Annotated in this window: 116 protein-coding genes (1 of these 116 only partly in view); 68 read left to right on the top strand and 48 right to left on the bottom strand. The window is 64.4% G+C overall.

All coding sequences use genetic code 11. The features are described from left to right. Both AAC071_RS03565 and AAC071_RS03560 read right to left on the bottom strand, forming a co-directional pair. Positions 1-197, bottom strand: the 5' portion of a protein-coding gene (locus tag AAC071_RS03565; protein WP_339830088.1) for a hypothetical protein. Its footprint begins 895 nt before the window's first position; 197 of the gene's 1,092 nt are visible here — the first part of the coding sequence; the start codon lies at positions 195-197; its stop codon lies beyond the left edge, outside the window. Continuing rightward, positions 194-472 (bottom strand): hypothetical protein, encoded by a 279-nt coding sequence (locus AAC071_RS03560; protein ID WP_339830086.1) that lies wholly within the window; start codon positions 470-472, stop codon positions 194-196. The genes AAC071_RS03565 and AAC071_RS03560 overlap by 4 nt, the downstream gene beginning before the upstream one ends. 323 nt (positions 473-795) lie before the next feature. On the opposite strand from AAC071_RS03560, the gene AAC071_RS03555 reads away from it, so the two are divergent. Beyond that, positions 796-1,443 carry a class I SAM-dependent methyltransferase gene (locus tag AAC071_RS03555; RefSeq protein WP_339830084.1) on the top strand — a complete coding sequence of 216 codons (648 nt, stop codon included), beginning with the start codon at positions 796-798 and terminating at the stop codon, positions 1,441-1,443. A 23-nt stretch (positions 1,444-1,466) separates the two neighbouring features. On the opposite strand, the gene AAC071_RS03550 is transcribed toward AAC071_RS03555, so the two are convergent. Further along, complete coding sequence (locus tag AAC071_RS03550) at positions 1,467-3,470, bottom strand: protein meaA (RefSeq protein WP_339830082.1); 2,004 nt, start codon at positions 3,468-3,470, stop codon at positions 1,467-1,469. Positions 3,471-3,562: 92 nt separating this feature from the next. Further along, a complete protein-coding gene (locus AAC071_RS03545) occupies positions 3,563-4,600 on the bottom strand; it encodes an alcohol dehydrogenase catalytic domain-containing protein (protein WP_339830080.1) in 1,038 nt (345 codons plus the stop codon). A 167-nt stretch (positions 4,601-4,767) separates the two neighbouring features. Between AAC071_RS03545 and AAC071_RS03540 the strand changes: the two genes are divergently transcribed. Both AAC071_RS03540 and AAC071_RS03535 read left to right on the top strand, forming a co-directional pair. After that, positions 4,768-5,697 (top strand): LysR substrate-binding domain-containing protein, encoded by a 930-nt coding sequence (locus AAC071_RS03540; protein WP_339830078.1) that lies wholly within the window; start codon positions 4,768-4,770, stop codon positions 5,695-5,697. A 72-nt stretch (positions 5,698-5,769) separates the two neighbouring features. Further along, on the top strand, positions 5,770-7,017 hold the full coding sequence (locus AAC071_RS03535) for an acyl-CoA dehydrogenase family protein (protein WP_339830076.1): 1,248 nt from the start codon (positions 5,770-5,772) through the stop codon (positions 7,015-7,017). Positions 7,018-7,109: 92 nt separating this feature from the next. Here AAC071_RS03535 and AAC071_RS03530 read toward each other — a convergent pair whose 3' ends face one another. Beyond that, positions 7,110-8,201 (bottom strand): ferritin-like domain-containing protein, encoded by a 1,092-nt coding sequence (locus AAC071_RS03530; protein WP_339830074.1) that lies wholly within the window; start codon positions 8,199-8,201, stop codon positions 7,110-7,112. Positions 8,202-8,403: 202 nt separating this feature from the next. On the opposite strand from AAC071_RS03530, the gene ccrA reads away from it, so the two are divergent. After that, entirely contained in the window at positions 8,404-9,669 is a 1,266-nt protein-coding gene (gene ccrA / locus AAC071_RS03525) for a crotonyl-CoA carboxylase/reductase (RefSeq protein ID WP_339830072.1), read from the top strand. Positions 9,670-9,942: 273 nt separating this feature from the next. On the opposite strand, the gene AAC071_RS03520 is transcribed toward ccrA, so the two are convergent. Genes AAC071_RS03520 through AAC071_RS03510 form a run of 3 tightly spaced genes read right to left on the bottom strand, consistent with a single transcriptional unit; the run spans position 9,943 to position 11,628 of the window. Then, positions 9,943-10,737, bottom strand: coding sequence for a sulfite exporter TauE/SafE family protein (locus AAC071_RS03520; RefSeq protein ID WP_339830070.1), 795 nt, complete (start codon positions 10,735-10,737; stop codon positions 9,943-9,945). Between the two features lie 16 nt (positions 10,738-10,753). Continuing rightward, positions 10,754-11,275, bottom strand: a complete 522-nt coding sequence (locus tag AAC071_RS03515; RefSeq protein WP_339830068.1) for a rhodanese family protein — start codon at positions 11,273-11,275, stop codon at positions 10,754-10,756. Between the two features lie 41 nt (positions 11,276-11,316). Beyond that, positions 11,317-11,628, bottom strand: coding sequence for a metalloregulator ArsR/SmtB family transcription factor (locus AAC071_RS03510; RefSeq protein WP_339830066.1), 312 nt, complete (start codon positions 11,626-11,628; stop codon positions 11,317-11,319). A gap of 114 nt (positions 11,629-11,742) precedes the next feature. Between AAC071_RS03510 and AAC071_RS03505 the strand changes: the two genes are divergently transcribed. After that, complete coding sequence (locus AAC071_RS03505) at positions 11,743-12,633, top strand: MBL fold metallo-hydrolase (RefSeq protein WP_339830064.1); 891 nt, start codon at positions 11,743-11,745, stop codon at positions 12,631-12,633. 25 nt (positions 12,634-12,658) lie between these two features. On the opposite strand, the gene AAC071_RS03500 is transcribed toward AAC071_RS03505, so the two are convergent. From AAC071_RS03500 to AAC071_RS03490, 3 genes are all read right to left on the bottom strand, one after another. Beyond that, complete coding sequence (locus AAC071_RS03500) at positions 12,659-12,817, bottom strand: hypothetical protein (protein WP_339830062.1); 159 nt, start codon at positions 12,815-12,817, stop codon at positions 12,659-12,661. Between the two features lie 22 nt (positions 12,818-12,839). Beyond that, positions 12,840-13,223, bottom strand: a complete 384-nt coding sequence (locus tag AAC071_RS03495) for a MarR family transcriptional regulator (RefSeq protein WP_339830060.1) — start codon at positions 13,221-13,223, stop codon at positions 12,840-12,842. A gap of 392 nt (positions 13,224-13,615) precedes the next feature. After that, positions 13,616-15,064 (bottom strand): TrkH family potassium uptake protein, encoded by a 1,449-nt coding sequence (locus AAC071_RS03490; protein WP_339830058.1) that lies wholly within the window; start codon positions 15,062-15,064, stop codon positions 13,616-13,618. A gap of 174 nt (positions 15,065-15,238) precedes the next feature. Between AAC071_RS03490 and AAC071_RS03485 the strand changes: the two genes are divergently transcribed. From AAC071_RS03485 to AAC071_RS03440, 10 genes are all read left to right on the top strand, one after another. Continuing rightward, positions 15,239-16,954: an acyl-CoA dehydrogenase family protein gene (locus tag AAC071_RS03485; RefSeq protein WP_339830056.1), complete on the top strand. Its 1,716-nt coding sequence runs from the start codon at positions 15,239-15,241 to the stop codon at positions 16,952-16,954. An 11-nt stretch (positions 16,955-16,965) separates the two neighbouring features. Further along, the gene (locus AAC071_RS03480; protein WP_339830054.1) at positions 16,966-17,160 is read left to right on the top strand and encodes a twin transmembrane helix small protein; all 195 of its coding nucleotides are present in this window, start codon (positions 16,966-16,968) and stop codon (positions 17,158-17,160) included. 154 nt (positions 17,161-17,314) lie between these two features. Beyond that, complete coding sequence (locus tag AAC071_RS03475) at positions 17,315-17,860, top strand: acyloxyacyl hydrolase (RefSeq protein ID WP_339830052.1); 546 nt, start codon at positions 17,315-17,317, stop codon at positions 17,858-17,860. Between the two features lie 114 nt (positions 17,861-17,974). Then, positions 17,975-18,871, top strand: coding sequence for a haloalkane dehalogenase (locus tag AAC071_RS03470; RefSeq protein ID WP_339830050.1), 897 nt, complete (start codon positions 17,975-17,977; stop codon positions 18,869-18,871). Between the two features lie 73 nt (positions 18,872-18,944). Further along, positions 18,945-19,454, top strand: coding sequence for a cytochrome b/b6 domain-containing protein (locus AAC071_RS03465; protein WP_339830048.1), 510 nt, complete (start codon positions 18,945-18,947; stop codon positions 19,452-19,454). Positions 19,455-19,464: 10 nt separating this feature from the next. Beyond that, positions 19,465-20,055 carry a cob(I)yrinic acid a,c-diamide adenosyltransferase gene (locus tag AAC071_RS03460; protein WP_339830046.1) on the top strand — a complete coding sequence of 197 codons (591 nt, stop codon included), beginning with the start codon at positions 19,465-19,467 and terminating at the stop codon, positions 20,053-20,055. Between the two features lie 245 nt (positions 20,056-20,300). After that, complete coding sequence (locus tag AAC071_RS03455) at positions 20,301-21,050, top strand: electron transfer flavoprotein subunit beta/FixA family protein (RefSeq protein ID WP_339830044.1); 750 nt, start codon at positions 20,301-20,303, stop codon at positions 21,048-21,050. Next, complete coding sequence (locus tag AAC071_RS03450; RefSeq protein ID WP_339830042.1) at positions 21,047-21,988, top strand: FAD-binding protein; 942 nt, start codon at positions 21,047-21,049, stop codon at positions 21,986-21,988. The genes AAC071_RS03455 and AAC071_RS03450 overlap by 4 nt, the downstream gene beginning before the upstream one ends. A gap of 171 nt (positions 21,989-22,159) precedes the next feature. Further along, the gene (locus AAC071_RS03445; RefSeq protein ID WP_339830040.1) at positions 22,160-23,035 is read left to right on the top strand and encodes a 3-hydroxybutyryl-CoA dehydrogenase; all 876 of its coding nucleotides are present in this window, start codon (positions 22,160-22,162) and stop codon (positions 23,033-23,035) included. A 107-nt stretch (positions 23,036-23,142) separates the two neighbouring features. Beyond that, positions 23,143-23,691: a PAS domain-containing protein gene (locus AAC071_RS03440; RefSeq protein ID WP_339830038.1), complete on the top strand. Its 549-nt coding sequence runs from the start codon at positions 23,143-23,145 to the stop codon at positions 23,689-23,691. A gap of 46 nt (positions 23,692-23,737) precedes the next feature. Here the strand turns inward: AAC071_RS03440 and AAC071_RS03435 are convergent, their stop codons facing one another. Beyond that, the gene (locus tag AAC071_RS03435; RefSeq protein ID WP_339830036.1) at positions 23,738-24,355 is read right to left on the bottom strand and encodes a TlpA disulfide reductase family protein; all 618 of its coding nucleotides are present in this window, start codon (positions 24,353-24,355) and stop codon (positions 23,738-23,740) included. Positions 24,356-24,407: 52 nt separating this feature from the next. Between AAC071_RS03435 and argH the strand changes: the two genes are divergently transcribed. Genes argH through AAC071_RS03415 form a run of 4 tightly spaced genes read left to right on the top strand, consistent with a single transcriptional unit; the run spans position 24,408 to position 29,909 of the window. Next, positions 24,408-25,817, top strand: a complete 1,410-nt coding sequence (gene argH / locus AAC071_RS03430; protein ID WP_339830034.1) for an argininosuccinate lyase — start codon at positions 24,408-24,410, stop codon at positions 25,815-25,817. A 2-nt stretch (positions 25,818-25,819) separates the two neighbouring features. After that, positions 25,820-26,032: a lipoprotein gene (locus tag AAC071_RS03425; protein ID WP_339830032.1), complete on the top strand. Its 213-nt coding sequence runs from the start codon at positions 25,820-25,822 to the stop codon at positions 26,030-26,032. Positions 26,033-26,042: 10 nt separating this feature from the next. Beyond that, positions 26,043-27,311, top strand: a complete 1,269-nt coding sequence (lysA, locus tag AAC071_RS03420) for a diaminopimelate decarboxylase (RefSeq protein ID WP_339830030.1) — start codon at positions 26,043-26,045, stop codon at positions 27,309-27,311. 51 nt (positions 27,312-27,362) lie between these two features. Further along, the gene (locus AAC071_RS03415) at positions 27,363-29,909 is read left to right on the top strand and encodes a TIGR02302 family protein (RefSeq protein ID WP_339830029.1); all 2,547 of its coding nucleotides are present in this window, start codon (positions 27,363-27,365) and stop codon (positions 29,907-29,909) included. On the opposite strand, the gene AAC071_RS03410 is transcribed toward AAC071_RS03415, so the two are convergent. Genes AAC071_RS03410 through AAC071_RS03400 form a run of 3 tightly spaced genes read right to left on the bottom strand, consistent with a single transcriptional unit; the run spans position 29,906 to position 31,717 of the window. Beyond that, positions 29,906-30,286 (bottom strand): response regulator, encoded by a 381-nt coding sequence (locus AAC071_RS03410; protein WP_339830027.1) that lies wholly within the window; start codon positions 30,284-30,286, stop codon positions 29,906-29,908. The genes AAC071_RS03415 and AAC071_RS03410 overlap by 4 nt on opposite strands. 2 nt (positions 30,287-30,288) lie before the next feature. After that, the gene (hpt, locus tag AAC071_RS03405) at positions 30,289-30,834 is read right to left on the bottom strand and encodes a hypoxanthine phosphoribosyltransferase (protein ID WP_339830026.1); all 546 of its coding nucleotides are present in this window, start codon (positions 30,832-30,834) and stop codon (positions 30,289-30,291) included. Positions 30,835-30,838: 4 nt separating this feature from the next. Further along, entirely contained in the window at positions 30,839-31,717 is an 879-nt protein-coding gene (locus AAC071_RS03400) for an MJ0042-type zinc finger domain-containing protein (protein ID WP_339830025.1), read from the bottom strand. Positions 31,718-31,933: 216 nt separating this feature from the next. On the opposite strand from AAC071_RS03400, the gene ftsE reads away from it, so the two are divergent. The 7 genes from ftsE to AAC071_RS03365 all read left to right on the top strand — a co-directional run bounded on the left by ftsE (position 31,934) and on the right by AAC071_RS03365 (position 39,205). Beyond that, a complete protein-coding gene (ftsE, locus tag AAC071_RS03395; protein WP_339830024.1) occupies positions 31,934-32,593 on the top strand; it encodes a cell division ATP-binding protein FtsE in 660 nt (219 codons plus the stop codon). After that, on the top strand, positions 32,586-33,545 hold the full coding sequence (locus AAC071_RS03390) for an FtsX-like permease family protein (RefSeq protein WP_339830022.1): 960 nt from the start codon (positions 32,586-32,588) through the stop codon (positions 33,543-33,545). Before ftsE ends, AAC071_RS03390 begins: the two co-directional genes overlap by 8 nt. A gap of 111 nt (positions 33,546-33,656) precedes the next feature. After that, positions 33,657-34,313 (top strand): YdcF family protein, encoded by a 657-nt coding sequence (locus AAC071_RS03385; RefSeq protein WP_339830020.1) that lies wholly within the window; start codon positions 33,657-33,659, stop codon positions 34,311-34,313. A gap of 27 nt (positions 34,314-34,340) precedes the next feature. Then, on the top strand, positions 34,341-35,078 hold the full coding sequence (locus tag AAC071_RS03380; protein ID WP_339830018.1) for a lysophospholipid acyltransferase family protein: 738 nt from the start codon (positions 34,341-34,343) through the stop codon (positions 35,076-35,078). A 131-nt stretch (positions 35,079-35,209) separates the two neighbouring features. Beyond that, entirely contained in the window at positions 35,210-37,543 is a 2,334-nt protein-coding gene (locus AAC071_RS03375; RefSeq protein ID WP_339830016.1) for an adenosylcobalamin-dependent ribonucleoside-diphosphate reductase, read from the top strand. A 13-nt stretch (positions 37,544-37,556) separates the two neighbouring features. Then, positions 37,557-37,994, top strand: coding sequence for a VOC family protein (locus AAC071_RS03370; protein ID WP_339830014.1), 438 nt, complete (start codon positions 37,557-37,559; stop codon positions 37,992-37,994). Beyond that, positions 37,994-39,205, top strand: a complete 1,212-nt coding sequence (locus AAC071_RS03365) for a crosslink repair DNA glycosylase YcaQ family protein (protein WP_339830012.1) — start codon at positions 37,994-37,996, stop codon at positions 39,203-39,205. The genes AAC071_RS03370 and AAC071_RS03365 overlap by 1 nt, the downstream gene beginning before the upstream one ends. Here AAC071_RS03365 and AAC071_RS03360 read toward each other — a convergent pair. Continuing rightward, positions 39,147-39,695 (bottom strand): gamma-glutamylcyclotransferase, encoded by a 549-nt coding sequence (locus AAC071_RS03360; RefSeq protein ID WP_339830010.1) that lies wholly within the window; start codon positions 39,693-39,695, stop codon positions 39,147-39,149. The genes AAC071_RS03365 and AAC071_RS03360 overlap by 59 nt on opposite strands. Positions 39,696-39,736: 41 nt before the next feature. On the opposite strand from AAC071_RS03360, the gene AAC071_RS03355 reads away from it, so the two are divergent. Further along, positions 39,737-40,816, top strand: a complete 1,080-nt coding sequence (locus AAC071_RS03355; protein WP_339830008.1) for a DUF2125 domain-containing protein — start codon at positions 39,737-39,739, stop codon at positions 40,814-40,816. On the opposite strand, the gene AAC071_RS03350 is transcribed toward AAC071_RS03355, so the two are convergent. The 3 genes from AAC071_RS03350 to AAC071_RS03340 are packed head-to-tail and all read right to left on the bottom strand — an operon-like array spanning position 40,810 to position 43,770. Further along, the gene (locus tag AAC071_RS03350) at positions 40,810-41,763 is read right to left on the bottom strand and encodes a prephenate/arogenate dehydrogenase family protein (protein WP_339830006.1); all 954 of its coding nucleotides are present in this window, start codon (positions 41,761-41,763) and stop codon (positions 40,810-40,812) included. The two genes, AAC071_RS03355 and AAC071_RS03350, sit on opposite strands and share 7 nt — an antisense overlap. Continuing rightward, positions 41,760-42,866: a histidinol-phosphate transaminase gene (gene hisC / locus AAC071_RS03345; protein ID WP_339830004.1), complete on the bottom strand. Its 1,107-nt coding sequence runs from the start codon at positions 42,864-42,866 to the stop codon at positions 41,760-41,762. Before hisC ends, AAC071_RS03350 begins: the two co-directional genes overlap by 4 nt. Positions 42,867-42,870: 4 nt before the next feature. Continuing rightward, positions 42,871-43,770: a chorismate mutase gene (locus AAC071_RS03340; protein WP_339830002.1), complete on the bottom strand. Its 900-nt coding sequence runs from the start codon at positions 43,768-43,770 to the stop codon at positions 42,871-42,873. Positions 43,771-43,964: 194 nt separating this feature from the next. Here AAC071_RS03340 and AAC071_RS03335 point away from each other — a divergent pair, with 194 nt between their 5' ends. Both AAC071_RS03335 and metW read left to right on the top strand, forming a co-directional pair. Further along, entirely contained in the window at positions 43,965-45,152 is a 1,188-nt protein-coding gene (locus tag AAC071_RS03335) for a homoserine O-acetyltransferase (protein WP_339830000.1), read from the top strand. After that, the gene (gene metW / locus AAC071_RS03330) at positions 45,149-45,787 is read left to right on the top strand and encodes a methionine biosynthesis protein MetW (protein WP_339829998.1); all 639 of its coding nucleotides are present in this window, start codon (positions 45,149-45,151) and stop codon (positions 45,785-45,787) included. The genes AAC071_RS03335 and metW overlap by 4 nt, the downstream gene beginning before the upstream one ends. Here the strand turns inward: metW and AAC071_RS03325 are convergent. Continuing rightward, complete coding sequence (locus tag AAC071_RS03325; protein WP_339829996.1) at positions 45,784-46,539, bottom strand: methyltransferase domain-containing protein; 756 nt, start codon at positions 46,537-46,539, stop codon at positions 45,784-45,786. The two genes, metW and AAC071_RS03325, sit on opposite strands and share 4 nt — an antisense overlap. A 160-nt stretch (positions 46,540-46,699) precedes the next feature. Between AAC071_RS03325 and gloB the strand changes: the two genes are divergently transcribed. The 4 genes from gloB to AAC071_RS03305 all read left to right on the top strand — a co-directional run bounded on the left by gloB (position 46,700) and on the right by AAC071_RS03305 (position 49,557). Continuing rightward, positions 46,700-47,470 carry a hydroxyacylglutathione hydrolase gene (gloB, locus tag AAC071_RS03320; protein ID WP_339829994.1) on the top strand — a complete coding sequence of 257 codons (771 nt, stop codon included), beginning with the start codon at positions 46,700-46,702 and terminating at the stop codon, positions 47,468-47,470. Between the two features lie 22 nt (positions 47,471-47,492). Further along, entirely contained in the window at positions 47,493-47,912 is a 420-nt protein-coding gene (locus AAC071_RS03315) for a cupin domain-containing protein (RefSeq protein WP_339830336.1), read from the top strand. A 94-nt stretch (positions 47,913-48,006) separates the two neighbouring features. Continuing rightward, a complete protein-coding gene (locus tag AAC071_RS03310) occupies positions 48,007-48,915 on the top strand; it encodes a polysaccharide deacetylase family protein (protein ID WP_339829992.1) in 909 nt (302 codons plus the stop codon). 12 nt (positions 48,916-48,927) lie between these two features. Continuing rightward, entirely contained in the window at positions 48,928-49,557 is a 630-nt protein-coding gene (locus AAC071_RS03305; RefSeq protein WP_339829990.1) for a DUF882 domain-containing protein, read from the top strand. Between the two features lie 28 nt (positions 49,558-49,585). On the opposite strand, the gene phbB is transcribed toward AAC071_RS03305, so the two are convergent. Together phbB and AAC071_RS03295 are read right to left on the bottom strand one after the other, a co-directional pair. Next, the gene (phbB, locus tag AAC071_RS03300; protein WP_339829988.1) at positions 49,586-50,314 is read right to left on the bottom strand and encodes an acetoacetyl-CoA reductase; all 729 of its coding nucleotides are present in this window, start codon (positions 50,312-50,314) and stop codon (positions 49,586-49,588) included. Positions 50,315-50,369: 55 nt separating this feature from the next. Further along, on the bottom strand, positions 50,370-51,560 hold the full coding sequence (locus AAC071_RS03295; protein WP_339829986.1) for an acetyl-CoA C-acetyltransferase: 1,191 nt from the start codon (positions 51,558-51,560) through the stop codon (positions 50,370-50,372). A 247-nt stretch (positions 51,561-51,807) separates the two neighbouring features. On the opposite strand from AAC071_RS03295, the gene phaR reads away from it, so the two are divergent. Then, positions 51,808-52,419: a polyhydroxyalkanoate synthesis repressor PhaR gene (phaR, locus tag AAC071_RS03290; RefSeq protein ID WP_339830333.1), complete on the top strand. Its 612-nt coding sequence runs from the start codon at positions 51,808-51,810 to the stop codon at positions 52,417-52,419. On the opposite strand, the gene AAC071_RS03285 is transcribed toward phaR, so the two are convergent. After that, on the bottom strand, positions 52,382-54,112 hold the full coding sequence (locus AAC071_RS03285) for a bifunctional diguanylate cyclase/phosphodiesterase (protein WP_339829983.1): 1,731 nt from the start codon (positions 54,110-54,112) through the stop codon (positions 52,382-52,384). The genes phaR and AAC071_RS03285 overlap by 38 nt on opposite strands. Positions 54,113-54,481: 369 nt before the next feature. Between AAC071_RS03285 and AAC071_RS03280 the strand changes: the two genes are divergently transcribed. Then, positions 54,482-54,811: a hypothetical protein gene (locus AAC071_RS03280; RefSeq protein WP_339829981.1), complete on the top strand. Its 330-nt coding sequence runs from the start codon at positions 54,482-54,484 to the stop codon at positions 54,809-54,811. 3 nt (positions 54,812-54,814) lie between these two features. Here AAC071_RS03280 and AAC071_RS03275 read toward each other — a convergent pair whose 3' ends face one another. Genes AAC071_RS03275 through AAC071_RS03265 form a run of 3 tightly spaced genes read right to left on the bottom strand, consistent with a single transcriptional unit; the run spans position 54,815 to position 56,832 of the window. Further along, positions 54,815-55,165, bottom strand: a complete 351-nt coding sequence (locus AAC071_RS03275) for a hypothetical protein (protein WP_339829979.1) — start codon at positions 55,163-55,165, stop codon at positions 54,815-54,817. A 5-nt stretch (positions 55,166-55,170) separates the two neighbouring features. Continuing rightward, on the bottom strand, positions 55,171-55,992 hold the full coding sequence (locus tag AAC071_RS03270) for an enoyl-CoA hydratase-related protein (RefSeq protein WP_339829976.1): 822 nt from the start codon (positions 55,990-55,992) through the stop codon (positions 55,171-55,173). Positions 55,993-56,028: 36 nt separating this feature from the next. Beyond that, the gene (locus AAC071_RS03265) at positions 56,029-56,832 is read right to left on the bottom strand and encodes an SDR family oxidoreductase (RefSeq protein ID WP_339829974.1); all 804 of its coding nucleotides are present in this window, start codon (positions 56,830-56,832) and stop codon (positions 56,029-56,031) included. A 174-nt stretch (positions 56,833-57,006) separates the two neighbouring features. On the opposite strand from AAC071_RS03265, the gene AAC071_RS03260 reads away from it, so the two are divergent. From AAC071_RS03260 to AAC071_RS03235, 6 genes are all read left to right on the top strand, one after another. Beyond that, complete coding sequence (locus AAC071_RS03260) at positions 57,007-58,083, top strand: alpha/beta fold hydrolase (protein WP_339829972.1); 1,077 nt, start codon at positions 57,007-57,009, stop codon at positions 58,081-58,083. Positions 58,084-58,111: 28 nt separating this feature from the next. Then, complete coding sequence (gene pabB, locus AAC071_RS03255; protein WP_339829970.1) at positions 58,112-59,509, top strand: aminodeoxychorismate synthase component I; 1,398 nt, start codon at positions 58,112-58,114, stop codon at positions 59,507-59,509. Continuing rightward, positions 59,506-60,102 carry an aminodeoxychorismate/anthranilate synthase component II gene (locus AAC071_RS03250; RefSeq protein ID WP_339829968.1) on the top strand — a complete coding sequence of 199 codons (597 nt, stop codon included), beginning with the start codon at positions 59,506-59,508 and terminating at the stop codon, positions 60,100-60,102. The genes pabB and AAC071_RS03250 overlap by 4 nt, the downstream gene beginning before the upstream one ends. Next, positions 60,099-60,947: an aminotransferase class IV gene (locus tag AAC071_RS03245; protein ID WP_339829966.1), complete on the top strand. Its 849-nt coding sequence runs from the start codon at positions 60,099-60,101 to the stop codon at positions 60,945-60,947. The genes AAC071_RS03250 and AAC071_RS03245 overlap by 4 nt, the downstream gene beginning before the upstream one ends. A gap of 165 nt (positions 60,948-61,112) precedes the next feature. Then, on the top strand, positions 61,113-61,553 hold the full coding sequence (locus AAC071_RS03240; protein ID WP_339829963.1) for a hypothetical protein: 441 nt from the start codon (positions 61,113-61,115) through the stop codon (positions 61,551-61,553). Between the two features lie 19 nt (positions 61,554-61,572). After that, positions 61,573-62,655 carry a M14 family metallopeptidase gene (locus AAC071_RS03235; protein WP_339829961.1) on the top strand — a complete coding sequence of 361 codons (1,083 nt, stop codon included), beginning with the start codon at positions 61,573-61,575 and terminating at the stop codon, positions 62,653-62,655. 3 nt (positions 62,656-62,658) lie between these two features. On the opposite strand, the gene AAC071_RS03230 is transcribed toward AAC071_RS03235, so the two are convergent. Continuing rightward, positions 62,659-62,961 carry a hypothetical protein gene (locus AAC071_RS03230; protein WP_339829959.1) on the bottom strand — a complete coding sequence of 101 codons (303 nt, stop codon included), beginning with the start codon at positions 62,959-62,961 and terminating at the stop codon, positions 62,659-62,661. 45 nt (positions 62,962-63,006) lie between these two features. On the opposite strand from AAC071_RS03230, the gene AAC071_RS03225 reads away from it, so the two are divergent. Next, positions 63,007-64,149 (top strand): serine hydrolase, encoded by a 1,143-nt coding sequence (locus AAC071_RS03225; protein WP_339829957.1) that lies wholly within the window; start codon positions 63,007-63,009, stop codon positions 64,147-64,149. Between the two features lie 63 nt (positions 64,150-64,212). Here the strand turns inward: AAC071_RS03225 and rpmF are convergent, their stop codons facing one another. The 3 genes from rpmF to ald all read right to left on the bottom strand — a co-directional run bounded on the left by rpmF (position 64,213) and on the right by ald (position 66,450). Next, complete coding sequence (gene rpmF, locus AAC071_RS03220; protein WP_293508314.1) at positions 64,213-64,395, bottom strand: 50S ribosomal protein L32; 183 nt, start codon at positions 64,393-64,395, stop codon at positions 64,213-64,215. Positions 64,396-64,570: 175 nt separating this feature from the next. Next, a complete protein-coding gene (locus AAC071_RS03215; RefSeq protein ID WP_339829950.1) occupies positions 64,571-65,179 on the bottom strand; it encodes an SPOR domain-containing protein in 609 nt (202 codons plus the stop codon). Between the two features lie 152 nt (positions 65,180-65,331). Then, a complete protein-coding gene (ald, locus tag AAC071_RS03210) occupies positions 65,332-66,450 on the bottom strand; it encodes an alanine dehydrogenase (protein WP_339829948.1) in 1,119 nt (372 codons plus the stop codon). A gap of 261 nt (positions 66,451-66,711) precedes the next feature. Here ald and AAC071_RS03205 point away from each other — a divergent pair, with 261 nt between their 5' ends. Beyond that, on the top strand, positions 66,712-67,353 hold the full coding sequence (locus AAC071_RS03205) for a CoA pyrophosphatase (RefSeq protein ID WP_339829946.1): 642 nt from the start codon (positions 66,712-66,714) through the stop codon (positions 67,351-67,353). Positions 67,354-67,356: 3 nt separating this feature from the next. Here the strand turns inward: AAC071_RS03205 and AAC071_RS03200 are convergent, their stop codons facing one another. Then, positions 67,357-67,581: a DUF2061 domain-containing protein gene (locus AAC071_RS03200; protein WP_339829944.1), complete on the bottom strand. Its 225-nt coding sequence runs from the start codon at positions 67,579-67,581 to the stop codon at positions 67,357-67,359. A 412-nt stretch (positions 67,582-67,993) separates the two neighbouring features. Between AAC071_RS03200 and AAC071_RS03195 the strand changes: the two genes are divergently transcribed. After that, the gene (locus AAC071_RS03195) at positions 67,994-68,242 is read left to right on the top strand and encodes a plasmid stabilization protein (protein ID WP_339829942.1); all 249 of its coding nucleotides are present in this window, start codon (positions 67,994-67,996) and stop codon (positions 68,240-68,242) included. Between the two features lie 124 nt (positions 68,243-68,366). Here the strand turns inward: AAC071_RS03195 and AAC071_RS03190 are convergent, their stop codons facing one another. Together AAC071_RS03190 and AAC071_RS03185 are read right to left on the bottom strand one after the other, a co-directional pair. Further along, positions 68,367-68,780, bottom strand: a complete 414-nt coding sequence (locus AAC071_RS03190; RefSeq protein WP_339829940.1) for an endonuclease domain-containing protein — start codon at positions 68,778-68,780, stop codon at positions 68,367-68,369. 271 nt (positions 68,781-69,051) lie between these two features. Beyond that, on the bottom strand, positions 69,052-69,738 hold the full coding sequence (locus AAC071_RS03185) for a glutathione S-transferase N-terminal domain-containing protein (protein WP_339829938.1): 687 nt from the start codon (positions 69,736-69,738) through the stop codon (positions 69,052-69,054). A 343-nt stretch (positions 69,739-70,081) separates the two neighbouring features. Here AAC071_RS03185 and AAC071_RS03180 point away from each other — a divergent pair, with 343 nt between their 5' ends. The 4 genes from AAC071_RS03180 to AAC071_RS03165 all read left to right on the top strand — a co-directional run bounded on the left by AAC071_RS03180 (position 70,082) and on the right by AAC071_RS03165 (position 74,377). Further along, positions 70,082-71,173, top strand: a complete 1,092-nt coding sequence (locus AAC071_RS03180; RefSeq protein ID WP_339829936.1) for a spermidine/putrescine ABC transporter substrate-binding protein — start codon at positions 70,082-70,084, stop codon at positions 71,171-71,173. 318 nt (positions 71,174-71,491) lie between these two features. After that, complete coding sequence (locus tag AAC071_RS03175) at positions 71,492-72,409, top strand: ABC transporter permease (protein ID WP_339829934.1); 918 nt, start codon at positions 71,492-71,494, stop codon at positions 72,407-72,409. Next, positions 72,406-73,260, top strand: a complete 855-nt coding sequence (locus AAC071_RS03170) for an ABC transporter permease (protein WP_339829932.1) — start codon at positions 72,406-72,408, stop codon at positions 73,258-73,260. The genes AAC071_RS03175 and AAC071_RS03170 overlap by 4 nt, the downstream gene beginning before the upstream one ends. A gap of 28 nt (positions 73,261-73,288) precedes the next feature. After that, entirely contained in the window at positions 73,289-74,377 is a 1,089-nt protein-coding gene (locus AAC071_RS03165) for an ABC transporter ATP-binding protein (RefSeq protein WP_339829930.1), read from the top strand. Positions 74,378-74,416: 39 nt separating this feature from the next. Here the strand turns inward: AAC071_RS03165 and AAC071_RS03160 are convergent, their stop codons facing one another. Both AAC071_RS03160 and AAC071_RS03155 read right to left on the bottom strand, forming a co-directional pair. Continuing rightward, complete coding sequence (locus AAC071_RS03160) at positions 74,417-75,145, bottom strand: MerR family transcriptional regulator (protein ID WP_339829928.1); 729 nt, start codon at positions 75,143-75,145, stop codon at positions 74,417-74,419. Between the two features lie 170 nt (positions 75,146-75,315). After that, entirely contained in the window at positions 75,316-76,488 is a 1,173-nt protein-coding gene (locus tag AAC071_RS03155; protein WP_339829926.1) for an acetyl-CoA C-acetyltransferase, read from the bottom strand. Positions 76,489-76,751: 263 nt separating this feature from the next. Between AAC071_RS03155 and AAC071_RS03150 the strand changes: the two genes are divergently transcribed. After that, positions 76,752-78,008 (top strand): cytochrome P450, encoded by a 1,257-nt coding sequence (locus AAC071_RS03150; protein ID WP_339829924.1) that lies wholly within the window; start codon positions 76,752-76,754, stop codon positions 78,006-78,008. A gap of 2 nt (positions 78,009-78,010) precedes the next feature. Here the strand turns inward: AAC071_RS03150 and AAC071_RS03145 are convergent, their stop codons facing one another. The 5 genes from AAC071_RS03145 to AAC071_RS03125 form a co-directional block, all read right to left on the bottom strand. Next, positions 78,011-79,489, bottom strand: coding sequence for a bifunctional 3-(3-hydroxy-phenyl)propionate/3-hydroxycinnamic acid hydroxylase (locus AAC071_RS03145; protein WP_339829922.1), 1,479 nt, complete (start codon positions 79,487-79,489; stop codon positions 78,011-78,013). 11 nt (positions 79,490-79,500) lie between these two features. Next, the gene (locus AAC071_RS03140) at positions 79,501-80,376 is read right to left on the bottom strand and encodes a fumarylacetoacetate hydrolase family protein (RefSeq protein WP_339829920.1); all 876 of its coding nucleotides are present in this window, start codon (positions 80,374-80,376) and stop codon (positions 79,501-79,503) included. A gap of 25 nt (positions 80,377-80,401) precedes the next feature. Beyond that, positions 80,402-81,322: a VOC family protein gene (locus AAC071_RS03135; protein ID WP_339829918.1), complete on the bottom strand. Its 921-nt coding sequence runs from the start codon at positions 81,320-81,322 to the stop codon at positions 80,402-80,404. A gap of 10 nt (positions 81,323-81,332) precedes the next feature. After that, a complete protein-coding gene (locus AAC071_RS03130) occupies positions 81,333-82,004 on the bottom strand; it encodes a helix-turn-helix domain-containing protein (protein ID WP_339829916.1) in 672 nt (223 codons plus the stop codon). Between the two features lie 144 nt (positions 82,005-82,148). Continuing rightward, positions 82,149-84,512 (bottom strand): efflux RND transporter permease subunit, encoded by a 2,364-nt coding sequence (locus AAC071_RS03125; protein WP_339829914.1) that lies wholly within the window; start codon positions 84,510-84,512, stop codon positions 82,149-82,151. A gap of 644 nt (positions 84,513-85,156) precedes the next feature. Here AAC071_RS03125 and ccoN point away from each other — a divergent pair. From ccoN to ccoS, 8 genes are all read left to right on the top strand, one after another. Continuing rightward, positions 85,157-86,788, top strand: coding sequence for a cytochrome-c oxidase, cbb3-type subunit I (gene ccoN / locus AAC071_RS03120; RefSeq protein ID WP_339830330.1), 1,632 nt, complete (start codon positions 85,157-85,159; stop codon positions 86,786-86,788). Between the two features lie 10 nt (positions 86,789-86,798). Next, positions 86,799-87,530: a cytochrome-c oxidase, cbb3-type subunit II gene (gene ccoO, locus AAC071_RS03115; protein WP_339829912.1), complete on the top strand. Its 732-nt coding sequence runs from the start codon at positions 86,799-86,801 to the stop codon at positions 87,528-87,530. Between the two features lie 8 nt (positions 87,531-87,538). Then, positions 87,539-87,745: a cbb3-type cytochrome c oxidase subunit 3 gene (locus AAC071_RS03110; protein WP_339829910.1), complete on the top strand. Its 207-nt coding sequence runs from the start codon at positions 87,539-87,541 to the stop codon at positions 87,743-87,745. Continuing rightward, the gene (gene ccoP / locus AAC071_RS03105; RefSeq protein WP_339829908.1) at positions 87,742-88,632 is read left to right on the top strand and encodes a cytochrome-c oxidase, cbb3-type subunit III; all 891 of its coding nucleotides are present in this window, start codon (positions 87,742-87,744) and stop codon (positions 88,630-88,632) included. The genes AAC071_RS03110 and ccoP overlap by 4 nt, the downstream gene beginning before the upstream one ends. A gap of 135 nt (positions 88,633-88,767) precedes the next feature. Further along, the gene (gene ccoG, locus AAC071_RS03100) at positions 88,768-90,309 is read left to right on the top strand and encodes a cytochrome c oxidase accessory protein CcoG (RefSeq protein WP_339829906.1); all 1,542 of its coding nucleotides are present in this window, start codon (positions 88,768-88,770) and stop codon (positions 90,307-90,309) included. Continuing rightward, entirely contained in the window at positions 90,306-90,839 is a 534-nt protein-coding gene (locus AAC071_RS03095) for a FixH family protein (RefSeq protein WP_339829904.1), read from the top strand. The genes ccoG and AAC071_RS03095 overlap by 4 nt, the downstream gene beginning before the upstream one ends. Beyond that, positions 90,836-93,058 carry a heavy metal translocating P-type ATPase gene (locus AAC071_RS03090; protein ID WP_339829902.1) on the top strand — a complete coding sequence of 741 codons (2,223 nt, stop codon included), beginning with the start codon at positions 90,836-90,838 and terminating at the stop codon, positions 93,056-93,058. Before AAC071_RS03095 ends, AAC071_RS03090 begins: the two co-directional genes overlap by 4 nt. Beyond that, positions 93,055-93,243, top strand: a complete 189-nt coding sequence (gene ccoS / locus AAC071_RS03085) for a cbb3-type cytochrome oxidase assembly protein CcoS (protein WP_339829899.1) — start codon at positions 93,055-93,057, stop codon at positions 93,241-93,243. Before AAC071_RS03090 ends, ccoS begins: the two co-directional genes overlap by 4 nt. A 6-nt stretch (positions 93,244-93,249) precedes the next feature. Here ccoS and AAC071_RS03080 read toward each other — a convergent pair whose 3' ends face one another. Continuing rightward, positions 93,250-94,047 carry a DUF2189 domain-containing protein gene (locus tag AAC071_RS03080; RefSeq protein ID WP_339829897.1) on the bottom strand — a complete coding sequence of 266 codons (798 nt, stop codon included), beginning with the start codon at positions 94,045-94,047 and terminating at the stop codon, positions 93,250-93,252. A gap of 172 nt (positions 94,048-94,219) precedes the next feature. Between AAC071_RS03080 and msrA the strand changes: the two genes are divergently transcribed. Both msrA and msrB read left to right on the top strand, forming a co-directional pair. Then, the gene (gene msrA, locus AAC071_RS03075) at positions 94,220-94,840 is read left to right on the top strand and encodes a peptide-methionine (S)-S-oxide reductase MsrA (RefSeq protein WP_339829895.1); all 621 of its coding nucleotides are present in this window, start codon (positions 94,220-94,222) and stop codon (positions 94,838-94,840) included. Positions 94,841-94,842: 2 nt separating this feature from the next. Further along, complete coding sequence (msrB, locus tag AAC071_RS03070) at positions 94,843-95,343, top strand: peptide-methionine (R)-S-oxide reductase MsrB (RefSeq protein WP_339829893.1); 501 nt, start codon at positions 94,843-94,845, stop codon at positions 95,341-95,343. Here msrB and AAC071_RS03065 read toward each other — a convergent pair. Further along, positions 95,340-95,792, bottom strand: coding sequence for a YaiI/YqxD family protein (locus AAC071_RS03065; RefSeq protein WP_339829891.1), 453 nt, complete (start codon positions 95,790-95,792; stop codon positions 95,340-95,342). The genes msrB and AAC071_RS03065 overlap by 4 nt on opposite strands. Positions 95,793-95,844: 52 nt before the next feature. Here AAC071_RS03065 and AAC071_RS03060 point away from each other — a divergent pair, with 52 nt between their 5' ends. Further along, positions 95,845-97,083, top strand: coding sequence for a TIGR03862 family flavoprotein (locus AAC071_RS03060; protein WP_339829889.1), 1,239 nt, complete (start codon positions 95,845-95,847; stop codon positions 97,081-97,083). A gap of 156 nt (positions 97,084-97,239) precedes the next feature. Here the strand turns inward: AAC071_RS03060 and AAC071_RS03055 are convergent, their stop codons facing one another. Then, complete coding sequence (locus AAC071_RS03055) at positions 97,240-98,019, bottom strand: SDR family NAD(P)-dependent oxidoreductase (RefSeq protein WP_339829887.1); 780 nt, start codon at positions 98,017-98,019, stop codon at positions 97,240-97,242. Positions 98,020-98,129: 110 nt separating this feature from the next. On the opposite strand from AAC071_RS03055, the gene AAC071_RS03050 reads away from it, so the two are divergent. Then, positions 98,130-98,360 (top strand): antitoxin MazE family protein, encoded by a 231-nt coding sequence (locus tag AAC071_RS03050; protein WP_339829885.1) that lies wholly within the window; start codon positions 98,130-98,132, stop codon positions 98,358-98,360. Then, a complete protein-coding gene (locus AAC071_RS03045; protein ID WP_339829883.1) occupies positions 98,357-98,710 on the top strand; it encodes a type II toxin-antitoxin system PemK/MazF family toxin in 354 nt (117 codons plus the stop codon). The genes AAC071_RS03050 and AAC071_RS03045 overlap by 4 nt, the downstream gene beginning before the upstream one ends. 62 nt (positions 98,711-98,772) lie before the next feature. Here the strand turns inward: AAC071_RS03045 and AAC071_RS03040 are convergent, their stop codons facing one another. Beyond that, complete coding sequence (locus AAC071_RS03040) at positions 98,773-98,979, bottom strand: dodecin (protein WP_339829881.1); 207 nt, start codon at positions 98,977-98,979, stop codon at positions 98,773-98,775. Between the two features lie 185 nt (positions 98,980-99,164). Between AAC071_RS03040 and AAC071_RS03035 the strand changes: the two genes are divergently transcribed. Beyond that, on the top strand, positions 99,165-100,625 hold the full coding sequence (locus AAC071_RS03035; protein ID WP_339829879.1) for a nodulation protein NfeD: 1,461 nt from the start codon (positions 99,165-99,167) through the stop codon (positions 100,623-100,625). A 241-nt stretch (positions 100,626-100,866) separates the two neighbouring features. Further along, complete coding sequence (locus AAC071_RS03030; protein ID WP_339829877.1) at positions 100,867-101,616, top strand: slipin family protein; 750 nt, start codon at positions 100,867-100,869, stop codon at positions 101,614-101,616. A gap of 9 nt (positions 101,617-101,625) precedes the next feature. Here the strand turns inward: AAC071_RS03030 and AAC071_RS03025 are convergent, their stop codons facing one another. From AAC071_RS03025 to AAC071_RS03015, 3 genes are read right to left on the bottom strand one after another with little or no spacing between them, the layout of a single operon-like run. Beyond that, a complete protein-coding gene (locus AAC071_RS03025; RefSeq protein ID WP_339829875.1) occupies positions 101,626-102,747 on the bottom strand; it encodes an ABC transporter permease in 1,122 nt (373 codons plus the stop codon). Between the two features lie 3 nt (positions 102,748-102,750). Beyond that, positions 102,751-105,486 carry a ribosome-associated ATPase/putative transporter RbbA gene (gene rbbA / locus AAC071_RS03020; protein ID WP_339830327.1) on the bottom strand — a complete coding sequence of 912 codons (2,736 nt, stop codon included), beginning with the start codon at positions 105,484-105,486 and terminating at the stop codon, positions 102,751-102,753. Further along, positions 105,483-106,556: an HlyD family efflux transporter periplasmic adaptor subunit gene (locus tag AAC071_RS03015; RefSeq protein WP_339829873.1), complete on the bottom strand. Its 1,074-nt coding sequence runs from the start codon at positions 106,554-106,556 to the stop codon at positions 105,483-105,485. Before AAC071_RS03015 ends, rbbA begins: the two co-directional genes overlap by 4 nt. Positions 106,557-106,694: 138 nt before the next feature. On the opposite strand from AAC071_RS03015, the gene AAC071_RS03010 reads away from it, so the two are divergent. The 4 genes from AAC071_RS03010 to AAC071_RS02995 are packed head-to-tail and all read left to right on the top strand — an operon-like array spanning position 106,695 to position 110,236. After that, positions 106,695-107,156, top strand: a complete 462-nt coding sequence (locus AAC071_RS03010; protein WP_339829871.1) for a DUF1330 domain-containing protein — start codon at positions 106,695-106,697, stop codon at positions 107,154-107,156. A 5-nt stretch (positions 107,157-107,161) separates the two neighbouring features. Then, positions 107,162-108,064: a haloalkane dehalogenase gene (locus AAC071_RS03005; protein ID WP_339829869.1), complete on the top strand. Its 903-nt coding sequence runs from the start codon at positions 107,162-107,164 to the stop codon at positions 108,062-108,064. Positions 108,065-108,079: 15 nt separating this feature from the next. Continuing rightward, positions 108,080-109,765, top strand: a complete 1,686-nt coding sequence (locus AAC071_RS03000; protein WP_339829867.1) for a sulfatase — start codon at positions 108,080-108,082, stop codon at positions 109,763-109,765. Positions 109,766-109,804: 39 nt separating this feature from the next. Then, entirely contained in the window at positions 109,805-110,236 is a 432-nt protein-coding gene (locus tag AAC071_RS02995) for a hypothetical protein (protein WP_339829865.1), read from the top strand. Here the strand turns inward: AAC071_RS02995 and AAC071_RS02990 are convergent. Next, the gene (locus tag AAC071_RS02990; protein WP_339829863.1) at positions 110,233-111,387 is read right to left on the bottom strand and encodes a DsbA family protein; all 1,155 of its coding nucleotides are present in this window, start codon (positions 111,385-111,387) and stop codon (positions 110,233-110,235) included. The two genes, AAC071_RS02995 and AAC071_RS02990, sit on opposite strands and share 4 nt — an antisense overlap. Between the last annotated feature and the right edge of the window lie 309 nt (positions 111,388-111,696).

The raw sequence follows: 111,696 nt of genomic DNA, 5'->3' as shown, positions 1-111,696 counted from the left end.
AATTCATTGGCGAGCGCCCGCGTCCAGAATTCGCTGACGATCGCATAATCGACGACAAGCGCGCCGGCGGCGATGAGCCCGATCAGGATGAAGGCGAAGAGATGAAACGAGGCGAAACGCGCCTCGCGTTCGCTGGCGACATAATTGCGCGAAATTTGTGCGCGCGTGTCTTCGGGAATGAGTGTCGTCGCGCTCATGATTTTGCCCTCCGGCTGAAGAAGCCCTTGCGCTTCGGCGCTTCGGCCGCGGCGCTCTCGAGCGGCGCCGACAGGCGCTTGGCAAGCTCGACGACTTCGCGCTCCAGCGTTTCCTGCCGTGCGCGCCGCTGCGCCAGTTCGGCCGCATAGGCCGCATCGAGCTCGGAAAGTCTGGAAAATACATGAAGTTCGGGCAGCGGCTCGGCGGCGCGGCCATAATGATAGGCCGTCTGTCCCTTGCCCTGCGTCCCACCCGCATCGAAACCATCACTCATCGACCAGCCCTTTCCTGACGCAACCGGCGTTAACACTCGGCAAAAGTGTAACACCGGAAAAAGTGCAGGCGGAGTCGGCCACAATCAAAACATCGAGAAGGGAGACGCCCGCCACATCTTAACGACCCGTGCCATTGAAGGACTCCAATGCGGCGGAAACATTATGGGAATATGGCAAGAATGTGATCCACGCGGCCAATCAGCCTGAGCGCACTCGTTGCGCGGCAGCTTTCCGCTCCACCACCTATATGCGAAACAGATGGCGGTCGGGCGGCAGGCCGGGCTCAAACGACGCAGGTCATAGACAGGTTCAGGAGACGTGGATGAGCGGCAAGGACACACAATTCTGGGACAAGGCGGCCCGAAAATACGCGACCTCTCCTATTGCCGACATTGCTGGTTTCGAGAAGACGCTGGCGCGGACACGCGAACTGCTCTCACCCTGTCACCGTGTGCTGGAACTGGGTTGTGGGACGGGCACAGCGGCCCTAAGACTTGCAGATGCCGTGGAAAACTATCTCGCCACCGACATTTCCGCGCAGATGATCACGATCGCCAATGAAAAGCTTGCCAGTCAGGGCAGCGACGCACTGAAGGACGGATTGAGCTTCCGGCAAGCGACCGCCGACACATTGACGACCGAGCAGGTCAAGTACGATGCCGTTCTCGGCTTCAGCTATCTCCATCTGGCTGGCGACCTGCCAAGGGCGCTCGGCAATATCCGTCAAATGCTGCTTCCGGGAGGACTGTTCATCTCAAAAACACCCTGTATCGGTGACATGAATCCGCTGGTTGGCCTTGCGATCCCGTTTATGCGCATGATCGGTAAGGCGCCATTCTCCGTGGCAACCTTTTCGTCCGTTGAATTGGAGAAAGCGATTCGTGAGGCGGGTTTTGAAACTCACTTCACCGAGCGCCATGGTTCGAAGAAGAAAGACATCCGGCCATTTATCGTCGCGCGTGCGCCTTGATCGAATTCAGGGGCTACAAATTTTCACGCCGCCTCGTCCGTATTGTAGTCGACCAGCCGCACGACCTCGGCCATGATGTCGGTGATCTGGAAGTCCTTGGGTGTGTAGATGGCGGCGACGCCGGCGGCGCGGAGCTTTTCCTCGTCATCCGCCGGAATGATGCCGCCGACAACGACCGGGATATCGGAGAGCCCTGCGTCGCGCATCCGCGTCATCACATCCTCGACCAGCGGCACATGGGAGCCCGACAGGATCGACAGGCCGACGACATGGACGTCGCCTTCCTGTGCCGACTGGACGATCTGTTCAGGTGTCAGCCGGATGCCGTCATAGACGACATCCATGCCGCAATCGCGCGCGCGCACGGCGATCTGCTCGGCACCGTTGGAGTGGCCGTCGAGACCGGGTTTACCAACCAGGAACTTGAGGCGGCGGCCAAGTTTGGACGACACTGCGTCGACCATGGCGCGCACCGGATCGAGATCGCCCGGCGCATTGCGCGCGGCGCGGGAGACACCGGTCGGCGCGCGATACTCGCCGAAGATGCTGCGCAGCGCCGTGCCCCATTCGCCGGTGGTGACGCCGGCCTTGGCGCAGGCAATCGAAGGTTCCATGATGTTGCGGCCTTCCTTCGCCGCCGCACGCAGATCGGCAAGCGCCGCCTCGACCGCGTCATTGTCGCGCGCCGCGCGCCACTTCTTCAGCGCGGCGACCTGCTCGGCCTCGACGCCGGCATCGACGACATGGATCGAACCCGCACCGGTCGATAGCGGCGACGGTGCCGTTTCGACATAGCGGTTGACGCCGACCACGACCTGACGCCCGGCCTCGATCTCCTCGAGCCGCGCCGAATTGGATTCGACGAGGCGCTCCTTCATGTAGGCGCTGTCGACGGCGGCGACCGCCCCGCCCATCTGGTCGATACGCGCAAGCTCTTCCCGGGCCTCTGCCTTCAGGGCTTCGACCTTGGCGTCCATCACCGTCGAGCCGTCGAAGATATCGCCATACTCGAGAAGATCGGTTTCATAGGCGAGAATCTGCTGCGCGCGCAGCGACCATTGCTGATCCCAGGGACGCGGCAATCCGAGCGCCTCGTTCCAGGCCGGCAATTGCACGGCGCGCGCGCGCGCATTCTTCGACAGCGTAACGGCCAGCATTTCGAGCAGGATGCGATAGACGTTGTTTTCCGGCTGCTGCTCGGTGAGGCCGAGCGAGTTGACCTGCACGCCATAACGGAAGCGGCGCAGCTTGGCGTCCTCGACGCCGTAGCGGTCACGGCAAATCTCCTCCCACAGATCGACGAAGGCCCGCATCTTGGCGATCTCGGTGATGAAGCGCACGCCGGCATTGACGAAAAAGCTGATGCGGCCGACGACCTGCGGAAAATCCTTCTCCGGCACCTGGCCGCTTGCCTTCAGCCGGTCGAGAACGGCTTGCGCGGTTGCCAGCGCAAAGGCGAGTTCCTGCACCGGCGTCGCACCCGCTTCCTGCAAGTGATAGGAGCAGACATTGGTGGGGTTCCACTTCGGCACTTCGCGGTAGGTGTAGGAAACGATGTCGGTGATCAGGCGCATCGACGGTTCGGGCGGAAACACATAGGTGCCGCGCGAGAGATACTCCTTGATGATGTCGTTCTGGACCGTGCCCTGAAGCTTCTTGCGGTCGGCGCCGTGCTCGTCCGCCACCGCGATATAGAGCGCCAGCAGCCAGGCCGCCGTGGCATTGATCGTCATCGAGGTGTTCATCTGCTCCATCGGGATGCCCTCGAAAAGGGCCCGCATGTCGCCGATATGCGAAACCGGTACGCCGACCTTGCCGACCTCACCTTTCGCAAGAATATGATCGGCGTCGTAGCCCGTCTGCGTCGGTAGGTCGAAGGCGATCGACAACCCGGTCTGGCCGCGCGACAGATTGGTGCGGTAGAGCTCGTTCGACGCCTTGGCCGTCGAATGGCCGGCATAGGTGCGGAAGATCCAGGGCTTGTCCTTGCCCGGACCGCCCTTGCCGTTCTCGCCGTTCCCGCTCATCGCCTGACCTCGCGTCATCAAACCGTTGCGAGGGGATTATCACACCCCCAGCTACGCTGCAAAAGGCCCGGCGGAAGCAGAGAAACCGGCGGTTACGTCCAATCGTTGCGAAACACGATCTTCGGGGCCGGATCGGCCATCGCATCGGCCGCATCGCTGAACGGCACGATAAGGCTCGTGATGCGCTCCGGGTGCATATGGCCGCAATGGATGTGTCCGATGACATCCGGCATTTCGCGCCTTGCATGGACGCGGCCGGTATGGAAGGTGATGCCAGCACCATACATGCGCAGGAACGGCAGAACGACCTTGTCTTCGTAGTAGATCGCAACGCTGGTGCAGACGCCGCAAGGCGCTGTTGAGCGAATGGCCAATCGAAGCGCCTCCGCCTCGCCCGACGCGTCCACCGTGATGGGGAAGGATCCAAGCGCAGGCATATCAGGCGCAAGCGTGAGTTCGATCACTTCCGCGCCGACATCCTTCGCAAGCCTGAGACGCTGCGGGTCCGTGTCCGCATAGACGACCCGCGATGCACCGAGCGAAACGGCCGCCATCGCGGCATAAAGGCCGACGCTTTGCGCCGCACCGCCGATCACAAGAACGGCCGCGCCTGGGTATGCTGCAAGATGCGGCGCGACGGCACGCCAGCCGTCCGGAATATTGTCAGGCGCACTCGCAAGCGCTTCCGCCGAAACACCGTCCGGCTTCTGTACGAGCATGTGATCCGCGAAGGGAACCCGAAGGAGCTCCGAAATCGCACCCCCGAATTCGACGCCGGAAAGCGGCTTCATGCCGAAGCAGGCGCGGTTTGGCACTGCGGTGCAGGCATTGGTCCAGCCGCGGCGGCAGTTGTCGCACTCGCCGCAACTGATCTGGAAAGGAACGACGACCTGATCGCCCGGCCGGAACCGGGCGACATGGTCTCCCGTCTCGACGACCACACCGACCATCTCATGGCCCATCGCGAAGGGGCCCGGAAAGGGCGCCCGCCCATTCGCGATGTAGAGATCGAGATCGCAACGCGCCACCGCGACCGGCCTGACCAGCGCATCGCCGGGCGAGGAAATAACCGGCACCGGCACATCCCACCATTCGAATGTACCGGGTTTGATGAAAGTGAGCTGTCGCATGGCCTGGATCTCCAACAAACATGACGAGACCACGGAGATAGGGCCGGCGGGCCGCCCGCGACAAATGAATAGGCCGTCATATAGATGAATAAGACTCATCTATAAAATCCGATAACGCCCTATTTATTGAGCTAGAATGATTTTGTGCATGAAACAGGATCACTTACATGGACGATCTCCCTTCGCCGGCGGCCTTGCGGACATTCCATCTGGCGGCGCTTACGCTGAGCTTCCGGCGCACCGCTGACGCCCTGGGCGTCACCCCGTCGGCCGTCAGCCACCAGATTCGCGCCCTCGAACGGGAGCTTGGCACGCCGCTTTTCCGGCGCCTCACACGCGCGATCGAGCTGACGCCCGAGGGCGAATTCTACTGGGGCTTCATACGCCGGGGCTTCGAGACAATGACTGAAGGCACGGCGCGACTGCGGGAGCGCGAAACGGACAAGGTGCTGCGCGTGAGCGCCCTTCCCTTCTTCACGAGCGTCTGCCTGATCCCGCGTCTCAGCGCCTTTCACAAGGCACATCCCGGCATCGAACTCGTCATCGAAACATCCAACCGGCTGGCAGACTTCGCGCGCGATCCGGTGGACATCGCCATCAGAAATCTCCGCAGGCCCGAGCAGGGTCTCGTTTCGAAGAAGCTCCTCGACATCCGCGGCGAAGTGCTTTGCGCGCCCGAACTGGCGGGCGAAATCACCGGGCCGTCCGGCCTTGCGCGGCAGACTCTCATTCATGTCCTTCCCCGGCCGGACGCCTGGGCGAACTGGCTGAAGGCAGCTGGCGTTCCCGGCCTGCAGCCGGCGGGCGAACTCTGGGTGGATACGGTGCCCGCCGCCCTTCAGGCCGCAGCGGAAGGACATGGCGTCGTACTCGGCATGGCGCCGCTCATCTGGATCTCCGACCTTCCGCCACGCCTGGTCCGTCCGTTCGAGAAAAAAGTGCCGGGGGACTCCTCCTATTACCTCGTGCATCGGCCCGAAGATGCCGCCAGGCCGAAGATCCGCGCCTTCACGGCATGGCTTACCGGCGAAATGAAAGCAGTCTCGCGATTGCGGGGGCCGCGCATGTCCGGCCAATCGTTTCGGAAGAAGACTTAGGATATCGCGCCGCGGCCGGACGGGTTAACCTGCGCGCATCGAAACTGAAAACGCAACGGATGGACGGAATTCATGTCAGACCTCAATCAAGACCTGTTTCAGCTGGCGATGTCGGAAAAGGCGCGGCCGCTGATGGCTGCCGTACAGAAGCACATCGCCGAAAATGTCGAGCCGATCACCGAGGAATTTTTCCGCCTCAACGACGAGAAGACCGACCGCTGGTCCTGGCACCCGCGCCAGCTCGAGCTGCTGGAAGGCGCCAAGAACAAGGCCAAGGAATCCGGTCTCTGGAATTTCTTCCTGCCGGACTCCGAAATCGGCTCCGGCCTGACCAATCTCGACTATGCCTATATCGCCGTCGAGCTCGGAAAATCGCCGCTGGCCTCCGAATCTCTCAATTGCAGCGCGCCCGACACCGGCAACATGGAGGTGCTGGAGCGCGTTGGCACGCCGGCGCAGAAGAAGAAGTGGCTGGAGCCGTTGCTCAATGGCGAGATCCGCTCGGCCTATGCGATGACCGAACCGGATGTGCCGAGTTCCGACGCCAAGAATGTGCGCACCAGCGCCGTGCTCGATGGCGACGACTGGGTCATCAATGGCGAGAAGTTCTACATTTCCGGCGCCGGCGACCCGCGCTGCAAGATCATGATCGTGATGGTGCGCACGAGCCCCGACGCCCCGCCCAGCAAGCAGCAGTCGCAGATTCTCGTGCCGATCGACACGCCCGGCGTCGAGATTCTGGGGCCGATGAAGGTTTTCGGCAAGGACCACGCGCCCCACGGCCATATGCATATCCGCTTCAGCAATGTGCGCGTGCCGAAGGAAAACATCCTGCTCGGCGAAGGCCGCGGCTTCGAAATCAGCCAGGTTCGCCTGGGGCCCGGCCGCATCCATCACTGCATGCGCTCGATCGGCAAGGCCGAAAAGGCGCTGGAACTGATGGTGAAGCGCGCCGCGACGCGCGAGGCCTTCGGCAAGCCCATTGCAAAGCTCGGCGGCAACCTCGAGATCATCTCGCGCGCCCGCATCGAGATCAACGCGATGCGCCTTGCCGTCCTTCAGGCTGCGAAGGCGATGGATGTGCTGGGCAACAAGGAAGCCCGGGTCTATGTCAGCGCGGTCAAGGCGATGGTGCCGGAGAAGGTCTGCCTTATCATCGACCAGGCGATCCAGATGCACGGCGCCGCCGGCATCTCGCAATGGACGCCGCTTGCCGACATGTATACCGACATGCGCCACCTGCGCTTTGCCGACGGTCCCGACGAAGTGCATCACATGGTCGTCGGCCGCGCCGAAGTGCAGAAGCATGGTCTCTGGTAGGACCGACACACTGACGGCACCAAAATCAGAATCGCCGCGTGGAAAAATTCCACGCGGCGATTTTTCATCGATAGAAAAACTCGCAGCGACGCTTATTCAGCCGCCGTCGCCTGCCCGCCGGCACGTGCCGCGATGCGTTCTATATGCTTGCGGCGCGCATCGAATTCGCGGGCGATATTGTCGTCGGCCTGCTGCATGGCATCGACATCCTGGTCGGCATAGGCCAGCACGCCCATTTCCTCGTATCCCTTGCGGATGCGCGGACCCCAGAGGCCGACATCCTTGACAATCGGCACGATGCGCTGAAACAGCGAATTGCGGAATGTCTGCATGAAGCCGGAATGATACATGTGCTCGCCACAGGCGACCGGGTCGAGGCCGAGATTCTTCCACACCTCGACCGCATCGAAGCGGTCGCGCATCAGGTAGCTGGCCTCGAGCAGGAACTCCTCGCGTTCGTCGCGCTCCTTCTCGGAGATCTTCGGATAGAAATCGCGCAGCGCCAGACGGCCGAAAGCGACATGCCGCGCCTCGTCCTGCATCACATAGGCGTTGACGGCGGCGGCCAGCGGGTTCTGCGCATTGTCGCGGATCTGGGCGAAGGAGGCGAGCGCCAGCCCCTCGATCACCACCTGCATGCCGAGATAGGTCATGTCCCAGCGGCTGTCGCGCAGCGTCTGTTCGATCAGGTCCTGCAGCGGTTTCGTCATCGGATAGACGATCGCGAACTTCTCGAGCAGGCGTTTGTAGCTTTCGACATGACGCGCTTCGTCGATCACCTGTGTCGAGGCATAGAACTTCGAATCCATGTCCGGCACTTGCGTGACGATCTTGGCGGTGCAGATCAGCGCGCCCTGCTCGCCCTGCATGAACTGCGACAGCTGCCAGGCCTGAAAATGCTTGCGCACATTGGCCTTCTCCTTGCGCGACATCTTCTCGAACTGCGCCATGCCGTTGATCGGCAGCATCTCGTCGGGCAGTTGCTCGGGATTATCCTCGTCGAGCTCCTGGCTCCAGTCGATGCGCGTATTGGCATCCCACTGCATCTCGACGCCCTTGCGATAGAGACCCATCATCGCGGCGCGTTCGGGATCGTATTCCCAGTTGAACATCACGTCGAAACCCTGCGGCACGGCCCAGTGGCTGCCTTCGAGTTCGATCGCATATTGCTTGCTGAAACTCATGCGGCTCTCTCCTCCCAAAAAGATCCTCGATGCGGAGTATAACTCCGCATTTTCGTTTCCGCCATGTCAAAGAAGCCGCAGGATTCCAGCATTTCCGCCGCAAATACGCGATATTGCAGTGCAAAAATGCCTTGCATCCGCAGCGTCAAATGCCAATGATCCGCGCCATCGAGCGGCCCCGGAACGCGGACGAGGTGGAGTTATGACGTATACGGAAAAAAAGGACCTCTACGAGATCGGCGAGATCCCGCCGCTCGGCCATGTGCCGGCGAAGATGTATGCCTGGACCATCCGCCGCGACCGCGAAGGCCCGCCGCAACAGGCGATGCAGGTGGAAGCCGTGCCGACCTGGGAGATCGATTCCAACGAGGTGCTGGTGCTCGTGATGGCGGCCGGCGTCAACTACAACGGCGTCTGGGCCGGCCTCGGCACGCCGATCTCGGTCTTCGACGTCCACAAGCAGCCCTATCACATCGCCGGCTCGGATGCCTCGGGCATCGTCTATGCGGTCGGCGCCAAGGTGAAACGCTGGAAGGTCGGCGACGAGGTCGTCATCCATTGCAACCAGGACGACGGCGACGACGAGGAATGCAATGGCGGCGATCCGATGTTCTCGCCCTCCCAGCGCATCTGGGGCTATGAAACGCCGGACGGTTCCTTCGCGCAGTTCTGCCGCGTGCAATCGCAGCAGCTGATGCCGCGCCCGAAACATCTGACATGGGAAGAGAGCGCCTGCTACACGCTGACGCTGGCGACCGCCTATCGCATGCTGTTCGGCCATGCGCCGCATATTCTGGCGCCGGGCCAGAACGTGCTGGTCTGGGGCGCATCCGGCGGCCTCGGTTCCTTCGCCGTGCAGCTCTGCGCGACGGCGGGTGCACATGCCATCGGCGTCATTTCGGATGACAGCAAGCACGACTTCGTGATGTCGATGGGTGCCAAGGGCGTCATCAACCGCAAGAACTTCAATTGCTGGGGCCAGCTGCCGAAGGTCAACTCGGCCGAGTTCAACGACTTCATGAAGGAGGCGCGCAAGTTCGGCAAGGCGATCTGGGACATCACCGGCAAGGGCATCGACCCCGACATCGTCTTCGAACATCCGGGCGAAGCGACGTTTCCGGTGTCCTGCATGGTCGCCAAGCGCGGCGGCATGGTGGTGTTCTGCGCCGGCACCAGCGGATTCAATCTGACATTCGACGCCCGATTCGTCTGGATGCGCCAGAAGCGCATCCAGGGTTCGCATTTCGCGCATCTGAAACAGGCGTCCGCCGCCAACCAGCTCGTCATCGAACGCCGCATCGACCCCTGCATGTCGGAGGTCTTTCCGTGGGCGGACATTCCGCTGGCGCATGACAAGATGTGGAAGAACGAGCACCTGCCGGGCAACATGGCGGTGCTGGTGTCGGCCGCGCGGCCGGGCCTCAGGACCTTCGAGGACACGGTCGAGGCGGGCCGGAAGGCCGCCTGAGTGGCGCCAATGTGACAGCGGAATCGGCAGCAGACCCCCCCTCTGTCACGCAACTGTCAAAAAAATGTCACAAATGGACTTGTCCCCGGGCCGACCCCCGGGGACAAGTGCCACTTATCCCCGCTCTCGGCCCCGTTGGCCTTCGCAGGTGCAGCGGGTGCGGCACGGTCAGAAAAACTTGTCCCCGGGGGTCCGGGCGGCGCCGGCGGGCGGGCGGCGCCGATTCGGCTGCCGGCGACGGCGCTTGTTCCCGGTACGGATTAACCGGCCGTCTTACAGAAACACCATCGCCCCCTGCCCGGCGACATAGAGCCCGATGGCGATGACGAGGCCGGCGAAGATCTGGACGAGCAGCGCCTTGCGCGCGGCGAGACGGCGGGAAAGGGCAACGCCGAGCGCGGCGCCGAAAAGACCGCCGGCCAGCAGCAGCACGGCCGCGTGCCAGTCGACCAGACCGGCCAGCGCATAGGAGGAGGCGGTGGCAAAGCCGAAGGCCGAAACCGAAACCAGCGACGAGCCGACCGCGAACAGGATCGGCATGTTGGTGGCGCCGATCAGACCCGGCACGATCAGAAAGCCGCCGCCGATGCCGAAGAAGCCCGACAGCAGACCGACCGCGAAGCCGTAGCCGACCAGCGACGGCAAGAGCGCGCGCGCCGAGGCGCGGTCGAGATGCACATCCGCATTGCCGCCCGCGCCCTTGCGCAGGAACATCGAGATGCCGACCGCGATCATCACGAGGCCGAACAGCCCGAGCAGCAGATCGCCATCGACCATCTTGCCGAGACGCGCGCCGCCAAAGGCGCCGGCGACGCCGGCCACGGCAAAGACCAGCGCGCAGGGCCATTTGACCGTGCGCGCGCGGGCATGGAGCAGGACGCCGGCCAGCGCATTGGCGCCGACGGCAATCGCACCGGTGCCGATCGCGACATGCGGCGAGGCGACGCCGACGACATAGACCAGCAGCGGCACGGCCAGAATGGAGCCGCCGGCGCCGATCAGACCGAGCGTCAGCCCGACCAGCGCACCGGCGGCCAGCGTGATCAGATCGACGGCGGCGAACTCCATGGCCCCGCGCTCCGGCTCAGGCGCGCAGCGCGCGGTTCCACGGCATCACGGTCAGGAGCCGCGCCATGCCGCAGAAGCCGGAGACGCCGGCAAAGACCAGACCGGCGCCGACAAAGCCCGAAAGCAGATAGAAGGCCGGATGGAGAGCCGCACCGAGCACGACGCCGATGACGACCAGCGAGCCGGCCGCGATCTGCACCTGGCGCATCAGTTCCAGCGGCTGGCCCTTGTCGATGGCGACGGGCAGGCCGGCCGACTTCCAGGCCTCGATGCCGCCTTCGAGAATATAGGCCTCGCAGGCACGCGCAGCGGCCAGCCGCGGCGCATTGGCCTTGGTGCGCATGCCGGACTTGCAGTGATAGATGACGATATCGGCATTGCCGGCGGCCGGGCCGGCGCCGAGCGCCGACAGGGGCTCATTGCGGGCGCCCGGGATGTGTTCGCGGGCGAATTCGTCGGCGTCGCGCACATCGATGACGACAGCGCCGCGCGCGGCAAGGGCCTTGGCTTCTTCGGGGGTCAGTGTCTTGAGGCTCATGATCTTTCTCCTTTGAGGCGCGGGAAGCGCGGGGGCGCGCATCAGGCGCAATAGATGTCTTTCAGGGTCTTCAGGATCTTCGCGGCGTCGGGATCGGCGATCCGGTAATGGACCGTCTGTGCCTGCCGGCGCGTGGCGACGAGGCCGTCCTCGCGCAGCTTGGCAAGATGCTGCGACAGCGCCGACATGCCGAGACCGGCTTCGGCCGCAAGCTCGCTGACGCTGGCCTCGCCCTTCACCGCCAGCGCGCAAAGCACCAGCAGGCGCTTTTCATTGGCCAGCAGGCGCAGCATCCGCGCCGCCTGACCGGCGCTTGCCGCCAGCATGGTCATGTCGCTCTTCATCATTCGCATCGAAACGGGCCTTTTCCGGTTCTTTTGTTTTAGATCTTGCTAATTTAGACACTTCTAATATATTTGTCAAGAGATGAACCCGGGCCCGGCCCGGAACGGATGAAGGAGACGACCATGACCAACGCAAACAAGCCGGAAATCAGCGGCTTTTTCGACGAGGCCACCAATACGGTGAGCTATCTGGTGGTCGATCCGGCGAGCCGCGCGGCCGCCTTTGTCGATCCCGTCCTCGATTTCGACCCGAAATCGGGCAAGGTCGCCACGGCCAGCGCCGACAGACTGCTCGACGCCGCCGAAAAGGCCGGGGCGCGGATCGAATGGATCCTCGAGACGCACGCCCATGCCGACCATCTCTCGGCCGCGCAGTATCTCAAGGCAAAGACCGGCGCCAGGATCGGCATCGGCGCGCATATCGACAATGTGCAGAAGATCTTCACGCCGATCTTCAACCAGAAGGGCCCGACCGACGGGCGCGAATTCGACCATCTGTTCAAGGAAGGCGAGACCTTCCATATCGGCGAATTGTCGGTGGAGGTGATCGCGACGCCGGGCCACACGCCGGCCTGCGTGTCCTACAAGATCGGCGACGCGGTTTTCGTCGGCGACACGCTGTTCATGCCCGATTACGGCACGGCCCGCGCCGACTTCCCCGGCGGCGATGCGCGCACGCTCTACCGCTCGATCCGGAAGCTGCTGGCGCTGCCCCCGGAAACGCGGCTCTTCCTCTGCCACGACTACAAGCCCGAAGGCCGCGACCATTATGTGTGGGAAACGACGGTGGGCGAACAGCGCGCCGCCAACATCCATGTCCATGAAGGCGTCGCCGAGGACGACTTCGTCACCATGCGCGAAAAGCGCGACGCAACGCTGGCCGCCCCCGTGCTGCTGCTCCCCTCGATCCAGGTCAATATCCGCGCCGGCCACGTGCCGCCGGCCGAAGACAACGGCAAGCGCTATCTGAAAATTCCGCTGACCGTGCCCGAGGAAGCGGATGAGAGCCTTTAGGGGCTCTCATTCGCGGGGCTGCCCGTCAGTCGTTCAGACCGAGCGCTTTCCGCACGTCGGCGGCATAATGCGTCTGCTCCCGCCCGTCGCGGACGCGCAGAAGAACAGCGGCGGCGAGGCGGTAGTCTTCAAGGTCTGCAAGCCGCCGCACCGCAATCGCTTCGCGGGATTTCGATTTCGTCATGCGCAACCGCTCCGGATAATGGTCAGGCAACACGCAACTTGTCGCCATCCGCGCAGATGTCGATCTCGACCTTGATCTTCCGCATGGCGAGGCGCGGCGCCTTGCGCCGTCCGTCCACTTTCATCCTGACGAAGCCCGCCGCGACCATCTTGGCGAGTGTCCGCGTCACATTGGGCTGGGCACGGCCGCTCATCGCGGCCAGCTCGGCGACCGAATTCGGCTTGCGGTCACGGATCAGCGCAAGCAAGGCGCGGTTCTCCGGCGAGAGCAGGCGCATCAGCACTTCGGCGGATTCAAAGCTCGGCACTGCGGCATCGGCCGGGGCGGGCTTATCGCCGCGCGCGACGGCGCGCATCTCCCGCTCCAGCGATTTCATGCTCTGAATCTTGTATCGTCCTGCGGTCATGTTCGCCTCTTTTGCTCAACGCCAATTGCCATGTCGTCCACACCGACAATCTGCCAGCACGCGCCAGACTTCACGGAAGAAATCCCGAAGGAGCGTATCCGCATCGCTGAACACATATGGCCTGCCGGGATCGTCGGCCGTCCGGTGCCAGTGATCGTTCGCCTCCGTCCGGCCCATGCAGCGTCAACGAACAAGACAGTCCGTGCGGCCGTCCCCGCTGTGCCCCGACACGCTTGATCTCGAAACCGATCCAGTAGCCTTTCTCCAGACGATGGATACGCCCGTCGAAAGCCAACAGGAACGCCAGCGTGTGATCCGCGGACCGCTTGTTCATATCATATCCTAATATGATATATATCGATGTCTTCCCGTCAAGACATCCATCCGCCCCCTTACCGCTCCCAGTAATCCTTCGAGAACATGACCAGCACCGTCAGCAGTTCGAGGCGGCCGAGCAGCATGGCGAGCGCCATGACGATCTTGGCGCCGTCGGGCAGGCTCGCATAATTGCCGGCGGGGCCGACCACGGCACCGAGGCCCGGACCGATATTGGCGATGGCCGAGACGGCAGAAGACAGCGCGGTGATGAAATCCAGACCGAAGGCCGCCAGCGCCAGCGCGACGACCACCATCGAGGCCAGATAGACGAAGACGAACAGCGCCACCGAGAAGACGATGTCGCGGCTGACCGTGCGGTTGCCGTAGCGCAGCGTCTGGGCGACATGCGGGAAAAGCGTCTGGCGGATCTGCGTCCTGAGCAGCATGGCCAGCACCTGCAGACGGAACATCTTCATGCCGCCCGAGGTCGAGCCGGTGCAGCCGCCGAGAAACATCAGGAACAGGAAGGCCATGACCGCAAAGGGGCCCCAGGCCGTGTAGTCGGTGCTGGCAAAGCCGGTGGTGGTGACGATGGAGGTGACGTTGAAGGCCGTGTAGCGCAGCGCCGTGAAGAAGGAATAGTCGCCACGCGCCGCCAGCCACAGCGCCATCACCACCGAGACCACGGCCAGCAGCGTGACGAAGCCGCGCACCTGCGGGTCGCCCCACAGCGTCTCGCCGGTGCCGCGCGCGGTATGGATGTAGAGCACCAGCGGCACGGCGCCCGATATCATGAACAGGATGGCGATCCAGTCGATCAGCGCGCTGTCGAAATGGCCGAACGAGGCGTCATGCGTCGAATAGCCGGCCGTGGCGACCGTCGTCATCGCATGGTTGAGCGCATCGAACGGCGCCATGCCGGCCAGCATATAGGCCAGCGCGCAGAGAAGCGTCAGCAGCAGATAGACCTCGCCGATGGCGACCGCGATCTGGCCGGGCCGGGGCAGCACCTTGTCGGAGCGGTCGGTGCTTTCGGTGCGGAAGAGCTGCATGCCGCCGACGCGCAGGAAGGGCAGAATGGCCACCGCCGTGACGATGATGCCGATGCCGCCGATCCATTGCAGCAGCGAGCGCCAGAGCAGCAGGCCGGGCGGCGTCATGTCGAGCCCGCTCATCACCGTGGCGCCGGTGGTGGTGAAGCCGGACATGGCCTCGAAAAAGGCATCCGTGTAGGACATGGCGGTATGCGACAGGGCGAAGGGCAGCGCCGAAAAGGCGCCGACCGAAAGCCAGGAGAGCACCGTGACGAGGAAGGTCGCGCGCTGGCCGAGATCGCGATCCTCGGTCTGGTTGGCCAGCATCAGCGCCCCGCCGACGAAGCCGGTGATGACCGAAGCCCCCAGAAAGGCCGGCCAGTCGCCGCTATTGGCGACCAGTTCGGCCAGGATCGGCACCAGCATCAGCACCGAAAGCGCCACCAGCAGCGCCCCGACCACAAGGCCGACAACCTTGGTGTTGTCCATCGAACCCCCGTTTGCGGGCCGCCGGGGCCCTTCGCCGCATCCACCCCGCCCGGCTGGCCGGACGGGGGTCTTCGAGATATATAGACATCGAGAGGGCGGCGCCATGCCGGCGGCCGCCGCTCAACCCGCCGCTTCCCGCCCTTTTTACACAGTCATCAAAGACGAGTGCACCCCATGTCCCCTGCCGAAAGCGCCGCCGCCAAGCCCGCCGTCCCCGCCGCCGACCGCTCCGGGGCGCTGCTGGCCGACCTGCTGACGCTGACGGCGCAGGCGGTCGAGGCCGCCGATACGCTGCTGGCGAAGGCGCGGGCCGCGGTCTTCGCGACGGTGGCCACAGACGGCAAGGTCTCGGCCGCCGCCATCGAGCGCGAGCAGTTCGCCGTGCATGGCTTTGCCTGGGCCGCGACCTATGTGGAAGCGCTGCGCCAGATGGCGGCCTATGCGGCGCGCATGACCGAGGAAGGGCGCTTCGGCGAATTCGAGGCGCTGATCGTGCAGGCGGCGTTCGGCGAATATCTCAGCCAGTTTGCCGGCGGCATTCCGATGAGCCAGGGCGAGATCGTGCGGCCGCAGGATCTGGGCCTGACGGAAGAGCATGTCGCCGCCTTCCGCGCCGCTCCGGCCGTGCAGCGGCTGACATCGGCCGGCTTCACGGCGGCGGTGCGGGCGCGGCTGGCCGAACTGATCGCCGCCCATGCCGGCGCGGCGACCTATGGCGATGCCGGGCTCGAGGAAACCTACGAGGCGATCCGCGAACAGATGCGCCGCTTCGCCGATGCCGAAGTGCTGCCGCATGCGCATGAATGGCACTTGAAGGACGACTACATTCCGATGCCGGTGGTCGAACAGATGGCCGAACTCGGCGTCTTCGGCCTGACGATCCCCGAGGCCTATGGCGGCCTCGGTCTCGGCAAGGAATCGATGTGCGTCGTTTCCGAAGAACTGTCGCGCGGCTATATCGGCGTCGGTTCGCTGGGCACGCGCTCGGAAATCGCCGCCGAACTGATTCTCGGCGGCGGCACGAAAGAGCAGAAGGACAAATGGCTGCCGAAGATCGCAAGCGGCGAGATCCTGCCGACGGCGGTCTTCACCGAACCCAATACCGGCTCCGACCTGGCGAGCCTCAAGACGCGTGGAAAGCGCGAGGGCGACGTCTACAAGGTCAACGGCAACAAGACCTGGATCACCCATGCGGCGCGGGCCGATGTGATGACGCTGCTCTGCCGCACCAATGACCAGCCGGGCTACAAGGGCCTGTCGATGCTGCTGGCCGAAAAGCCGCGCGGCGACGACGACGAACCCTTTCCGGCCAAGGGCATGTCGGGCGGCGAGATCGAGGTGCTGGGCTATCGCGGCATGAAGGAATTCGAGATCGGCTTCGACGATTTCGAGGTCAAGGCCGAGAACCTGCTGGGCGGCGAGGAAGGCCAGGGCTTCAAGCAATTGATGCAGACCTTCGAAAGCGCCCGCATCCAGACCGCCGCACGCGCCGTCGGCGTGGCGCAATCGGCACTGGAGCTGGGGCTTCGCTACGCGCAGGACCGGATCCAGTTCGGCAAGCCGATCTACGATTTCCCGCGCGTCAACGGCAAGCTGGTGACCATGGCCGTCGAGATCATGGTGGCGCGCCAGCTGACTTATTTCGCGGCGCGCGAAAAGGATGGCGGCAGGCGCTGCGACCTCGAAGCGGGCATGGCCAAACTGCTGGCCGCGCGCATCGCCTGGGCGGCGGCCGACAATGCGCTGCAGATCCATGGCGGCAACGGTTTCGCACTGGAATATCCGGTCAGCCGCGTGCTCTGCGATGCCCGCATTCTCAACATTTTCGAAGGCGCGGCCGAAATCCAGGCCCAGGTGATTGCCCGCCGCCTGCTCGAAGGCGGCAATTGAGGACTGAAGAGATGGCTGAATTCGTCGTAACCTGGCTGGCGCCGCTGGCGCTTCTGGCCGTGCTGGCCGTGCTGCTGGCCGGGCTCTGGAACATGATGCGCGGCGGCTCCGCGAATCGCTCGCAGACGCTGATGCGCTGGCGCGTCGGCCTGCAGTTCCTGGCCGTCATCGTCATCATGGCCGGGCTCTATCTGGTCAATCTCTGAGCCATACGTCGGGACGTTAACCAAAAATCGGGCTTTCGCGGTCACACTCGGGCGCATTCACACCCGACGGTCAAAAGTTCGTTCTCATGCCGGAACGCGGCGCTGTAACATCGCGGCACCATCCGGGGGATTCTTAAAGCAGGGGGTTCAAAAAGTGACTCGCAACAAAAGCCTGATCGCCGCCATGGCCGCGATCGCTCTCGTCTCGGTCCAGGCACCGGCCGCGGCCGAAGGCCTGATCAGCGAAATGCGCATTGGCGTGATGGATCACGATTCGAGCATCTTCCACAATTCGCATGAGACGACCGATCCCGACATCAATCTCGAGATCCGCTTCGCCTCGCCCGACTTTCTGGCCTGGGCCTTCGCGCCGCGGCCGCTGATCGGCGGCACCATCAACACCGGCAACGGCACCAGCTTCGGCTATGCCGGTCTCGGCTGGACCTTCGACCTGACCGATGCCTTCTTCGTCGATTTCACGCTCGGCGGCGCCGTGCATGACGGCGAGACCGACCGCGCCACCGCCACCAGCAAGAATTTCGGCTGCCGGGCGCAGTTCCATGAAAGCGCCTCGCTGGGCTATCGCTTCGACAAGTCGCACGCGTTGATGCTGTCGGTGGAGCACATGTCGAATGGCGGCCTCTGCGACGACAATGAAGGCCTGACCAATACCGGCATCCGCTACGCCTACAGCTTCTGACCGCAGACAAATCCCCGGAAACGTACGAAAAGGGCGCCGCAAGGCGCCCTTTTTGGCGTTTGGGGCGCGGGCCCGGCGGGCGTATCATGATCGTTTTCCGGCAGAGGCTCCCCCATGACCGACCAGCCGATCTCCGCCGCCGAGCACCCGAAGAAATCGCTGACGATTTCGGGACGCGCCATGACCTATGTCGAAATGGGCACGGGCGATCCGATCGTCTTCCTGCACGGCAATCCGACTTCCTCCTATCTCTGGCGCAATGTGATGCCGCATCTGCGGACCCAGGGCCGCTGCATCGCGCCCGACCTGATCGGCATGGGCGACAGCGACAAGCTCGAACCCTCGAGCGCCGAGCGCTACACCTTCCGCGAGCATCGCCGCTTTCTCGAAGCCTTTCTCGACGCGGCCGGCGCGACGCGCAACGTGACGCTGGTGGTCCATGACTGGGGCTCGGCGCTGGGCTTCGACTGGGCCAACCGCAACCGCGCGGCGGTGGAAGGCATCGCCTATATGGAAGGGATTGTCCGCCCGCTGGCCTGGCATGAATGGAACGAGGCCGCGCGCGGCATATTCGAGGCCTTCCGCTCGGATGCCGGCGAGGAGATGATTCTCGAAAACAATCTCTTCATCGAACGGGTGCTGCCGGGCTCGATCCTGCGCCGGCTGACCGACGAGGAGATGGCGGTCTATCGCCGGCCCTTCCGCGAACCGGGCGAAGGCCGCCGGCCGACCCTGACCTGGCCGCGCCAGATTCCGCTCGACGGCCAGCCGGCCGACGTGACGGAGCTCGTCGCCGATTACGCGCAATGGATGGCCGCCAACGATCTGCCCAAGCTCTTCGTCAATGCCGATCCCGGCGCCATCCTGATCGGCGCGCAGCGCGAATTCTGCCGCAGCTGGAAGAACCAGACCGAGGTGACCGTCAAGGGCAGCCATTTCATCCAGGAAGACAGCCCGCACGAGATCGGCGCCGCCATCGCGCAATGGCGCCGGGGCTGGAAGACGGTCTGAGCCGCGGCGGGGCTTGATCGGCAGCGCCTGCCGGGCGAGGCTGTACCCCGATCGGGAACAAGGGGAGGCTTCCATGGCGCAGGGCGAAACTTTCAGCGGCGGTTCCAAGGCATTTCACTGGGTTGCCGCGGTGCTGGTGCTGCTGATGCTTTATGGCGGCTTCAACATCGCCCGCGAAACCGCGACCTGGCATTTCGGCTTCGGCCTGATCGTGCTGGTGGTGATGGTGTTCTGGCTCGGCTGGCGGATGGGCCATGCGCGGCCGGCCCTGCCGGCGATGCCGCGCTGGCAGGAGATCACGGCCAAATCGACCCATCACCTGCTGATGCTCTGCGTGACGCTGCAGCCGGTCTTCGGCCTGATGATGGTGACGACCTCGAAGCGCGAACCGGTCGCTTTCGGCACCATTCCGCTGAAGATCGCGCAGAACGACACGATCAACGGGATCGGCCATGTCCTGCATGGCATCAATGGCCGCCTGCTGCTGGCGCTGGTGCTGCTTCACATCGGCGCGGCGCTCTATCACCACTTCGTCCTGAAGGACAATGTGCTGAAGCGGATTCTGCCCTTCGCGAAAGGCTGACGGACACCTGATGGTCACGCTGAACAGGATCTATACCCGCACCGGCGACAAGGGTACGACGGCGCTGGCAAACGGCGAGCGCGTGCCCAAGCATGCGCTCCGCATCGAAAGCTACGGCACCGTCGACGAGACCAATTCGGCGATCGGCGTCGCCCGCCTCCATACCGGCGGCATGGCGGCGCTCGATGCGATGCTGGCCCGCATCCAGAACGACCTGTTCGATCTCGGCGCCGATCTCGCGACCCCCGACCGCGGCGAGAAGCTCGATTACGAGCCCTTGCGCATCGTCGAGGCCCAGGTGACCCGGCTCGAGGCCGAGATCGACGAACTGAACGGCGCCCTCGAGCCGCTGCGCTCCTTCGTGCTGCCGGCCGGCACCCCGGCCGCCGCCCATCTGCATCTTGCGCGCACCGTCTGCCGCCGCGCCGAGCGGCTGGTGGCGGCGCTGGCCGAGAACCCCGAGGAGCGGGTCGGCGGACCGGCGCTGCATTATCTGAACCGGCTCTCGGACTTCCTTTTCGTGGCCGCCCGCTGGGTCAACAAGGGCCCGGACGGCAAGGGACCGGGCGACGTGCTCTGGACCCCCGGCGCCAGCCGCTGAAGGGCCCGGAACGCGCCTTCCGGTCGCGTTGACAGGAGGGGGCGGGGCCACTAGGTTGCCGCACCGCAACAGCAGCTTATGTCGCTTTTCGCAGGCAGGCGGAATTTCCTCAGGGAAACAGCCATTTCGCGGACCGCCCGCCGCGCCGAAAGACCTACACCAAGACCGGCGCCAGGGTTCCGAGGGGCCGGGGTCACACCCCCGGATTTCCGACGCCCCCGGCAACGCGCAGGGAGTTCGCCTCAATGAAAATCCTCGTCCCGATCAAGCGAGTGGTCGATTACAACGTCAAGATCCGCGTCAAGTCGGATCAGAGCGGTGTCGATCTCGCCAACGTCAAGATGTCGATGAACCCGTTCGACGAAATCGCCGTCGAAGAAGCGGTGCGTCTGAAGGAAGCCGGCAAGGCGACCGAAGTGATCGCGGTTTCGATCGGCGCGCAGCAGACGACCGAAACCATCCGCACCGCGCTCGCCATGGGCGCCGACCGGGGCATTCTGGTCAAGACCGACGAGACGGTCGAGCCGCTCAACGTCGCCAAGATCCTGAAGGGCGTCGCCGAACAGGAAAAGCCGGACCTGATCATTCTCGGCAAGCAGGCGATCGACGACGATTGCAACCAGACCGGCCAGATGCTGGCCGCCCTTCTGGGCTGGCCGCAGGGCACCTTCGCCTCGAAGGTCGAACTGGAAGGCGACAAGCTGAAGCTGACGCGCGAGATCGATGGCGGGCTGCAGACGCTGATGCTCAACATGCCGGCGGTGGTGACCACCGACCTGCGCCTCAACGAGCCGCGCTACGCCTCGCTGCCCAACATCATGAAGGCCAAGAAGAAGCCGATCGACGAAAAGGCGCCCTCGGATTACGGCGTCGACGTCAAGGCCCGCCTCGAAGTGCTGAAAGTGACCGAGCCGCCGCAGCGCCAGGCCGGCATCAAGGTCGAATCGGTTGAACAGCTTGTATCGAAGCTCAAGGAAGCGGGAGTGATCGGATGACCACGCTTGTTATTGCAGACCACAACAACAAGGCGCTGAACGACGCCACCGCGAAAACCGTGACGGCCGCCTCGAAACTCGGCGGCGACGTTCATGTGCTGGTGATCGGCCAGGATTGCGGCGCCGCCGGCGAAGCGGCCGCCAAGCTCGACGGCGTCAAGAAGGTGCTGGTCGCCGACGATGCGCTCTATGCGCATCCGGTTGCCGAACCGCTGGCCGCGCTGGTGGTGAAGCTCGCCGCCGACTACGACGCGATCGTGACCGCCGCCACCACCGTCGGCAAGAACTTCATGCCGCGCGTGGCCGCGCTGCTCGACGTCGCGCAGATCTCGGAAATCACCGCCGTCAACGGCGCCGACACCTTCGAGCGTCCGATCTATGCCGGCAACGCGATCCAGACCGTCAAGTCGACCGATGCCAAGAAGGTCATCACGGTGCGCACCACCGCCTTCCCGGCGGCCGGCCAGGGCGGTTCGGCCGCGGTCGAGAAGATCGCCGCCGGCGACAATCCGGGCCTCTCCGAATTCGTCGAGGAGAAGCTGACGAAGTCGGACCGTCCGGAGCTGACCTCGGCCAAGATCATCATCTCGGGCGGCCGCGGCATGCAGAATGGCGAGAACTTCGCCATGCTCGAAACCATTGCCGACAAGCTGGGCGCCGCCGTCGGCGCCTCGCGCGCGGCCGTCGATGCCGGCTTCGTGCCCAACGACTACCAGGTCGGCCAGACCGGCAAGGTCGTGGCGCCGGAGCTCTATATCGCGGTCGGCATCTCGGGTGCGATCCAGCATCTGGCCGGCATGAAGGATTCGAAGATCATCGTCGCCATCAACAAGGACGAGGAGGCGCCGATCTTCCAGGTCGCCGATTACGGCCTCGTCGCCGATCTCTTCAAGGCGGTGCCGGAACTGGAAGCCGAGCTGACCAAGGCCGGTCTCTGAAACGATCCCCGGGCCCCTGCCGGGGCCCCGCAGATCCGGAAACGGCGCCGCCTCGAAAGGGCCGGCGCCGTTTTTCATTTTCGGCCCGTTATCGGGCGCACAAGGCCGAAATCTTTGCTAGGTTTGTCGCGTGAGGCCTGTGTTGCGGCCGCGCCAATCGGGATGAGTGAGATGAAAATTCGCAAGGTAGGCGTGATCGGCGCCGGCCAGATGGGCAACGGGATCGCGCATGTCTGCGCGCTGGCCAATTACGACGTGCTGCTTTTCGACGTTTCGAAGGAACGCATCGAGGCGGGTCTGGCCACCATCGACGGCAACATGACGCGGCAGGTCGGCAGCGGACGCATCACCGAAGCCCAGCGCGACGCCGCGCTGGCACGCATCACGGCCGCAAGTTCGATGGAAAGTTTCGACGACACCGATATCGTGATCGAGTCCGCGATCGAAAATGAAGCGGTCAAGCGCAAGATATTCGCCGATCTCTGCCCGCATCTGCGCGAAGACGCATTGATCGCAACCAATACCTCGTCGATCTCGATCACGCGCCTGGCCGCCTCGACCGACCGGCCCGAACGGTTCATGGGACTCCATTTCATGAATCCGGTTCCGGTGATGGAACTGGTCGAACTGGTGCGCGGCATCGCGACCGACGACCCGACTTTCGAGATCGTGCGCGACTTCGCCGAAACGCTGGGCAAGAAGATCGCCCATGCGGAGGATTATCCGGCCTTCATCGTCAACCGTATCCTGCTGCCGATGATCAACGAGGCGGTCTACACGCTTTACGAAGGCGTCGGCTCGGTCGAAAGCATCGACAAGGCAATGCGGCTGGGCGCCAATCATCCGATGGGCCCGTTGCAGCTGGCCGACTTCATCGGCCTCGACACCTGTCTGTCGATCATGCAGGTGCTTTATGACGGGCTGGCGGATTCGAAATACCGGCCCTGCCCGCTGCTGGTCAAATATGTCGAGGCCGGCTGGCTCGGCCGCAAGACCCAGCGCGGTTTCTACGATTATCGCGGCGAAAAGCCCGTTCCCACCCGCTAGGACCCCATCCGCCCGGGCACCGTCCTGTTCCGGCACAGCGCCCTTGCCGACACTTCGTTAACCGCCGCGTGTCACAATTCTCCGAAAAGCCGCGGAGGAACGGAGACATGGGCGGAATTGCGGAAGGCAGCTTCGGCGGCGGCGAGCGGGCGCGGCGCATGACCGACGAGCCGCAGTTCATCGACGCGCCGGAACATCCGCCCGTGATCGAATTCTTCAACTACATCGAAAGCAAGCGCGGCAACCGCGAAATGGTCGACCGCGCCGATATATCGCCGGCCGACCTTCTGCGCTTCCTGCCCAACATGATCATTGCCGAGGCGGTGGATGGCGGCGAAGACTTCCGTACACGGCTCTTCGGCACGGCGCTGGTCGAGCTGCTGGGCGAGGAGAGAACCGGAAAGCTGCTGTCGGAATTCGCCGAGGAAAACACGATCCCGACCGATCCCAAGGCCGTCCAGACGCGCTGGCTCCACATCACCCGCAAGGCCTTTTTCGGCCGCAAGCCGATCTTTCTCAGGGTGCCTTTCGCCGCGTCGAACCGGCTTTACCTCGTCGGGCACACGATCTCGGTTCCTCTCACCGCCGGCGGCAGCGAACCGGCACAGGTCATGGGCGCCATGTTCGTCACCCGCGCCGACATCCAGCCGGCCTGACCCCGCACCACAGGCACATCATCACGGCCATCCGCCACCCGGACGATCAGGGTGCCGAAATATCGAGCGCCGCTGCAATCAGCGCCACGGCATCCGCGCTGTCCCAATGAGCGGGACCGACCAGCCGCCCGATTTCGCGACCGTCGGGTGCGATCAGCAGCGTCGTCGGCAATCCGAAGGCCCTGAGCGTCACATTGGCCCGGGCCGTCGGGTCGATATAGAAGCCGAGATGATCGATGCCGTTTTCGGCAAGGAAGCGCCGGGCGAGATCGTGACCCCGGTGATCGACGCTGAGCGCGACGACCTCGAAACGCTCGCTCCCCATCGCCTTCTGAAGCCGGTCGAGCGCCGGCATCTCCTCCCGGCAGGGGCCGCACCAGGTCGCCCAGAGATTGAGCAGGATCAGGCGGCCCTCGAAGGCCGCCAGCGTCAGCGTCTCACCCTCGTCGCCCTCGAACACGACAGACGGGACCGCCGCAGGCGTGGCCAGGGCCCGGAAATTGGCCATGTCGCCCACCGCCAGCGCCTCGAGCGCCGAGGGGGCCGGCGCGCCGGCCCGGTCCTCCGGGTTGCCGCCCCCCTGTGCGATCAAGTATACCGCCCCGACGATCAAAAGGGCGGCGGCCGCCAGAATGGCGATAGACTTCGTTCCGACCTGAAACATGGACAATCCGCTTCCTCTCCCGTTCCGACAAGCGGCCGTCCGGAGAATGACGATGAGCAACAAGATGTGGGGCGGCCGCTTCGGCGCCGGCCCCGACCGGATCATGGAGGAAATCAACGCCTCCATCGGCTTCGACAAGCGCTTTTTCGCCCAGGACATTGCGGGCTCGAAGGCGCATGCGGCCATGTTGGCCGAAACCGGGATTATCTCAAGAGCGGATGCCGACAAAATCGTCGCAGGGCTCGACGCGGTGCTGGCCGAGATCGAGGCGGGGCGTTTCGAATTCAAGCGTGAACTCGAAGACATCCACATGAATGTCGAGGCGCGACTGGCCGAGCTGATCGGCGCGGTTGCCGGCCGGCTGCACACCGCGCGCTCGCGCAACGACCAGGTGGCGACCGACTTCAAGCTCTATATCCGCGACACGATCGATCATCTGGACGGGCAGTTGCGGGAATTCCAGCTGGCGCTGGTCGGCAAGGCGGAGAGCCATGCGGCAACGATCATGCCCGGCTTCACGCATCTGCAGACCGCGCAGCCGGTGACCTTCGGCCATCATTGCCTGGCCTATGTCGAAATGGCGGCCCGCGACCGCGGACGGCTGGCGGATGCAAGACGGCGGCTCAACGAATGTCCGCTGGGCGCGGCAGCACTCGCCGGCACGTCGTTTCCGATCGATCGCGAAACGACCGCCGCCACGCTCGGCTTCGATGCCCCCACGCGCAATTCGCTCGACAGCGTGTCGGATCGCGACTTCGTGCTCGAGACTTTGTCGGCAGCCGCCATCTGCGCGACGCATCTTTCGCGGCTGGCCGAGGAAATCGTCATCTGGTCGACGCCGGGCTTCGACTTCGTGCGTCTGCCCGACAGCTTCACGACCGGTTCCTCGATCATGCCGCAGAAGCGCAATCCCGACGCGGCGGAGCTCGTGCGCGCCAAGACCGGGCGCGTCGTCGGCGCATTGACGACACTCCTGATCGTGATGAAGGGGTTGCCGCTCGCCTATTCGAAGGACATGCAGGAAGACAAGGAAGCGGCATTCGACGCGCTCGATGCGCTGTCGCTGTCGCTCGCCGCGATGACCGGCATGGTCGAAACGCTCGCCGTCAACGAGGAGGCGATGCGTGGAGCCGCGTCGCGCGGCTTTTCGACCGCGACCGATCTGGCCGACTGGCTGGTCCGGACACTTGGCTTGCCGTTCCGGGAGGCGCATCATGCGACGGGCGCGCTGGTGGCCAGGGCCGAGAAGAAGGGTGTCGATCTCGACGGGCTGACGCTCGACGAAATGCGCGAGGTGGAGTCGGGTATCACCGATGAGGTATATTCGGTTCTGGGCGTCGACAATTCGGTGGCAAGCCGCACGAGCTTCGGCGGCACGGCACCCGACAATGTGCGGGCCGCGGCCGCATATTGGCGCGCCGCGCTCGATCGCGAGGAACCGGGAAAGGGACGGGGAAGATGATCATGCGAAACCTGCCGGCCGCCATGCTTGGCATCTTCCTGATGGCCGCCCTTGCCGGTTGCGGCAAGAAGGGCCCGCTTGAACCGCCGGCCGGCGCAACGCCCGCACCAGCCCCCGAGACAAGCGCGATCAGCGAGGAAGATCTGCCGATCGACTTCCGCCCGCTGCCGGACGGCATGGGTGCAACGCGCACGACGCGCGGAAGCGACGACTGATTGCGGCATCATGCATCATTTTGACTATCGCGACGGCGTCATGCATGCCGAGGATATACCGATCCCCGATATCGCGGCCGCGATCGGTACGCCCTTCTATTGCTATTCGAGCGCCACGCTCGAGCGCCACTACACCGTCTTCGCTGCCGCGTTTCGCGACCAGCCGGCGCGCATCTGCTATTCGGTCAAGGCCAATTCCAATCTCGCCGTTATCGCAACTCTGGCCCGTCTCGGCGCCGGCGCCGACGTGGTGTCGGAAGGCGAGTTGCGGCGCGCGCTCGCTGCCGGCGTGACCCCGGACAAGATCGTGTTCTCCGGCGTCGGCAAGACCGAGGGCGAGATGACCTTTGCCCTTGAAGCGGGCATCGACCAGTTCAACGTCGAATCCGAACCCGAACTCGAACTGCTGGCGGCACTCGCCGATGCCCGCGGCCTCGTTGCCCGCGTTGCCCTTCGCGTCAACCCCGACATCGATGCCGGAACTCACGAAAAGATCGCAACCGGCAAGGCGGAGAACAAGTTCGGGATTTCCTGGAAAAGGGCCCCGTCCGTCTATGCGCGGGCGCGGGCGCTGAAGAGCATCGACGCCAGCGGCATCGACGTTCATATTGGCAGCCAGCTGACCTCGCTGGAACCCTTCGCGGCCGCCTTCGAACGCGTTGCCCGCATGGTTGAGGCGCTGCGCGCCGAAGGCCATGAGATCCGCCATATCGACCTGGGCGGCGGCCTTGGCATTCCCTATCGCGGCGACAACGACGTGCCGCCGCATCCGGACGAATATGCGGCGATGGTGAAGCGCAGCATCGGCCATCTCGGCTGCAATCTGACATTCGAACCCGGCCGCCTGATTGCCGGCAATGCCGGCATTCTGGTGTCGCGCGTCATCTACGAAAAGCGCGGCGACGACCGAGCCTTCCTCATTCTCGACGCGGCCATGAACGATCTCATACGCCCCACCCTGTATGACGCCTTTCATGAGATCCGCCCCGTGACGCTGCCGTCCGACGGCACGCAGCGCATTGTCTACGACGTCGTGGGCCCGGTTTGCGAAACCGGCGACTTCTTCGCCAAGGGACGGGAACTGCCGCATCTGAAGAGCGGCGATCTCGTGGCCATCATGTCGGCCGGCGCTTACGGGGCCGTGCAGGCCTCCACCTACAATACACGTCCCCTGGTTCCGGAAGTCATGGTGCGCGGCGGCGAGTTTGCCGAGGTGCGGGCACGCCCCAGTTATGACGCAATCCTGAAACAGGATATGATCCCCAGTTGGCTCGATTGACGGCGTCGTCGGCCGTGCAGACCTGACCGACGGCAAAAAGGGCGGAAGGCTTTGACCGGCCCCGAACGAAACGAACATGATCGGAGCGAGACACGCGCCGCACGGCTGCCGCCGCGCATCGAACGGCGCGTGCATATCGCCCGTGTGCTGATCGCCTGGCAGGTTTTCTGGACCGCTCTCTGGCCGACGGCCGCGCTTGCCGGCATTTTTGTCGTCCTGTCGCTGTTCGACGTCTTTGCCCTTTTGCCGCTGCCGCTTCACTGGGCCATTCTGGCTGGCTTCGGCGCGCTGCTGGTCTGGGCCTTGTGGTGCGGCTTTCGCGGCTTCAGGTGGCCGACCCGGGCCGACGCCTTTCGGCATCTCGAAAAGACCTCCGGTCTGACCCATTCGCCGCTCTCGGCCTATGAGGATGTCGCGGCGGAGTCGACCGGCGACCCGGCCTTGTGGACGGCGCATCGGCACTGGGTGATCGGCCGGTTGCGCAAGCTCCGCCTCGGCCTGCCGCAATCGGCACTGGCCACACGCGACCCGCGCGCGCTGCGCGCCGCCGTGCTGCTGCTGCTGGTGGTCGCCGTCGTCGGCACGGGCCCCGGCCGCATCGATCGCATCGCCGCCGCCCTGCTGCCGGGTACCGGCACGGCGACACAGGCTAGCATCGAGGCATGGATCACCCCGCCCGCCTATACCGCCAGGCCGCCTGTCTATCTCGATCGCCGCGGCGACGAAACGCCCGCAACGCAGGTTGCGATCGATGCGCCGCAGGGCAGCATGCTGTCATTGCGCGTTCACGGCCTGCGGAACGCGCCGGTTCTTGAAAGCCACGACGGCAGCTCAAGGGAAAAACCCGAGGCGCTGAATACGCTCAGCGAAGGCAACCATGCCATCGACGTTGTCCTGACCGAGACGACCGACCTCGCATTGACCGAGGGCGGCCGCATGATCCGCAACTGGCATGTCGAGGTGACGCCGGATGCCGCGCCACAGATCGAGTGGGGCGAACCGATGGCGCAATCGGCATCCGGTGCGCTGCGCTTCGTCTACAAGGTATCCGACGATTACGGCGTTGCCGGCGCCGAGGCACGCATCGAACTCGACCTCGACGCCAATGCCGATTCCGAAGACGCCCGGCCGGCCGCCGAGCCCCGGGTGACGGCACCGCATGTCCAGCTGCCCTTGACCACCTTGCGCCCGCGCGAGGCGGAGGGCGAAACCTATATGGACCTGACGCCGCATCCCTGGGCCGGACTGCCCGTGACGATCACGCTTGCAGCGCGCGACGACGCCGGACAGGAAGGCCTGGCCGCGCCGGTCGAGACGCATCTGCCGGCCCGCACATTCGTCGACCCGCTGGCAAGCGCCATCATCGAGCAGCGCCGTCGGCTTGCACTCGACCCCCGCGCTGGAGCGAGCGTTGCGCGCTTTATCGACAATTTCACCCAGGATGCCGATCGCTATATCGAGGACACGGTCGTCTATCTCGCGCTGCGCGCCGCCTATTGGCGGTTGACGGAAGCGCGGCGCGACGCCGATCTGACAGGCATTTTCGACCTTCTCTGGTCGGTCGCCCTGCGGCTCGAGAACGGCGATCTTTCGCTGGCCGAACGCGACCTGCGCGAGGCGCAGAAGGCATTGGCCGACGCGCTGAGCCAGGGTGCGAGCGAAAGCGAAATCGCACGCTTGATGTCGGAGCTGAAGGATGCTTTCAACCGCTACATGGACGCCCTGACGGCCGAACAGGGACCGATGCCCGACATGCCCGAATTCAGCGATGCCTTCTCGGATGCACAGACGGTCGAACGACGGCAACTTGAGGAAATGCTCAACGCCATCGGAGAACTCGCGCAAAGCGGCGCGCGCGATCAGGCGCAGGCCATGCTTCAGCAGCTCCAGGCGATCCTCGAAAATCTGCAGATGCCCGGACAGACCGGGCCGATGGGTCCGGGCGAAGCGGCCATGGCGCAGGCCATCGACCAGATGGGCGAGATGATCGCCAGGCAGCGCGACCTGATGGACCAGACTTTCAGCGCCATGCAGCACGGCACGGAAGAGCATGGCGGCGAGGGCGAGACGCCCGGCGCCGGCCTGCCGGGCCCGGTGCCGCAGGAAAGCGGGGAGGGATCGGCCCCATCGCTCGAGGCACTGGCCGATGCACAACAGAGGTTGCGCGACGAGCTGGGCGAGATTCTGCGGCGGCTGGGCGAAGGCGGTGCCGAGATTCCGGCAGCGCTCGGCAATGCCGAACGGTCGATGCAGGATGCCGAGGAGCGGCTGGGCGACGGCCGCGCCGACCGCGCCACAGGCGCGCAGGGACAGGCGATCGACGAAATGCGCGCCGGCGCACAAGCCATGGCCGACCAGTTGATGCAGGGAATGGCGGGACGACAGGAGGGCCGGGGACGCGGCCAGTCGCGTACCGATCCATTCGGACGGCCGATGCCGCAGTCGGGACCAAACCAGGGGGCAGACGTCACCGTGCCCGACAAGATCGACATGCAGCGCGCCCGGGAGATCCTCGAGGAACTGCGCCGACGCGCCGGCGAACTCGGACGTTCGCGCATCGAACTCGAATATCTCGATCGCCTGCTGCAGCGCTTCTAGGCGGCGTTGTCCAGGACCGAGGCGACGCGAAGAACCAGCTCGTCAAGCGTGAACGGCTTCAGCAGGATATCGTGGATGATCGCCTCGAGCCCGTGCGCGCGCTCTCGCTGATCGGAATAACCCGTCATCAGCATGATGCGCAGCGCCGGCGCATCGCGCGATGCGGCAAGCGCCAGCGACACACCGTCCATGACCGGCATCAGAATGTCGGTGAGCAGGAGATCATGAGGCCGTCCGTCGGCGCGTGCGCGCGACAGTGCTTCAAGCGCCGCGCTGCCGTCACCGGCACCGTCGACCGCGTGACCGGCCCCCTTGAGCGCACGCATGACGAATGTCCTGACATCCGGCTCGTCTTCAGCGACAAGAATACGGGCCATCGTCATGTCTCCAGATAGCCGACAAACGGCAGTTGACGCCAGGCGTGAGCGGCGTCCATCCCGTAGCCGACCACAAAGCGGTCGGGACAATCGAAACCGACGAAATCGGCAGTGATCTCGACCGCCAGCTTTCCAGGTTTGCGCAGCAGGACGCAACTCCTGACCTTTTGCGCGCCGCGCGACACCATCAGGTCGCGCGCATAGGCAAGCGTCCGGCCGGATTCCAGGATATCGTCGACGATCAGGACATCGCGGCCGGCAATGTCGACCTCCGTGTCGCGGATGATGCGCACCTCGCCGAGCGACTGCGTCCCGGTGCCGTAGCTCGACAGGCTGATGAAATCCACATCCGGTGTCATGCCCGCCTCGTGGAGTGCGCGCAGCAGATCGGCGGCGAAGATGAAACTACCCTTGAGAATCGGAATGATCAGCGGCTGCGGCACCATCGATGCCGCTATTTCCGCCGCCAGACCGCGAACGCGCTCGCCGATTTCCGCCGCCGAATAGAGAACGGGGATGGAGGCGCCATGCGGCGCGGGCCCGTTCAAGCGTCTATTCCGCGTCAGGCGCGGCAGCATCCGGCGCGGCGGCGTCTTCCTCTTCGCGGACGAAACGAATCTCGATATCGCGCGCCTCGACCGGCGGACTTGACAGACGCGTCATGAAGCTTGCCGCTTCGTCGGCCGGCAATTCCGGTTGCCCGAGCGCAAATGTCCAGTGATAGAGTTCCTTCTGATCGCCATCACGCAGCCCGACGCGCAGACGCGGCAGCGCAATGGCCTTGCCGCTGACATTGACGACCTCGCCGGTGACAGCCAGAACCGGCAGGCCCTGTTCTTCCTGCCGCTCGTATCCGACATTGCGAAATTCGAGGCCACGCAGATTGACCGGGGCGCCGACCGCCGCATAGACATGGGTCGTCGCCGGCCAGACGGATGCAATATCGGCCCGCCACTGATAGCCACCCATCAAAGTTCCGCCGACAAAGAGTGCCAGCGCCGCCCAGCCGGCCGCATTGAGTGCCTTGCCACGGCGCATCGAAGCCGCGCGCCGCACCTGCGCCCGGAACCGGTTGCCGATATCGGCCGTCCGGGAAACCGCAACCGGCGCGTCGGCGAAGACCACATCGTCATCGTCGGATGCCGGCTTGTCGGCAGGCGGCGAGCCGTCCGCCACCGGGCCGGTCGTCGGTTTCTCGCCAAAAATCTTCTTGCGTGTGGCAGCCGCCGTGAAGGCCGGTGCCGCAGGAGGTGCGGCCGGCGGCGCCTCGACCGCAGATTCGACCGTGGACGGGGCCGCATCGAGATCGGCCGGCGGGGCCTGATGCCAGCTTTGACCGCATTTTGCACAACGCACTTTCCGTCCCGCCGGCGCAAAGGAGGAGGCCTCCACCGGGTATCGCGTCGAGCAGGATGGACAGGTAATGATCATCCGGGACATTCGGTTTGGCGTTGATGACAACAGGGGCCGAAACGGAGCCGGGCCCGCCCGGCCGCGATCCGCATTTCCACAAGCCTATTCAAAGCCGCCCCGTGGTTAAAGCCGCGTTAAGAAGACCACGCCAGATAGCTGAAATGCCCGGCGACAAGCCATTTTTCACCGGACCGCTCTGCATGGGCAGGTTTTTTCCATGATACCGTCGCTGCCATGATTCGCTTCGAGAATGTGGGCATGCGCTACGGCATGGGGCCGGAGGTGCTGCGCGATGTGAGTTTTCACCTCGCGCCGGCATCCTTTCACTTTCTGACCGGGCCGTCCGGTGCCGGCAAGACATCGCTGCTGAAGCTGATGTTTCTGGCAACGCGGCCCTCGCGCGGGCTGATCACGATGTTCGGCAAGGACATCGCGACACTGCCCCGCGCCGAATTGCCGCCACTACGCCGGCGTATCGGCGTGGTCTTCCAGGAATTCCGCCTGCTCGATCATCTGACAACCTACGAGAATGTGGCCTTGCCGCTTAAAATCCAGGGCCGGGCCGAAGAGAGCTACCGGCCGGATGTCGAGGAACTGCTTGCCTGGGTCGGCCTCGGCGACCGCCTGAGCGCCAGGCCGCCAACCCTTTCGGGCGGCGAGAAGCAGCGCGCCGCGATCGCCCGCGCGGTTGTCGCCCAGCCCGACCTGCTGCTGGCCGACGAACCGACCGGCAATGTCGATCCCGAGATGGGCCAGCGCCTGCTGCGTCTGTTCATCGAACTCAATCGTCTCGGCACATCGGTGCTGATCGCGACCCATGATCGGGCGCTGGTTGAGGCCGCCGGCGCGCCGGAACTGGTCCTGCACAAGGGAGGGCTGACCGTCCGTGGCTGATGCACCTCGCCCCCCTGATCCGGCCCCCACCTTTCACAGCGAACGGCGCGGCGCCGGTGCAGCGCTGGCAGGCCTTCTGGTCGAGACCCGAAGCGTGATGCCGGCTGCCGGTGCGACAGGGATATCCCTCGTGCTCGTCATCGCGGCCATGTGCTTCCTGGCCAGCCTCGCGCTCGGTGCCGCACTTTCGGTGGACCGCGTCGCCAGCGACTGGACCAGCGATCTGTCGGGTGCGCTGACCGTGCAGATCAAACCTTCGCCCGACACGGCACCCGAGGAACAGGTCGACGCCGTGATGCTGCTGCTGGACCGGACGCCCGGCATCCTGTCGGCGAGAGCCCTGTCGCGCGCCGACACAGAGGCCTTGCTCGAACCATGGCTCGGAACGGGGAACGTGACCCCCGATCTGCCCCTGCCCCGGCTGATCGATATTCGAGTCGATGCGGCGGCACCGCCCGATCTCGAAGCGCTTTCGCGCAATATCGCCGCCGCAGCCCCCGGCGCAACGCTCGACACGCACCACCAGTGGCGCGCCGAACTGCGTCGCGCCGCCCGCGCCGCAACCTTCCTCGCCTATGGAATTCTTGTCGCTGTTGCGGCAACAACCATCGCCATCGTGACCTTTGCGACCAGGGCCGGGCTTTCGGCAAACCGCGAAGTGGTCGAAGTGCTGCATCTGATCGGTGCACGCGACCGCTTCATCGCCGCCGAAGTCCAGCGGCATTTTCTGCATCTGGGCTTTCGCGGCGGGCTGATCGGCCTGGCCCTGTCGGTTGCGACCTTCCTGCTGCTCAACGTCACGAACGGCGGCAATGGGTTGTTCATGGTGCCCATATCGGGCCTCCGGCCGGAGCACTATCCGGTCCTCGCGGCCGTGCCGTTTGCGGCGGCGGCCGTCGCCGTCCTGACCGCCCGGATAACAGTCATGCGCAGCCTCGAGCGGATGCTCTGACCCCCGCGTCCGCCGGGATTTGGGCCCTGACCATCCTATGCGGCAACCGGGCCGGCTGTGCTAGGCTTGAGCAAAACCGGAAGGCCGGGGACGGCCGCCGGGTATCGAAGCATGATGGCGCGATCGATGGAGATGAACGCGGACATGACGGCGGACGGGACGCGACGACAGGGCCCCGGCAAGCGCATCGCCCGGATCGCGGCGGGTCTCGCGGCGCTGCTGGCTGTTGCCTATGCCGGCGGCTTCTTTCTCTTCACCGCCGAACTCCACCGCACGCCGCCAGCCGACGTTCCGGTGGCCGACGGCATCGTCGCCCTGACCGGCGGCCCGGACCGCATCACCGTTGCCTACCGGCTCCTCGATCAAGGCAAGGGGACGCGGCTGCTGATCACCGGCGTCCATCCCGACGTGACACCTGTATCGCTGAAGAACATCGTGCCGGGCGATGCGGCCAAGTTTGACTGCTGTGTCGATCTCGGCCGCATGGCCGAGAACACGATCGGCAATGCCGCCGAAACCGCCGACTGGGTCCGCAGGAACGACTATCGCTCGATCATCCTGGTGACCAGCACCTATCACCTGCCCCGCGCGCGGCTTGAACTGCACCGCGCGATGCCGAGCGTCGAGATCGTGTCCTATCCGGTCTTCCAGGACACGTTGCATCTTGACGGCTGGTGGGCCTATCCGGGCACCACGCGACTGCTCGTTTCCGAATATACCAAATATCTGCTCACGCTGACCTATCGCCAGCCATCAATCTCGTCCTGAGCATCCTCCCGCATAAGGATTCCGCCCGTGCTCTGGCTCCGTTCCGCCGCCTTCAATGTCACATTCTACGCAATGTCGGTTGTCGCCGTGATCGGCGCGACGCCGGCCTTCATGCTGCCGCGACGCTGCACGCGTGCGGCGATCCGGTGGTGGTCGCGCACGACGCTCCACCTGCTGCGTCTTCTGGCCGGCACAAGTTACGAGATACGGGGAAAGCTGCCCGAGGGCGCCGTCCTGGTCGCTTCCAAGCATCAGTCGATGTGGGACACGATCGCGATGACCGCCATCCTCGACTGTCCGGCCATGGTGCTGAAGCGCGAGCTGCTCTGGATTCCCTTTTACGGCTGGTACGCGCAGAAAGCGCGCATGATTGCCATCGATCGCGGCGCCGGCTCGCAGGCGATTCGCCGCCTGATCGCCCAGGGCAAGGCAGCGCTGGCCGAAAGACGCCCGATCGTGATTTTCCCTGAAGGCACGCGCAGCGCACCGGGGAGCAAGCTCGACTACAAGCCCGGCGTCGCCGCGCTCTACCGGCAACTCGACGTGCCCTGTATCCCGGCCGCGGTCAATTCCGGCCTCTTCTGGGGCCGCCGGGGATTTCTTCGACATCCCGGCACCATCGTCATCGAGTTCCTCGAGCCGATCCCGGCCGGTCTCGATCGCAAGAGCTTCATGACAACGCTGGAAGGCCGCATCGAACAGGCCGCCGCCCGCCTTGCCGCCGAGGCGGCGCCTCGGACCGGGGCTGTGGAAAAAGGCGCATAGCTGCACGCCTGAAACCGGGGAAAACCGGAATTTATCCGGTTTTTCAATATCTTCTGCCATGCTGATCTGTGGATTACTCAGGACAAAGCAAGAACATTGATTTGCGCCCGAGCCGCGCCTAGGCTGCCCCCATGAAGAGCATTGCCGAACAGATCTGGGACATGAAATACCGCCTCCGCGCCGGGGACGGAACGCCGCTCGACCAGACGGTCGAGGACACATGGACCCGCGTCGCCCGCGCGCTGGCCGCCGCCGAGGCGCCGGAGGCACGCGATGCCTGGACCGCCCGCTTTCGCGACGCGCTGGCGGGGTTCCGCTTCCTGCCGGCCGGCCGCATTCTGGCCGGCGCCGGCACGGGCCGCGACGTGACGCTCTTCAACTGCTTCGTGATGGGCGAAATCCCCGACACCATGGCCGGCATTTTCGAGAATCTGAAGGAAGCCGCGCTGACCATGCAGCAGGGCGGCGGCATCGGCTACGATTTCTCGACGCTGCGCCCGAAAGGCGCGCCGGTTAAGGGCGTTGGCGCGGATGCGTCAGGCCCCCTCTCCTTCATGGATGTCTGGGACGCGATGTGCCGCACCATCATGTCGGCCGGTTCGCGGCGCGGCGCGATGATGGCGACGATGCGTTGCGACCATCCCGACATCGAGGCCTTCATCGAGGCAAAGCAGGCCCCCGGCCGACTGACCATGTTCAATCTCTCGGTGCTGGTCAGCGACGCCTTCATGGCGGCGGTGAAGGTGGATGCCGACTGGAACCTCGTCTTCGGCGGCACCGTCTACAAGACGCTGAAGGCGCGCGCACTCTGGGACAAGATCATCGCCGCGACCTTTGCCTATGCCGAGCCGGGCGTGATCTTCATCGACCGTATCAATGCGCGCAACAATCTCTATTACGCCGAGACGATCCGCGCGACCAACCCCTGCGGCGAGCAGCCGCTGCCACCCTATGGCGCCTGTCTGCTCGGCTCGATCAATCTTGCTGCGCTCGTGAAGGAGCCTTTCAGCGACGCGGCGCATATCGACGAAACCGAGCTTGCCGATCTCGTCCAGGTCGCGGTGCGGGCGATGGACAATGTGATCGACGTCTCGCGCTTTCCGCTGCCCGAACAGCGTCACGAGGCACAGGCCAAGCGCCGCATCGGCCTCGGCGTGACGGGCCTGGCCGACGCGTTGATCATGTGCCGCGCGCGCTACGGCTCGGAGGCGTCGCTGAAACTGATGCGTGCCTGGATGAAAGCCCTCTCACGCGCCGCTTATCTTGCCTCGGTCGACATCGCAAAGGAAAAGGGGCCCTTCCCGCTTTTCGTCGCCGACGCCTATCTCGCCGGCGAGACCGTTTCGGCACTCGACAAGGATGTGCGCGACGCCGTCGCGAAACACGGTATCCGGAACGCGCTGGTCACCTCGATCGCGCCGACCGGCACGATTTCACTTTTCGCCGGCAACGTCTCGTCGGGCATCGAACCCGTTTTCGCCTACAGCTACACGCGCAAGGTGCTGCTGCCCGACGGCACGCGGCGCGAGGAACGCGTGCAGGACCACGCGGTCGAGAAGTTCCATGAGATTTTCGGCGCCGAAGCGGCACTGCCGGACTATTTCGTCAACGCGCAGGAACTTGCGCCGGCCGATCACATCGCCGTGCAGGCCGCCGCGCAGGATTATGTCGACAGCTCGATCTCGAAGACGATCAACGTGCCGGCCGATATTTCCTTCGATGCGTTCAAGGACATCTACACCACCGCCTATGAGAAGGGCCTGAAAGGCTGCACGACCTATCGCCCGAGCGAGGTGCGCGGCTCGGTCCTGTCGATCGACGAGGCGCCGAAGCCTGCCGCGGAAGAAACCGCGCAGCCGGCATTGCCGCTGGCCGCGCCCGCCACGCATGAAATCTACGAGAAGGATGGCGTCGTCTACATGTCGAAGCCGCTGGAGCGCGAGACGGTGCTGCCGGGCTTCACCTACAAGCTGCAATGGCCCGAAAGCGACCACGCGATCTACATCACCATCAACGATATCATGCAGGACGGTAGGCGGCGCCCCTTCGAGATTTTCATCAACTCGAAGAACATGGAGCACTACGCCTGGACGGTGGCGCTGACGCGCATGATCTCGGCCGTCTTCCGCCGTGGCGGCGACGTGACTTTCGTGGTCGAGGAATTGAAGGCCGTGTTCGATCCGCGCGGCGGCTCATGGATGAAGGGCCGCTATGTGCCGAGCCTCTTGGCCGCCATCGGCGAGGTGATCGAACAGCACATGATCGACACCGGCTTCATCGCCGCAAAGGACGGCCGCCCGGTGACCGAAGCCCTGCGCGCGGTCGCCGGCGAGCGCCCGCCGGGCGAAGGCGGCGATCCGACGGTGACACGCCTCAAGGGCTGCCCGCGCTGCGGCGAACGCGGCATGGTGCAGCAGGAAGGCTGCGAAACCTGCACCGCCTGCGGCTTTTCGAAATGCAGTTGAGATACCTGTGTCAGTGCGCGGCTTCATCCATCATATCGATCTGACGGTGCAAGACCCCTGGGCCTCGGCCTGGTTCTACGACGCCGTGCTTGGCTATATGGGCTATCGCCGCTTGCGCGAGGACGAACGCGGCTTCGACTGGGAACACACGGGTGCGTCCGACCGCCTGCCAAGTGTCGGCATCTTCAAGGCCGAGGGGCCGAACGCCGACCACCTCCACGACCGCTATTCGCCGGGCCTGCATCACATCGCCTGGATCGCCGAGAGCCGCCACGACGTCGACCGGCTGCATGCGCTGCTGATCGATATCGGCGCGACCGTTCTCGATCCGCCGGCCGACTATCCCGAATATGGCGATGGCTACTATGCGGTGATGTTCGCCGATCCCGATGGGCTGAAACTCGAATTCGTCTATGAGCCGCGCGAGATGCCCGGCCTTTCGCATATCTGATGGCGGCACCTCTTCCCGTTTCCAACGCCGAGGCCCGGCGCCTCTTCCTCGAGCGCCACGCGTTGAGCGCGGCGGCATCACCCGACTTCTGCGCCGACCGCACGCTGGCCCTGGTCAAGCATCTGGGCTTCGTGCAGCTCGATTCGATCAACACCGTCGAGCGCGCCCATCACCTGATCCTCTATTCGCGTGCACCGGGATACCGCCGCGAGCATCTGGCCGATCTTCATCACGAGCGCCGCGACCTCTTCGAGCATTGGACTCATGATGCTTCGCTGATCCCGATGGAATTCTACCCGCATTGGCGGCATCGCTTCGCGGCGGCGAAGAAGCGGATCGAGGAGAATCCGCGCTGGCAGGAGCGTATCGGCCCCGACGGCGAAAAGACGATCCGCAATGTCCGCACCCGCATCCGCCGCGAGGGGCCTGTCATGGCGCGCGACTTCGAGGACAAGGGCAAGGGTTCCTGGTGGGGCTGGGGCCCGTCCAAGACCGCGCTCGAAACATTGTGGCGCACCGGCGAACTCGCCATCGCCCGCCGCGACGGCTTCGAGAAAGTCTATGATCTCGCCGAACGCGTGATCCCGGACGATGTACGGCGCGAACGCCCGAGCCTTGCGGCATCGACCGACTTTCTCTGCCGGGAGGCTCTGGCCCGCCTCGGCTTCGCAACACCGCAGGAAATTGCCGCCTTCTGGAAGCTGGTCCCGATAGAGCACGCAAAGGTGTGGGCCGCCAAAGCGCTGAAGCGCGGCGACGTTATCGAAGTGAGCATCGACGACATGACCGGCGAGCGGCGCAAGGCGCTCGCGCTGGCCGACATCGAGGCGCATATCGCCGCGGCGCCGGAACCGCAGGCGGCGATGCGCTTCCTCTCGCCTTTCGATCCGGCGATCCGCGACCGCGCGCGGGCGCTGCGCCTCTTCGGTTTCGACTATCGCATCGAGGTCTTCGTGCCGGAGAAGAAACGCCGCTACGGCTATTATGTGCTGCCGTTGCTTGAGGGCGACCGGTTCATCGGCCGCGCCGACGTGAAGGCGCACCGCGCCGAGGGAAGACTGGAAATGAAGGGTTTCTGGAGCGAGCCCGGTGTCAAGCTGACGAAGACACGCGAAGCCGGCATCCGCCGCGCCCTGAGGGAGCTTGCCCGCTTCACCGGGACGCCGCAGATCGATGCAGACGCTGCGCTACGGCGTGCCAGAGCCGGCTGAGATTCTCGTCAGGCGCTCCGGCCTCGTCGAGATGGCGCACCGTGCTTTCGAGATAGTCCGGATTGCGGCCGGAGCGCCCCTCGCCCTCGGCGATCAGTCGCACCTGTTCCTCGAACGGCAGCTGCCCGGCATATTGTCCATGGCTACGGTCGACGACAAAGCAGAGCGCCGCGACCTTGCGGGTCTTGCCGATCAGCTCGACCGGCTTGACGACATCCTTGTAGACCAGAGTCACCTGTTCACGGGCCTGCAGATAGCGCCGCGTTTCTTCGGCCCGCGCGGCGTCAACGCGGAACGCCACGCCGCGACAGGCACCGCCCGCGTCGAGCCCGAAGACGAGGCCGGGCTTTTCGGGCGTCCCGCGATGAACATGACTGTAGACGCAGAAGGACCGATGATACCCCCTGAGCAACGCCGGATACCGCTCTTCATGCTCGAAACCTGGCCGCCACATCAGCGACCCGTATCCAAAGACCCACAAATCCTGCATGCTGGCGGCACTCCCTCGCGCAGCCACACTCTAGAAGCAAGATGACAGAACCGACAACCGACATGGGGCCGCCCCGCCCCCGCCGCTGGCACATATATGCGCCGACGATCGCCATCGCTGTGCTTGTTGCGCTTTATGCCGTCTACTGGACGGCCGTCTCGCGCGAGGTGCGCGGCGCATTGGAGATTTTCGCGACGAATCCCGGGCATGGCCTCGTCGTCGGCTGGCAGGAACTTTCGCTGGGCGGCTTTCCCTACCGGATCGAAGCGCGTTTTTCGTCCCCCACCGCCAGCGCGCCGACAACGCCGGAAGCCTGGTCATGGAAGGGAGAGGCGGCCGAAATTGCGTTGCTCCCGCACAATCTGCGCCACCTCATCGTCAATCTGAGGGGCACGCAGGAATTGCGCTATCGCGACCCGTCGGCACCCCGGATCGAGAATGCAATGTTCGCCACAATGAAGGGCGCATGGGCCAGCTATGTCGAGGTGCCCGGCGCGTCGTTCGGCCGCCTTGCCGTAGACGTCGAGAACGTCGAGGCGCGCCACGAAAGAGGCAATCCGGGCAGCGTCGAGACGCTCGACGCGGGCCGGTTGCAGCTTCATATGCGACCAGCCCCCACCGGCACGCCCGATCTCGATATCGCCTTGCAGGCCGACGTCGTCACGCTGGGTCTGACCCGGAGCATTCGCGCACTCGGCCCCGATATTGCGCGGATCATGATACAGGCGCGGGCGCGCAACCTGCCGCCCGTGGAACGCATGAGCGCCGTCGAACTGTTTGAGCAGTGGCGCGCCGTCGGCGGCACCCTGGCCGTCTCCGATCTGATCGTTCAATGGGGACCGCTCGACATGACGGCGAGCGGCGAAATGGCGCTCGATGAAGAGAATCGTCCACAAGGACGCTTCGATACCGAGATCGCCGATTTCGAAGGCCTGCTCGAGGCAATGGTACGCGAAGGTCTGGTGCGCGAGCGTGACGCACGCGTCGCATTGGCTGGTCTCGTGCTGGTCTCGCAGCTTCAGGGAAGTGAGCCGGGGCGCGTGCGCGTGCCGGTCAGCATGAACGAAGGCCGGCTCTATCTCGGTCCGCTGGCTGTCGCAGACCTCTCGCCGCTCTACTGATCGGCCGTGCCGTCGGGCTTCGTATGCGTCGGATTGCGGCCGAAATTCGGCATCGGAGAATCCTGTCCCGCATCGATGATCGAACGGCGGATGGCGCGGGTGCGCGTGAAGAGGTCGAACAGCACGTCGCCGTCGCCCCAGCGGATCGCCCGCTGCAGAGCGGTCAGATCCTCGGAGAAGCGCGCCAACATCTCGAGAATCGGTTCCCGGTTGTTGAGGCAGACATCGCGCCACATCGTCGGATCGGAGGCCGCCAGTCGCGTGAAGTCCCGGAAACCGGACGCCGAATACTTGATGACCTCGGATTGCGTCACCGTTTCGAGATCGCTTGCCGTTCCGACGATGTTGTAGGCAATGATATGGGGCAGATGGCTCACGATCGCGAGGACCAGATCGTGATGTCGTGGCTCCATGATGTCGACATTCGAGCCGCAGGCCGTCCAGAATGCGCTCAGTTTTTCAAGCGCCCCGGCATCGGTTCCGGGAACCGGTGTCAGAATGCACCAGCGGCCATCGAACAACTCGGCGAAGCCGGCGTCAGGCCCGGACTCTTCCGTGCCCGCGATCGGATGACCGGGAATGAAGTGGATACCGTCCGGAATATGCGGGCCGACATCGCGCACGACCGCGACCTTGACCGAGCCGACATCGGTGACGATGGCGCCTTTCTTGAGCGCCGGTTCGATCTCGGCGGCAACCGCCGAAAGCGCACCGACCGGCGTGCAGATGACGACAAGATCGGCGTCCTTTGCCGACGCGGCGGCAGTCTCATGCGCGCTGTCGATGAATCCGAGCTCCAGCGCCCGCGCGCGCGTCGCCGCCGACCGCGCATGGCCCGCGATATGACCGGCGAGGCCTCGACGCTTCATCGCATGGCCGAGCGAACCGCCGATCAGGCCGAGGCCGATCAGCGCCACGCGCCCGAAATGGGGTTCGGCGCCGCTCATGCTGCGCCTCCCTTGCGGCTCATGAATTCGGCAAGCGCGGCAACAACCAGCCGGTTAGCCTCCTCGGTGCCCACGGAGAGACGCAGGTGGTTCGGCAACCCGTAGGATGTCATCTGGCGCAGGATCAGGCCGCGCCGCATCAGAAAGATGTCAGCATCGCCGGCACGGCGGCCCGGCTCGTCGGGGAAGCCGATCAACAGAAAATTTGCAACACTCGGCGCAACGACAAGATCGAGCTTGCCGATTTCTTCCGCCAACCAGGCGAGCCACCTGTCGTTATGCGCACGCGCGTCATCGACATGGCCGGTGTCGCGCATCGCGGCGACGCCGGCCTTCAACGCCGGGATCGACACATTGAACGGACCGCGGATGCGGTTAATGACATCGGCAACATGCGCCGGGGCATACATCCAGCCGAGCCGAAGCGCCGCAAGCCCATAGATCTTCGAAAAAGTCCGCGTCATCACGACATTTTCGAACGTGGCAACAAGTTCGATCCCGGCTTCATAATCGTTGCGGCTGACATATTCGCTATAGGCCGCATCAAGCACCAGCAGAATGTCGGGGCGCAGTCCGGCATGAAGGCGGCGCACCTCGTCGGACGGCAGATAGCTGCCGGTCGGATTGTTGGGATTGGCGATGAACACGATCCGGGTGCGCGGCGTGACTGCAGCAAGGATCGCATCGACATCGGTGCGCAGATTCCGCTCTTTCACCTGGATGCAGGTCGCACCGGCCGCCTTGGTGACGATCGGATAGACGAGAAACCCGTGCTCCGTCGCGATCGCCTGGTCGCCTTCACCCAGATAGGCTTGCGCAAGGAGGTGCAACAGTTCGTCGGAACCTGCGCCGCAGACGATGCGCTCTGCGTTGAGTCCGTATCGCGAAGCGATCGCCCCGCGCAATTCGTCTGCGCCGCCATCCGGATAAAGTGCCATGCTTTCGGCAGCGGCAAGAAAGGCCTCGCGCGCGCGGGGACTCGGGCCGAGCGGTGTCTCGTTCGCGGACAACTTGAAAATCTTGCCGGCACCGGTCGCGCTGGCGCGACCACCAACATACGGTTCGATGTCGAGAATGCCGGGCTGCGGCGTCGGGCGTGTCATGATCCTACCCGCCGTCAGTCTCGCGATGCAGCGGATTGGCATAGCCGCCAATCACACGTGCCGCCGCAACCGCATCATCTGAAAGCGCGGCAAGCCGCGGATCGTCCGTACCGACAAATCCCTGCACCGCAAGAAGACTCGCATAAGTTGCCGAACCGTCAGCCATCTGTGCATGGTCAACCCGCATGCTGTCGAAACCCGCGGCTTTCGCCAGCGCCACGGCGCGTCCTTCGCTGACGTTCTCCGTGGTCAGAAGCACCAGAAGGCTCGTATCGTCGCCGGTTTCTTCGAAATCGGCCTGCGTCACCACATAGGCGCGCATCTGGTCGTCGTCTCGTCCGACTTCGACGAACGGCAACCGCGCCACAACACGCAATCCGAGCTGATCGTTGATGGCAAGTGACACCCACCAGTCACCGCCCGCATGACTGCCGGGCTCCGGCAGGATGCCGACCGCCGACCGATCATGGCCGAGCCGCCGCAACATGTCGCGCGCAGTTCCATGCAGCTCCATCGGGGTCGATGAGCCGTAATAGCTTCGCGCCAGATCCCAGTATCCGAGCGCATAGTCGTCCCCGCCGCCGAACACCTCGACCCGGAAAGGTCCTTGTATACGTGTCATGGCCGCAATGATCTCGCGCCACAGCCGGAAGACGACACGCAAAGGCAGATCACCCCGATGCCGCGCCGCCAACCGTCGCAGAACCTCCGCCTCGCGGCCGGGCCGGAAGGCGATGAAACTGCCCTCGCCGGCCGCGCTGGCCTCGCGCGCCTTGGCTTCCGCGACCTCGACGACAAGCTCCGTCCGCTTCATCAGCAGGTCGTGAACGGCATCGTCGATTGCGTCGATCTCCTTGCGGACATCGGCAAGCGCTTTCTCAGGGCTGGTCGTCTCGATCGTCATGCGCGTCTCTCGGCGGGGAAGCCCCTCGCGGCGGGGCCCCTTTCCCCCGACCCGCAAGAGCGGTATTCATACGGGCCAAACCCGCTAAAATCAAAGAAAACATTGACATTTTGGGGGGTGCATCTCTAGCTATGCACCCTCGCCCAGAGGGGTCCAGAGAACCACTCAGGGGCAAAAGACGGCGCAGAGGCGCGATGAACACGATCGACAGTGCTGGGGACGGGCAGCGTCCGGACTACGGCGGTGGCAGGGTCGCGGCGCAGAGCGCCACGGTAACCTTCGGCGCCGACGAACCGCTTGCGCTCGATTCCGGCGTCAGCCTCAGCCCGTTCACCATTGCCTACGAGACCTATGGCACGCTGAATGCCGACAAATCGAATGTCGTGCTGATCTGCCATGCATTGACGGGCGACCAGTATGCAGCCAGCACCCATCCGGTCACCGGCAAGGCGGGCTGGTGGCCCCACATGGTGGGACCGGGCCTGCCCATCGACACCGATCGGTTTTTTGTCGTCTGCCCCAATGTCATTGGCGGCTGCATGGGCACGACGGGTCCGCGCGATATCGATCCGGCGACCGGCCGGCCTTACGGGCTCAATTTCCCGGTGATCACCATCGGCGACATGGTGCGTGCCCAGGCGACGCTGCTGGATCGGCTCGGCATTCGCGACCTTTTCTGCGTCATTGGCGGCTCGATGGGCGGCATGCAGGTGCTGCAATGGGCGGCTGCCTATCCCGATCGTGTCTTTTCGGCCATCCCGATCGCCACGGCCGCCCGCCACTCGGCCCAGAACATTGCGTTCCACGAAGTCGGCCGCCAGGCGATCATGGCTGACCCCGAATGGAAGCAGGGTGCCTATCTGATTGAAGGCACGAGCCCGGCCAAGGGGCTCGCCGTCGCGCGCATGGCGGCGCATATCACCTATCTTTCGGAGACCGCTTTGCATCGCAAATTCGGCCGCAATCTGCAGGATCGCGACAGCATCACCTATGGTTTCGACGCTGATTTCCAGATCGAATCCTATCTGCGCCATCAGGGCTCGACTTTCGTCGACCGCTTCGATGCCAACTCCTATCTCTACATCACGCGTGCGATGGATTATTTCGATCTTGCCGACGATTTCGGCGGCGTTCTCGCCAATGCATTCCGGGGCACCAGAGCGCGTTTCTGTGTCGTCTCGTTCACCAGCGACTGGCTGTTCCCGACTTCGGACAACAGACAGATCGTTCACGCCCTCAACGCTGTCGCAGCCAATGTAAGCTTTGTCGAAATCAGGACCGACAAGGGTCATGATGCTTTCCTGCTCGACGAGCCTGAAATGTTTGCAACGCTGCGTGGTTTCATCGACAGCGCCGCTCGAACGCGAGGGCTCGCGCAATGAACCATGGCAACGGCTATTCGACGGGCCGCGTCGACCTTGATCTCATCGCCCAGATGATTGCGCCCGGAAGTCGCGTGCTCGATGTCGGTTGCGGCGACGGCGAGTTGCTTGAACTTCTTTCAAGCAAGAAGAATGTCGACGGACGCGGCGTGGAACTGAGCCAGGAAGGTGTCAACGCCTGCGTGGCTCGGGGTCTGTCCGTGGTACAGGGCGACGCCGATACTGACCTTGCCGACTATCCGGACGACGCATTCGACTACGTCATTCTGAGCCAGACCATTCAGGCAACACGCAATCCTCGGGAAGTCCTGCATGCGATGAAGCGCATCGGACGACATGTCATCGTGTCATTCCCGAACTTCGGCCATTGGCGCGTGCGTCTGCAGCTACTTCTCAGCGGCCGCATGCCCGAAACGCCTTCCCTGGGCTACTTCTGGTATGACACACCCAATATCCATCTTTGCACGCTACTCGACTTCACGAAGCTCTGCGACGATCTGGGCCTGAAGATCGAGGATTCGGTCATCGTAACGGGAAAGACGGTGCGCCGATTGTCGCGCCCCGGCGTTATTGCCAACCTGCTGGCCGGAGACGCCGTTTTTCTGCTCTCCCGGCACGACGCCCGCGCGCTCTAGCGATTGTCAAAAGAACTGGTCGATCGCGCAGGCGCCGGAAGCGGCGCAAGCGCCCGAACGCGCTGGGCAACTTTTTGTGCCACCGGCAAGGGCGTCGCCGCATAGATCTGTTTTGTCGCCTCTACCAGAATGACGCCTGAAAAGCGGGACCAGAGCATATGTCCGGCACGCTCCCAGGCCCCCGCGGAGCGCAGCAGCGGCCGCCAGTCGAAAGGCGGAACAAACAGCGCGACCTCCCAGGTGGACGGACTGAACATCGACTCGCGCAGAAGTTGCGTCAGTTGCCCACGCGAAAATGGCTGTCCGTGGCCGAACGGCGTCGCTTCGCGCCGTGCCCACAAGCCACGCCGGTTCGGCACGACGATCAGCAGGCGCCCGCCAGGCGCCAGCACACGCCAGATTTGCCTCAACATCACCCGCATCGCTTCGCTGGCCTCAAGTCCATGAACCACCAGAACGCGATCCATGCTTTCATCTTCAAGCGGCAATTCCCTCTCATCGACCAGACCGGTCAAGGATTTGCCCTCGGACGGCCAGTGCAGCACGCCCTGACGGGCCGGCATCAGGCCGACCACGCGCTGCGCATTGCCGCCGATCACACCCAGATAGGGCGTTGCAAATCCGAAACCCATCACATTCAGGCCACGCAATTCGGGCCATATGGCCTCGATGCGGCGGCCGATATGGCGCTGGGCAACCTGGCCGAGCGGCTGCCCGTAAAAATTTCGAAGGTCGATCACATCCATTGGCATGAGGCTAAGCCTATCAGATCCCCGTTACTGGTGACGACGGGTTCACGTTGGAGCCTGGTCGCACTAGGCTAGGAGCACAATCGGTCGACAACGGCAATATTGTCACGTGAGAACGGAAATTGCCCGCAGGCGCGGCCGAAACGGAAATGAGAGAGGCAAAATGACCGGGCTTCAAATTCACCAGTTCCCGTGCCTGAGCGACAATTACGGCTATCTTGTGCATGAGCCCTCCAGCGGCGCCACGGCAACAATCGATACCCCCGAGGTCGAGCCTATTCTACGGGCACTTGCCGACAGGGGTTGGTCGCTGACGCATATCCTCAACACGCATCATCACTTCGATCATGCCGGCGGCAACGCCGCCCTGAAAGAGGCGACGGGCTGTGTCGTCATAGGTCCAAGAGGCGAAAGGGACCTCATTCCCGGGATCGACCGCGCCGTGGGCGACGGCGACATCGTCGAATTGGGCAACGCCCGGGCACGCGTTATCGAGGTACCCGGACACACGCGCGGTCATATCGCCTACAGCTTTGCCGACGACAGGATCGCCTTTGTCGGTGATACGCTCTTCGCGCTCGGATGCGGGAGATTGTTCGAGGGGACGCCGCAACAGATGTGGACATCGCTCAACAAACTGATGCTTCTGCCCGATGACACCATCGTCTATTGTGCCCACGAATACACCCAGTCGAACGCGCGCTTTGCACTCAGCGTTGAACCTCGGAACGCGGCGCTCGTCGCGCGCGCCAGAGAAATCGACGAGAAGCGTGCACGCGGCGAATGGACGGTGCCAACCACCATCGGACTCGAAAAGGCCACCAACCCCTTTCTGCGCGCAGCAAGCCCCGATCTGCGTTCAACGATCGGAATGAGGGACGCATCGGACGTCGATGTGTTCGCTGAAACACGCCGGCGCAAGGACAGCTTCTGAAATGGACCACACCGGCGCAGCGCTGACGGCGGACGAGATCATCGCGCTACTGAAACTCGAGCCCCATCCCGAAGGCGGGTATTTCACCGAAACCTTCCGCGATGCGGCGGACGATCGCCGCGCACATTCGACGGCTATTTACTATCTTCTGAAGTCGGGACAGCGGTCGCATTGGCATCGTGTCGATGCGGCGGAGGTCTGGCACTGGTACGCGGGCGGGGCCCTGTCGCTTTCGATCAGCGAAGACGGACGGGCACCGGAGACGCTGACCCTCGGCCCCGATCTCGCCAGGGGTCAGAGACCGCAACTGGTCGTTCCGCAGGGCCATTGGCAGGCCGCAGAGCCACTGGGTGCCTTCACGCTGGTCGGTTGCACCGTTGCCCCCGGCTTCGAATTCTCGGGTTTCGAGATGGCGCCGCCCGACTGGGTGGCGGGCCGCTGACTGCCGCTTTTGCCGGACCTGTGGCCCGTTTGCGCTGGCCCATCCCCCAGCCTGGGCTAGAATTCGCTCGGGGCCGGCGAACCGGGGCGGGGGCATGAAACGCATATCGATAGCGGTGGTGGCGACGCTGACGCTGTTGCTGACGGCACCCGGCACAGCGGCGGCCCAAGGCACCTGCCCAACCGATCCGGCCTACGCGGCGGCAACCCGCGTTGTGACGGTACCGACCGAGAACGGGCCCGCTTTCGGCACGATGCAGTATCCGCAGACCGTGCCGCTCGGCCCGAGGGAAGTCGCCCTGACCTTCGATGACGGCCCGCATCCCGACAACACGATACGCATCCTCGACATTCTCGATCGTCATTGCATCAAGGCCACTTTTTTCATGGTCGGCTATTATGCGGACAAGCACCCAGAAATCGTGCGCGAAGTGGCGGCACGCGGACACATCATCGGCACCCACACATGGCTACACCCCAACAGCCTTCGTCAACTTTCGGCAGCACAGGCGAAACGAGAGATTCGTCGTGGGTTCGAGGCCGTAGAGGCAGCGCTTGCAGATGCGCCGGCCCAGGATCGCGACCGTCTGGCACCATTCTTTCGTTTTCCCGGCCTCAATGACAGCCCGGCGCTCATCCACTGGCTGGGCGAACGCCACGTCGCCACATTCTCCTGCGAGTTCGGTGCCGACGATTGGAAACCGATCGGTTCAGTGGAGGTGCGGCGCCGCGCCATACGCAACATCGCCTCGGTCGGACGCGGCATCCTGATCCTGCACGACACCAAGCCGCGCACGGCAGACATGCTGTCGGCGTTCATCGTCACGATGCGCGAACAAGGCTACAGCTTCGTCCAGCTCGCAGCAGAGACCGGGAGCCTTGCGCGCGCCGCCTCGGTACCGGACGCTCTCCTGACAGCCGCGGCCCCTCCGTCTGTCGCCGGCACGCAGCAGGCGGACATGACCACAGAACCTTCGCTTGAGCCCGATTCCTTCCTTCGCTAGGGTTTTCCGATGATGAAACGACCGACAGCGCAACGGATAACGCGCCGGACAGCCCTCGCGCTTTCCGCAGGCGCAGGTGTCCTGCTCGCCGCCCCCTCGCTGCTGCGCGCCGACGCGCCGCACAAGCGGGCGCTGAGGATGCAGAGCCTGAACTCCGGCGAGAAGCTCGACATCGTCTACTGGGCCGACGGTGACTATCTTCCGGAAGCGATCAGGCGCGTCGACTGGTTCCTGCGCGACCTGCGCGAGAACAAGTCGGCTCCGACCGACCCACGTCTGCTTGATCTCCTCTGGGAAATCGACAGCCATACCCGCTCGAAAAACCCCATCTTCACGATGTCGGGATATCGTACGGAGCGGACGAACGCCTGGCTTGACGCACGCGGAAACGGCGTCGACCCGGGAAGTTTTCACATGCGCGGGATGGCCGTGGACATCACGCAGGATTTTCATGACCCGGAAGAGGTCTACCGCGTGGCAAAAAAACTCGGCCGCGGTGGCGCCGGCTTCTACCCCACAAAGACGCCCTATGCGCATGTCGATGTCGGGCCAGTCGACGCATGGGTCTATCCAACGCCGGGCCGGCCGGGCCGCGATGAAGAGTATGACGCGCAGATCGCGGCCAAGGCGCAGGAAAGCTGACAGGCCGCGGCAACCCGGGCTGCCATGCCTATCCGGCGATGAATTGGGCGCCGTTGGCTGTGATCGTGGCACCGGTAACAAAGCTGGCCTTTTCATCTGCCAGAAACGTCACGCAATGCGCGATTTCCTCCGCCTTGCCGAGACGCCCGACAGGAATGGTGGCGATGATACCATCGAGCACTTTTTCCGGCACAGCGGCGACCATGTCCGTGTCGATATAGCCCGGCGCAATGCAGTTGACCGTGACACCCTTCCGCGCCACCTCCTGCGCCAGCGCCTTGGTGAACCCGATGACACCAGCTTTCGCGGCCGAGTAGTTGGTCTGCCCCATCTGACCTTTCTGACCATTGATCGACGAGATATTGATGATGCGCCCGAAGCCGCGCTCACGCATGCCGTTGATGAGGGGTTGGCACATGTTGAACATCGAATCGAGATCGACGCTCATGACTTCGCGCCACTGTGCGGGCGTCATCTTGTGCAGCATCCCGTCACGCGTGATGCCGGCATTGTTGACCAGCACGTCGACAGGACCGAGCGCCGCTTCGACTTCGGCAATGCCCTTCACGCAAGCGTCATAATCGCCGACATTCCATTTGAAGGCCTTGATACCCGTATCTTTTGTGAAGGCGGCAGCCGCCTGGTCATTGCCAGCATAGTTGGCGGCAACCTCGTAACCGGCCGCCTTGAGTGCCAATGAAATGGCATGGCCGATACCACGCGTGCCGCCGGTAACCAGTGCAACTTTCTTCGTCATGTCGATTCCCAATCGTCAAATCAGATCACATCGCAGGCAGAAATGGCTTGATCCATCAGTCGCGCGCAATGCACATGGCAATACCCATGCCGCCGCCGATACACAGCGTCGCGAGCCCCTTCTTCGCGTCCCGCTTCTCCATTTCGTGCAGCAACGTCACGAGCACCCGCGCACCCGAAGCACCGATCGGATGACCGATGGCAATCGCGCCGCCATTGACGTTGACCTTGGAGACGTCCCAGCCGAGATCCTTGTTGACGGCGAGTGCCTGCGCGGCAAATGCCTCGTTGGCCTCGATCAGGTCGAGATCATCGGGCGACCAGCCGGCCTGCTTCAATGCGGCACGCGATGCCGGGATCGGCCCGGTACCCATCACAGATGGGTCGACGCCTGCCTGTGCCCAGGAAACGATCCGCCCCAGCACCTTGCGGCCCTCTTTCTGCGCGCGCGCAGCGCTCATCAGCACCACCGCGGCGGCGCCGTCATTGATGCCCGAAGCATTGGCTGCCGTGACGGAACCGCCCTCTTTCTGAAAGGCCGGCTTCAATCCCTTGATACCCTCGAGCGTGACGCCGGATTTGATATATTCGTCGGTATCGACCACCGTGTCGCCCTTGCGGCCCTTGATGGTGACGGGCGCAATCTCGTCCTTGAATCTACCGGCCTTCTGCGCCGCTTCGGCCTTGTTCTGCGAAGCGACGGCAAAGGCATCCTGTTCCTCGCGCGTGATCTGCCACCGCGCGGCGACATTCTCGGCGGTTTGCCCCATGTGGTAGCCGTTGAAGGCGTCCCAGAGCCCGTCCTTGATCATCGTGTCTGCAAAGTCGAGCGCACCCATTTTCTGCCCGGCGCGCAGATAGGCCGAGTGCTGCGCCTGACTCATGCTTTCCTGCCCACCGGCCACAACGATCTCGCTGTCGCCATTGATGATCGCCTGAAAGCCAAGCGCCACCGCGCGCAGACCCGAGCCGCAGAGCTGGTTGACGCTCCATGCCGGCACCTCCACGGGCAGGCCCGCATTGATGGCGGCCTGACGGGCCGGGTTCTGCCCCTGCCCGGCCTGCAAAATCTGGCCCAGAATGACCTCGGAAACCTCTGCCCTGTCGATGCCGGCGCGTTCGATCGCTGCCGACACGGCGATCCGGCCGAGTTCGTGGGCCGGCAGAGCGGACAACGAGCCGTTAAAGGCGCCAACCGGCGTGCGGGCCGCGCCGACAATCACCACCTCAGTACCGGATTTGCTCATTGTTGGCTCCCTCAACCTCTGCTGGACAAAAGATAGGCCTCGAACCCGGACCGGCGGCAGGCATGTTCGCCGGCGACAACGGGATCGTCGAATTCTGTGCATCGCAATGCGGGGCTTGCGCAGCGCAACAATACCGCGTCACAATACTAAAAGACAGGGGGTCAGGGGCCTCGGCGGCGCCTTGCGGCGGCTGTCCGGGATAAAAACAGCTCCGGCGCAACAACACATAAGCAAGAGAGTGGAAACCGTGGCCAAAAAGACTTCATCCACGGACGATGACGTCATCGTCATCAAGAAATACGCCAACCGGCGCCTCTACAATACGGCGACATCGAGCTATGTGACGCTGGAGCATCTCTGCGAGATGGTCAAGCAAAGCAAGGAGTTCGTCGTCCGCGACGCCAAGACGGGCGAAGATATTACCCGCTCGGTGCTGACTCAGATCATTTTCGAGGAAGAGGGCAAGGGGCAGAACCTGTTGCCGATCAACTTCCTTCGACAGCTGATCCGGTTCTATGGTGACAGCCTGCAGAGTTATATCCCGTCCTATCTGGAAATGAGCATGAACAGCTTTTCCAGGGAACAGGAGAAGCTGCGTAATCGGCTTGTCGGTGCACTGGGCGGCCGGGAGAGACTGGGTCAGTTCGAGGATCAGATTCGCCAGAATCTCGAAGTATTCGACAATGCGATGAAGATGTTCTCGCCGTTCGGCCGCGGCAGCGCGGAACGCGAGGCAAAGGCCCCCTCAAAATCGGAAAAGTCGGCCGAAAAAGACGGTGGCAGGGAAAACGACCTCGAAGAGTTGAAACGCCAGATCGCCCTCATGCAGGCGCAGCTCGAAGCCCTTTCGAAGAAATAACCCCCGACGACGCCAGCCGGGCTGGCAGCGACAGGATCGGTTCGCCCAGATAGAAGCCCTGCAGATATTCGACACCGAAATCGCGCAGCATCGCGACTTCCTCGGCATTGCTGACCCACTCCGCCACCGTCGGCAGGTTGAAATTGTGGGCAAGATCCACAAGCGTCCTGACAAAGAACTGATTGTCGGGATTGTTGACCAGATCAATCACGAAGGAACCGTCGATCTTGACCAGGTCGACATCGAGCGTCTTGAGATTGCGGAACGACGTATAGCCCGCACCAAAATCGTCGATGGCAATCTGGCAACCGAGATCCCGGAATCCCGCAACAAAGTCTGTCAGTTCCTCGATCTCATGGATGGCTACCGTTTCGGTGATTTCGATGGTCAACCGCTCGGCAAGGCTCGTATCTGCATGGAGATGCGAGGCGAGCGTATCGCGCCACAGCCGGTCTCCGATTGTACGGCCCGAAATATTGAGCGACAGGTTGACGTCGGCCCGATCGCACAGGGTCTCGACGGCAAGCTCCATGACACGGTAGTCGAGGAGCCCGATCAGACCCAGCTTCTCGGCCACCGGAACGAAATGCCCCGCTGGAACAATCGTCCCGTCGGGCCGCTCCATGCGCACGAGACACTCATGCATGGCCGGTACGCCGCTATGGGCATCGACAATCGGCTGGTAGGCAATGCGAATACGCCGATCGTTGAGAGCCGTGATCAGCTCGTCGGCGACATTGATGTTGCGCAGACGTGTCTTGTCGCGCTCGCGTGACGGCGTGTAGATCGCATGCGAGTTGCGCAACTTCTGCTTGGCCGATACCAGCGCCTCCTCGGCCCGCGCAAGTGCCTGATCGACACTCGACGCGTGACCCGGAAGTGCGATCGATCCGGCAGAAACTGTGACCGCAACGGGTCCCCGCGTCGTCACAACGACTTCATCGCGCACTTCGGCGAGCAGCCTCGCGCAGACATCGTTTAGGCGTTCCTCGCCGCAATTGTTGAGGACCAGACCGAACTTGTTGCCGGCATACCGGCCGAGGGAATCGCCGCGGCGCGCCATGCGCGAAAGACGTTCGCCGACACAGACGATCACTTCGTCGGCGACATCGAAACCGAACGCATCGTTGATGAGGGCAAGATTGTCGACGGCAAACAGCAGGAAGGCCGCGTTCTGCCGTCCACGTTGTGCAGCAACCAGCGCCTCGCCCAGCGCTTCCTTCAAACGGACGCGATTGAGCAGACCGGTCAGTTCGTCATAGGTCGAGAGCTTCACCAGTTGCGCTTCGCGATGGTGCCGTTCGTCGATTGCCCGCATGATGCCAACTGCATAATCCGGTGACCCGTCCGCGCCACGATACCATCGGCCGCGATCCTCTATCCAGCGCAACCCGCCGAAATCGTCGCGGAACTGATACTCGAGTTCGTAAGGTACCCCTTGGCCAGGCTCGCTCTCTCGCGCAAGGCAGATACGTTCGTAGCGGCTCGGCCCGTCCATGACGATCCGCGCCACGAAATCACGATGGTTTGCAATCGACGGGAGATCGGCAATGCCAAAAAGAAGTCCGGCCTGCGAACCCCAGTCGAGCCGGTCATCGCCGATTGTCCAGCGATAGACCACGTCGCCGACAGCCATCACGGCGCATATCGACAGATCGTCGCGCAGCGCCCCGTTACTTCCGAGGTCTGACACTCGATCGACTCTGCGCGCATCCTGCGTCTTCGAGTCCACAACACCACTCCGCCGTACTCGGTCGCCCGGTTGATCCGGACATCGTCGTCTCAGCGGCGCCCTTCTGAACGCCGGCAAAATCGATATTCGCGCAGCGCGAGTTAAGACTTCGAGAAGCGTTTTAACGACTAAACCTTTAAATAATCTGGTTAACTCGACGATTCTGTTTCGTTTCGGCGCACCCTGTCTCTCCCCGCGGTGCGAATCTCGTGGCAGACTTCTTGCTGCGTTGAGAGGTGTCCGCAATTCCCGCTTTCGCAAGGCCGGCGGGGAACGTGGTGATGGGGATACCTTGCAGAAAGAAACCGCCGGATGCCGAAAATCGCGCGCATGGAAAGATCGCAGATGATGCTGCCGGCGCCGCGCCGGCAGGCAGAGGCGGCGTCGCATCCGCAAGACCGTGACAGCGCCGCGCGATTGCCCGAGCCTGGCATGTCGCGGCAGTCTCACGCAGCCCTCGGCCGCCCGCCGCTCGGCATGACGCGGCCGGTTGCCGGTTTTCTCGCACAATATGTCGACCAGCACTGGCACTGGCCTTATTCGCCCGCCCGCAAGCAGGAAAAGCGGCAACGCGCGACGACCGCCTATATCGACGCCGACATGTTGCCGGACATGCTGACCGAGGCCCTGCGCCTGCCGAAGCTCGAACGCAAGCTCTGAGCGTCAGCCACCCCGTGTTGCAAGAATGAGCGATTGAAGGTCGGCGATTGCGCGCTCGATACGCGTCAGACGACTGTCGATATCCGCAAGCTTTTTCTCCAGCGCCGCATCTCCCGCGGACACGTGGCCGGGCATGGGCGTGGCCACCCCGGCCCGATTGACGACCTCCGCGGCCGGCGCCTCGAGCAGGCGCGCCAGCATCGCCACCTGATTAGGCGTTACCTCGCGCTGATCCTTCCAGATCTCGTCGACGTCCCGGCGTGAAAGGCCAAGCGCTGCGGCGACGTCGTCGCGTGTGCGGCCCGTCACCTTCAGCCTTTCATCGAACCATTGCTGATCGAAGAAGAGCGCCATCGCAATCAGCGCCCCTTGAATTCGGGTGCGCGCTTCTCGAGGAAGCTGCGCACGCCCTCGCGATGGTCTTCCGTCTCGAACAGTCGTCCCAGCGTTCCGCTGACCCAACTGCCGATTTCGCGCAGATCGCCATAGCAGGTGCGACGCAGACCGTCCTTCATGAAACGAAGCGCCAGCGGCGCGTTGACGGCAATCCGGTCGGCAAGCGCCAGCGCGCTTTCCATCAGCCGGTCATGCGGCACGACTTCGCTGACAAGCCCGATGCGCAGCGCTTCCGGCGCATCGATGATATCGCCGGTAAAGAGCAGTTCCGATGCCTTGGCCGGCCCGACAATGGCCGGCAGGCGCCACAATCCGCCGACATCCGAAATCAAACCCCGCTTGATGAAGATTTCGCCGAATTTCGCCTGCTCCGACGCGATGCGCATATCGGCAAACAGCGTCAGCTCCATGCCCCAGCCAACGGCAGCACCGTTGACAGCGGCGATCACCGGTCTGTCGCACTCGAGAACAGCCACGGCGGCTGGCGTCGGTTCGGGCCGGACCGCGGTCAGGCGCGCAATGCTCTGGTCACGCTGCTCGCCAGTCATCATTTCCTTGACATCTTCGCCGGAACAGAAGGCAGGGTCGCTGCCGGTCACGACGACGCAGCGCACTTCGGGATCGGCAGATGCGGCACGAAAGGCCGCCTCGACCTCGTCATAGGCGCGGCGATTGAGCGCGTTGCGCCGTTCCGGCCGGTTGAGGGTCACGACCGCGACATGATCGCGAACTTCATAGAGAATGCAGGTAAAGTCTGCCGGCGCAATCCGCTCTGCCCTCGCCATCCGGATTCCTCCCCGATTTTCATCTGCTTCCGTTATCTACTTGAATTCGCCCAGTGCGTCGGCACCGGCATCGCCAAGCTTCGAGCCGCCATCGCAATCGACGATCGTGCCCGTGATGTATTTCGCATTGTCGGTGGAAAGGAAAAGCGCGGTATCGGCGATGTCTGTCTTGCTGCCATAATCGCGCAGCGCGATGCGTGACTTGATGGCCTTCTCCATCTCAGGCGTCGGCGCGAGCCGCGCCATGCCTTCCGTATCGGCGATGGGCCCGGGGGAAATCGCATTGACGCGGACGCCTGCAGGACCCCACTCCATGGCGAGACATTTGGTCAGCATGTTGATGCCGGCCTTGGCTGCGCAGACATGGGCCTGGAAGAGTGAAGGATTGACCGCCTGCGGTGCCGTGATGGAGATCAGCGAGGCGCCAGGCCTGTTGAGAAACTGGAAGGAAGCGCGCAGCACATTGAAGGTCCCGATCAGATCGATATCGACGACAGTCTTGAAGCCATTGGACGACATGCCCAGCGCCGGTGCCACAAAATTTCCTGCAGCACCGGAGATCACGATGTCGAAATTGCCCAACCGCTGCTGCGCCTGCTTCATCGCGGTTTCGACCGAATTGAAATCGCGCACATCGGCCGCCATGCCGATTGCTTCGAAACCTTCATCCGTTATCGTCTTTGCGGCGGCCGCGATCTTTTCATGGTTGCGGCTGATAAGGGCGATTTTGGCGCCAGCCCGCGCAAAATGCTGCGCAATGCCCAGATTGATGCCGCTGGAGGCGCCGGCAACGAATGCCGTCTTGCCTGCGAGGACTTTTTCCTTGAACGCGTTTTGCATCGGGGGTCTCCGTCATTTCGCCATCACTTGCGCCGCATCAAGCCCGTAATTGACCCTTCCCGCAAGCCTGCGCACAATTTGTAGCGGCTTCGGCAACGCTCTAGACTGGCGCTCCGGAAGGCTTTCCGCAACGGAAGGCCCGAACATGCGGCATAGCAGGAAGTTTGCAACATCATGGCATTCGTGAAGGGCTTCGGCATATTGGCGATCGCCGTCCTGCTCATCATGTCGATGAGCTATTGGGCGGCCGGCAAGGCACGGCCCGCGCTTGACGAAACGGCACGCGCAAAGCTGACGACACAGGGTGTCGCCCACAGCTTCATCGAATTGCCCGGTGGAACCGTCCACTATCGGCTGGAGGGCCGCGAGGACGCGCCGCTGGTCGTGCTCATCCACGGTTTTTCGACGCCCTCTTTCGTCTGGAACGACCATATCGCACCGTTGACCGATGCCGGTTACCGGGTGCTTGCCTACGACAATTTCGGACGCGGGCTCTCGGACCGGCCCGGAACCGTCTACGACGCCGATCTCTTCGATCGGCAACTGGACGAACTGCTCGATGCGCTGGCAATCAATCGTCGCGTCGATCTGGTCGGCTACTCGATGGGCGGCGCGATTGCGACCGTTTTTGCCGCACGCCACCCCGAGCGCGTTCGCTCGCTGACACTGATTGCGCCCGCCGGGCTTGGCGTTGCCGGCAACCGCAATCTGGAATTGCTGCGCCGACCCCTGATCGGCGACTGGATCATGCGCCTGTTCGACGCCCGGCTGTTCTATAATGCAGCTGCCGAAGAGGCGAAAAGCGCGCCCAACCCGGGTGCCTTTCTGGCCGATTTCAATCGCCAGCTCGAGTATCGCGGCTATGGCGATGCCCTGCTCTCGACCATGCGGCACTATCCGCTCGGAGCCGCACGTGAAGCTTTCGCGACAGCAGGCCGCTCGCCACGGCCGGTGCTTGTGATCTGGGGCGAGGCCGACGAGGTGGTCCCCTTCGCCCATGCGACGCAACTGCTCGAACTGATGCCGCAAGCTCAGCTTCGCTCCTATCCCGGTGTCGGCCACAACATCACATTCGCCGAGCCACCGCTTGTTTCCCGCCTGCTGACCGATTTCCTGACTGCCCAGAGCGCACGCGTGACGTCGGGCGGTGCGGCCGGCAAGCCGCGTGGACCGCTCGCCCGCATGGAGGCGCGCCAATGCGCCAGCTGCGGACCCGGCGACGGCGAAGCCGGCGAGCCGACGCTGCCCTGAAAGATCCGCCAAAGGAAGCGCAACCGACGTGATTGAACCGTTCGCTCAGGAACTGGCCTGGCGGCCGCCACATGAGGCCTTTCATGCCTTTGCGCACGAGGCATTCGCGCTGTATCTCGACAGCGCAACAGCGGGGCCCGGCCGCGATCCTGACCTGCACGGCCGCTGGAGCTTCATCGCCACCGATCCGGTCGACAGTCTGACAACACGCATTGCAGGCGACCCCGCACCCTTCGCCGCGCTGAAGGAGAGACTCGCAGCGCTGCCACCCTTGGCGGTCCACCCTGGCCTGCCGCCCTTCATCGGCGGCGCAGCAGGCTTTTTCGGCTATGGCCTCGGCCGGACACTGGAACATCTGCCGCCGGAAGTCGCACCCTTTGCCATCGACGATCAGCAACTGCCCGACATGGCAGTTGGCTTCTACGATACGGTACTGGCCTTCGACATGATCGAGCGCCGGGTCTGGATCGTGTCGACCGGAGCGGTGGAACGGACCGCCCGCCTGCGCGCCCGTTTCGAGACGGCGGACCCCTTGCCGCAGCCGTCGCACTTTGCGCCGGCCGCGATTGCATCGAATTTCACCCGCGCCGGATACGAACAGGCGGTTGCAAGGGTCATCGACTACATCCATGCCGGGGATATCTTTCAGGCCAATCTTTCGCAGCGCTTCGAATCTCGTCTCTCGGAAGGCGACACGCCCTATGCGCTCTATCTGCGTCTGCGCGCGGCCAGCCCCGCGCCTTTTGGCGCTTTCTTCAATTTCGGTGAAGGCGCGATCCTTTCTTCCTCACCCGAGCGCTTTCTCGCCTGTCGCGGCGGCGCGGTCGAAACCCGGCCGATCAAGGGCACACGACCGCGCGGGAAATCCCCCGATGAAGACAGGCGCCTTGCCGCGGAATTGCTGGCATCCGAAAAGGACCGCGCCGAAAACGTCATGATCGTCGACCTGCTGCGAAACGATATTTCGCGGGTCTGCGCCGACGGCTCGGTGACCGTCGAAAAGCTTTGCGCGCTGGAGAGTTTCGCCAATGTCCATCATCTGGTCTCGACCGTCCGCGGGAGACTTCGGCCGGAAGCGACGGCCGCCGATCTGCTGGCCGCCTGCTTTCCCGGCGGATCGGTCACCGGCGCACCGAAACGCCGAGCCATGGAAATCATCGCCGAACTCGAGCCGACCACGCGCGGTGCCTATTGTGGCGCGATCGGCTATCTGGGCGCAGATGGTGCGATGGACACCGCCATCGCCATCCGCACCATGGTCGTGAAGCAGGAACGCATCACATTTCAGGCAGGCGGCGGCATTGTTGCCGATTCCGATCCCGCCACCGAATATGAGGAAACGCTGGCCAAGGCCCGCGACATGCGCCATGTGCTCGAAGGGACGGTCGCCGCCGCCATGCCGGCTGTCGGCGGCGTGACGGCATGATCCTCGTCATCGACAATTTCGACAGTTTCGTTCACAACCTCGCCCGCTATGTCGGCGAGCTGGGCCATGAACGCCAGACCATCCGCACCGACGCCATCACGGTCGAGGCAGCGCTGGGACTGCACCCGCAGGCGATCGTCCTGTCGCCGGGCCCTTGCGGGCCGGACAAGGCCGGGATTTCGGTGCCGCTGGTCGAGGCTGCCGCCCAACACGGCATTCCGCTGCTCGGCGTCTGCCTTGGCCACCAGGCCATTGCCGCAGCATTTGGCGGCCGCGTCCTGCGCGCCGCAAGGCCGGTCCATGGCAAGCCCGCACGCATCGCACATGACGGGATGGGGATATTTGACGGCTTGCCAAGCCCGTTCACGGCGGCACGCTATCATTCGCTGATTGCCGAATTGCCGGCGGATGGCGCCCTGCGTGCGACGGCTTTCGCGGAAGATGGCACGCTGATGGCGCTGGCGCATGAAACCCTGCCGATCTTCGGCGTGCAGTTTCACCCAGAGTCGGTGTTGACCGAGCACGGCCATGCCTTGCTGGCCAATTTCCTGGCCCTGGCCGGCGCCGGACGACGCGCGAGGGAGTCCGCATGATCGTCTGGTTCAATGGCGAACTTGTCCCCGCCACCGAAGCCCGGATCGACCCGACCGATCGCGGTTTCCTGTTGGGGGACGGTATTTTCGAAACCATGCTCGTAAGGCGCGGCCGGACGGTTTTTCTCGATGCTCATATTCTGCGGCTGCAACGCGGCGCCGCTGCGATCGGTCTGGCGATACCGCTCGATCCGGCGCGGATTGCTGCGGCCTGCGCCGACTTGCTCGAAGCGAACGGACTGACCGACGCCCCGTGCGCCTCGCTGCGCCTGACGCTGACGCGCGGGCCTGGGCCGCGCGGCCTTGCCCTGCCGGCGAGCCCGGCACCAACGCTGATGATGACGGCCGCGCCGGCCGCAGCGGCACCGCCGGGCCTGTCGGCGATCGTGGCAACGCCGCGCCGGAACAATCGCTCGCCATCGGCAGCGTTGAAAGCAATTGCCTATCTCGACAATGTCCTGGCCAGGGAGGAGGCCCGCGCGCGCGGCGCCGAAGAAGCCCTGATGCTCGACAGTGACGGGCATCTCGCCTGCGCCAGCGCAGCCAACATCTTCCTCTGGGAACGCGGACGCCTTGTCACACCATCGACCGATTGCGGCATTCTGGCAGGAATAACCCGCGCCGCGGTCCTTGAACTGGCACCGGGCCTGGGCATCGAAACCGCGGAGGAGCGGATCGACACCGCGCGGCTGGCACAGATCGACGGCGCCTTTCTGACCAACAGTCTGATGGGCATCGTGCCGCTGACCCGGATCGACGGCAGGACGCTGCCGGAATATCCGGAGACTGCACGACTCGATGCCGCCTACGAGCTGCTGCTCGTTGCGGCGGAACGAAGCGGCTGAGCGCGGCTGCCATTAACCCTGCATCGAGTTGCAAACCCCCGAAAATTCAAGGCTTCTGGACTTTTTCCCGGAATGGCACGATGCTTTGGCGAGCAGCCACCCACAGCGAGGCGGGTCAGGCAGAAGCGGCCGGACATGGCCGGAACAACGCGGGGAGTTACGGCCATGGGCGGTTTTCTGGCTTTCATCGGAATGTTTACCTTCATCCTTCGCGAAGGCTCTTCGCTGATTTTCGCGGCGCTGATCTGGTATCTCTTCTGGGGTGGCTACGTCCCGACCCTCGACACCCCCGAACAGGCCTACAACCTCGCGGTCATGGCCGGTCTGATCGCGGTCATCTATCTGGCGATCCAGGCGCTGACGGTCGTGATGCAGCCGGTCGGACAGGAAACCCGCTATCTTTTCGACACACTGCTGTCGCTGGTGCCGCTGGCCATGATCGGCTATGCCGCCACGCAGCACATCAATGGCACGACCGAGCTTCCCTACCATCTGGTCGGCGTGCTCTGGCTCTTTGGTCTGGCAGCGGCGGCCGATGTGTTCATCAACACCTGGATCGGCCTGAAGCTCAACAAGCTGGCCAGCGATTTCGTGACGATGCGCTGACGATCGGGGCCGGCGGCCGATGTCGGCGGCAGATCATTTCTCGGCCAGCTACAGTGAGGCGTGCCGCCGCTTTCTGGACGCGGCGGGCGCCGCTGGCGCGGCCGTCCACAGCCACGAACATCCGCTGAAGGGCCCGGACGGCGGCATGCTGGCGACCGACATCGCCCGTATCGGTCCCGCCAATGCCCGCCGCATCCTCGGCATCGGCTCCGGCACGCATGGCGTCGAAGGCTATTGCGGTTCGGGCATCCAGACGGCGTTGCTTTCGGAGGGCTTTGCCCGCGACCTGCCGCCGGACACGGCGCTGGTGCTGATCCATGCGATCAACCCCTACGGCTTTGCCTGGGACCGCCGGGTCAACGAGGACAATGTCGATCTCAACCGCAATTTCCTCGATCACACCAGGCCGCACCCGAAAAATCCCGGCTATGAGGAACTTTTCGACGCCATCAACCCGCGCGATCTGACGCCCGAAACCATGGCCGAAAGCCGGGCCCGGATGAAGGCCTATGCGGCCGAACACGGGGCGGCGGCCATGCAGCATGCGCTGACGGCCGGACAATACGATCACCCGGGCGGCGTGCAATATGGCGGGCGCGAACCGGTCTGGTCGAACCGGACCCTGCGCGCGATCATCCGCGAAGAGATGGGCAAGGCCGAACGCATCGCCTTTCTCGACATGCATTCGGGCCTCGGGCCGCGGGGAGAGGGTGAGATCATCTGCACCGAGCCCGAATCGAGCAGCACGTTCAAGCGGATGCGGCGCTGGTGGGGCGACAGGGTGCGCTCGACAGTGGGCGGCGGCTCGCTGTCTTCCGATGTGCCCGGCTCGATCACGGTCTGCTTCGCCGAGGAACTGACGGGCCGCGAGGTGACGGCAGGCGGACTTGAATTCGGCACGGTGCCGATCGGCCAGGTGACGGTGGCGCTGCAGGCCGACAACTGGCTGCACCAGAATGGCGGGGCAAAAAATCCGCAGGCCGCGGCCATTTCGAAGCAGATTCGCGATGCCTTCTATGTCGATGAACGCGACTGGAAGGAAGCCGTGACCGCCGGCGCCCGCACGGCCTGTGGCGAGGCGCTGCAAGGTCTTGGCGCATAGCGCCTAATCCGTCAGACAGCCTTCGGCGCCCCGGTACTGCGCGCTGGCCCGGGCCAGCCGGAACATCGAGGCCGTGACCTCCTTTTTCGCCGGATCGACCCAGGCATCGGCCCGGTCGAAACCCGGCGGGTCGTCGCGCCGGCACTCCTCGAGCGTGCGGCCGGCCACGAAAATGCAGGAGCAGGCGGTTTTCGCAACGGCCCGCGCCACAACCTCGCCGTCGGCCGCCATCTGCCGCACCGGGCCGAGCGCGAGGCCGATCAGCACCGCAAGCACCACGGCCAGAACGATGAATTTGATCCTCATGCGCGCCCCCTTATGCTGGACAGAACTTCCGAGGAGTACCCGTCCGTGTCGAGCCTGTCCATGCATCGCGCTGTGGCGCTTGTCTGTCTGCTGGCCGCGCTGCTTGCGGCAAGCCCGCTGCGGGCCGAACTGGCCGCGCCGCTGCCACCGCAGCCCGAAGGCACGCCCTGGCCCGATGGCGGCTGGCCGCGCAACCCGACACCGCCCGCGCTCGAAGCCATATTCACCCGCATCCTTGGCGAAACCGAAGACCCGCATCTGGCCGGCATCCGCGCCCTGCTGGTGGTCAAGGACGGCCGGATCGCGGGTGAGGCCTATCGTGCCGGTTTCAGCGAGACGACACGCTTTCCCTCCTGGTCGATGGCCAAGAGCGTCGTCCATGCGCTGACCGGCATTCTGGCCGGAGAAGGCCGGCTCGACATCGGCGCCCCGGCGCCCGTGCCCGAATGGCAGCGGCACACCGAGGATCGCCGCGCCGCCATTACCGTCGAACATCTTCTGCGCATGCAGTCGGGTCTCAGCTTTGCCGAGGTCTATGACGATCCGTCGAAGTCCCATGTGTTGCAGATGCTGTTCGGCATCGGCCGCAAGGACATGGCGCATTACGCGGCAAGTCTGCGCCTGATCCACACGCCCGGCAGCCACTGGTCCTATTCGAGCGGCACCAGCAACATTCTGGCGCGCATCCTGAAGGAAGCCGCCGGCGCGCCGGACGCGGCCGCCATGAACGCCGTGATGCAGGAGAAACTGTTCCGCCCGATCGGCATCGAAAGCGCCGTGCCCGAATTCGACGCCGCCGGCACGTTTATCGGCTCGTCCTTCGTTCACATGACCGCACAGGACTGGGCCCGCTTCGGCTATCTCTATCTGCGCGACGGCAAATGGGGAACGGAACGCCTCTTGCCGGAAGGCTGGGCCGATCACGCCCGCCGCCCGGCCCGTCATTCGGGCGGGCGCTATGGCGCGCATTTCTGGCTCAATGCCGCCGATCCGGAAACCGGCCGGCCGGCGATTTCCGACCGGATCCCCGTCGACATGTTCATGGCGCGCGGCTTCGGCGCGCAACTGGTCATGATCCTGCCGTCGCGCGACATGGTGGTGGTGCTGCTGGGCGTGAATTACACGGCCGATCCCGAACCGCTGGTGGCGCTGGTCGCCGATATCATCGAGGCGGCGGGCAACCCCTGACGCTGCAAACGAAAACGCCGCCCCGAAGGGCGGCGTTCGAATTCCGTCAGAACCTGCAGAAGCTCAATCGGCTTTCGGCTTCAGGATCTGCTTGCCGCGATACATGCCCGACTTCAGATCGACATGATGCGGACGGTGCAGTTCGCCCGAATCCGGGTTCTCGACATAGGCCGGCTGCTTCAGCGCATCGGCCGAACGGCGCATGCCGCGCTTCGACGGGGTGGTTTTCCTCTTGGGGACGGCCATGACGTGTCGCTCCGATCGGGGCCCGGGGCCCGCGCCTCACAAAAAAGGCTTTGAAAACAAAACATTGGCCGCCCCGTCCTGGACACGCAGTCCATGGGGACGGCCTTTGGCGGGCCTTATACAGTGAAACCCGCGCGAAAGTCCATAAGCAGCCGAAAATCGCCGCGCCGGCGCCTCAATTGAGACGGATGACGGCGCATTCGTCGGCCGGCACTGCCGCGCGGGCACAGGCCGCCCGGGCCGCCGCCTCGTTGTCGAAGGCCCCCATGCGCACCCGGTGGACCGGCTCGCCGCCGACACTGGCACTGTCGATCGAAACGCGCTCGTTGCCCCGAAGGTCGGGCTCGCGGGCCAGGATATCGAAATAACGGCGGCTGGCGCGGTCGATCGAACTGTAGCTGCCGAGTTGCACATAGTAGCGGGCCGGCGCTGAAAGAGCGGCGGGCGCGGCCAGCGAGGCCGTGGTGATGGCGCCGCCCCGGCCCGGACGGGCCAACGGTCGCGGTGCCGCGGCCGCCAGCGAACCGGTAATCAGATCGGCATGCGGGTCCTGCCAGGCGACCTGCCTGAGCGGCGGACGCGGCAGCGGCGGACGGACCGCCGGTTGCGCGGCAACCACCGGAATTTCAATGGTTTTCTCGACCAGACGCGTCATCGCGCGCTGGTCGTAGCGCGCCGCGGCGTGCGGCTCGACGATGCCGCGTTCCTTCTGCACGACGAACAGCGCAATCAGAACCGCGCCGAGGATCAGCCAGAACCGGTCGCGATGAACCTTGTCGAACATGGGCAAGCCCCCCTTGCAGCCGTGCCGCCCCCGGAGGAGCGGCATGACGCAAAGTCTGCCTGCCTATGGTTAATCACCGTTTAAACCCGCCCCGGATTGGCACATGAATCCAAGACACACAGAAAAAATCAATTGATTTCAATGGCTTGAAATCAGGCTGCCAGCACGCTTTCGGCCTTGTGATAAGGCACGCCCAGCGCATCCGACACCGCCTGATAGGTCAGCTGGCCCTTGTGGACATTGAGCCCGGCCATCAGATGCGGATTGTCGGCCAGCGCCTTGCGATAGCCCTTGTCGGCCAGCGCCAGCGTGAAGGGCAGCGTCGCGTTGTTGAGCGCGAAGGTCGAGGTCCGCGCCACCGCGCCCGGCATGTTGGCGACGCAGTAGTGAACCACCTCGTGCTGGATATAGGTCGGATCGGCATGGGTGGTGGCATGCGAGGTCGCAAAGCAGCCGCCCTGATCGATCGCAATATCGACCAGCACCGAACCCTTTTTCATCCGCTTGACCATGTCCTCGGTGACGAGCTTGGGCGCCGCCGCGCCCGGCACCAGCACGGCGCCGATCACGAGATCCGCGCCCAGCACATGTTCCTCGATCGCATCGACGGTCGAATAGATCGTGTTGAGGCTCGGACCGAACTGCATGTCGAGCTCGTAGAGCCGGTGCAGGTTGATGTCGATGACGGTGACATGCGCCTCGAGCCCCATTGCCATGCGCGCCGCATTGGTGCCGGCAACGCCGCCGCCGAGAATGACGACCTTGCCCGCCGGCACGCCCGGCACGCCGCCCAGCAGCATGCCGCGCCCGCCCTGCGCGATCTCGAGGCAATGGGCACCGGCCTGGATCGACATGCGGCCGGCGACTTCCGACATCGGCGCCAGCAGCGGCAGGCCGCCATGGCGGTCGGTGACGGTCTCATAGGCAATCGCGACGCAACCGGATTCGATAAGACCGCGCGCCTGTTCGGGATCGGGCGCCAGATGCAGATAGGTGAAGAGGATCTGGCCTTCGCGCAGCATCTTCCATTCGGACGGCTGCGGCTCCTTGACCTTCACGATCATCTCGGCGGTGGCGAAGATTTCGGCCGCCGTATCGACGATCTTCGCCCCGGCCGCCTCGTATTGTGCATCGAACAGCCCGATGCCGTCGCCCGCGCCCTTCTGCACCAGCACTTCATGGCCGTGATGCACGGCCTCGCGCACGGCCGGCGGCGTCATGCCGACGCGATATTCATGGACCTTGATTTCCTTGGGAACGCCGATGCGCATGGGAGCCTCGCAGGGGGTGAGAGAACGCAAAAAGTGTAGACCTGCAAGCGGCCGACTCCAAGACGAGGCGGCGGCGCAATCGGCATCCTCTGTCGAGGATCGTAAACACCGGAGCATCCGGCGCCCCGCCGGCGAACCCGCCGGCAACCCCTTGCCGGCGTTGATAAAAGCGACTTGTCGGCGGCGGCGCTATCGGCGCCCGGCGACGCGGCGCCATCGGATTTTAAACAGCCGCCCGCTTCGTGCTAAAAGCCTCGGGCCATGACGCACCGCTTCGACGACGCCCTGAAATCCCGCCTGGCCGAACGGCTGGCCGCCTTCCCGCGCGAGACCCGGGAAAGCCCGCCCGGTCTGAAGCGGGCGGCCGTGGCCATCACCATCGTTCCTTATGCCGTACACGGAGAAAGCGCGGCACAGGCGGCCTTCCTGCTGACCAAGCGCGCGCCGCGCCTCAACAGCCATGGCGGCCAATGGGCGCTGCCCGGCGGCCGCATCGATGCCGGCGAGACCCCGGTCGAGGCCGCGCTGCGCGAACTGGAGGAAGAGGTGGCGCTGCGCCGCGGCACCTCGGAAGTCATTGGCATGCTTGACGATTATCCGACGCGCTCGGGCTATCTGATCACCCCGGTGGTGACCTGGGCCGAAGACATCAGCACGATGAAGGCCAATCCCGGTGAGGTCGCCTCGATCCATTCTTTCGCGCTCACCGAGCTGACACGCGAGGGCTCGCCGGAATTCCTGTCGATTGCCGAAAGCGCGCAGCCGGTGATCCGGCTCCATCTCGGCGATAGCCATGTCCATGCGCCGACGGCGGCCCTGCTCTTCCAGTTCGGCGAGGTGGCGCTCCGGGGACGGACGACCCGGGTCGCCCATCTCGAACAGCCGGTCTGGGCCTGGCGCTGAGCCTCAAGCGGCCTGGAACGGCAGACGAAAGCCGATGTTTTTCAAGGTCTTGGCGGGCCAGCGCGCCCACGCCTTTTCGTGGAAATAGAAGACCACCGTGTTGATGGCGGGCTCGATCAGCGCCACGCCGGCGGCGATCGTCGCCTCGCCGGTCAGCGCATAGACGACGGTAAAGCCGACCGCGAAGTGGAGCGTGCCGTAGCTCAGGGTCTTGGCGAGGTCGCGCATCGGAGTCCATCCTTCTCATTGTCGCTATTGCGACTTATTCTTATTAAATGAATGAAAAGGCGGAGTCAAGAAGTCGCGCTTTTCCGCCGTTTTCCGGCTGCCGCTGTCACCGAACTGTCATCGTTCTGTCACAAATGATCGAAACCGGCAAAAAGCCGCGGATTTCAGCCGTCTTCTGGTCGAAACCCCGAAATGCGACAGAGGCGCGCGGCAGCCAGACCCCCCCTCTGTCACGGAACTGTCATAAAACTGTCACATGCGGAAAATGGGGCCCTTCCGGGCTTATCCCCGGGGGTCCGGGAGGCGGCGAAGATGACGGGAGAGAAGTCGGCGGATATGCGCGGCCATGCACGAAGACGCACAACTGCGCCGCCGCCGTCTCCTGCCCCGCAACCCCGCACGGAGACCGCCCATGCACGTAGACCCGACCGCGCGCCCGATCTCGCCGATGCGCGCCCGGCGCACCGTTTCGGTGACCGATTTCCGCAAGAACCCGGCCCGGCACATGACCGACGCGATGGGCGATACGCTCGCCATCCTGTCGCGCAACAAGGTCGCGTTCTACGCCGTGCCGCCGGCGCGCTTCGAGGCGCTGCTCGACCGGCTGGAGGCGCTGGGGGGGGGCGCGGGACGGCCTGTGAGGAGTCCGGACGGAGATTAATTCGTAGACTGAGTAAATAGTCTGCGCACAGCCCGGACAGCCCCTCACCCTTCCCAACACAGCGTTGCTGTGTTGGGCCCCTTCCCTCTCCCCGATGGGGAGAGGGAAATAGGGATGCGCCTCCTCAGTCCCTCTCCCCATCGGGGAGAGGGAGGGAGCGGGCGCGAGCCCGCGGAAGGGTGAGGGGGCCGTCCGGGTGAGGGATCTTGTCCAGTTCCAGAAGAATCATCTCCAGAACACCCTCCGTATTCGTCAGCACATCGGGGTTCCAGAAGCGGATGACGCGGTAGCCTTTCGATTCCAGGAAGCGGGTGCGGCGCAGATCGGCGGGATTGTCCGCATGCTGACCACCATCGACCTCGACAATCAGCATATGCTCGGCACAGAGAAAATCCGCGATGTAAGGACCAACGGGAACCTGACGGCGGAACTTGGCGCCACCGAGCATACGGTTGCGCAGCTGCGACCAGAGCCGCGCTTCGGCATCGGTTCGGTTGATACGGAGATACCGTGCGCGGGAAACATTCTGGCGCTTCATACGTGGCTCCCCCTCAGCCCTTCGGTCGATGCATCACCCGGACGGCCCCCTCACCCTTCCCACCTCAGCGGCTTCGCCGCCGAGGCGGGCGTTCGAGGACGAAAAGGTCCACCGGACCTTTTCCTGTGTCCTCTCACCCCTCTCCCCGCTGGGGAGAGGGAAAAGAACAATACGCTTCATCAAATCACATTTCTCTGCCACTTCAATTCCCTCTCCCCTCCGGGGAGAGGGAGGGAGCGGGCGCCAGCCCGCGGAAGGGTGAGGGGTCTTTCTACCTTTGCACCATCTTCTGCGCTTCTTCGGCGAACTTCTTCGCTTCCGCGCCATCGCCCTTCTGCAAGGCCGCGAGGTCGACGGGGACCGTGATGCCTTTCTGCGCGGCGGGGCGTTGGGCGATGGCGTCGAGCCAGCGCTGGAGATGCGGCAGATCGTCGATCTCGACGCCCGACCATTTATGCGTGCGCACCCAGCACCAGTTGGCGATGTCGGCGATGGAATAGTCGCCGGCCAGATATTCGTTCTCCTTCAAGTGCCCGTCGAGAACGGTGAAGAGGCGCTTCGATTCGTTCTGGTAGCGGTCGATGGCGGGCTGGATCTTTTCCGGAAAGTAGCGGAAGAAGACGTTCGCCTGGCCCATCATCGGGCCGACGCCGCCCATCTGGAACATCAGCCATTGCGTGACCATGGACTTGCCCTTTGCATCCACGGGCATCAGCCTGCCTGTTTTCTCGGCAAGATAGAGCATGATCGCGCCCGACTCGAAGACCGCGAAATCGCCGGCCTCGCGGTCGACGATCGCCGGAATGCGCCCGTTGGGATTGATCTTCAGGAACGCAGGCTCCTTCTGCTGGTTCTTCTGCAGCTCGATGGCATGGACATTGTAAGGGAGTCCGAGTTCCTCGAGCGTGACGGAGGCTTTCCAGCCATTGGGCGTCGAGGCGGTGTAGAGGTCGATCATGGCGGTCCTGCCTTTCCTGAATGCGCGTCACCGGCGACCGGCCGGCGCCGGATGCGGCACGCGACCTGCCATTTTGTGGCCTGCCCCTATCTTGGAACCCGGCAGCGCCGGCACAAGGGGCGGGCGCGCAACATGACCGAATGTTCATCTTGCAGGATCGCCGGCCGCCGCAATCCGGCCATGCTGCACTGTTTAGGATTCTCGACAGCGCGGCACGTTGCAGCGCCGAAAATGCCGGCTTTGCTTGCGCTTGCGCCAAAACCGTTGAAGACTGATTAACCCCCGGGCCGCCTCGCGCGACCGGCGGGAGGGGGCCCAGACACGAAACCGGAGGATGAATTCGATGAATCGCAGAAAAGGCATGGCCGGACTGATCCAAGCGCTGTCGCGCCGGCAGTTCATGACGGGAACGGCCGCGGTCGGCATCAGCCTGACCGCGATGCCGAAATTCGCGTCCGCGCAGGGCGCGGGCAGCGTGGTGTTCGCCAACTGGGACACCTATATCGGCGAGACGACACTGGCCGACTTCACGGCCGAAACCGGCATCAACGTGACGGTCGACACCTTTGCCGATGTTTCGGAACTCTTCGCCAAGATGCGCGGCGGCAATGTCGCCTATGACGTCATCGTGCCGTCGAACGACTGGCTGCCCCGCATGAACGCGGCCGGCATGCTGCAGAAGCTCGACCATTCGAAGATCCCGAACATGGCGAATATCTTCCCGCGCTTCATGGACGCGCCTTTCGATCCGGGTCGCGAATATTCGCTGCCCTATATGTGGGGCACGGTCGGCATCGGCTACCGCAAGTCGGCGGTCAGCGGCGATCCGGACAGCTGGAAGTACCTCTTCGACAGCGACCAGTATTCCAACAAGATCGCGCTGCTTTCCGATTGCGGCACGATGCTGGGCTGCGCGCTGAAATATCTCGGCCATTCGCTGAACTCGACCGACAAGGCCGAGAACGAGGCGGCCGCCGATCTGATCATCAAGCAGAAGAAGCACATCAAGGCCTTTGCCGAAGACAACGGCCAGGACCTGCTGGCGGCCGGCGAAGTCGACCTGACGATGGAATACAATGGCGACATCGTGCAGCTGATGACCGAAGACGACGATGTCGACTACCTGATTCCGAAGGAAGGCGGCATCCTGTGGGAAGACGTGCTGGCGATTCCCGCCAATGCGCCGAACCCCGACAATGCCCATGCGCTGATCAACTACATCCATGACGGCGAAGCCAACCAGTTGATCACCGACTACATCCAGTATGCGACGCCCAACAAGGCCGGCTACGACCTGATGGACGACGGCTACAAGAACAATCCGGACATCTTCCCGCCGGACGATGTGGTCGAGGTTTCGGAATTCGCCGAATATCTGGGCGAGGAAGCCACGCAGATGCGCGAAGACCTCTGCACCAAGATCAACGCCGCCTGACGGCGGCACCGGGCGGGCAAGAAATTGCCCGCCCTTTTTTTGTTTGCGCGGCAGGTGCGGCAGACGATGAAGAATGTTCGGAGAGCAGGAGATATGCGCCGCGAGCAACCGAATATAGAAGTGTCATCCCGGCACTTGTTGCCGGGACCGATTGGCCGCCCGACGTGTGGGGGCGTGGATTGGGTCCCGGGAATAAATCCCGGGATGACACCTGTATTTTTGGCTGATCGCAGAGCATGATATTTTTGGCGGGACGGCGGCGAAACCTGCGCCGCCATTGAGTTTCGGTATTCGTTTGCCCGTCGGGGGGCTGGCCATATGGAAAACTGGAAGAATTCGGTCCGCACCTTCTGGACCGTCATCGTGCCGCCGACCTTCTGGCTGGTCGCCTTCTTCATCATTCCGCTGTCGCTGATCTGGCTCTACAGCTTCAGCTCCAAGACCGGCGTCATCGACATCACGCTGGACTGGAATCTCAACCAGTACATGCGGGCACTGGAGCCGCTCTATCTCGGGATCTTCTGGAAATCGATCTGGATGGCGGCGGCGACCACCGCGATCTGCGTCGTGGTCGCCTTCCCGGTCGCCATCGCCATCGTCTTCTCGAAGCCGACGATGCGGATGTGGCTGCTGCTGCTGGTGATCCTGCCCTTCTGGACCAACTTGCTTATCCGCACCTATGCGCTGATCGCGGTACTCAGGACCAACGGTTTCATCAATACGGGGCTCGACTGGATCGTCACCCATGCCGACTGGGCGCTCTCCTTCATCGGGCTGGGCGACAACACGCTGATCGGCCCCTTCACGCCGCTGGCGCTGCTCTACAACAACACGGCGGTGATCTTCGGCCTCGTTTATGTGCACCTGCCCTTCATGGTGCTGCCGCTCTATGCCGCGCTCGACCGGCTCGACCGCTCCTATCTGGAGGCGAGCCTCGATCTCGGCGCCGGCCATACCCGCACCTTCCTGTCGATCGTCGTGCCGCTGGCGCTGCCGGGCATCGCGTCGGGCGTCGTCATCACCTTCATTCCGGCCATGGGCTCGTATCTGACGCCCGACCTGCTGGGCGGCACCGACAGCTACATGATCGCCAATGTGATCGCCGGCCAGTTCAAGCAGTCGAACAACTGGCCCTTCGGCGCAGCGCTGAGCTTCCTCTTGATGTATGCGACCTTCTTCGCGCTGGCGCTGAGAGCCATCCTGATGCGCAAGGAAGGCAGGGGAGACAAGCGATGAGCCTCTTCCGCCGCAATCCCGATCCGATCGGCCCGCTCGACTATGCCAGGCGCTTCTGGCTGCGCGCGGTGGTGACGGTGACGCTGCTCTTTCTCTATGCGCCGATCATCGGGCTGATGGCCTTCAGCTTCAACGACAGCCGCCGCAACGTGGTCTGGCGCGGCTTCACGACCGACTACTATGTCAAGTTCTTCAACAATGAAGGGCTGATGATCGCCTTCGGCAATTCGCTGACCATCGCGGTGATGACGACGATCGTCAGCACCATCCTCGGCGCGCTGACGGCCTATGTGCTGTGGCGCTACCGCTTTCCGGGCAAGGCGGTCTACGAAGGCGGCATGGCGCTGCCGATCGTCATTCCCGAAATCTGCATGGGCGTCGCCATGATGGTGTTCTTCGCCCGCATCGGCTGGCCGTCCGGCCTGCCCTGGCCGATCAATCTCGGCGCCATCACCATCGCCCATATCGCCTTCGCCTTTCCCTTCGCCGCCATCGTGATCCGGGCCCGGCTCGAAAGCTTCAACCGGGAACTGGCCGAATGCGCGCGCGATCTCGGCGCCAACGAGTACCAGGTCTTCCGCGACGTGGTGGTGCCGCACATGAAGCCGGGCCTCGTCGCCGGCGCGCTGCTGGCCTTCACGCTGTCGCTCGACGATTTCGTCATCACCTTCTTCACCGCCGGGCCCGAGACCGTGACCTTCCCGGTCAAGATCTATTCGATGGTGCGCTTCTCGGTGACGCCCGAAGTCAACGCGGCCTCGACCATCCTGATCCTGCTGACGCTTGTCGTGACCGCGATCGCGCTGTGGCTGCAGAACCGCAACAACATGATCGGCAAGTCCGCCCATTAGCGCCGCATCCCCGAAACCGGAAGAGCACATGTCCGAAACGCCCATCATCCAGATCCAGAACGTCACGAAAGTCTATGGCGGCAGCGTCAAGGCGGTCGACGAGGTCAGCCTCGACGTTCACCGCGGCGAGTTCTTCGCGCTGCTGGGCCCGTCGGGCTGCGGCAAGACCACGCTGCTGCGCATGCTGGCCGGTTTCGAGATACCGACCGCCGGCCAGGTGATCATCGACGGCCACGACATGGCCAAGGTCCAGCCCAACAAGCGCCCGGTCAACATGGTGTTCCAGTCCTATGCGGTGTTTCCGCATATGTCGGTCGAACAGAATGTCGCCTATGGACTGAAGATGGACCGGCGGCCGTCCGGCGAAATAAAGAAGCGCGTCGCCGAGGCGCTCGAGCTCGTCAAGCTGGGCGGGCTGGGCAAGCGCATGCCCGACGAAATGTCGGGCGGTCAGCGCCAGCGCGTCGCATTGGCCCGGGCCCTCGTCAAGCGTCCCTCGGTGCTGCTGCTCGACGAGCCCTTGTCGGCGCTCGATGCCAAGCTGCGCGAGGCGATGCAGCTCGAACTGGTCAGGCTGCAGAAGACCGTCGGCATCACCTTCGTGATCGTCACGCATGACCAGTCGGAAGCCTTGTCGATGGCCAACCGCATCGCGGTGATGAGCCAGGGCAAGGTGCAGCAGGTGGCGCCGCCGACCGGGCTCTACGAAACGCCGGCCAGCCGCTTCGTCGCCGACTTCATCGGGAAAATCAATCTGATCGACGCGACCGCGGTGGCGGCCGGACCGGGCGAGGTCAAGGTGAGCGCGCCGAAGATCGGCGAGGTGACGCTGAAGGGCACGGCGACGGGCAAGGTGGCGCTGGCCGTGCGCCCCGAGAAGATCTTCGTCGACGATCACAAGCCGAGCGACCCGAACGTGATCGCGGTCAGGGGCAAGGTCGGCGAATTCGCCTATTTCGGCAGCTACTCGAACGTCTTTTTCGATATCGGCCTCGAGCATCCGCTGCAGGCCGACATTTCCAATGTCTCGCGCGACGTCGAGGAGTTCACCTTCAAGCCCGGCGAGGAATACTGGGTCTACTGGCGCAAGGGCGACACGCTGGTGCTGGGGGATTGAGGGCCTTCCCACCCTCCCCTTGGGGAGGGCGGAAAAATCTCACACGTCGTCTTCGGCCGTCGGCAGGACGCCGCTGGCGCTGATCTTCTCGACCTCGCGCACGATCTTCTCGATCAGCATCAGCGGCACCATTTCGCTTAACGTACGGATGCCGTTGACGGCGAGCTTCGCCGCCGCCGGCTGGTCGAGCTTGTCGCCGAGCCGGCCGTAGAAGCCGACAACGGCGCGCCGCGCCAGCAGTTCGATCATCTGCGGATAGATGCCGTAGCTGTCGACCGTGTAGCCGATTTCGGGCGTGTAGCCGTCGACACGCGTCTGCGCGATGATCTCCATCAGCCGGACATTGCGCTGGTTGAGCCACTCGGCCCCGTCGCGCCGGTCGATATTGATCATCCCGATCGCCGCGAATTGCCGGATCTCGTCGGATGTGAGGCCGGTGTCGCGCGCCACGTCGGCAAGCATCTTCGGCGCCAGGTTGCGCCCGTCATTGAGCAGCGGGCCCATCGCCACTTCGAGCCCGATCAGCGCCTCGAAGCCGCGCGCCGGCGCCGCCGTCTCGGACATCACGATCGACTTGATGATCGAGAGCGGCAGATGCCGTTCCTGCTGCAGCCGGCGGATCAGCTTGAGCCGCGCCACATGCTCGGGCCCGTAGGAGGCGACATTGCGCTTCGGCCGCTCCGGCTCGGGCAGCAAGCCCTCGCGGATGTAATAGCGGATGGTTTCGCGGCCGATTCCGGTTTCGGCCTCAAGTTCCTTCATCTTCATGGGGCGGACATCTTCATCAAACGGGCCTCGGTATCGATCGGCGCATGGCCGCAGCGGATCGCCAATGCGTAGCGCGTATCCGCAACTCTAGCAGATGAAACGGAGATTCGCGGCAAAAAGGGCGGGACCTTGCGGCCCCGCCCCGTTTTCCGCCGATTTTCGCCGCTGCGTCAGAGACGTTCGACAATCGTCACATTCGCCAGACCGCCGCCTTCGCACATGGTTTGCAGGCCGTAGCGCTTGCCCTTGGCCTTCAGCGCATGCACCAGCGTCGTCATCAGCTTGGTGCCCGAGGCGCCGAGCGGATGGCCGAGCGAGATCGCACCGCCATGCACGTTGAGGCGCGCCGGATCGGCGCCCAGCACCTGCGCCCAGGCGACCGGCACCGAGGCGAAGGCCTCGTTGACTTCATAGAGATCGATCTCGTCGATCTTCATGCCGGCCTTCTTCAGCGCCTTCTGGGTGCCGGGGATCGGGGCCTCCAGCATGATCACCGGATCGCCGCCGACCACCGTCATGTGGTGGATGCGGGCCAGCGGCTCGACGCCGAGTGCCTTGAGGCCCTTCTCGTTGACGATCATGACGCCGGAGGCGCCGTCGCAGATCTGCGAGGAGGTCGCGGCCGTGATGGCGCCGCCCTCGACCAGCAGCTTGACGCTCTTGATCGCATCGAGATTGGCATCGAAGCGGATGCCCTCGTCGACCTTGTGGATCTCCTTCGTGCCGTCTTCCAGCGTGATCTCGAGCGGCACGATCTCGGCATCGAAGAGACCGCCCTGCGTCGCCGCGATCGCCTTGCGGTGGCTCTCATAGCCGAACGTGTCGAGCTGCTCCTTGGTCAGGCCGTATTTCTTCGCCATCATCTCGGCGCCGGCGAACTGGCTGAACTGGATGTTCGGGTAGCGCTCTTCGATGTTGGGGCTCTTGTAGATGCCGAAACCGTTCTTGAAGGGCAGCGAGATCGGCATGCCCATCGGCACGCGGGTCATGCTTTCGATGCCCGCCGCGATGACCACATCCATCGCGCCCGACATCACGGCCTGGGCGCCGAAATGCAGCGCCTGCTGCGAGGAACCGCACTGACGGTCGACCGAGGTCGCCGGCACGCTTTCAGGCAGGCTCGAGGCCAGCACCGCATTGCGCGCGATGTTCATGCCCTGCTCGCCGGCCTGGTCGACGCAACCGACGATGACGTCCTCGATCAGTTCCGGATCGGCGCCGGTGCGCGCGACCAGCTCGTCGATGACCTTGCCGCCGAGATCGGCCGGGTGCCAGTCCTTCAGTCTGCCGCCCTTGCGGCCGCCGGCCGTGCGGGCGGCGGCGACGATATAGGCTTCCGCCATGTCGGTATCTCCTTGAGGTTGGGCCGGAACGCCGCGGCGTCCGGGCTTCGGGTCCGGTGTTCTGGCCGCCATCTTGTACACCCGAAGGCGCTTGTCCAGCCGGAATGAGCCTCTTGCCAGCGCCCGAAACTGCCCGCAGAGTGACGAGAAAGCCTTGTGCCGCAACTATTTAGCGGTTTACGCAACGTCACGGCGGGTCCGACCGGCATCGGACCGGGGGACGCGTGAAAAGAACAGGCCGCCAGGGCGGCGGAGGGAAGCCGATGACCGACAAATCGATCGACAACGCGATAGCCGACCCGAAAGTCTATGCCCGTCCGGAGGAATTCCATGCGCTGTTCAGCCGGCTGCGCAAGGAAGAGCCGGTGCGCTGGACCGAGCCCGAGGGCTACCGCCCCTTCTGGACCGTGTCGAAACATGCCGACATCATGGAAGTCGAACGCCAGAACGACAAGTTCCTCAACGATCCGCGCCTGACGCTGCAGACGATCCAGACCGAGGAAGAGATCAAGAAGTTCACCGGCGGCAATTCCAAGCTGATCCGTTCGCTGGTCGACATGGACAATCCCGACCACCGCAACTATCGCGGCTTGACGCAGGCCTGGTTCATGCCGCCCAACCTCAAGGCGATTTCGGCCCGCGTCGACGCGCTGGCCGAGAAATATATCGACCGGCTGGAAGCCCGGGGCGGCGAATGCGATTTCGTGGCCGATGTCGCGGTCTGGTATCCGCTGCGCGTCATCATGACGGTGCTGGGCGTGCCGGAGGAAGACGAGCCGATCATGCTGAAGCTGACGCAGGAACTGTTCGGCGCCACCGACCCCGACATGAAGCGCCCGGACGCCAACGAGACCGTCAACACGGTGACCGACTTCTTCAACTATTTCACGGCCATGACCGAGGACCGCCGCAAGAACCCGAAGGACGATGTGGCCAGCATCATTGCCAATGCGACGATCGACGGTCAGCCGATCGGGCATTTCGAGGCGATGGGCTACTACATCATCGTCGCCACGGCGGGCCACGACACGACCAGTTCGACGGCGGCGGGCGGGCTTCTGGCGCTGATGCAGAATCCGGACGAGTTCGCGAAGCTGAGATCCGATCCGGACAAATATCTGAACGGCGCCATCGACGAGATGATCCGCTGGACGACGCCGGTGAAGCATTTCTTCCGCACCGCCGCCGTCGACTACGAATTGCGCGGGCAGAAGATCAAGGCCGGCGACAATCTGCTGATGTGCTACTGGTCGGCCAATCGCGACGAGGAGGCCTTCGACGATCCCTTCGCCTTCCGCATCGAGCGCTCGCCCAACAAGCATCTCGCCTTCGGCTATGGCGCCCATCTCTGCCTCGGCCAGCATCTGGCCAAGATGGAAATCCGCGCCCTCTACAGGGAACTGCTGGCCCGCCTCGAGCATATCGAACTGGCCGGCGATCCGGCCTTCGTGGAGGCGAGCTTCGTCAGCGGCCTGAAGCGCCTTCCCGTGCGCTATGCGATGAAGCGCAAGGCGGCCTGAGCTCAGGCCGCGGCCCGGCCGGTGGCGAGATAGCGGCGCCAGGCCTCGACCAGCGCCGCGGTTTCGCCGATGCCGAAGACATGGCGGTCGGGCCGCACCAGCACGGCCGGGGCGTCGCCCATCAGGCGGGCGAGATCGCCGGCGCGGTCGGCCAGCGCATCGGCACGCGTGACGAAACCGCCCATGCCAGCGAACGCAGCCGAGGCCTCGCATTCGGCCCCGACGATCAGCAGCGCCGCATAGCCGGCCGCGTCGTCGAGCCGCGCGCCGCCGGCCAGCCAGGGTTCGGGCGCGATGCCACCGCCGCTTTCGAGAATGCCGGTCCTGATACCCTCGAGCGCGAGCGGGGGGCTCATGCGCGCCGCCTCGGGCTGCGACAGCATCTGCGCGTCGCGCTGGCGCGCGGCCTCGGCATCCTGCGTGCAGACGATCCGGCCCATCGCCACGGCCATCTCGGTGATCATGCGCACATGCGGCTCGCGCTCGGTCTGATAGCTGTCGAGAAGCGCCTCGCCAGCGCGCCCGCGCAGCACCGCTTCGAGCTTCCAGGCGAGATTGGCCGCATCGCGCGTGCCCGAGCAGAGGCCCTGCCCGAGAAAGGGCGGCATCTGATGCGCGGCATCGCCGGCCAGGATGACCGGCCCCGCGCGCCATTTCTTGGCAATCAGCGCATGAAAGCGGTAGACGGCGCGGCGTTCGACGTCGAGCGCGGCGGCATCGGCATAGGGCGCGATCATCGCGGCGATCGCCTCGTCCGAGACGACATCTTCGGGCCTTTCGCCGGGCAGCAGCATGATCTCGAAGCGGTGACGGCCGGGCGCCATCGGCATCGAGGTGACCGGGCGCGCCGGATCGCAATGCTGAAGCCCGACGGTCGAAAGACGCGTCACGCCGTTCCTCAATACCGTATCGATGACCAGCCAGGGCTCGTCGAAACCCATGTCGTCGAGTTCGATGCCGGCCCGGCGGCGCACGGCGCTGTTGCCGCCGTCGCAACCGATCATGAAGCGCGCGGCGACTTCGTAGGTGCCGGCGGCGCTTTCGATCCCGGCGACGATGCCGTCATTCGCCGTCTCATAGCTCTTGAGCGCGTGACAAAGGCGCATCGAGACCGTGGACATCTCCGCGAGACGGGCCCGCAGCGCATGTTCGAGCGTCGGCTGGTGGAACATCGAGGACCAGGGCCAGCCGGTCGGCGCGAGATCGCCGGTCGGCTTGAATCCCATCAGGAGCGCACCGTCCGCATTGCGGAACTCATAGGCCGAGAGCGGCTGGCTGGCCTGCGCGACGGCTTCCGCCCCGCCGGCCAGATGCAGCAGCCGCATCGTCTCGTGATCGAGATGCGCCGCGCGCGGCAGCGGATAGACCTCGCCGTCGCGCTCGATCGCAATGGCCGGAACGCCCATGCGGCCGAGATAGACGGCAAGTGCCGCCCCCACAGGGCCCAGCCCGACGATCAGGATGTCCGTTTGTTCGCGCATGCTCCCGTCCTCTAGACCGTCTCGATGATCGTATCGGCGATTTCCGGCACGACGCGGTTCTCGATATGGCCGAGCTTCTCGACCTCGACGCGGACGACATCGCCTTCCTTGAGGAATTGCGGCGGCTTCAACGCCCCGCCGACGCCCGAGGACGTGCCGGTGAAGATCACGTCACCCGGATCGAGCGTGAAGGCCTGGGTCAGATGCGCGACCTGCTCGAAGCAGTTGAAGATCAGATGCTTCGTGTTGGAGTTCTGCCGCAGCTCCCCGTTGACCCAGCACTTGATGTCGAGCGCATGCGGGTCGCCGACCTCGTCGGGCGTCACGATCCACGGGCCGATGGGGCCATGCGTGTCGAACGACTTGCCGATCTGCCAGGTATTGGTCCGCAACTGCCAGTCGCGCACGCTGACATCATTGCCGACGAAATAGCCGGCAATCACCTCATGCGCGCGATCCGCCGGCACATGCTTGCAGCGCTTGCCGATGACGAAGCACATCTCGGCCTCGTAATCGAGAAAGGCCGAGACAACAGGCAGCGCCACATCGGCATGGGGGCCGGTGATGCAGTTGTGCTGCTTGTTGAACCAGACCTGGTGTTCGGGCATCGGCTGGCCGGATTCCTCGACATGGTCGCGATAGTTGAGGCCGATCGCCAGTACCTTGCCGGGATGCGGCACCGGCGCTTCGAGCGTGACGCGCGACAGCGGCAGGGCCTCGGCCTTCTCGGCCGCCGCGCGTGCCCTTGCCATCGCCGCCTCGCTCGAGATCAGCGCCACCATCTCGCGCGGCAGCTCGGGCGCCGCCGCCGCGAGATCGACAATGCCATCGTCGCGGACGACGCCGATGCGCGTCGAGTTGCCTGCCGTGAAGGTTGCAAGCTTCATGGTCCGTTTCCTTTCTGAATTTTGCTCACGAGCCCAGGGTCGGCGGAGCGGGAGGGCCCCACTGGTTGCCCATCAGTTGATCGATGCCGACGACATTGGGCGGCGTCTCGTCATTGAAGAGATCGCCATCGGTCCAGTGTTCGACGGTGTGGCCCCAGGGGTCGCGCCAGTAGTCGAAGATCTGGCTGCCGAGAATGTGCCGGCCGACGCCCCATTCATGCCGGCGGCCGGCCGCCGCAAGCACCTCGCGCCCCGCCATCAGATCGTCGAAACCGGCGACCTCGAAAGCGGCATGATTGAAGCCGGGCGTGCCAGTGCCGACGGGAAAGAGCGTGTGATGATCGACATGGGCAGCCCCCCGGTCGCAGCGCAGAAAGGCGCCGATGGGCGCCCCGGGCGCGATCTCGATCTCGTCGGAGGTGACGAGGCCGAAGCGCTCCTTGTACCAGGCTTCGGTTTCGCGGAAGTCCTTCACATTGATGACGCAATGGCCGAGACGCTTGACCTGGGACGGACCGGGTTCGACCCGCAGCGGCGCGCCGCGCCGGGGCTGCGCCGTGCCGTCATTGTGAACGAGCCGGCGTTTGATGGGGAGCGCTTCGGGCAATGCCTGTCCCGCGACGATGTCGACGGGAAAGCCGTTCGGATCGGTGAAGCGCACGATCCGCCCGCCGCCCGGCGCATCGCTTTCCTCGACCGGAAGACCGTATGCGGCCGCGAGAGATTCGAGATCGGCGAGGCTTTCGGCATAGAAGCCGAGGCCGGCAAAGCCCGGTTCGCCGGGCTCCGTGACATGCCCGAAGGGCAGCGGGTCGGTGCCACGCATATAGAGCGCGGTCGCGCGGCGCTCGGCGCGCACCAGACCGAACTCGAGCAGGAATGTCTCCATCGCATCGAGATCCGGCGCCCGGAAGCGCACATAGGCAATGTCGGTGACCTTGATCATGCGGCGTTCCTTATCTGAAGACGGATATGTTTGAGACATCGAAGGGATGGGCAAGAATGCCGGCGATCCGGGCCTCGGCCACGCCGAGCCCGCGCAGCAGCACGGTCGCGATGTCGCGCGCATAGCCCTCGCCCCGGAGAATTTCGGGCCCGGCGCCCTGATCGAGCAGGTGGCGCATCGAGACGGTGCCGAGCCCGACAACGAGATGGACGGCAGCAGCCTCGCCCGGAATGACAAACCGGCCTTTGGCCACGCCGTCGCGAATGTCCCCGAGCAGATGTTCGTTGCCTTGCGCATCGACCGCGGCGCCGCTGTCATAGATGCGCGCCAGCATCGAGGCCTTGACGGGATCGCGCGCCACCAGCGCCATGAACAGCCGCACGCCGCGCGACACGCGGATGGCCGGGTCGTCGATGCCTTCATTGAGCTCGGCGACGGCGGCATTGAACTCATGGCGAATGGCTGCCGCCACCGCACGCGCGATCTCGGTCCGGTCGGTGAAGTAGTTGTAAAAGGTGCCCTTGGCAACGCCGGCCAGCACCACGATCTCGTCGATGGTGGTGGCGTCGACGCCCTGGCGGGCGAAAAGCTGCATGGCCGCTTCGACCAGAATCTGGCGCATCTGCGCCCGCCGGCGCGAGCCCGCCTCTTCCGACTTGTTCGTTGCCGTCCTGCTGGTCAAAACTGCCTCCCGATCTCGACATGACTATTTAGTCATAAAATGACTAAATAGTCAACTTATCGAAAAACAGGCAGAACTCAGCCAAAAAGAAAGGGCGGCACCTCCGGAGAGGGCCGCCCTTTCGGCGTTCGTGAGAAACGAGGCTCAGTGGCCGCGCATGACGGCCCGCGCCTCCTCCTCGGAAAGCGGCTTGCGCTTCAGCGGCCAGATATATTCGAAGACCGCGACCAGAGCCGGCAGCAGGGTCACCGCACCCAGCATGTTGACGATGAACATGAAGGTCAGCAGCAGACCCATATCGGCCTGGAACTTCAGGGCCGAGAAGGCCCAGGTCGACACGCCGATCGCCAGCGTGAAGCCCGTGAACATCGTTGCCGAACCGACATCGTAGAGCGCCTGCAGATAGGCCTCATGGGGCGTCTTGCCCATGCGCATGTAGCGCTGCATGCGGTTGTACTCGTAGATGCCGTAGTCGACGCCGATACCGACCGCGATGGCGAGCACCGGCAGCGTCGAGATCTTGAGGCCGATACCGAAGGCCGTCAGGAACCAGTCGCCGATCAGCGTGGCGAGAATGAGCGGCAACACGCAGCAAAGCGCGCCGCGCCATTCCCGGTAGGTGATGATCACCAGCGTCATCACGACCGCATACACATAGAGCAGCATCGGCAGCTCGGACTTGTGCACGATCTCGTTGGTCGCGGCCACGATCGGCACGTTACCGGTGCCGATGCGCAGATTGAGACCCTCATACTGGTTCGCCGGCGCCTTCATCCAGGCTTCAAGCTCGTTGACCACATGCTTGACCGTGCCGGCCTTGGTGTCGGCAACGAAGATCGCGACCGCTGCCGTCGAGCAGTCGGTGTTCACGATGCCCGACGCGCTGGAGATACTCGACGTGGCCTGGGCCAGTGCCGCCGAATTGCGCGGCAGATTGCGCCATTTCGGATTGCCTTCCTGCCACATGCTGTTGATCGCGCGGGCGAGGATCGGAAGACTGATCACCGACTGCACACCGTCGACATTGCGCATGTGCCAGCTGAAGCGCTCGAGATGGCGCATCTTCTCGTAGTCGATGCAGACAACGCTGTCGGATTCGACGATGACGGTCAGCACGTTGAGGCCGAGATTGAAGGCATCGGCGATGTAACGGCTGTCCTGATTGTAACGCGAATCCGGCCACAGCTCGCCGGCGCCTGCATGCACGTCGCCGATCTGCTTGTCGCGCGCGCCGTAGAGGGCCGCCATGGCAATGACGAAGCACAACGCAACGAAGGGGAACGCGACCGCCGGCTTGGCAAGCTTCGAAACCGTGGGCCAGAGCTTGGCGCGCGTCTCCATCGCACGGCGCACCTTGGCACCGTATTCCTCTTCCGGCGGCGCCACATAGGAAACCAGCAGCGGCAGCATGATGAGGTTCGAGATGATCTTGAACCCGAGGCCGATCGAGGCAGTGATCGCCAGCTCCTGGATCATGCCGATCGGAATGATGTAGAGCGTGGCGAAACCGGCCAGCGTGGTCAGGAGGGCGACGACGCCCGGACGGAAGAGGAAGGTGAAGGTCGCGCGCGCCGCCTTCATCTTGTCGAGACCGGCGGCCATTTCGGCGCCGACCATGTTGATCTGCTGCACACCGTGACTGACGCCGATGGCAAAGACGAGGAACGGTACCAGCACGCCCAGCGGGTCGAGGCCGAAGCCCAGGATATGCAGCAGGCCGAACTGCCAGACCAGCGAACAGAGCGAAGCACCGACCGTGACCATGGTCAGGATCCATGAGCGGCAATAGAGCCACATCATGAAACAGGTCAGCACGAAAGCGACCGTGAAGAAGCGGACGACCGAACCGGCGCCGTCGGCGATATCGCCGGTCAGCTTGGCGAAGCCGACGATCTTCACATCGACCGTGTCGGAAACATATTTTTCGCGGAGATCGGTCTCGAGCTTGCGCGCCACGTCGAAATAGTTGAGGCGTTCGCGCGTTTCCGGATTGAAGTCCTGCAACTCGGCGCGGATCATCGCCGCCTTGAAGTCGGTCGAAACGAGACGGCCGACAAGCTCGGCGCGCAACGTGTTCTGCATCACCGTGTTGATGTCTTCATCGCTGCCCGCAAAATCGGCCGGGATCACGTCGCCGGCCTCGAGGCCTTCTTCGGTGACGGCAATGAAACGGGTGTTCGGCGTCCAGAGCGATGTCACCGTGTGACGCGCCACGCCCGGAATGTAGAAAAGGTCCTGCGTCGCATTGTTGAGCGTGTAGAGGAAGTCGCGCTCGAAAATGTCGCCTTCCTTGTTCTCCAGCACCACCAGAACGCGGTTGCCGCCGCCGAAACTTTCCGAATATTCGAAGAAGGTCTCGATGTAGGAATGGCCGATCGGCAACATCTTGGTGAAGCCGGCGTCCATCTTCAGCTGAACCGCGAAGAACCCCATCACCAGGGTGAAGAAGAAAAGGATGACGAGTATCGGCGCCCGCAAGCCGAATACGAGATTTTCTAAACGATGCAAAATAACCTCCCCTTTGGGACGTGCAGTCTTTTTGCGGAGACTGCATCGGAGTGCTCAGAATGTCGCGGAATTTCCCGCTGTTCTTTTTGACGACCGCGCCCTTTTGGGGTCTTGGCGGTGGGCTCTGTTCGGACCTGCATCTCGATCGCAACGATCACGCGCCGGACCTGCGGCAATCGGCCAGATGGCCCTCCACTGCTTCCGGCGTCGCCGAAACGCCGGGCGCACAGGCCGCACTATCTATCACGGCGGTCGAGATTGGCACAGTCATAAAATATGCGTTGCACAACACCGCAACTCGCAACGAATGCTGCAACAATGCATGTTTTCCGGCATGCGAGACACGACACCATGTCCGGCCAACACGTCCGCCATGCCGGTTTTACACAGGCATGGTTAACAACCCTTCCTCGCGCCAGCGGGCGGCCCCTTATCAGGCAGGCGGCATCCCCGCCCAGGCGGATATGGCGATGCGACACGATGATGCAGCGGCGCCAACGCGCATTCGATAAATTTCCACAGTAATGATAAGGTTTTCGAGTCGGACGCGCGCCTTTCGCCGGGCGCGGGCCGGACTGGAGGCAACGAGCGAGGGCATCGACATGGCGGCTACAGGGGCACCGGGACATCGTATTCCCGGCACGATGACGACGGCATCTTGGGCCGTCGTCGCATCGCTGATTGCGGGGGCACTTCTATTCATCGTGATTGCGGCCAAGGCGCAGGATGCGCCGATGGCCGCTCATGCCTGGCTGTTTACCCTGGCCTTCGCGGCCGGCGCGCTGGCCATCGGGCAACGCCATTTCAATGCCATGGAGCGCGGCCCGGCCGCGGTGGAAAGCGTCGAATACAATGACGCGGTGGTCAAGGCAGGCGTCATTGCCACGCTTTTCTGGGGTATCGCGGGCTTTCTGGTCGGCGTCGTCATCGCCTTCCAGCTGGCCTTCCCGGCCATCAATTTCGATACCTCCTTCATCAATTTCGGCCGTTTGCGCCCGGTTCACACATCGGCGGTGATCTTTGCCTTCGGCGGCAACGCCCTGATCGCCACCTCGTTCTATGTCGTTCAGCGCACCAGCCGCGCCCGCCTCGCCGGCGACATCGCCCCCTGGTTCGTCTTCTGGGGCTATCAGCTTTTCATCGTGGTCGCCGCGACCGGCTACCTGATGGGCGTCACCCAGTCGAAGGAATATGCCGAGCCCGAATGGTATGCCGACATCTGGCTGACCATCGTCTGGGTGACCTATCTGCTGGTCTTCATGGGCACGCTGGCGCGCCGGCGCGAACCGCATATCTATGTCGCCAACTGGTTCTATCTGGCCTTCATCGTCACGATTGCGATGCTGCACATCGGCAACAATCTGGCGATTCCGGAAACCTGGACCTCTTCCAAGAGCTATGCACTTTTCCCGGGCGTGCAGGATGCGCTGATCCAGTGGTGGTATGGCCACAATGCGGTGGGCTTCTTCCTGACCGCCGGCTTCCTCGGCATGATGTATTACTTCATCCCGAAGCGCGCCGAGCGGCCGGTCTATTCCTACCGTCTCTCGATCATCCATTTCTGGTCGCTGATCTTCCTCTATATCTGGGCGGGCCCGCATCATCTTCATTTCACGGCGCTGCCCGACTGGGCGCAGACACTGGGCATGACCTTCTCGATCATGCTGTGGATGCCTTCCTGGGGCGGCATGATCAACGGGCTGATGACGCTGTCGGGTGCCTGGGACAAGCTCCGCACCGACCCCGTGATCCGCATGCTGGTGGTCTCGGTGGCCTTCTACGGCATGTCGACCTTCGAAGGTCCGGTCATGTCGATCAAGGCCGTCAACTCGCTCTCGCATTACACCGACTGGACGGTCGGCCATGTGCATTCCGGCGCGCTCGGCTGGGTCGGCTTCGTTTCCTTCGGCGCCGTCTATTGCCTGGTGCCCTGGCTCTGGAAGCGCGAGCGGCTTTATTCGATGGCGCTGGTCAGCTGGCACTTCTGGATCGCCACACTCGGGATCGTCCTCTACATCACCTCGATGTGGGTGTCGGGAATCCTGCAGGGCCTGATGTGGCGCGCCTATGACGCTCAGGGTTTCCTCGAATATTCCTTCGTCGAAACCGTCGAGGCGATGCATCCGTTCTATGTGATCCGCGGACTGGGCGGTTTGCTCTTCCTTACCGGTGCGCTGATCATGGTCTACAACTGCTGGATGACCATCAAGGGTCGTGTTCGCGAAAGCGAGCCCCTGCAGGTGCCAGTCCGCGCCGCCGCGCAGCCGGCCGAGTGAGGGGGACCCGATGAAAAAGAAGTTCACACACGCCACGATCGAAAAGAGCCCGATGCTGCTGCTGGTGCTGACGCTGATCGTCGTCGCCATCGGCGGTCTCGTCGAGATCGTGCCGACCTTCCTGATCAAGAGCACCATCGAGGACGTCAAGGGCGTTCGTCCCTACAGCCCGCTCGAACTGGCCGGCCGCAACATCTATATCCGCGAAGGCTGCTACGCCTGCCACAGCAAGATGATCCGCTCGCTGCGCTCGGAGGTCGAGCGCTACGGGCACTACTCGCTGGCCGCCGAGAGCAAATACGACCATCCCTTCCAGTGGGGCTCGAAGCGGACCGGTCCGGATCTGGCCCGTGTTGGCGGCAAGTATTCGGACGAATGGCACCGCCTGCATATGGCCGACCCGCGTTCCGTGGTCCCGGAATCGGTGATGCCGGGTTATCCCTTCCTGGCGGAGACGCCGCTCGACTACCGCAATATCGGCGGCGCCTTGAAGGCCCTGTCGATCGCCGGTGTGCCGTATGACGCCGCGGCGATCGAGAACGCCAAGGCCGATCTCGAGGCCCAGGCAACGCCTTTTGCCGATACGGACGAGTTGATGCAGCGCTATCCGAAGGCTCTTGCCCGCGACTTCGACGGCAACCCGGCGGTGATCTCCGAACTCGATGCGCTGGTCGCCTATCTGCAGATGCTGGGCACGCTGGTCGATTTCAACGCCTACGAATCCACCGACTTCAAGCAATAGGCCGCCAGATGGAACCCGAAACAACCTATTCACTGGTACGGACATGGGCGGGCGCCGGCGGTCTGGTGCTGATGATGGTGCTGTTCGCCATGGTGCTGGTCTACGCATTGCGTCCCGGCAACAAGCAGACCTTCGACAGGCTGGCGCGCTTGCCGCTCCAGGACGGCGACGGACCCGAAGACAAGGCGGGTGACCGCATGGAGGCAAAGAAATGAGCGATAGCCCGAAAAACGAAATTGACGACGTCACGGGCGTCGAGACCACCGGTCACGAATGGGACGGTATCCGCGAACTCGACAATCCGATGCCGAAATGGTGGCTCTACACCTTCTATGCCTGCATCATCTGGTCGTTCGCCTATTGGGTCGTGATGCCGGCCTGGCCCTATCTTTCGACGGAGGGCTGGACCTACACGAAGGGCGTGATCGGCTATGACCAGCGTGAAATCGTGACACGCGAGCTTGGTGCCGTGGCTGAAGGACGTGCCGACGAAATGCAGCAGATCGCCACGCTGGCGCTCGAAGAGGTAGCCGCCGATCCGGCGCTGATGGAAGTGAGCCTTGCGGCTGGCAAGGCGGCCTTCGGCGACAATTGCGCGCCATGTCACGGTTCGGGCGCCCAGGGCTCATGGGGCTTCCCCAATCTCAATGACGACGTCTGGCTCTGGGGCGGCACGCTGGAAGATATCCGCTATACGCTGACCCACGGCATCCGCTGGGAAGCCGATGACGAAACCCGCCAGAACGTCATGATGGCCTATGGCCGCGATGGCATACTGACACGCCGGGAAATTGCCGATGTGGCGGAATTCGTGCTCGCCCTGTCCGGCCGCGCCGACGACGCCGAAGCGGCAACGCGCGGTGCCGAGATATTCGGCGAGCAATGCGTGACCTGCCACGGGGCGGATGGCGAGGGTATCCGTGAGCTGGGGGCACCGAATCTGACCGATGCCGTCTGGCTTTACGGCGGCGAACGCGCATCGATCATCGAATCCGTGTCAAACGGACGCAGCGGCGTCATGCCAGCTTGGGGCGGACGGCTCGATGAGGGCACGATCAACGCGCTGACGCTGTATGTTCATTCTCTGGGAGGCGGCGAGTAGACGCCGCGCTCCGAGGAACCATTGCGGTGGCGGCGGACTGTCTGTCGCCACCCGCGATTGCCCCGTCCGCTTGCTGCGAATGACGGACGGGCGGCGTCGGCGTATACTGTTTTGCAAGCGCCGCGTGAGTAGAAAATGGCCGACAGCGCCACAACCTCTATTAGCAATCTCGAACGTCTCGCCGCCGAAGCGGCGGGCAATGTCCGTGCGGCCAATCCGCATGGCGACGACGGCGAGCGATATACCGCCGTCAACGCCGAAAAGAACCGCTCGCTCTATGCCAGCCGCGTCAAGATATATCCGAAACTGGTCGGCGGCACGTTCCGCCGGCTGAAATGGATCATCATGGCGCTGACGCTGACGATCTATTACGTCACGCCATGGCTGCGCTGGGACCGCGGCGCCGGACTCCCCGACCAGGCGGTCCTGCTCGATTTCCCGTCGCGGCGATTCTATTTCTTCTTTCTGGAGATATGGCCGCAGGAATTCTACTACATCACCGGCCTCCTGATTCTTGCGTCGCTGACGCTGTTCCTCGTGACCAGTCTCGCCGGCCGCGTCTGGTGCGGCTACACCTGCCCGCAGACGGTCTGGACCGATCTCTTCATTCACGTCGAACGCTTCTTCGAAGGCGACCGCTCGGCACGCATTCGTCTCGACCGGTCGCCCTGGAGCGCCGGCAAGCTGGCGCGCAAGGCCGCCAAGCACCTGGTCTGGATCCTGATTGCGCTGGCGACCGGCGGTGCCTGGGTCTTCTATTTTGCCGATGCGCCGACACTTGCCGTCGATCTCGCCCGGTTCGAGGCGCCGCCGATCGCCTATATCTCGATCGCCATCTTCGCCTCGACGACCTATCTGCTGGGCGGCCTGGCCCGCGAGCAGGTCTGCATCTACATGTGCCCCTGGCCGCGCATTCAGGGCGCGATGTTCGACGAGGAATCGCTGCTGGTCTCCTACAAGGAAGATCGCGGCGAGCCGCGGGGGGCCCACAAGAAGGGGACGAGCTGGGAGGGCCGCGGCGACTGCATCGATTGCGGTCAGTGCGTCGCCGTCTGCCCGATGGGCATCGACATTCGCGACGGCATGCAGCTCGAATGCATCCAGTGTGCGCTTTGCATCGATGCCTGCGACGCGATCATGGACCGGGTCGAGCGGCCGCGCGGGCTGATCGCCTACGACACCCTCAGGAACCAGGAGCGCCGCCAGGCCGGGGAACCGCAACGTCTCAGCCTGCTGCGCCCGCGCACGATCGTCTATATGGCGGCGCTGGCGATTGTCGGCCTGATCATGCTGATCGCGCTGATCAACCGTTCGACGCTCGAACTCAGCGTCCTGCCCGACCGCAATCCGCTTTTCGTCACGCTCGCCGACGGCAGCATTCGCAACGGCTACGAGCTGAAGATCGTCAACAAGGAACATGAGGAGCGCATCTTCCGCATCGACGTCGAAGGACTCGACGGCGCGGTTCTCTCAAGACCCGCCCTTGCCGGCGAGGAAGGTTCGACGGTCGTCGTCGGAATCGATACGCTGCGGACGGCCCGCTTTTTCGTCAGCCTGCCGGCCGAACATCTGGACGGACTGCGCGGCGGCGAAGGCATGCTGACATTTGTCGCCACCGATCTCGCAAGCGGCCAGCGGGTCGAACGCGAATCGAGCTTCAGGGGACCCGCGCAATGACGACAGGAAAGCATGACGCCCCGCCCGGCAGTCGCTTCGGCACCTGGACCGGCCGGCATGTGCTGGCCTCCTTCATTGCATTTTTCGGTATTGTCTTCGCAGTCAACGGCTACTTCATCTATGCGGCGCTTTCGACATTCGACGGCGTGGAGGTCGAGGGCGCCTATCAGAAGGGCCGCGCCTATAATCACCTGCTTGAACAGATGGACGCGCAACGCCGCCTCGGCTGGACCGCGGCCATCGCGACCGGTCCGGCATCGGCGGGCGGCACACGGCTGACCGTTGCCTTTGCTGCCGCCGATGGCGCGCCGCTGAGCGGCCTGAAGGTCGACGGGCTGTTCTGGCGGCCGGTCGCGGCCGGCGAGGATCAGCGTCTGCCGCTGGCGGAGACGAAGACGGGTATCTATGAAACGGTTTTCAATCTCGCCCATGACGGCAACTGGCTGATCCGGATCGCGGCGCAAGGTCCGGCCGGCGAGACTTTCGTGCAGGAAGAGCGCGTCATCATTACCCGGGAACCCAGCAGATGAGCCATGCCGCCGAGGCAATGCTCGATCCCGCAAGACCCGACCCCGGCCTGTTTGTCCGCGACGCGCCGGGCGGCCGGGCACGCCTCGATCTCGTGGTGCAGGACATGCATTGTGCCGGCTGCCTGCGCAAGGTCGAACGCGGGCTGCATGAACTTCCCGGCGTCGAATATGCCCGCGCCAATCTGTCGACAAAGCGCGTCGCCGTGCGCTGGGATCCGCGCAAGCTGAAGGCCGACGCAATCGTCGCACGGCTGGCCGAGGTCGGCTTCGCGGCCGTTCCCTTCGATTCCAGACTCGCCGCGGCACTCGACGAGAGCGAAATGAAATCGCTGCTGCGCGCCATGGGCGTGGCCGGTTTCGCGGCCGCCAATGTGATGCTGGTCTCGGTCTCGGTCTGGTCGGGGCTCGTCACCGACATGGACGAGACGACGCGCGCCTTCTTCCATTGGGTATCGGCATTGATCGCATTGCCGGCCGTGGCCTATGCCGGCCAGCCCTTCTTTCGTTCGGCACTGAAGGCGCTCCGCGCCGGCACGATGAACATGGATGTACCGATCGCGCTGGCGGTCATCCTGGCAACCTCGATGAGCCTGGTGCAGACCATCGTCAATGCCCGGCATGTCTATTTCGATGCCAGCGTGACCCTGCTCTTCTTCCTGCTGATCGGGCGCTATCTCGACATGCAGGCACGCGCCCGCGCCTGTTCGGCCGCCCAGAACCTGCTCGGCCTGCGCGCAACCGCTGCGACCGTGATCGGTCCGGACGGCGCGCTGCGTTCGGTCGCCGTCGAGAATGTCGAACCCGGCATGCGCCTCGCCATCGCGGCCGGTGCGCGCATTCCGGCCGATGGCGAAATCCTGACGGGCACCAGCGACATCGACACGAGCCTGGTGACCGGCGAGAGCCTGCCCGAAGCGGTCAAACCCGGATCGGCGGTCTTTGCCGGCACGCTGAATATCGGCGCACCGCTGACCATGCGCGTGACCAAGCGCGACGACGATTCGCTGCTGGCCGAAATCGTGCGGCTGATGGAATCGGCCGAACAGGGCCGCGCCCGCTATGTGCGCATCGCCGACCGTGCGGCCCGCATCTATTCGCCCGCGGTCCACATCATGGCCTTTGCCACGATGATTCTCTGGTTCTGGCTCGGCGCCCATTGGGAAACCGCGCTGACCCATGCGATCGCCGTGCTGATCATCACCTGTCCCTGCGCGCTCGGCCTTGCGGTCCCGGTGGTGCAGGTGGTGGCGACGGGACGCCTGATACGTCAGGGCGTCTTCGTCAAGGCGGCCGATGCACTCGAACGCCTGGCCCAGATCGACACCGTCGTCTTCGACAAGACCGGCACGCTGACACTCGGCCGGCCGCAACTGATCAATGCCGGCGATGTTGCCAGTGCCGATCTGGCGCTGGCCGTCGCGCTGGCGCGGCAGAGCCGCCATCCGCTGTCCCGCGCGCTGGCCGAGGCCGGCAGCGACTGCCCGGCCGTCGCATTGACCGATGTCGATGAAGTCCCGGGCATGGGCCTGGAAGCGCGGCTGTTCGGCGAAATCATCCGCCTCGGCAATGCCGATTTTGCCGGCGCCGGACGTAACGACACCGAACGCCATGCCGGCCCCGAGCTCTGGCTGCGTCGCGGCGGCGCCCAACCAGTGTGTTTTCGTTTCGCCGACACGCTGCGGCCCGATGCGGCAGCGGCGATCGGCGCGCTGAAACGCAAGGGCTTTGCCGTCGAACTGCTGTCGGGCGACCGCGAACCGGCGGTGCGGGCGGCGGCCGAGACGCTGGGCATCGCCGAATGGCGCGCCGGCGCACGGCCGGCCGAAAAGATTGCCCGGCTCGAGGCGCTGGCCCGCGACGGCCGCACGGTGCTGATGATCGGCGACGGCCTCAATGATGCCCCGGCGTTGCGCGCGGCGCATGTGTCGATCTCGCCGGCCGATGCCGCCGATGTCAGCCAGACGGCGGCCGACTTCATCTTCCAGGGCGCGCGGCTTGCACCTGTCATCGAGACGATCGAGGTGGCCCTGAAATCGCGCCGGCTGGTGTTCGAGAATTTCGGCCTGGCGCTTGCCTACAACGCCGTCGCCGTACCGCTGGCCGTTGCCGGCTTCGTGACGCCGCTGGTCGCGGCCATCGCGATGTCCAGCTCCTCGATCACGGTGATCGGAAATGCGCTGCGGCTGAACCGGCGCGGCAAGGCCGCGCAGCAACCATGAACATTCTTGTGTTTCTGATTCCAGCGGCGCTGCTGCTCGGCCTGCTCGGCCTCGCGGCCTTTCTCTGGTCGCTCAAGAGCGGCCAGTATGACGACCTCGAAGGCGCGGCCCAACGCATACTCTTCGACGATGACGACGACCGTCCGTATCAGGACCGGCCGGACGACGACCGGCCGGACGACTGACGATCATCAGCGCGCGCGCACGAGATCCCGATAGGCATGCCAGGTCGCATGTCCGAGCAGCGGGAAGACCACGATCAGCCCGAGCAGGAACGTCGCAATGCCGACCGCGGTGAAGAAGGCGATGATCCAGCCCCAGATCATCATCGGCCAGAAATTGCGCCGGACCGTTTCGATGCTGGTCAGCACCGCCGTTACCGCATCGACATCGCGCGCCATCAGCATCGGTACCGAGACGACCGAGATCGCGAAACAGACCAGCGCCAGCAGCCCGCCGACCGCCGTACCGACGACCAGCAGTCCGAGTCCGTGCGGCGTCAGCAGCAAGGCCGGCACGAATTCGGCGATTGTCGGCATGTCCTGCGATCCGAAGAACAGGGCAAACAGCAGCGAGGCGATGCGCACCCAGATCAGCATCGCACCCATCAGCATGGCGCCGAGAAAGGCGAGCTGGGTGGGGCTGCGCGTCGACACGAAGGCGACATCGGCCAGACGTACCGGCAGGCCGGCCTCGATACGGCGGCTGGCTTCATACATGCCGACGGCCAGCATCGGCCCGACCAGCAGGAAGCCCGCCGCCATGACCGGCACCAGCGCGCCGAGATCGAACTGGAACAGCGCCACGACCAGCGACAACGAGATCACGAAAAAGGCAATGCCATAGCTGAGGCTGAGCGCCGGCACGCTCGACATGTCGGCCCAGCCACGCGCCAGCCAGACCCAGGGCGCGTCGGCCCGGACCTTGCGCACGTCCGGAAAACGGTCCCGGCCGCCCGCCGCGCCCAGCTGTGACGATATTTCGCTCATGGCAGCCTCTCCTCCCGATCAAACCGCCCTACTTCATTCATGCTAGCGGCGAACAACCCCGCCGTCCATGTGGCTTCCATCCTGCGCGGCGCTCGCAAATGCGTGAACGCGAATTGAACGCCGCCAGGACGGGAACGGCGTAGACTGCATCTGAAACCGAAGGAGACCCGACGTGAAGCGGCTTGCGATCCTTTTCGGCCTCTGGGCCGCCCTGGCCACAACGCCCGCCACGGCCGAAGCGCCGGGCTCTGGCGAGGCCATGGCGATTTTCGGCGGCGGCTGCTTCTGGTGCATGGAGCCGCCTTTCGACAAGCTCGACGGCGTGATCCGCACGACATCGGGCTATACGGGCGGTGCGACGCCCAACCCGACCTACAGGGAAGTCTCCTCGGGCCGGAGTGGCCATGTCGAGGTCGTGGCGGTGATCTACGATCCGGCGCGCATCGGCTACGCGGAGTTGCTCCATGTCTTCTGGCGCAATATCGATCCCTTGCGCGCCGATGCGCAGTTCTGCGACGCCGGCCCGCAATATCGCAGCGTGATCTATGTCGGCAACGACCAAGAACGCGAACAGGCCGAGGCATCGAAGGCCGAACTCGAGGCCTCGGGCCGCTTCGAGCGCCCGATCGTGACCGAGATCGCCGATGCCGCGCCTTTCTATCCGGCCGAGCAATATCATCAGGACTATTATCTGAAGAACCCCGCGCGCTATGCCTATTATCGCTGGGGCTGCGGGCGCGACCAGCGGCTGACGCAGATCTGGGGCGAGGAAGCGGGCGGCAGCAGGAGATGAGCATGATGTCGAGACGGAACTTTCTCGGTGGCACGGCAGTGGCAGCCGCGCTCGCGGCGGCAGGCCTGACGCTGCGCGGCAGGAGCGCCGCAGCCGACGACGCGGCGACATTCGAGGTGACAAAGAGCGACGCCGAATGGCGCGCACAGCTGACGGCAGAGCAATATCGCGTGCTGCGCAAGCACGGCACCGAACGCCCCGGCACCAGCCCGCTCAATGGCGAGAAACGCGCGGGCATCTATCATTGCGCCGGCTGCGACCTGGCGCTGTTCTCTTCGGCAACCAAATATGACAGCGGCACCGGCTGGCCGAGTTTCTACGCACCGCTCGACAACGCGATCGGCACGTCGGAAGACCGCAGCTTCTTCATGACGCGGACCGAAGTTCATTGCCGCCGCTGCGGCGGCCATCAGGGCCATGTCTTCGAGGACGGGCCGAAGCCGACGGGCCTGCGCTACTGCATCAACGGCGTCGCGCTGCGCTTCGTGCCGGCCGAAGCCTAGCGTAGCCTCAGCGCAAGCTGCACGGCGCTTTCAAGCGCCTGCAGGAAACGCGAACGGTCGGCGCGGGTGAAGGCCGGACCGCCGCCTTTCGATTCCCCTGTCTCGCGCAGCTCGCGCATCAGGTCGCGCATGGCAAGCGCCATGCCGATGCTCGACGAGGTGAAGGGATTGCCATTGTGGCCGATCGCGGCGGCGCCGCGTTCGAGCGCGCGGGCGGCCAGCGGAATGTCGCCGGTGACGACGATGTCGCCCGGCCCCGCACGTTCGGCGATCCAGTCATCGGCGGCATCGGGCCCTTCGGCCACAACGACCGGATGGACCAGCGGATGACCGGTCGGACGCAGGCCGCCATTCGAGACGATATGCACCGTCAGGCCGTGACGCTCCGCAACGCGCACCACTTCCTCCTTGACCGGACAGGCATCGGCATCGACATAGATTTCGGTCATCGCTTCGCTTCGGCACATGATTTCGCTGCCAGAGAATGATAGCGTCGCGGCCGTGAACACAAGCGCAAAACAGAAAGCGAAACCCGTCGCCGCGATCATCGGCGGCGGACCGGCAGGGCTTGCGGCAGCCGAGGCGCTGGCCGCGACCGCCGAGGTGCATCTCTTCGATGCCATGCCCTCGCTCGGCCGCAAGTTCCTGCTGGCCGGCAAGAGCGGTCTCAACATCACCCATGGCGAGGATCTCGAAACCTTCCTGACGCGCTTCGGCGAAGCGCGCGCGGTGCTGGAACCGGCGCTGCGCGCCTTTCCGCCGCATGCGATCCAGGGATGGGCGGCCGCACTCGGCATCGAAACCTTCACCGGCAGTTCGGGCCGCGTCTTTCCGAAGGCGATGAAGGCCTCGCCCTTGCTGCGCGCCTGGCTGAACCGGCTGGGCGCGGCCGGCGTCACCTTTCATCCGCGCCACAAATGGAACGGATGGAGCGCGGCGGGCGAACTGACATTCGGGACGCCGGACGGCGAACGGACTTTCCATGCCGACGCGACGGTGCTGGCGCTGGGCGGCGCCAGCTGGCCGCGGCTCGGCGGCGACGGCCAATGGGCGCCGCTCCTGCGCGCGAAAGGCGTGACGGTCAACCCGCTGCGACCGTCCAATTGCGGCTTCGATGTTCCGTGGACGCCGCATATGGCGGCGCGCTTTGCCGGCGAGCCGGTCAAGTCGGTAACGCTTTCCTTCGGCGATCGCGCGTTGCGCGGCGACTTCGTGGTGACGCGCTACGGCATCGAGGGCAGCGCCGTCTATGCGCTGTCGGCAGCCTTGCGCGACGCCACCGAACGCGACGGCAAGGCGCTGCTGACGCTCGATCTCGCACCTGACCGCGACATCGAACGCCTGACGCGCGAACTTTCAAGGCCGCGCGGCAAGGCGTCGATGGCCAATCATCTGCGCAAGGCGGCCGGCATCGACGGCGTCAAGGCGGCGCTGCTGCGCGAATGTCTCGACACGAACATTTTCGACGATCCGGTCGCGCTGGCCCACGCGATCAAGGCGCTGCCGCTGACATTGATCCGTGCACGTCCGATTTCCGAGGCGATCAGCAGCGCCGGCGGCATCGCCCTCGACGAACTCGACGAAAACCTGATGCTGAGGAAGCTGCCGGGCGTCTTCGCGGCCGGCGAGATGCTCGATTGGGAAGCGCCGACAGGGGGTTATCTGATCAGCGCCTGCCTTGCCACCGGGCGCGCGGCCGGCGCCGCCGCGGCGGTTTATGACAGTGAAAACGACAGCTGACCCCCCCTCTGTCACGGAACTGTCAAAAAACTGTCACAAAAGCACTTGTCCCCGGGGGATAACCGCACTTGTCCCCCGGGGACAAGCACGACTTATCCCCACCCGGCAGGGGTCGTGGCAGGATTCGGCTATTTTTTGTTTCGGGCCGGACCGCCCTCACGCATTCTTGACCAGCATGCCGCCATCGACCGGAATGGCGACGCCGTTGAGATAGGACGCGGCCGGCAGCACGACGCTGAGCGTCACATGCGCGACCTCTTCCGGATCGCCATAGCGGCGCAGCGGCACCCGGCGCTTGGCGAAGATCTCCTTGTGCTCGTCGGGAATGCCGGCGGTGATGCCGGTGCGGATCGGCCCCGGACAGATGCAGTTGCAGGTGACGCCTTCGCGGCCGAGCTCGACGGCGAGCGCCCGCGTCAGCCCGATGACGCCGTGCTTGGCGGCCACATAGGTCGAGTTGCCGGGCGTCGCGCCGAAACCTTCCGTGGACGCCACATTGACGATGCGGCCCTCGCCGGACTTTTTCAGCAATGGCAGCGCGGCGCGCACGAAACGCATATGCGCCGTCAGCATCACCTCGATGGCCCGCGCCCAGCTTTCCTCATAGCCCTCCTCGGCGATGCCGCAAAAGGTCGAGAGGCCGGCATTGTTGACGAGGATGTCGAGCCCGCCGAAGCGCGCCTCGATTTCCTTCACGACACGGACGATGCCTTCGGCATCCGCGACATCGAGCGCCCAGCCATGCGCCTCGCCGCCTTCGGCCTTGATTTCGGCGACGACCGCATCGACACGTTCCTGACGGAGATCGAGCACAGCGACCTTCGCGCCCTCGCCGGCAAACACATGCGCGGTGGCGCGACCCATGCCGCTGGCCGCACCGGTGACCAGCGCCACCTTGCCGGCGATCGAGCGGCTGAGTTTGCGGATCGGTTCCATCGTATGTATCTCCCTGACTGAGTTTCTGTTGGGCGGAGAATAGCAAAAAGAAATTGCGTGGGTTGCCGTTCCCGTGATAAGTTACATGTAACTATCGGGAGAGATTGGTCATGCCACCTGCGAGCAAGCCCAAATCGTCCCGCGTCAAGGTGAGCGAGCATCGTCGCCGTCTGCGCGCACAAGGATTGCGGCCGATCCAGATCTGGGTCCCCGATGTGCGCGCGCCTTCGTTCCGCAAGGAGGCCCACAAGCAGTCGGCGGCCGTGGCGGCGAGCGCCTCCGCGCGCGACGATCAGGCTTTCATCGACGCCGCGTCGGATATCGACGGCGACAAGGCATGAAGCGCGGCGAAATCTGGACCGTCTCCGGCGGTGCAGGTTACGCGGGCAAGCCGCGTCCCGCCGTTGTGCTTCAGGACGACAGCTTCGATGCAACAAGCTCTGTCACCATCTGCGTCTTCACCACGGACGAAACGGACGCTCCTCTCTTCCGTCTGCCGGTGGCGCCGAACGAACGCAACGCCTTGCGCCTTCCGTGCCGGTTGATGGTGGACAAAATCACCACCGTTCCGAAGGCGAGGATGGGCGCGTTTATCGGGCGGCTCGACGACGAGGATTTGCTGCGGCTCAACCAGGCGATGCTGGTTTTCCTCGGACTGGCTGTTTCTCCGAAGGCGCGCAGAGAAGATTGAATTTGATCCGTGGGGTGATGTGTTTCGACACGCGCAATCCATCCCCCCGTCGCTTGCGCCCCTCACTCCAGCGTGAAGGCCAGTTTCAGCTTGACCTGATAGTGGCCGACCTTGCCGCCTTCGATATGGCCGCGCGTTTCGACGACTTCGAACCAGCGCAGCTCGCGCAGGCTCTGCGCGGCCTTGGCAACCGCAGCGGCAATCGCGTCCTCGATGCTGTTGGGCGAGGAGCCGACGATTTCGACGATCTTGTAGACATGCTCGGTCATGGCGCGTTCCTCCCTTTGCGCGTTGGGACATGGTCTGCAAGGGAGGATGGCGCGCCGGCGCGGCACGGCAAGGGGGAAAAGGCACCCCGGACCCGTCCGCCCGGAAAACATGGCCTTTCCCGCTCCGCTTTGGCAGACTGACCGGACGACAGATAAAGACCGCCCGGAAGAAGGAGCCGCCCCCCGTGAACCTTCGATCCCGAACGATCCCTCGATGGCGCCATGCGCTCTACGCGATGCTGGCGGTCGCCGGCGCGGCGCTGTTCGGCGCCGCCGGCATGGCCCAGGATGAAGCCGAAGCCCCGGCGCGCGGCGCGCCGCCGCTGGCCATGGTCTCGACCATTACCGGCGCGATCGGCCCGGCAACCGCCCGCCAGGTGGCCGATGCGGTGGCTTCGGCCGAGGAACGCCGCGCCGACGTGCTGATCCTGAAGATCGACACGCCGGGCGGGCTCGTGACCTCGACACGCGAAATCATCTCCTCGATCCTCGAATCCGACGTGCCGGTGGCCGGCTATGTGGCGCCCGCGGGCGGCCATGCGGCCAGCGCCGGCACCTACATCATTTATGCAACCGGCATCGCCGCGATGGCGCCCGGCACCAATATCGGCGCCGCGACGCCGGTTTCGATCGGCGGCATGCCGGGGCTGCCTTCGCCCGGCGAGACGCCCGCGCGCGACACGCCGCGCGACGAGGACAGCAGCGGCGCGGGCGACGGCGAGAAGCCCGCATCAGCGCCGAAATCGAACGAGGACGCGATGGCCGCCAAGGCGACCAATGACGCGGTGGCACATATCCGGAGCCTTGCCGAACTGCATGGCCGCAATGCCGACTGGGCCGAGGAGGCCGTGCGCGAAGGGGCAAGCCTGTCGGCACGCGAGGCGGTCGAGCAGGGCGTCGTCGAATTCATCGCCAGCGACATGGGCGAATTGCTGCGGCTGATGCATGGCCGCGAAGTGGTGACGGCGGCGGGCACGCGTGTATTGAACACCGAAGGCGCGGCCCTGACCGAGATCGAGCCCGGCGCGATGACGAAATTGCTGGCGATCCTCAGCAATCCCAATGTCGCCTTCATCCTGATGCTGATCGGCATTTACGGCCTGATCTTCGAGTTTTCCAATCCGGGCTCCATCGGCCCCGGCGTGATCGGCGCGATCTCGCTGCTGCTCGGGCTTTATGCGCTGAACCAGCTGCCGCTCGATTATGCGGGCCTGGCGCTGATCCTGCTCGGCCTCGCCTTGATGATCGCCGAAGCCTTCACGCCGAGTTTCGGCGTGGTCGGGCTTGGCGGCGTCGTTGCCTTCGTGCTGGGCGGCGCGATGCTGATCGACAGCGACCAGCCGGAATTCCAGCTCTCCTGGGGCACGATCGGCGGCACGGCGGCCGTCAGCGTCATCACGCTGGTGCTGATCCTCGGCTATGCCTGGCGCGCGCAACGAAAACCTGTCGCGACCGGCAGCGAGGAAATGACCGGCATGGAAGTCGAGGTGCTCGACTGGGCGAATGGCGAGGGCCATGTCTGGGCGCATAGCGAGCGCTGGCGCGCACGGGGTCCCCACAGCCTTGCGCCGGGCACAATGGCGAGAGTCGAACGGCTGGACGGGTTGACGCTGATCCTCAGCGACGCGCCGACCGTGCATGAGTGAGGGAGCGGCGCCTCAACGTTTGCGAGAATTGCCCACCCGCCCCTGGGGGGCGGGTCGAAAAATTCGAGCTTGCGAGAAATTTTTCGGGGCGGGGGCTCTGCCTTGCCGCTTTACCCCGCCCCGTAATTTGCGGCGCTGAAGCGCCGCAAATTCCGACCCTCCCCCAAGGGGAGGGTGGACGTTCACAATCATCGGTTCGCCATCATTGGCCCCGGTGGACCAAACAGAACGGAGAGGCCTGATGGGAAATCTCGCATTCTATGTCTTCATCGCGGTGCTGGTTGTCGGCTTTCTGAGCTCGGCGATCCGCATCCTGCGCGAATATGAGCGCGGCGTCGTCTTCACACTCGGACGCTTCACCCGCATTGCCGGACCCGGCTTCATCATCATCATCCCGGTCATCCAGCAGATGGTGCGGGTCGATCTGCGCACCATGGTGGAAGACGTGCCGACCCAGGACGTGATCTCGCGCGACAACGTGTCGGTGCGTGTCAATGCGGTGATCTATTACCGCATCGTCGATCCCGGCAAGTCGATCCTCAATGTCGAGAACTACATGGAGGCAACCAGCCAGCTCGCCCAGACGACGCTGCGCTCGGTGCTCGGCAAGCACGAACTCGACGAGATGCTGGCCGAGCGCGACAAGCTCAATGCCGACATCCAGGAAATCCTCGACAGCCAGACCGACGCCTGGGGCATCAAGGTCGCCAATGTCGAAATCAAGCATGTCGATATCGACGAGAGCATGATCCGCGCCATCGCCAAGCAGGCCGAAGCCGAACGCTTCCGCCGCGCCAAGATCATCAATGCCGAAGGCGAACAGCAGGCGGCCGAGAAGCTGGTCGAGGCCGGCAAGATCCTGGCCGGCGACCCGCGCGCGATGCAGCTGCGCTATTTCTCGGCGCTGCACGACATCGCCGGCGACCGGACCAGCACCATCGTCTTCCCGCTGCCGATCGACCTGATCGAGGCGATGCGCAAGAAGGAATGAGGGGGGCCCTCACGCCATGCTGGAAATGGTCGAGCGGAAACGGGCCAGCGCGGCGGCGAAGAGCGCCGTTCCGATCAGCGCCAGCGCCAGGAATTGCGGCCAGACGACCGAGAAGCCGGCGCCGCGATAGAGAATGGCCTGGGCCAGCATCACGAAATGCGTGTTGGGCGCGGCCAGCATCAGGGTGCGGATCGCCTCGGGCATGCTTTCGCGCGGCGTCATGCCGCCCGAGAGCATTTCGAGCGGCACCAGCACCAGAATGACCAGCAACCCGAATTGCGGCATCGAGCGCGCGACGGTGGCAAGAAAGATGCCCATCGAGGTGGCTGCGAAAAGGTGGAACAGCGTGCCGGCGAGAAAGAGCGCGACCGAACCCTCGATCGGCACCGACAGCAGCCCCTGCACCATGACGGTGAGCGACAGGCCGCAGGCCACCGTGACGACCAGCGCCATCGCCCAGAGCTTGGCGGTCATGATCTCGAACGGCGTCACCGGCATGGCCAGCAGATGTTCGATGGTGCCGTGTTCGCGCTCGCGGATCAGCGCCGCGCCGGTCAGCACGATGGCGAGCAGCGTCACATTGTTGATCAGCTCCATCACCGAGCCGAACCAGGACTTGTCGAGTCCCGGATTGAAGCGTGCCCTGAGCGCAAGCTCGACGGGGCGCTCGCTCTCGGCGCGGTAGCGCGCGGCGAAGCCCGCCACCTCGCCCGCAACGATCGACTGGATATAATTGCTGCCGGCAAAGGCCTGTGTCATCCGCGTCGCATCGACATTGAGCTGGATCACCGGCGCGCGGCCGGCCAGCACGTCGCGCTGGAAATGGGGCGGGATGTCGAGCGCGAAAGTGTCCTGTCCGGCATCCATGCGCGCATCCATTTCGGCATGGCCGATCAGCACCGGCGGAATGAAATAGGGCGGGTAGAAGGCGTCGGCGATGCGGGCCGAAAGCGGCGAACGGTCCTCGTCGACAATCGCGATCGAGGCCTGGTGCAGCGCCTCGGGCAGCGCGGTGGCCGCCGCATAGATCGCCAGCGTGAAGGCATAGACGATCAGCCCCAGCATGACCCGGTCGCGGCCGAGGCTGCGAAGCTCCTTGACGCCGAGATGGAGGATGTTGGCAGCCCGCATGGCTCAGCGCTCCTGTTTCTTCAGCAGCGCGGCACTGGCCGCGATCAGCACCGGCACCGCGATCAGCAGCGGCACGAAGGAGGCTTGCAGATCGGCAAAGCCCAGCGCCTTCGAAAAGGTGCCGCGCGCGATCGTCAGGTAATGCGTTGTGGGATAGATATGGCCGATCAGCGCACCCATCCCCTCAAGCGAGGAAACGGGATCGGTCAGACCCGAAAACTGCGACGCCGGCAGGATCGTCAATATGGCGGTGCCGAATATGGCCGCGATCTGGCTGCGCATGGCCGCCGAGATCAGCAGGCCCATGGCGGTCGCCGAGATCACATAGATGAAGGTCGCCGCCGACAGCGTGAGGAAGCTGCCCTTCATCGGCACATCGAAAAAGAACACCGCGAAGAGCGCCAGCAGGGCGAAGTTCAGCATCGCCAGCACGACATAGGGGATCTGCTTGCCGATCAGGAATTCGAGCCGCGTCACCGGCGTCACATAGAGATTGACGATCGAACCGAGTTCCTTCTCGCGCACCACGCTGAGCGCGGCCAGCATCGACGGGATCAGCATCAGCAGCAGCGGGATCACGCCGGGCACCATGGCGACAAGGCTTCTGACATCCGGGTTGTAGCGGAAGCGCGTTTCGATCGTGACCGGCGCCGTCATCTCGAGACCGGCCTTCGCCGCCTGCCGCTGCAGCCAGTGCAGATGCATGCCCTCGACATAGCCCTGCACGGTTTCGGCCCGTGTCGGCATGGCGCCGTCGATCCAGGCGCCGATCTCGACCTGTCGTCCACGCGCGACGTCGCGCGCAAAGCCCGGCGGAATCTCGAGCGCCAGCATCAGCTCGCCAGCGCGCATGCGCCGGTCGAGATCGTCGTAATCGACGATTGCGGGCCGCTCGATGAAATAGCGCGAGCCGGAAATGTCGAGCACATAGTCGCGGCTGGTCGTGGTGCGGTCGCGGTCGAGCACCGCGAAGGTCATGTCCTCGACGTCGAAATTGATGCCGTAGCCGATCACGAAGAGCAGCACCACGCTGCCGATCAGCGCCATGGTGGCGCGCACCGGATCGCGCAGCAGTTCGAGCGTCTCGCGCCGCGTATAGCTGAACATGCGGCGCGGATCGAAGATGCGCCGGAAAGGCGTGCCGCGCGGCACCATGACCGGCGCGGCTTCGGACGCCGGCCTGGCTTCCGGCTCCGCCGCGCCGGCGCCGGCCTGCATCAGACAGTCGACAAAGGCATCTTCCAGCGTGTCGGCGCCATGCGCCGCCTTGATCGCGGCCGGCGTGTCGCTGACCAGCACGCGGCCGGCATGCATCAGCGAAATGCGGTCGCAGCGTTCGGCCTCGTTCATGAAATGGGTCGAGATGAAGATCGTGACCCTGTCGCGGCGCGACAGCTCGACCAGCATGCGCCAGAAGCCGTCGCGGGCCACCGGATCGACGCCCGATGTCGGCTCGTCGAGGATCAGCATTTCCGGCCGGTGGATCATCGCGACCGCCAGTGACAGGCGCTGGCGGCGGCCGAGCGGCAGATTGTCAGGCAGCACGTCGAGAACGTCGGCAAGATCGAAACGCTCCGTCATCTCCGCGACCCGCGCCGCGATCTCGCTTTCGGGCACATGGAAGAGCCGTGCGTGAAGTTCGAGATTCTGCCGCACCGTCAGTTCGGCATAGAGCGAGAAACCCTGCGACATGTAGCCGACGCGGCGGCGCATGCCGATGCCGTCGCCGTCGACCGGCTGTCCGAAGAGCCGCGCCTCGCCCTCGCTGGCGGTCAGAAGCCCGGTCAGCACCTTCATGGTTGTCGTCTTGCCGCAGCCATTGGAGCCGAGAAAACCGAAGATCTCGCCGCGGCCGATGCGGAAACTGACCTTGTCGACGGCGACGAAATCGCCGAAGCGCATGGTGAGATCGCGCGCCTCGATCGCCGCCTCGCCATCTTCGCCGGCGGTGCGCGGCGGAATCTCGACCGGCCGGTGCGCGCGACGCTTTTCCTCGGGCAGCAGCGCGATGAAGGCGGCCTCGAGCGAGGCGGCGCCGGTTTGCGCACGCAGGTCCGGCGGCGTGCCGCTGGCCAGCACCCGGCCGGCATCCATCGCCACCAGCCAGTCGAAGCGCTCGGCCTCCTCCATATAGGCGGTGGCCACGACGACGCTCATCTGCGGCCGCCCGGCACGAATGCGGGCGATCAGCTCCCAGAAATGCCGGCGCGACAGCGGATCGACGCCGGTGGTCGGCTCGTCGAGGATCAGCAGATCGGGATCGTGGATCAGCGCGCAGCAGAGGCCGAGCTTCTGCTTCATGCCGCCCGAAAGCTTGCCGGCCGGCCGGTCGGCAAAGGGCGCAAGCCCGGTGCTGTCGAGCAGGGCCGCGATGCGGGCCTCGCGATGCGCGCGGTCATGGCCGAACAACCGGCCGAAGAAATCGATATTCTCGAAGATCGACAGTGTCGGATAGAGATTGCGGCCGAGGCCCTGCGGCATGTAGGCGATGCGCGGACCGATCCTGTGGCGGTGCCGCGCCCGGGCCATGTCGCCGCCAAAGACCTCGACGCGGCCCTGCTGCAGCGCGCGGGCACCGGCAATCAGGGCCAGCAGGCTCGACTTGCCGACACCGTCCGGTCCGATCAGCCCGACCATCTGCCCGGCCGGAATGTCGAGCGTCACGCTGTCGAGCGCGCAGTGCCGGCCATAGCTGAGCGTGACGTCGGCGAGCCGCGCAATGGGCGCCGCCGCAATCATTCCGGCAGCTTGATCTGCAGTGCGGCCGGCCATTCGAGCCGCGGGTCGAGACGCACATAGGCCATGCCGGGCAGGCCGGTCTTGACGTCGCGAATATGCTTGTCGAGCAGCTCGGGATCGATCCGCGCCTTGATGCGGAACATCAGCTTCTCGCGCTCATCGGCCGTTTCGACCGTCTTGGGCGTGAACTGCGCCACATCGGCCACGTAGCTCGCACGCGCCGGAATGACATATTGCGGCGCCGCGTCGAGCACGAGATGGACCTCGGCCCCCAGCGCCACGCGGCCGGCATGTTCGGTCGGCAGGAAGAAGGTCATGTAGACGTCGCCGACATCGATGATGTTGAGGACCTTGCCGCCGGCCGCGACCACCTCGCCCGGCTGCACCACGCGGTACTGGACGCGGCCCGCGCGCGGCGCCCGCAAGGTGCCGTCCTCGATCTCGGCATCGAGCCGTTCGATGGTGGCATGGCCCGCCTGGACGGCCGCCTCGGCGCCAACGACCTGCGACCGTGCCGTGGCGATCGCCGCATCGGAGGCGGCGAGCTGGGCCTCGGCCGCGCTGACCGCCGCCCGGGCCGCCTCGAAGCGGGCGCGGTCGTCGTCCAGTGCCTGACGCGAGGCGGTGCCACGCGCGGCCAGTTGTTCGGTGCGGGCGAGACGGCTTTGCGCGGCATTCCGCTCGGCGACGCGCTGGGCGACCAGCGCCTCGACGGCCGCCCGTTCGGCCTGGCGCTGCCGGACCTGGCTCCTGGCGCTGTCGACGCCGATCAGCGCCTGTTGCAATTGCGCTTCTGCCTGGCGGAGCTGCGCGGCCAGCGCCGCCGTGTCCATCATCACCAGTACCTGGCCGGCGGCGACGAAATCGCCCTCGTCGACCAGGATCTCCTGCACCCTGCCGGGCAGCTTGGCCGCGATGTCGATCTCGACCGCCTCGATGCGCCCGTTGCCGCCGGCAAAGCCGTCGGGCAGGCCGCCATTGGTAAGAGACTGCCAGATCAGATAGGCCGCCGCCGCAAGGACAAGCGCCGCGCCGGCCCGCAGAAGCATCGGTCGGGTGAAATACTGCATCGGCAAACGATACGCGGTTTCGGCGGCAAATCCACTGCGACATCGGCGCGCCCGCTCTTGTACTTATGACATAAATCATGCCAATATATTTGCAGAGGGCGCGCCGCATCGGGCGCGCCCGTGTCTGAAAGAGGCGTCATGCAGGTCATCAACGAAGTCTTCCCGAGCGATCCCGATCACATCCGCGAAATGATGGCGCCGGGCCCGAAAGGCCCGATCTTCATGGTCAATCTGCTGAAGTTCAGGGAGCGCGCCGAATACAAGGACGGGCGGCCGGCCGATCTCAGCGGCCGCGACGCCTACCAGATCTATGGCCGCGAGGTTGCGAAGCTGCTGCCGAAATTCGGCGGCGGCGCCTTTTTCGCCGCCGACGTGACCTTTCTGGCGCTGGGCCAGGTGGAAGAACTCTGGGACGAGATCGCGATCGCGACCTATCCGACCCGCAAGGCGATGTTCGACATGTCGATGTCGCCCGAATGGCAGGAAATCGCCGTGCACCGCGATGCCGGCCTGAAGGGCCAGCTCAATATCGAGACGGTGCTGCAGGACGGCGTGCTGGGCCGGCTGCAGCCGCTGCTCGAAGCGATCGCGAAGGGCTGACGCGGATGCAGGTGCTGCGCACGCCCGACGAACGCTTTGCCGATCTCGAGGGTTACGATTTCGCGCCGCATTACGCGACCGTGACCGACAACGACGGGACCGCGCTGCGCATCCATTATGTCGACGAGGGCCCGCGCGATGCGGCACCGATCCTGCTGATGCATGGCAATCCGACCTGGGCCTATCTCTATCGCAAGATGATCCCCGTGCTGGCCGCGGCCGGCCATCGCGTCATCGCGGTCGACCTCGTCGGCTGCGGACGTTCCGACAAGCCGGCCGCGAAAGCCGACTATACGCTGGCGCGCCATTACGACTGGATGTCGAAATGGCTGACCGGCATGGACCTCAGGGACATCACGCTGTTCTGCCAGGACTGGGGCGGCACGATCGGCCTCTATCTGGTGTCGCAATATCCCGAACGCTTCGCCCGCGCGATCGCCTCGAACACCGGCCTGCCGACGGGCGACGGCGAAAGCGAATTCATGAAGATGTGGGTCGGCATGATGCGCGAGGCGACGACCTTCCCGCTGGCCCAGATGCTGCCGGGCGGCATGCTGCATCAACCGACGCCAGGCGAACTGGCGGCCTATGCCGCACCCTTCCCGTCCGACGAATATATGGCCGGCATCATCGCCTTTCCGCTGCTGATCGCGGTCCAGCCCGACAATCCGGGCGTGCCCTTGAACCGCAAGGCATGGGAGAGCCTCGAACGCTTCGACAAGCCCTTCCTGACGCTGTTCGGCGAACAGGACCCGGTCGCCAGGGGCGCCGACAAGGCGATGCAGAAGCGCATTCCGGGCGCCAAAGGCCAGCCGCATCAGACCTTCGCCAAGGCGCATCATTTCATCCAGGAAGATATCCCCGGGGAACTCTGCACGCACATACTGGATTTCATCGCCACGACGTAACGAGGGGGACGACAGATGAACGGCGCGACAAACCGACTGAAGAAATGGCAGGCCGCAGCTCTTGCCGGCGTCGTCGCGCTGACGGCCCTTGCCGGCACCGCCTTCCTCTTCCGCAAGGAGCTGATCCTCTATTACGTCGCGACGCGGGCGCGCGACGCGACGGTCGTGCTGGCCAATCGCGACATCCCCTGGCAGCAGGGACCGGAAGTGGCGGCCGAAGCGGCCGGCACGCGCCCGCCCAATATCGTCTTCATCCTGGCCGACGATCTCGGCTTCAACGACATCAGCCATTTCGGCGGCGGCGCGGCGGGCGGCATCGTCAAGACGCCGCATATCGACTCGATCGCCAGGAACGGCGCCAGTTTCACCCGCGCCTATTCGGGCACGGCGGCCTGCGCGCCCTCGCGCGCGGCGCTGTTGACCGGGCGCTACGGCACGCGCACCGGCTTCGAATTCACGCCGACCCCGCCCGGCATGACGCGGATCATGGATCTTTTCTACAATGACGGCACGCGGCCGCACGAGATGCTGTTCGACGCCGAGGCCGTCAAGCGCCAGCCGCCTTTCGCCGAACAGGGCCTGCCGGGCGCCGAAATCACGCTGGCCGAAGTGTTGAAACCGCGCGGCTACCACAACATCCATATCGGCAAGTGGCATCTCGGCAATTCGGAAGAGTTCCGCCCCAACGCGCAGGGTTTCGACGAGAGCGTGATGATGGAAAGCGGACTGTTCCTGCCGGAAGACAGCCCCGATGTCGTCAATGCCAAACTGCCCTTCGATCCGATCGACCAGTTTCTCTGGGCGCGGATGCAATATGCGACGTCCTATAACGGCGGCGAATGGTTCGAGCCGAAGGGCTATCTGACCGACTACTATACCGACGAGGCGGTGAAGGCGATCGCGGCCAACCGCAACCGGCCCTTCTTCCTCTACCTGGCGCATTGGGCCGTCCACACGCCGTTGCAGGCCTCGAAGGAAGATTACGATGCGCTGTCGATGATCGAGGACGAACGGCTGCGCGTCTATGCGGCGATGATCCGTGCGCTGGACCGCAGCGTCGGCCGCGTGCTGCAGGCGCTGAAGGACAACGGTCTCGACGACAACACCATCGTGATCTTCTCCAGCGACAATGGCGCGCCCGGCTATATCGGCATCCCGGACGTCAACGCACCCTTCCGCGGCTGGAAGCTGACCTTCTTCGAAGGCGGCATTCGCGTGCCCTTCTTCGTGCAATGGCCCGAGAGGATCGCGCCCGGCACGACGCGCGACACGGCCGTCGCGCATATCGACCTCTTCCCGACGCTGGTGGCAGCGGCCGGCGGCACCCTGCCGGACGACCGCGTCATCGACGGCATCGACCTGCTGCCCTATGCGGGCGACGCCGCCGCCGCGCCCGAGCGGCCGCTCTTCTGGCGCAATGCCTATTACCGCGTGGTGCAGAAGGATGGCTGGAAACTGCAGCTGACGACCAAGCCCGAACGCACCTGGCTCTTCAACCTCGATGACGACCCGACCGAACAGGTCAATCTCGCCGCGCTCTATCCCGAACGCGTGGCCGAGATGACCGACTTGCTCGACGCGCATGACGCGACGCAGCGCGAACCGCTGTTCCCGGCGGTCGGCGAAATGCCGGTGACGATCGACAGGACGCTGGAAGAGAAAAGCACGCCGGACGACGAGTTCATCTACTGGGCGGGCTGAACCCCGTGCGATCCCGCCACCAACCGGAGAGACCCGACAATGTCGCTTCTGCCCGACAGCACCAACGCGGCCTATCGCGGCCGCCCCGTCGCGGCCTGGGGGCTGGCGCTGCTTGGCGTTCTGACCGTCCTGCCCGGCGCGATCCACGCCTTCCTGCCCGATGGCGGCGCCGGCGTCATTGCCGGCATCGACCTGACACATAATGCGCAGACGATCATCGCCACCTTCGCCTGGGTCGGCGCGACGCAGATCGTCTGGGGCACGCTGATGCTGCTGGTTGCGCTGCGCTATCGCAGCCTGGTGCCGCTGCTGCTGGCGCTGATCCTTGTCGAGCGGACAATCATCGCGCTCAATCTCTGGCTGCTGAAGGCCGGGCCCGACGCGCACCACCCGCCCGAGGCCTGGGCGACGCTGGCGGCACTCCCGGTCATTGCGCTGCTGCTGGCGCTGTCACTGCCGAAACGCGGCTAGGCTTTCGCGGCGGCCGCGCGCAATTCCTCCTCGACGACCCAGAGCCGGTCCTGGCCCCAATGCATCGTTCCGCCTTCGACGCGGAAGGAAGGAACACCCCAGGCGCCGCCGGCAAACATGTCGCTGCGGTTCTGCTCGGCAACCTCGCGCCATGAAGGATCGGCCAGCGCTTTCTTGACGAAGGCGTCGTCGAGCCCGGCCCGCCCCGCCAGCCGCAGGAGGCCGGCATCCGTTGCGGCGTCGATGCCTTCGGCAAAGACGCCCTGCAGGAAGGATTGCGCGAACGCCGCGCCCTTGCCCGCCGGGATTGCGTGATGCAGGACCGCGAGCCCGCGCTCGGCGCCGGCACCGACCGGGTCGGCCACGCGGCCGAAGGGCAGCCCGAGACGCTCGGCCTCGCGCTTGCAGTCGCGCACGATATAGAGCTGCTTCGACAAGGGCACCGGCAGGCCGCGCATCACCATCGGCAGCACGAAGCGCCAGCGCAGATCGGCGCCGTAATGCGCGGCGAGCTTCGTCACCCGCTCGATGGCGAGGTAGGTGTAGGGACTGCGAAAGGAGATGAAGGCCTCAAGGACCGGCTTGCGGCCCGTGGCCGCCACCGGTGCCAGCGTCACCTCGCGGCGCGGTGCGATGAAGCCGGCCGGCGCATCGGCCCGCCGCAGCGGCGCCAGCCGCTCCTCGAGAAACTGCAACCGGTCGAGACCCCAATACCACTCGCCCTCGAAATGGAAGACCGCACCGAGATAATGGCCGAGCTTGCGGCGCAGGCGGTCGCCTGCGGCCAGCGCCTTGGGGCTCGCATCGGGCGCCAGCGCCGAAATGTCGGCATCAAGCGCGAAACCGGCGAGCCGCGCTGAAAGCCCCGCATCGCGCAGCCCATAGGCCTTCAGCATGTCGGGCTCGGGGGCGGCCGCCATGTCGGGCGCGGAAACCGCATGCACTTCGACATCGACATCGTAGCGCGCCCGCAGCAGCGGCACGGCCTGGATCGCCAGCCGGCTGTAGGGATCGTCGGCCTGGTGAAAATAATGGATGACGGGCCGCCGTCCGGCCAGCCGCCGCGCCAGCGCATGCCGCTTGCGCCCCAGCGCCCGCAGGCGCGGGCTGGTGATCAGCGCGGATACTCTGGTCGCAATCTTCGTCCGCATACCCGCCCCGATTAATTGATGGCATTAAGAATGCCAATACTGGTCGGCAGGCATCCGCCTGTCAATGTCGGACGCAACAGCCGGCCGGCACGATCGGCAATGCATCCCTGCAGACTCCCGGCCTTGAGAAGATCATGATGGCCGCAAGCCGGCCCCGGCCGCATCCGGGCGCCGCAGCCCTCTTTCACAAATCGGCTTGTTTTTGGCGTGGAATGCTGTAGATTTTAATTAGAATAGTTATAATCTGATATCGCACCCCCCCCCCGCGCGAAAAGGAGGAACGGCAGATGAGCAAGACAGAAGGCGGCA

The sequence above is a fragment of the uncultured Parvibaculum sp. genome, assembly GCF_963975745.1.
Taxonomy (GTDB): domain Bacteria; phylum Pseudomonadota; class Alphaproteobacteria; order Parvibaculales; family Parvibaculaceae; genus Parvibaculum.
This window is presented reverse-complemented; position numbering and strand designations above follow the sequence as displayed.

Bases quoted from the DNA above. Each gene is read 5' to 3' on its own strand.
- AAC071_RS03040 (WP_339829881.1), bottom strand. From the start codon at position 98,979: ATGACCGAGCATGTCTACAAGATCGTCGAAATCGTCGGCTCCTCGCCC.
- AAC071_RS03470 (WP_339830050.1), top strand. From the start codon at position 17,975: ATGACCGACCAGCCGATCTCCGCCGCCGAGCACCCGAAGAAATCGCTG.
- AAC071_RS03410 (WP_339830027.1), bottom strand. From the start codon at position 30,286: ATGGCCCGTATTCTTGTCGCTGAAGACGAGCCGGATGTCAGGACATTC.
- AAC071_RS03515 (WP_339830068.1), bottom strand. From the start codon at position 11,275: ATGAGCCTCAAGACACTGACCCCCGAAGAAGCCAAGGCCCTTGCCGCG.
- ccoG (WP_339829906.1), top strand. From the start codon at position 88,768: ATGGCCGACAGCGCCACAACCTCTATTAGCAATCTCGAACGTCTCGCC.
- AAC071_RS03520 (WP_339830070.1), bottom strand. From the start codon at position 10,737: ATGGAGTTCGCCGCCGTCGATCTGATCACGCTGGCCGCCGGTGCGCTG.
- AAC071_RS03450 (WP_339830042.1), top strand. From the start codon at position 21,047: ATGACCACGCTTGTTATTGCAGACCACAACAACAAGGCGCTGAACGAC.
- AAC071_RS03190 (WP_339829940.1), bottom strand. From the start codon at position 68,780: ATGAAGCGCCAGAATGTTTCCCGCGCACGGTATCTCCGTATCAACCGA.
- AAC071_RS03555 (WP_339830084.1), top strand. From the start codon at position 796: ATGAGCGGCAAGGACACACAATTCTGGGACAAGGCGGCCCGAAAATAC.
- AAC071_RS03375 (WP_339830016.1), top strand. From the start codon at position 35,210: ATGAAGAGCATTGCCGAACAGATCTGGGACATGAAATACCGCCTCCGC.
- AAC071_RS03435 (WP_339830036.1), bottom strand. From the start codon at position 24,355: ATGTTTCAGGTCGGAACGAAGTCTATCGCCATTCTGGCGGCCGCCGCC.
- AAC071_RS03270 (WP_339829976.1), bottom strand. From the start codon at position 55,992: ATGGCGAGGGCAGAGCGGATTGCGCCGGCAGACTTTACCTGCATTCTC.
- AAC071_RS03360 (WP_339830010.1), bottom strand. From the start codon at position 39,695: ATGCAGGATTTGTGGGTCTTTGGATACGGGTCGCTGATGTGGCGGCCA.
- AAC071_RS03545 (WP_339830080.1), bottom strand. From the start codon at position 4,600: ATGCGACAGCTCACTTTCATCAAACCCGGTACATTCGAATGGTGGGAT.
- AAC071_RS02990 (WP_339829863.1), bottom strand. From the start codon at position 111,387: ATGCGGACGAAGATTGCGACCAGAGTATCCGCGCTGATCACCAGCCCG.
- AAC071_RS03005 (WP_339829869.1), top strand. From the start codon at position 107,162: ATGCAGGTGCTGCGCACGCCCGACGAACGCTTTGCCGATCTCGAGGGT.
- rbbA (WP_339830327.1), bottom strand. From the start codon at position 105,486: ATGATTGCGGCGGCGCCCATTGCGCGGCTCGCCGACGTCACGCTCAGC.
- AAC071_RS03150 (WP_339829924.1), top strand. From the start codon at position 76,752: ATGACCGACAAATCGATCGACAACGCGATAGCCGACCCGAAAGTCTAT.
- AAC071_RS03260 (WP_339829972.1), top strand. From the start codon at position 57,007: ATGGCATTCGTGAAGGGCTTCGGCATATTGGCGATCGCCGTCCTGCTC.
- AAC071_RS03385 (WP_339830020.1), top strand. From the start codon at position 33,657: ATGATGGCGCGATCGATGGAGATGAACGCGGACATGACGGCGGACGGG.
- AAC071_RS03015 (WP_339829873.1), bottom strand. From the start codon at position 106,556: ATGCAGTATTTCACCCGACCGATGCTTCTGCGGGCCGGCGCGGCGCTT.
- AAC071_RS03265 (WP_339829974.1), bottom strand. From the start codon at position 56,832: ATGCAAAACGCGTTCAAGGAAAAAGTCCTCGCAGGCAAGACGGCATTC.
- ccrA (WP_339830072.1), top strand. From the start codon at position 8,404: ATGACGTATACGGAAAAAAAGGACCTCTACGAGATCGGCGAGATCCCG.
- AAC071_RS03275 (WP_339829979.1), bottom strand. From the start codon at position 55,165: ATGGCGCTCTTCTTCGATCAGCAATGGTTCGATGAAAGGCTGAAGGTG.
- AAC071_RS03500 (WP_339830062.1), bottom strand. From the start codon at position 12,817: ATGACGAAATCGAAATCCCGCGAAGCGATTGCGGTGCGGCGGCTTGCA.
- AAC071_RS03215 (WP_339829950.1), bottom strand. From the start codon at position 65,179: ATGTTCGACAAGGTTCATCGCGACCGGTTCTGGCTGATCCTCGGCGCG.
- AAC071_RS03400 (WP_339830025.1), bottom strand. From the start codon at position 31,717: ATGATCATTACCTGTCCATCCTGCTCGACGCGATACCCGGTGGAGGCC.
- AAC071_RS02995 (WP_339829865.1), top strand. From the start codon at position 109,805: ATGTCGCTTCTGCCCGACAGCACCAACGCGGCCTATCGCGGCCGCCCC.
- AAC071_RS03440 (WP_339830038.1), top strand. From the start codon at position 23,143: ATGGGCGGAATTGCGGAAGGCAGCTTCGGCGGCGGCGAGCGGGCGCGG.
- ccoN (WP_339830330.1), top strand. From the start codon at position 85,157: ATGACGACGGCATCTTGGGCCGTCGTCGCATCGCTGATTGCGGGGGCA.
- AAC071_RS03205 (WP_339829946.1), top strand. From the start codon at position 66,712: ATGACGCACCGCTTCGACGACGCCCTGAAATCCCGCCTGGCCGAACGG.
- AAC071_RS03365 (WP_339830012.1), top strand. From the start codon at position 37,994: ATGGCGGCACCTCTTCCCGTTTCCAACGCCGAGGCCCGGCGCCTCTTC.
- AAC071_RS03240 (WP_339829963.1), top strand. From the start codon at position 61,113: ATGGGCGGTTTTCTGGCTTTCATCGGAATGTTTACCTTCATCCTTCGC.
- AAC071_RS03090 (WP_339829902.1), top strand. From the start codon at position 90,836: ATGAGCCATGCCGCCGAGGCAATGCTCGATCCCGCAAGACCCGACCCC.
- AAC071_RS03495 (WP_339830060.1), bottom strand. From the start codon at position 13,223: ATGACCGCAGGACGATACAAGATTCAGAGCATGAAATCGCTGGAGCGG.
- ald (WP_339829948.1), bottom strand. From the start codon at position 66,450: ATGCGCATCGGCGTTCCCAAGGAAATCAAGGTCCATGAATATCGCGTC.
- AAC071_RS03540 (WP_339830078.1), top strand. From the start codon at position 4,768: ATGGACGATCTCCCTTCGCCGGCGGCCTTGCGGACATTCCATCTGGCG.
- AAC071_RS03250 (WP_339829968.1), top strand. From the start codon at position 59,506: ATGATCCTCGTCATCGACAATTTCGACAGTTTCGTTCACAACCTCGCC.
- hisC (WP_339830004.1), bottom strand. From the start codon at position 42,866: ATGACACGCCCGACGCCGCAGCCCGGCATTCTCGACATCGAACCGTAT.
- AAC071_RS03110 (WP_339829910.1), top strand. From the start codon at position 87,539: ATGGAACCCGAAACAACCTATTCACTGGTACGGACATGGGCGGGCGCC.
- rpmF (WP_293508314.1), bottom strand. From the start codon at position 64,395: ATGGCCGTCCCCAAGAGGAAAACCACCCCGTCGAAGCGCGGCATGCGC.
- AAC071_RS03200 (WP_339829944.1), bottom strand. From the start codon at position 67,581: ATGCGCGACCTCGCCAAGACCCTGAGCTACGGCACGCTCCACTTCGCG.
- AAC071_RS03170 (WP_339829932.1), top strand. From the start codon at position 72,406: ATGAGCCTCTTCCGCCGCAATCCCGATCCGATCGGCCCGCTCGACTAT.
- AAC071_RS03530 (WP_339830074.1), bottom strand. From the start codon at position 8,201: ATGAGTTTCAGCAAGCAATATGCGATCGAACTCGAAGGCAGCCACTGG.
- AAC071_RS03460 (WP_339830046.1), top strand. From the start codon at position 19,465: ATGGTCACGCTGAACAGGATCTATACCCGCACCGGCGACAAGGGTACG.
- phbB (WP_339829988.1), bottom strand. From the start codon at position 50,314: ATGACGAAGAAAGTTGCACTGGTTACCGGCGGCACGCGTGGTATCGGC.
- metW (WP_339829998.1), top strand. From the start codon at position 45,149: ATGAACCATGGCAACGGCTATTCGACGGGCCGCGTCGACCTTGATCTC.
- AAC071_RS03235 (WP_339829961.1), top strand. From the start codon at position 61,573: ATGTCGGCGGCAGATCATTTCTCGGCCAGCTACAGTGAGGCGTGCCGC.
- AAC071_RS03050 (WP_339829885.1), top strand. From the start codon at position 98,130: ATGCCACCTGCGAGCAAGCCCAAATCGTCCCGCGTCAAGGTGAGCGAG.
- ccoP (WP_339829908.1), top strand. From the start codon at position 87,742: ATGAGCGATAGCCCGAAAAACGAAATTGACGACGTCACGGGCGTCGAG.
- ccoO (WP_339829912.1), top strand. From the start codon at position 86,799: ATGAAAAAGAAGTTCACACACGCCACGATCGAAAAGAGCCCGATGCTG.
- AAC071_RS03180 (WP_339829936.1), top strand. From the start codon at position 70,082: ATGAATCGCAGAAAAGGCATGGCCGGACTGATCCAAGCGCTGTCGCGC.
- AAC071_RS03195 (WP_339829942.1), top strand. From the start codon at position 67,994: ATGCACGTAGACCCGACCGCGCGCCCGATCTCGCCGATGCGCGCCCGG.
- AAC071_RS03165 (WP_339829930.1), top strand. From the start codon at position 73,289: ATGTCCGAAACGCCCATCATCCAGATCCAGAACGTCACGAAAGTCTAT.
- AAC071_RS03065 (WP_339829891.1), bottom strand. From the start codon at position 95,792: ATGACCGAAATCTATGTCGATGCCGATGCCTGTCCGGTCAAGGAGGAA.
- AAC071_RS03350 (WP_339830006.1), bottom strand. From the start codon at position 41,763: ATGAGCGGCGCCGAACCCCATTTCGGGCGCGTGGCGCTGATCGGCCTC.
- AAC071_RS03230 (WP_339829959.1), bottom strand. From the start codon at position 62,961: ATGAGGATCAAATTCATCGTTCTGGCCGTGGTGCTTGCGGTGCTGATC.
- ccoS (WP_339829899.1), top strand. From the start codon at position 93,055: ATGAACATTCTTGTGTTTCTGATTCCAGCGGCGCTGCTGCTCGGCCTG.
- AAC071_RS03135 (WP_339829918.1), bottom strand. From the start codon at position 81,322: ATGATCAAGGTCACCGACATTGCCTATGTGCGCTTCCGGGCGCCGGAT.
- AAC071_RS03505 (WP_339830064.1), top strand. From the start codon at position 11,743: ATGACCAACGCAAACAAGCCGGAAATCAGCGGCTTTTTCGACGAGGCC.
- AAC071_RS03160 (WP_339829928.1), bottom strand. From the start codon at position 75,145: ATGAAGATGAAGGAACTTGAGGCCGAAACCGGAATCGGCCGCGAAACC.
- AAC071_RS03335 (WP_339830000.1), top strand. From the start codon at position 43,965: ATGAACACGATCGACAGTGCTGGGGACGGGCAGCGTCCGGACTACGGC.
- AAC071_RS03155 (WP_339829926.1), bottom strand. From the start codon at position 76,488: ATGGCGGAAGCCTATATCGTCGCCGCCGCCCGCACGGCCGGCGGCCGC.
- AAC071_RS03185 (WP_339829938.1), bottom strand. From the start codon at position 69,738: ATGATCGACCTCTACACCGCCTCGACGCCCAATGGCTGGAAAGCCTCC.
- AAC071_RS03485 (WP_339830056.1), top strand. From the start codon at position 15,239: ATGTCCCCTGCCGAAAGCGCCGCCGCCAAGCCCGCCGTCCCCGCCGCC.
- AAC071_RS03305 (WP_339829990.1), top strand. From the start codon at position 48,928: ATGAAACGACCGACAGCGCAACGGATAACGCGCCGGACAGCCCTCGCG.
- AAC071_RS03000 (WP_339829867.1), top strand. From the start codon at position 108,080: ATGAACGGCGCGACAAACCGACTGAAGAAATGGCAGGCCGCAGCTCTT.
- AAC071_RS03490 (WP_339830058.1), bottom strand. From the start codon at position 15,064: ATGGACAACACCAAGGTTGTCGGCCTTGTGGTCGGGGCGCTGCTGGTG.
- AAC071_RS03550 (WP_339830082.1), bottom strand. From the start codon at position 3,470: ATGAGCGGGAACGGCGAGAACGGCAAGGGCGGTCCGGGCAAGGACAAG.
- AAC071_RS03560 (WP_339830086.1), bottom strand. From the start codon at position 472: ATGAGTGATGGTTTCGATGCGGGTGGGACGCAGGGCAAGGGACAGACG.
- ftsE (WP_339830024.1), top strand. From the start codon at position 31,934: ATGATTCGCTTCGAGAATGTGGGCATGCGCTACGGCATGGGGCCGGAG.
- argH (WP_339830034.1), top strand. From the start codon at position 24,408: ATGAGCAACAAGATGTGGGGCGGCCGCTTCGGCGCCGGCCCCGACCGG.
- lysA (WP_339830030.1), top strand. From the start codon at position 26,043: ATGCATCATTTTGACTATCGCGACGGCGTCATGCATGCCGAGGATATA.
- AAC071_RS03030 (WP_339829877.1), top strand. From the start codon at position 100,867: ATGGGAAATCTCGCATTCTATGTCTTCATCGCGGTGCTGGTTGTCGGC.
- AAC071_RS03325 (WP_339829996.1), bottom strand. From the start codon at position 46,539: ATGCCAATGGATGTGATCGACCTTCGAAATTTTTACGGGCAGCCGCTC.
- AAC071_RS03045 (WP_339829883.1), top strand. From the start codon at position 98,357: ATGAAGCGCGGCGAAATCTGGACCGTCTCCGGCGGTGCAGGTTACGCG.
- AAC071_RS03340 (WP_339830002.1), bottom strand. From the start codon at position 43,770: ATGACGATCGAGACGACCAGCCCTGAGAAAGCGCTTGCCGATGTCCGC.
- AAC071_RS03055 (WP_339829887.1), bottom strand. From the start codon at position 98,019: ATGGAACCGATCCGCAAACTCAGCCGCTCGATCGCCGGCAAGGTGGCG.
- AAC071_RS03480 (WP_339830054.1), top strand. From the start codon at position 16,966: ATGGCTGAATTCGTCGTAACCTGGCTGGCGCCGCTGGCGCTTCTGGCC.
- AAC071_RS03425 (WP_339830032.1), top strand. From the start codon at position 25,820: ATGCGAAACCTGCCGGCCGCCATGCTTGGCATCTTCCTGATGGCCGCC.
- AAC071_RS03535 (WP_339830076.1), top strand. From the start codon at position 5,770: ATGTCAGACCTCAATCAAGACCTGTTTCAGCTGGCGATGTCGGAAAAG.
- AAC071_RS03175 (WP_339829934.1), top strand. From the start codon at position 71,492: ATGGAAAACTGGAAGAATTCGGTCCGCACCTTCTGGACCGTCATCGTG.
- AAC071_RS03140 (WP_339829920.1), bottom strand. From the start codon at position 80,376: ATGAAGCTTGCAACCTTCACGGCAGGCAACTCGACGCGCATCGGCGTC.
- AAC071_RS03280 (WP_339829981.1), top strand. From the start codon at position 54,482: ATGGAAAGATCGCAGATGATGCTGCCGGCGCCGCGCCGGCAGGCAGAG.
- msrB (WP_339829893.1), top strand. From the start codon at position 94,843: ATGATGTCGAGACGGAACTTTCTCGGTGGCACGGCAGTGGCAGCCGCG.
- AAC071_RS03510 (WP_339830066.1), bottom strand. From the start codon at position 11,628: ATGCGAATGATGAAGAGCGACATGACCATGCTGGCGGCAAGCGCCGGT.
- gloB (WP_339829994.1), top strand. From the start codon at position 46,700: ATGACCGGGCTTCAAATTCACCAGTTCCCGTGCCTGAGCGACAATTAC.
- AAC071_RS03355 (WP_339830008.1), top strand. From the start codon at position 39,737: ATGACAGAACCGACAACCGACATGGGGCCGCCCCGCCCCCGCCGCTGG.
- AAC071_RS03310 (WP_339829992.1), top strand. From the start codon at position 48,007: ATGAAACGCATATCGATAGCGGTGGTGGCGACGCTGACGCTGTTGCTG.
- AAC071_RS03445 (WP_339830040.1), top strand. From the start codon at position 22,160: ATGAAAATTCGCAAGGTAGGCGTGATCGGCGCCGGCCAGATGGGCAAC.
- AAC071_RS03010 (WP_339829871.1), top strand. From the start codon at position 106,695: ATGCAGGTCATCAACGAAGTCTTCCCGAGCGATCCCGATCACATCCGC.
- AAC071_RS03145 (WP_339829922.1), bottom strand. From the start codon at position 79,489: ATGCGCGAACAAACGGACATCCTGATCGTCGGGCTGGGCCCTGTGGGG.
- AAC071_RS03465 (WP_339830048.1), top strand. From the start codon at position 18,945: ATGGCGCAGGGCGAAACTTTCAGCGGCGGTTCCAAGGCATTTCACTGG.
- AAC071_RS03095 (WP_339829904.1), top strand. From the start codon at position 90,306: ATGACGACAGGAAAGCATGACGCCCCGCCCGGCAGTCGCTTCGGCACC.
- AAC071_RS03455 (WP_339830044.1), top strand. From the start codon at position 20,301: ATGAAAATCCTCGTCCCGATCAAGCGAGTGGTCGATTACAACGTCAAG.
- AAC071_RS03295 (WP_339829986.1), bottom strand. From the start codon at position 51,560: ATGAGCAAATCCGGTACTGAGGTGGTGATTGTCGGCGCGGCCCGCACG.
- AAC071_RS03080 (WP_339829897.1), bottom strand. From the start codon at position 94,047: ATGAGCGAAATATCGTCACAGCTGGGCGCGGCGGGCGGCCGGGACCGT.
- AAC071_RS03245 (WP_339829966.1), top strand. From the start codon at position 60,099: ATGATCGTCTGGTTCAATGGCGAACTTGTCCCCGCCACCGAAGCCCGG.
- AAC071_RS03025 (WP_339829875.1), bottom strand. From the start codon at position 102,747: ATGCGGGCTGCCAACATCCTCCATCTCGGCGTCAAGGAGCTTCGCAGC.